Below are 115,343 nucleotides of genomic sequence, written 5' to 3'. Positions count from 1 at the left end.
ATTTTGCGAATCCGGCAGAGAACCATGTTTATGCCGATGTACAGGGTAACATTGGCAGACGCAGCGCTGGTCGGGTGCCTTTACGGCTAAACTGGGATGGCTTGCTACCGGTGCCGGGGGAAGGGCGTTATGAATGGCTTGGACATATTCCTCATTTCCTGTTGCCCTGGCAGCATAACCCTAAAAAGGGCTGGGTCGCGTCTGCCAATGAGATGAACTTGCCCGCACATTATCCCTTACATCTGGGTTATGAGTGGCCAGGCCCACACCGTTATGATCGATTGGCAGAAAAGCTCTCGGCACCCGGAAAGTTCAGCTTGCAGGACATGGCATCATTGCAAAATGATCAACTGTCATTGCCAGCCAGGCGCATATTGGCATTGTACGATAGTGATGACTTCATCAATGCCGTGGCCAGACAGCGCTGGCAACAGATGCGAGACTGGGATAAGCATTTGAACCCGGACAGTCCTATTGCTGCATTTTTCGAACTGTGGTGGAACCGGCATATGCGCCCCGCCATGATAGGGCAACTGGTTGGGCAGGAATCCTTTGAGCTGCTGGCCGATTTGTCCTCGGTAGGCGATCAGGAACAGTTGCTTGATATGCTTGAACTGGCCGCCAGTGGGCAAGGGCAGATTCCCCCGGCACTGGTCCTGGCGTGGTTGTCTCAGAGTCTGCAATCGGCTCATCAATACATGCTCAATAGCGGACTGGAAAATGTGACTTGGGGGCAGCTGCATGGTGCCGATTTTACCCATCCCATCAGTCCTCTGTTGCCCCCTGAATTGCAGGATTGGGTGAATGTCGGTCCTGTCAGGGCGCTGGGAGGTTCGGGTGATACGGTCAGAGCGAATATGCACGCGGTCAATTATACCGGCAATTTTAATACCGTACTGGGGCCGTCCTGGAGCATGGTGGTGGACGTGGGTCAGTGGGACAATAGCCTGATGATTAACAGTCCGGGCCAATCAGGCAATATCGACAGTCCATTCTACCGGGATCTGTTTGAACCTTGGGCGAGCGGGCAAAAGGTGCCACTGCTCTATTCTGATGCCGCCGTGGCACAGCATACGCAGCAGGTGCTCAGGCTGTTACCGTCTGAGTAGTTTCTAGCTAACAGCCGCCAAAAAATGGCGGCTTTCCCTCATTTTGCCCCCCTTGTGACAAGGCCATGAAGTATTGTCAGCAATAGTCAGTTCATCACTTAACGCTAACGAATGTCAGTCGCATAGCGGCCAGCGAAGGAATTATCGACGTACAATTCCTGACTTTTGTTCAACAAAAATCGGTTTTGTAAGGGATTGTGCGAATTTCAACCTGTGGGATTTTTTTGTTGCTAGGATGGCGTCGCTAGTTTCAAGGGCGGGAATTAAGGTTTGGGCGGAGTGATACAAACCGTCCCGTCGTACCAGATAAAACAGCGAGGGACGCAATGGACACTCAGCGGCAAAGTACACAACCTATCGCCATCGTTGGGATGGCAAGTCATTTCCCCGATGCCACGGATCTTTTTGAATTCTGGCGCAATATTTACTCAAGTAAAGATTCTGTCACTGAAAATCTCGATTTTGAAGGCTATTGGAAAAAAGAAGATTTCTATCGGCCTAATTCCACTGACAAAGACATGACCTACGCCTACAAGGCAGGTTGGATCCCCCCCATTGATTTTGACCCAGTGGAATTCAAGCTTCCACCCAATATGCTGGAGTCTATTTGTACCGCTCAGTTGTTTGCCTTACACGTGGCAAAGCAGGCGCTACTGGATGCCCGTATTATTGGCGATCAACCCATTGAGGTGGACCGCAGCAAGGTCGGGGTGATTCTTGGTGGAGCGGGCAATGGTAATACGTCATTTATGTTGGCGGCCCGCCAGCAAACGCCATTTATCCGCGAAATTCTGGGCAATATGGGCCTGCCCGAAGAACTGGTTGAAGAAGTCGTTCAGCGATTGCTGGATCAATACCTGGAATGGAACGAAGACAGCTTCCCGGGTTTCCTCGGCAATGTGGCCTGCGGAAGAATCAGCAGTTTTTACGACTTTGGTGGCACATCCAATATGGTGGATGCGGCTTGCGCCAGCAGTTTGGCGGCCATGAAAGCCGCCATTGGTGAACTACAATCTGGCAGCTGTGACGTGATGTTGACCGGTGGCGTGAATCTGGAAAACTCGATTTTCTCTTTCCTGTGTTTCAGTCGCACGCCAGCACTGTCACCGACCAACTGTTGCAAACCCTTTGATGCTAAATCTGACGGCATGATGTTGGGGGATGGTGTGGGTTTGTTGGTGCTGAAACGCCTGGAAGACGCACAGCGTGACGGTGACAGGATCTACGCCGTGATTAAGTCTGTGGCGGGTTCCAGTGATGGCCGCGCTAAAAGCATATTTGCCCCGCGCATGGAAGGGCAGGTCCTGGCGGTTAAACGCGCTTATGAGGCGGCGGGCGTTAAACCTGGTGACATTGAGCTGGTGGAAGCACATGGTACCGGTACCTTGTCAGGTGACCAGACAGAACTCAGCAGTTTGCTTTCGGTCTTTGCTGAGCATGATGTGTTACCTCAATCCGTGGCGGTAGGCAGCATAAAATCGCAAATTGGTCATACTCGCTGTGCAGCAGGCGCAGCATCGGCGATTAAAACCGCACTGGGTCTGCATCACAAAATATTGCCGGCCACCATTAATGTTGAACAACCCAATAAGCTGCTGGCCGGGCCTGATTGTCCCATCTATGTTAACACCCTCAATCGCCCTTGGATCCGCCATCAAAAAGCAGGCCCAAGACGGGCAGCCATCAGTGCTTTTGGCTTTGGTGGCACCAATTACCATATGGTGCTTGAAGAATACCAGCATGAGCAATCAGGGCCATATCGGCTGAATAACGCGCCTGACGTGGTGGTATTGCAAGGACGGGATGGTCAGGACGTGCAGGAGCAAGTGCAGAGCTGGCTAACTCGTCTAAACGGCGAAGACGTTGAGGTGGCTTATGATGAGTTGGTCAGACAGTCTCCACAGCTTAATGAGCAGCTTTGTGCCAGGCTGACTTTCGCCACGGAGAACTCTGCGCAGGCCATCAGCGCGTTGACCGCTGCCCAGCAGCAATTGAATGACATCTCAGATAATACCTGGGAGCACCCGCTGGGTGTTTATTTTCATCCCAGTGTTAACAATAAGACAGCTCAGGGCAAAGTGGTGGCGCTGTTTCCCGGACAAGGGTCGCAGTATGTCAATATGGCCCTGCATACTGCCAATGAATTTCCCCTGATGCGGGAAGTGCTGGCAGAGGCGGATGACCATCGCCAGGCGCAGGCACTTGAATCATTATCCCGACTTATCTATCCCGCTCCGGCCTTTACGGCTGAAGAGCGTTCAAATCAGGAACAGAGGCTGAAAAGCACAGACAATGCGCAACCCGCTATTGGTGCTGTCAGTCTGGGCTATTACCGTATTTTGCAGGCACTGGGCTTTAAAGCTGACTTTGCCGCAGGGCACAGCTTTGGCGAACTGACCGCCTTACATGTGGCCGGAGTACTGAGTGATGAGGACTTTCACCGCCTGGCGATGGCCCGCGGCCGTTTGATGAAACATGTGCCTGATGGTGATGAAACGGCTGACCGTGGTGCCATGTTGGCCGCTTCCCTGTCGCCTCAACAGGCAGAGCAATGCCAGCAGAAGTTTGATGGTCTGGTGATTGCCAATCTCAACTCTAATACCCAGGTGGTATTTGGCGGAAGCAGCCAGGTGATTAGTGATGCCCAGCACTTTTTGCAGCAACAGGACGTGCGTTGCTCAGTACTGCCGGTTTCCGCCGCTTTTCATACCGATTTTGTTGCCCATGCCAGTGAACCTTTTGGCGACGTACTGGCTGGCATGCAACTGAAAAAGCCGACGATGCCGGTTTTCTCTAATGTGTCTGCCACGGCCCACGACAAAAATACTGACAAGATCAAGGCTGCACTTACCGAGCAGTTGACCAGCACCGTGCGTTTTAAACAGATGGTTGAAAATCTGTATGCCGCCGGTGGCCGCTACTTTGTTGAGATGGGGCCTAAGGGCGTATTGGGCAAATTGGTGACCGATATTCTGGGTGACCGTGAACACCAGGTCATTTGCCTGGACCCCAGTGAGAAAGCACACGACGGCCAGCAGTTGCGTAAAGCCATCGCCAGAATGGCTGCTCTGGGGTTGATACAGACGCACCAGGATCCGTATCAACTCAGGCCCGCAGCACCAGAAAACAAAGAGAAGCGCCTGACCTATCGTATGAACGGTGGCTATTTCTTCTTTGATGCGACAAAACAACGACGTGAAAAGGCTAAGCGGCCAGATTCCAGTCTGATCGACGCTTTTGTTGCCCAGCATCTGGCGCAGCAACTTCACAGCACAGACTACGAACCTATTGAAGAATCTGAGGCCTTTGCGGCCTACCAGGTACATTCCCCGGCGTCCCGCTATGCAGTGGAAGGGACAGGTCAAACCTATATATATGAAGGACGAGAGGTAATCATGGCGACTCCCACACAAGACAACGCTGACAACCTTGGCCCAATCAGCCAGCAAATCCGTGCTCAGCAGCTAACCAATGAAGTGCATCAGCAATTCCAACAGAATCAGCGCGACTACATTCAGTTTCTTGATTCGCTGGTACATCAGCAATTCAGCTTATTTGACAAGCATCAGGGCAGTAATCATTTCCGCGAGATGATAGACAGCCTCAATCAAAGCTTCAGCCTGCTCGAGCAAAATCAGCGCAGCTATCACGACAATCATCAGCGTTACTTCACCAATCAGGGACAATTGCTGGCAAATGGTGAGCAGCCCCAGTTTGTTCACAATGCCGAAGTCAGTGCTGTTGCATCTGCGCCGCTATCTAACGGTGAGTCGCGCTCTGTCAGCAATAGTCATAGCAATGGACATAGCAATGGCCACGCGCAAGCCAACGGCCATACGAATGGCCAGGCCAATGGCGCTGGCAATGGATATGCACAACCGAAAGTTGCCGCCAATGGCAGTAATGGTCATAGCGTTGCAGTGAATGGAAGCAATGGGCATGCTCACGGCGCGGCGGTGCATGAGCCTAAGGTGCAGCAGCAGACTGCCGCTGTTCAGGTGGAAGCCTCGCAGGCGGAAAATGGTCTTAATGAAACTGACCGTCTGGCTCTGGAGCAATTACGCAAAGTCAGCGCTGAGAGTCTGGCCGCTGAACTGGTTAAGATCATCAGCGATAAAACCGGCTATCCAGAGGACATGATCGGGGGCGATATGGATCTGGAGGCTGACCTTGGCATCGACTCCATTAAACGTATCGAGATTATCGGTGCCATGTTCAAGTCTTTCGAAACCGACTTTAAGTTAATGGAAGACGCTGAAGATTACGCCGATATGGAAACTTTCGATGTTGAGCAATTCAGCTCCATCAATAAGTTGGTGGCCTTCCTGCAAGAGCAGATTGGGGAAATGATCGCGCATCTTGAACAGGGCGGTAGCATTACCGAAGCGCTGGACAGCAAAGCCGACACCACTAAACCTGCCGAGGTGAAAAGCTATAGTCAGGCCGCGCTGAAGGGCGAAGAAACTGAGCGCTGCGAAGTGGCCGAAAATGCCCAACAGGTCAATCAGGAAGTGGCAGACGTCATGACGTCCATCGGCTTTGTTGCCTCATCCGCCGATCTGGATGGAGAAGTGCTGCACCCAAAGTCTGAACCCGCAAGCGCAGCGCCAGTCGCCAGTGCTGAGCCTGCGGGTGCCAGTGTTATTCGTCTCGCAGAGGAACAGGTGCATGAAACTGCACCTGTTCAGGGGCTGGGCCGTTATGAGGTCAAGTTGCAGCCATTGCCATTACCGGACCAGCAACACATACATTTGCCGGAAGGTTTTACCTGGTTGGTTGCTGATAGTGGGCGCACCGCCGCTGAATCATTGATGGATAAGCTGATTGCATCAGGCCATAAAGCCGTGCTGCTGCAACTTGCCGACAAACCGGCGAAAACCAGCCATCCGGCCTATACATTGGCAGCGCGTGACGAAGATAGTCTGCTACAGACCCTGGCTAGCATTCGCGCTGAGCATGGTCAGATCGGCGGACTTATTTGCCTGCAGACTGCCGGTGTAGATGCCAAAGCCATTCGCAATTGCTTTGTGGCCAAAGAATATGCCGTGCAGCAGCAGCTTTTCATGCTGGTCAAAGCGTTGCAAAGCGATTTACTCGACAGTGCCGCTCAGGGCCATGCCAGTTTGCTGGTGGCAGGCCAACTGGATGGCATGCTTGGCTTAGGCGGTGTGCGGGGTTATCCGCTGGTATCTGCCGGTGTCAGTGGTCTGGTCAAGTCTCTGCACCACGAATGGCCGCAGGTACGCTGTCGTTATGTCGATCTTCAGCCCAAGATGGCCGACGAGCAGGCGCTGCATGCGCTATGGCAGGAATTACATGATGTTGACTGCCAGCCATTGGAAGTTGGGCGGGATGGTCAGGGCAGACGTACCACTTTGGTATTGTGTGATGCGCCTTTGGCAGAATCCAAGCCGGCATTAGACGACAAAGATGTGGTGCTGGTGACCGGTGGCGCGCGCGGCATCACGGCCACCTGTGTGCTTGAACTGGCTAAACAAACCGGCGCGGCGTTTATGTTGTTGGGACGCACGGATATCAATGCCCAGCGGCCCGAATGGGCCAAAGACTGCCAGGATGTCGCGCAGTTACGGGCTGCCGCCATTCAGGCTGTTAAACAGCAGGGCGAACTGCCAACCCCGGTCAAAATAGACAAAATGCTGGGTTCAATTCTGCAGGCTGAGGAAGTGCAGCAAACTCTCAATCAGTTGCAGGAACTTGGCTGTCGTGCCAGCTATGTGGCGGTGGATATTCTCGATAAAGAGCGGCTCAAGCAGGCATTGACTGAGGCGCAACAGCAGTTAGGTAAGGTTACAGCTCTAGTGCATGGGGCGGGTAATCTGGCTGACAAAAAGCTGGACAAGAAAACCGCAGAAGACTTCGAGTCGGTATTTGGCACCAAAGTGCGGGGACTGGAAAACCTGGTTCGCGTCCTGACACCTGGTTCACTCAAGTTACTTTGCCTGTTCTCCTCAGTATCCGGCTTCTTTGGTAACGCCGGCCAGACCGATTATGCCATGGCTAATGAGGTGCTGAGTAAGTTTGCCCATGACTGGCAATTTTATTATCCGCAATCCAGGGTTTGTGCCATCAATTGGGGGCCGTGGGATAGCGGCATGGTCAGCGACACCCTCAAACGGGCCTATCAGGAACGCGGTATTTGTATCATTCCCAGTGACGACGGAACACGCCGCTTTGTTGCAGAGCTGGCCGCCAATACCACTCAGGTGTTGATTGGTAATGACAAGTACCAACAGCCCAAAATCAGTGCACCAACCGCCACCAGTCATCAGTCCACCCGATTGGTGTGTCAGCAGCAGCATGGCTTTCTCAGTGACCATGTCATAGAGGGCAAACCCGTACTGCCGGCCACTTTTGCCATGAGCTGGCTGGCGCAAGCTGCACACAGGCTGTTGCCGGGGGCGACGCTGCTGGCGGTGGAAGACTTCCAGGTACTTAAGGGCGTGGTATTTGAGCAACCTGAAGAGTCGTTTGAGGTGCGTGTCACCCCGCAGCAAGCTGCACAGCCGGAAGGTGAATTTTTGCTCCTGGCGGAAATTGGCAGCCTGGCATCCGGGCAGTGGCAACCGCGATATAAAGGCCTGGTACGTTTTGCCGGACAAGCGCTGAATGCCCCCATGCGAGCAGTTGCTGAATTATCCGCACAGCAGCTGGATTTGGGGGAACGTCCGCTATATGGCCGTGAAGGTCATACCGGCTGGTTGTTCCATGGTCCCAGCCTGCAGGGCTTGCAGAAGATTCTCAGTTGTGACGGCCAGGGGATCCGGGCACTGGTTTGCCTGCCTGCGCCAGAGGGCGTGGAGCAAGAGATCTTTGCTCAGGGTCCCATCAATCCTTACCTGGCAGATGTGTTCCTGCAAGGGCCATACTTGTGGCTACTTAAGCAAACGGACAGCGGTGGGTTACCTATGGCGGTGGGGCATTACAGCCAGTTTTCTGCCCCGGCGTTTGGCCAGACGCTGCTGGTGGAGGGGCGCTGCAAGGACAGCAGTGCCAGCCAGGTAAGCTGGGATGTGGATATCTGCGATGAACAGGGCCAATTGCTGGCCAGTTTCACTGAGCTGGTGTTCACCCGTTCAAAATCCCTGCGCAGTAAGCTGCTGCCCGACAACTAGTCGGGCAGTCTTCTGGAACTACGGATATAAGGATGATTTATGCGCCCTATAGCAATTGTTGGAATGGGTTGTCTGTTTCCTGGTGCAGCCAGTCCACAGGAATACTGGCAGAATCTGCTGGCAGAACAGGATGCCACCAGTTTTCTCAGTGACGACCTTCTTGGCGTGCCTTTACAGCACTATGTAGCAGATGAGCCGGGGACGCCGGACAAGATTAATTACCATAAGAATGGGCATATCCGTGGCTTTCGCTTTGATGCGCAGGGCTATCGTTTACCCGCAGATAAGCTGGAAGGGCTGGATAACCTGTTTAAATGGACCTTGTACGCAGCAAACCAGGCGTGGCGGGATGCGCAGCAGCCCGACAGCGCTTCAGGGCGTTGTGGCTTAGTACTGGGTAATATCGGCATGCCGACCCATGCAGGTAAACGTTACCTGAACGGCTTTTATAACAAGGTGCTTGAACCTTATATCCGTGATTTGCTCGGTGATGAAAGGTTCCGTTTTGCTCAGTACTGGCCGGATGGGCAAAAGGATGCAGATAACCTCTCTACCACCAGTTACAACGCCACTATTGCGGCGATGGCAATGGGTTTGCAAGGACCGGTCTACACTCTCGATGCGGCCTGTTCTTCGGCGTTATATGCCATTCAGATGGCTTGTTTCTATCTGAGCAGCCATAAAGCTGATGTGATGCTTTCCGGGGCGGTTTGCCATGCTGACCATATCTATATCGATCATGGTTTTAATATGCTGCATGCGTTTCCTTCGCCTGGGCAGCAATCCATCCCCTTTGACCGTCATTCCGAGGGGCTCAAAGCCGGTGAAGGTGCCGGGGTGGTAGCCCTTAAGCGACTGGAAGACGCTGAGCGTGACGGAGACCGTATCTACGGGGTGATTGAGTCCATCGGTTTGTCTAATGACGCCGGCGCCAAGCATATACTGGTACCTGATACTCAGGGACAAAAACTGGCGCTGTCCCGCGCTTACGCAAACGGCAACAGTCTGGTGGACTATCTGGAGTGCCATGCTACCGGCACGCCGGTAGGGGACCAGGTGGAGTTGAATTCCATTGAGCAGTTTTTTGGTCAGGACCATCCGTTGCCACTGATAGGGGCCAATAAAGGCAATGTCGGGCATATGCTGACAGCGTCGGGTATGGCGAGTTTGATTAAGGTCTTGTTGTCCATGCGCCACGGCCAGATTCCGGCCACCATTGATCTTAAGGAAATGGTCAGCACCAAAGGCGGCAATCTGAATATTGATCGGGTGGTGCGCAAAGCTCAGGCCTGGCCAACCCCTGCCGGGCAGCGCCGCGCTGGTATCAATGCGTTTGGCTTTGGCGGTGTGAATGGACATATGGTGTTGCGGGATGCAGTGAAATGCGAGTCTGCACAGGACAAACAAAGGCTGCAACTTGAAAAAATGGTGATTACCGGTATGTCGGTGGCCATGGCAGAAACGCATAGCGTCAATCAATTCAATACCAGTATCCGCGATGCCAAACAGCATTTTTCCCCCTTGCCGGGTAACCGTTGGTCTGGATTGGAGCAGCGTCAGGATTTGCTTGACGAGTATGGTCTGACAACGCCGCCACTCGGGGCCTACATTGAAAAATTTGAGTTTGACTGCAAGCGCTTCAAGATGCCGCCCAATATGGCTGGTATCCATTTATTGTCGCATTTGTCGCTGATGCAACTGGCGGCCGGGGCCTTTGTGGATGCCGGTTATCAGGTCGATAGCAAAGTACGCAATATTGCGGTGATTGTGGCCGCTGACAGCGATTATCTGTGCTATCGCTATCAGGCCAGGAATGAAGCGGCCTGGCAGGTCAGAGACAGTCTGGCCAAATCTGGCGTGGAATTGTCGGCCGAGCAGGTAGCCACCCTGGAAGGGATCGTTAAAGACAGCCTGTTCCCCGAACCCTATGCTGAAGGAATAACCGGCGGCATAGGCAATGTCGTCGCCAGCCGTATATCGGCCAGCCTGCGTTTGAGTGGCCCGGCATTTACGGTTTGTGCCCAGGAAAATTCAGTATTCCGGGCCCTGGAACTGGCACGTTTTCTACTCAGCCTGGATGGCCTGGAAGCCGTCATTGTCGGTAGTGGCAGCTTTTGTGGCGGCCCGGAAAATGTATTGCTGAGCAATCCGCAGCAACCGGCCAATCAAGGGCGCATGACGCTCAGTTTCGACCATCAGGCGAGCGGCTGGAACGTAGGTGAAGGCGGTGCGGTGGTGGTGCTTAAGTCTGAAACGGGCGCCGCTCAGAGCCAGGATAAGCAGTACGCCAGTATCGAATCTCTGGCCTTTGCAACCGCTGAAGTACAGCAGCAGACTCTGACTTACCCCAGTGCCGAGGGGATCGATCGCTGTGCCCGTCAGGCCCTGTCTGAAGCGGGGATAGAAGCCGCAGATGTCGGCTATCTGGAAGCCCATGCCAGTGGCATCGCAGCAGAAGATCAGGCCGAACTGGCCGCCATTTGTCGGGTCTATACGACGCCACAGAGTAGCAAAACCACGGTGCTGGGGTCAGCCAAAGCTAACTTCGGTCATCTTGGCTGTGCGGCTGGCATGGTGAGTTTGGTTAAATCCGCTTTGTGCCTGAGCCAGGGCTATCTGCCTGCCACACCAAACTGGCAAGGTGCTGAATCCGCAGAGCAGTTGGACAACAGTGGTCTGAAAGTCATTGGCCAGAGTCAGGACTGGGCGGATGCTCTGCAAGGTCAGGGCTATGCTGCGATCAGCAGTATGGGACGCGACCTGACTTATGCCCATGTGGTGTTAAAAGCCCCTCAACCTGAGGCCAGACGCAGTCAATTGAACGAACTGGATTCAGAGAGTCTGCGCAGCGGCTCCTTGTTAAAAGAAATCCACGTTGGCAGGGAAAAAGCGATCGGTGAAATGATCCTGTGTGACGCCAGTCGGCAACGGCTTGGATTGGAACACAAGCGCGAAGCTGGCAGCGTTGCGGTAAGGGAAGTGGCGGATACAGCCTTGGCTGAGGCCGGGAGTGTGGCTTCTTTGCTGCAGTATATGCGCGGGCGAGAAGCCGCGCGAAATCTGTCCACGCATCTGGCTTACCTTCGCACCGAACAGCGTTTTTACCATCAGCTTACCTCACTGGCGCAGGGTAAGATGTTGGCAAGCGGGGGCAGTCGCTTGGCTCGACCTGTGCCTTCTGTCACTCGTCCTGCTGCTGACTTGAGTCTGGTGAATCGCAAGGTGCTGTTTAATCGCGCCGATTTGGAAGAAATGACCGATGGTCGTGTCGCTAAGGTGCTGGGCGAACAATACGCCGAAGCAGATCAGTATCCAATCCGCACCAGAATGCCCTCTCCTCCTTATCTGTTTGTGTCGAGGATCCTGACCCTGACTGCCGAATTCGGCAAGTTGGAGCCTTGTGTTATCGAGTGGGAATACGATCTGGAGCCAACGGATTGGTTTGTCTATCACAATCTGGTCCCGGCCTTTGTTTCACTTGAATCCTCCCATGCCATGATTGTGGCGTTCACCTGCATTGGATGTGATCAACTCTTCAAAGGGGAGTTGAAATACCGGGCGATAGACAGTCAAACCACTATATACAGCGATTTGCCAAAAGCGGGTGAAGTACTGCGCGGTAAAGTGCAGATCCACGGTTTCACCAAGGTAGGTAAAAATGTACTGATCCGCTACGAATACGATGGTTATATAGGGGACCGGCACAGCTTTAAACTGACTGCCACATCGGGTTTCTTCCCGGTCAAAGAAATTGACCAGGCTAAGGCCTTTGATACCTCAAAACTCTTTGCCAAAGCCACGCCACAGCCAAGTTTTGCGCCGTTACTACCTTGTGCAAAGACGCAATTTAGCGACCAGGATTTACAGGCCGTACAGGCTGGCGATCTGGCTGGGTGTTTTGGTGCACATTTCGGTAGCACGCCGGCACCAGGTCTTTATGCCGCTAAAGCGCAAATGTTGGATCGTGTATTGTCCCTTGACCCCAATGGCGGGCCCTGGGGACTGGGGCAGGCGCTGGGTGAGCGGGATATTGATCCCAGTCACTGGGCATTTGCTGCCCACTTTAAAAACGATCCGGTGTTGCCCGGCACCCTGATAGTAGAAGGTGCAGAGCAACTGGTGCGTTTTTATCTTTATTACCTGGGCCTGCATAGCCTCGACTACCTCAAGCCACAGCTTATCTGCGAGCACACTTACAGCGCCAAATTCCGCGGCGAAGTGAAATGTGCAACAGACAAGTTGCAATACCGGTTGTCGGTAAAACACCTGGAATGCAAGTCAACGGCAGATGGCCGAATTGCTTCCCTGGAGATCCTATTCATTGCTGAAACCTTGTATCGCAACAAGGTGATCGGCGTGTGTGACAACCTGGGTGCCAGGTTTGTTGCTGATGCATCCTGACCTATAAGGAGACATTGTCATGGACAAGACCCTGACATCGACTGGTAATTCGGCCGCCTTTGGCTGGCTGGGGCGCCCCCATTCATTGCCGCAATCTGCCAGCCGTAAGGCTGAGTTGCTGGGCAAATTGTCACAACCGCTATATGTGCTGGATATTGAAGGTCATCAGATTCTGGAAGAACAGGGCATGGCCGTTGCTGACGATCCTCAGGCGATTCACTGTCTGGGGATGATCAATCCCTGTCTGCCCGGCATGTTGGGTAGTCGTACTTTTTGTCGTGACTATGGGGTCAAGGCAGCTTATTACGCAGGTGCCATGGCCAACGGTATAAACTCGGTGGAGATGGTGGTCGCCATGGGACGTGCGGGGCTGTTAAGCGCCTTTGGTTCAGGTGGCTTATCTGCACAACGGGTGGCGGCGGCGATTGATGAGATTCAGACGGCGTTACCGGATGGCCCTTATGCCATCAATCTTTTGCACAATCCGGGTAACCCGGATTGGGAAATGCAATGTATTCGCCACTGTCTGGAGAAAGGCGTCAGGGTGGTGGAAGCCTCGGCCTATATCAACTTAAGTGCTGCGATAGTGTATTACCGGGTGGCGGGATTAGAACGTGGAGAAAACGGTCAGATCCAGGTTAATAATCATGTGATTGCCAAAGTGTCACGCCCCGAAGTGGCTCGTCAGTTTCTGCAACCGGCGCCCAGGAAATTGCTGGACAAACTGCTGACAGCCAAGCTTATTTCCGCACAACAATATGAATGGGCGCAAAGCGTGCCGATGGCCGACGATATCACAGTGGAATCAGACTCCGGCGGCCATACCGATCATGGTGTGCTGAGTTGTATTTTCACCGAAATCCGCGCTGAGCGCGATGCGTTACAACGCCGCACCGACTATGCCAGAAAAACCCGAATCGGCGCTGCTGGTGGGTTGGGGACGCCATATGCCGTTTACGCAGCCTTTGCACTGGGTGCTGATTATGTGGTGACAGGTTCTGTCAACCAGGCTTGTGCCGAAGCGGGTACCTCAGATGCGGTGAAAAACTTACTGAAGAAGGCGGGGGTCAGCGATGTGGTGTCTGCTCCTTGTGCCGATATGTTTGAGCTTGGTGCCAAAGTACAAGTGCTGAAGAGTAATTCCATGTACGGGGTGCGGGCACAGAAGCTTTACCAATTATACAAGGCGCATGACGACATTAACGCCCTGTCAGACAAAGATCGCCAGATCCTGGAAAAACAGTATTTTCAACGCCCCATTGAACAGGTGTGGCAGGAAACCTGCGAGTTTTTCCAAAGTCGTGGCATGGAAGAGCAGATCGCCAGTGCACAGAAGCAACCGAAACGCAAAATGGCGCTGATTTTTCAGTGGTATCTCGGCCAGTCATCCAAATGGGCCATAGATGGTCAGGCCGACCGGCAAGTGGATTATCAAATCTGGTGCGGGCCAGCCATGGGTGCCTGCAACAACTGGCTGGCGGGTAGTGAACTGGCCGAGCGCCGTTCCTGTGTAGAGTTAGCCGCCAATTTGATGGTTGGCGCGGCCTACCTGGCCAGATTAAACCAGTTGCGTCAGTTTGGGGGCGAACTCGGCAGCGAATTACAGCAAGTGATACCCCGTCCTCTGTCCGAACTTCAGGCTTTCTGGCTTAGTGCCGGCCAGCCTATTCAATCCGCCGACAACGTGACGACCAATGTGGTAGCCAGGGAGCGGCAAAACATCAACCAAAGAGATCAAGTAACCATGAATAATCCCAATGCAGTGATGAACAAATCAGCAAAGATCAGTCTGGATTTGACCCGTTCGAAGGAATACTACAAAAAAACCTGGGATTTGTTGCCGGGCGGTGCACATTACAATTTTGCCGATCCTGAACGCGCGCTGGTCATTCCTTTTAACAAAGGCAGAGGCGCACGGGTATGGGACCTGGATGGTAATGAACATCTGGATATGTTCTGTAAGTTCGGTGCGTTGTTTGTCGGCCACCACAATCCCACTTATAACCAGGCCCTGATGAAGTACATGGAAAAGGTTACATCGGTGGACACCTGTGACCTGGAACTGGAAGTGTGCGAAACCCTGACTCACCACATTCCTTGCGCTGAGATGGTGCGCTTCAGCCTGAGTGGTACCGAGGCGGTACAAAATGCCTTGCGTCTGGCCAGGGCATATACGGGTAAAAATCGTTTTGTGCGTTTCCATGGTCACTACCATGGCAATGCCGATAATGTGATGGGCGGACGTAAGAAGAAAGACCTGCAATGGCCGACCCCGGAACTGTTTCGCGGCGACATGCTGGACACCCAGGGACGCGCACGGGATATTCTTGAACAGCAGTCTTTTATGCTGCCCTGGAACGACATTGATGCACTGGAAACCGTATTAAGCCAGCACCATGAAGACATTGCCGCAGTGCTGATGGAGCCTATCTGCATGAATGGCGGAGGCATTCTGCCATGCAAAGGCTATCTGGAAAAAAGTAAGGCACTGTGTGAGAAATATAATGTGGTGCTGATCTTTGACGAAATCATCACCGGTGTTCGCTTGGGTCTTGGCGGCGCACAGAAAATCCTTGGCGTGACGCCACATCTGTCAACCTTTGCTAAAGCCCTGGCGGGAGGATCTATGCCTGTGTCGGCTATTGCCGGGCACAAAGACATCATGAATCTGTATACCCGCGGCAAGGTGATTCATGCCGGTACCTTTAACGGCTATCCGCTGGGCTTGGCGGCGATTAAAGCCACTTATGAAATTGTTGAGCAGGATCCCGGTTGCTATGAGCGTATGGGCGGGATCATGGCCAAGATCAGTCAGAGTTTCATTCGCGCAGCCCGGGATGTGGGTATGCCAATGGTTGTCCAAGGTATGCCAACCGCGTTGGTGTATCATTCGCAGGCGCATCTGGTGGACCGCTCAGAAGGCTATACCGACCGGGTCAAATTCTGCGACATCATTATCCGTGAAGTGGCCAAACGCCACGGTTTGCAATTCTCGCCACTGTCACGCCTGTATCCCAATCTGATGATCAATGACGATGATGTGACCTTCTTCGAGTCACGTATTCATGATGCCATGGCCAGTGCCAAGCAGCTCATTGATATCACCTTTGAGGAGGAGGCAAGCGCGTGAGCTCGCCAATAGCCTTGGTTACAGGCGCTGCCGGTGGATTCGGCAGCGCCATCTGTCACAGCTTGCTGGATTGCGGTTTTGTGGTGGTGGCCACCGATGTGAATGGGCAAGCCCTGGAGCATCTGGCAGCGCACCTGCACAGCCCAAACTTAAGCTGTTATCTAATGGACGTCTGTGATGTGCCAAGGATTGAAGCTGTGGCACAGCAAGTCATGCAGCAGTTCGGCCGCCCGGTGGAAATTCTGGTCAACAATGCCGGCATTATTGGTAAGAACTTCTGTCTGCAGGAACAAGGGCCGGCCGAAGCTAAACGCATTATTGATATCAACCTGACCGGTTGTTTCAACTGTACTTCCGTGTTTTCCCGCAATATGGCCAGACAACGTGCCGGGCGTATTATCAATATCGCCTCAGTGGCTGGTATTTGGGGGGCTTCTGGAGGTTCGGCTTATGCCGCATCTAAAGCTGGACTGATTAAAGCATCGGAATCATGGGCCAGGGAGCTTGGGCCGTTGAATATCATTGTCACAGCCATTGCGCCGGGGATCTGCAAAACCAAGATGTTCGGTCAGTTTGTGGAAGAAGAACAGATTCAAAGCAAGGAAGAAATCAAAATCGTCAAATCCATTGTGCCGGTGGGGCGACTGGGAGAGCCTGAAGATGTCGCCGAAGTGGTGCAATTCCTGGCGACCTGCAAAACCAACTATCTTAACGGCACCGTGATTGAAATGGACGGCGGCATGCGTGTCGGCCAGTTATAACCGGGAGGACATATGGATTATCGCAACCAAAGCCAGATGCAAAATATCTTTGTAACCGGCGCCACCGGCGTGTTAGGCGCACGTGTGTTGATGGAAATACTGTTGACGACCCACGCCTGTGTTTATTGTCTCAGTCGCGCTGCTGAGCCCAGCCAGGCGCAGGCGGATATTGAACGCATGTTGGCCGTGTATGACCCGCAGGGCAGCCTGGCAGAACACCTTTGGCGTGTTATCCCGGTAATAGGGGATGTCAGCCAGGCAAACCTGGGGTTAAGCAGTGATGTTTATCAGGAACTGGCGCACAGCATGGATTTAGTGATTCATAGTGCGGCTAATGTCAGCTTGATGGCCAGCTTTGAAAAGTTATCACCGGTTAATCTGGACGGAACGCAGCGGATAGTGGATTTCTGCCTGCAAGGCGGCGCATCACTGCTGTTTGTGTCCAGTTTCAGTGTTATTGGTGATCACTTGTATCACCCGGTGACATTGCTGGAATCACAGTTGGATATTGGCCAGGGATTTGAGGATCTTGGCTATGAACGCAGTAAGTTCAGTGCTGAGCAACTGGTCAGAAAAGCCAGCGAGCAGGGACTGCGATGGAGTATTGTGCGGCCCGGCAATATCTGGGGAGACAGTGAAACAGGTTGCTACCCATTGTTTGAAACCAAGGTTCGCGGCATTTACTACGAAATGATCCGGGCACTGGTGGAAACCGGCTATAGCTATCCCAGTGAGGAAGATTTTGACATTTCGCCGGTGGATTATGTGGCCAGAGCCAGTCTGTATGTTGCCATGAATCCGTCCAGATGCTGCTACCAGACTTACCATCTGACCAACCCCAAGCCGGTGAACTTCAACCAACTGGTGGGATTGATCCGCGGACATGGTTACCGGGTTCGTGAGCTTAGCCAGGAAGACTATTTCGGTGCACTGTATGAGGAGCGAATGGTGCGTGACGGACGCCCTTATCATTCCGCCTTTACTGATCTGTTGACCCTGTTTCTAGCCGATACTGACTTAGAAGAACAGGCGAAATGGGACACTTCGGCGATTGATGCGCTGCTGGCCGATACGGATATTCGCTGCGCGCGATCTGACCAGCGGCTGATGAGCCGTTATCTGGATTATGCGGCCCGGCGCAATTGGATTGCCAGCGTGGATAAACAGGGGCCACTGGCAAGCCTGACCGACGAAGTACACACCAAGGTGTTTATGGACGAGTTGTTTGAGCAGACCCTGGCGGGTTAATCGGAGAATCTCAATGCGCGATCTAGTCTTGATGGGGCCCCCTCCCGGTCCGGCTGGCGCCTGGAGCAAATGCCGTTATCAGTTGTTCAGCAATGATCAGATGATCGGTAGCTTGCTTAGCAGCCGGCGCTTGTGCGGCACTGAAAATGGATTTGAACTGGGCATTTCGGATGAAATGAAGGTGGACATTCATCGCTTATTCGGTGGTTATCACCTGCACAGTGAAGAAGAATTGCAGCTTGATCAACATGGCTTGGCTGGTTACCGACTGACCGCCGAAGAGGATGGCAGGCAGTCGAAGGTGAGTCTGCTGCGTAACCAGCAGGACATCAGTTGGCAAGTACAGAGCAAAGCTGGAGGTGTCGTTGAGCAAATCAGTACGGCGCTGGACAGTTTTGATTGCACGTCAGAAACCGCCGCCTGGCTGTTTCTGTGCGAAGGGCAACCAGTACAGACACTGCGGGTATTGGACCTGGACGATCTGGAGATACGCCAGGTTCGCTACGTTTACGAAGGTAAACAACATGTGCAGTTGGCTGAAGGCTGGTTTGATTGTCATAAGGTGACGTTTGCCAGTGACAACAAAACCGGTTGTATGTATCTGGTGGAAGATAACACTGGCATTTGGCTGGGCAGCGAGTCTGGCCGGGACAATGATGGTGACTACAGGGTTGAATTGGTGGAATACCAAAACCGCAAGGGGTAAAGAAAATGACAAAGGATTTGACACTGGCGCTGTGCCAGGCGGACCCGTTATGGCATGACAGCCGCGGCAATCTGCAGGCCTTTACAAAGCGCTTGGCCGGGTTGCAAGAGGTTGATTTGATTATTCTGCCAGAAATGTTTGCGTCTGGTTTTACCATGGATCCAGGTGCAGTTGCCCAGGCCATGGACGGTGAAGCGGTCACCTGGATGTTACAGACCGCCAGAGATAAGAATGCCATGTTGGTGGGCAGTCTGGTGATTGAGGACGCAGGTGGGTACTACAATCGCATGCTATGGGCGCACCCTGATGGCAGCCTGCAATTTTATGACAAGAAGCACTTGTTCAGTTTTGCCGGTGAACACCAGCATTATCAGCCTGGCGATAAAAAACTGGTGGTGGAGTTTCGCGGTTGGCGATTAGCGGCGTTTGTTTGCTTTGATCTGCGTTTCCCGGTCTGGTGTCGAAATGACAAGGATAATCCCTATGATGTCGCGGTGTTTGTCGCCAGCTGGCCGCAGGTTCGAGCTGCGCATTGGAACGCCTTGCTCAAGGCTCGGGCCATCGAGAACCAGTGCTACGTTGCTGCTGTTAACCGGGTAGGAACGGATGGCAACCAGGTGGCCTACCAGGGCGATTCGCAGGTCATCGACCCGCTCGGGCTGGTGGAATGCAAGGCAGCTTTGCAGGACAGAGTGCTGGTCTGGCAACTGCGCCGTGAAACTGTATTACGTACCCGGGAAACCTTCGCCTTTCTCAGGGAGGCCGACAATGTGGTGTTGTTGTAGACAGACCGCGCTGACCGCAAAGGACATGTTGCCATGCTGACGTCTTTGTATTTTAAGTACAAATGGTATCTGATTTTTACCGTGCCGATGAGCCTATTGCTGGGGATGGCCAGCATGAGCGTGATCGCGATAATCAGTGACGCGCTGGGCAATGGCCTGGACAATATGCAATACGGTCCCGTGGTGTTTTTTTGTGCCATTGGACTGCTGTTCTTACTGGGACTGGGTAACGAACTGCTGCGTGCGCGGTTGTCTGCCCGGGTCAGTTACGACATACAGCAACGTATGATTGCCAGGGTGAGCGCGACGTCTCTTGAGCAGGTGGAGCGGGTTGGTTTACCCAAAGTGATTGCCACTATGACACAGGACCTGACGGTAGCCGTGCGTTACTTTCATGTGTTGCCGGAGCTGTGTGTCAACATTGCCATTGTGCTCTGTGGTGTGGCCTTTATGGCTTACTTGTCTCTGCCGGTGCTTGGGTTAGTGGCGGCTTGTCTGTTATTGACCGGTGTGGTGATTACCTTGCTGGTACTAGGAACGCACAAAGACAGGGTCAGCATTCGTGAGCAGTTGGACACCGTGATGGGGCACTATCAGAGCCTGGTTAAAGGTGCAAAGGAACTGACCTTAAATCGTCATCGACAACGTTATTTCACCGGGCGGTTGACCGGCATTCTGGCAGATATTCGTGGCCGGACTCAGCGGGTTTTGTCCTTACTGGCGTGGATGGAAAGCTGGGGGCAACTGGCGATATTTGCCATTCTGGGAACAATTATTTTTCTGGCCAGCCATCTGGTGCCGGTCAGTGGCGAAATCATTGTTGGCTTTGTGATTACCTTATTGTTTCTGCTTGAACCCATAGAGGTGATCATCTCGCATCTCGATGAACTGGTGCAGGCTAAGGTCGCGTTCGACAAGATCGACAAGCTGAAATTGGCCGAAGCCATACCTCAGGGTCAGACAGATTTACCTTTATTAACCCACAGCCAGGGTAAAACCTTGTCGTTGCACGATGTTGTGTATCGGTATGAGCGGGAAGACGATGGTCAGGTTAAAGCCTTTCAACTGGGCCCTTTGTCATTGCAACTGCAACCTGGTGAGGTCACGTTGATTATCGGCGGTAATGGCACCGGTAAGTCTACCCTGTTGAAGGTTATTTGTGGTTTGTATCCGCCGCAATCCGGGCAATTGCAGATTGCAGGACAACCGGTCTGCGCGCAAAATATGGCGGCTTTCCGTGATCATTTTTCGTTAATTATGCCGGATTTTTGCCTGTTCGAAGATGTATTGGATGCCAACGGACAGCCCTGTGAGGACGCTGAGGTTGCCGCCATGCTGACGCAGCTGAAACTGGACAAAGTGGTCAGTTGTAAAAATGCGGTGCTGGATAAACTGGAACTCAGCCAGGGACAACGCAAGCGCCTGGCGCTGTTGCTGATGTATTTTGAGTCAAGACCGATAGTGTTGCTGGATGAATGGGCAGCGGATCAGGACCCCACTTTCAAGCGGATATTCTACAAGGAAATTTTGCCCAGTCTTAAAGCTCAGGGTAAAACAGTGGTGGTGGTGTCTCACGATGAACGTTACTTTGATTCGGCAGACAAGGTCTACAAACTGGACGAAGGGCGTTTGCAACCGATGCTGACAAAATCCGTTATCAACGCTGACCAAAGCCTGAGTCAGCATACAGCCTGACAGACAAAGGCGTACCGACGCTGGCTTGTATTACCCACACCTGAAATCAACAATTTTGCCGTTGGCAACTTTTCAATATCAGGAGTGGGTGTATGCAAGGTGAACATTTTGACGACGTATTGCACAGGGTGCTGGCGAATGTGGAACAGGACTTTATCAGTGAGCCTGTGATGGCCTTTGTCAGTGCTTTCTTCCTTTTCAACATAGCTATTATGCTGGCAGAGATGCTGCTGGATGCCGGGCAGTCAAAGCCGCGTCGCTGGTGGGATACCGCCGGTAATCTGGCGATCCTGGCAGGCCAGACGTTGATTAACAGTACTATCCTGGGGGTGGCCGCGGTCATTTTTCTGGCCCCCTTTACTTTGCTGCAATGGTATGAAATTCCCAGAACGCTGTGGAGCTGGGTACTGGCCGTACTGATAGCAGATTTTCTGTACTACTGGATGCACAGGGTGGAACACAAGGTGAGGATCCTCTGGGCCTTTCATAGTGTTCATCATTCCTCACAGGACTATAACCTGTCGGTGCCTGGCAGATTAAGCTGGGTACAGGATTTTCAGGAGTGGATCTTCCTGATCCCCATGGTGTTAATGGGCTTTGATCTGTTTCAGACCCTGATCGCATTTGTGCTGGTCAGCCAATATCAGAACTGGATCCATACCAAGCGCATAGGTCGCCTGGGATGGTTGGAATACTTATTTAATACACCATCGGCGCACCGGGTACATCACGGCACTGCCAGGCATCATCTGGACAAGAATTTCGGTGGCATTCTGATTATCTGGGATCGCATGTTTGGTACCTTCCAGACCGAAGACCAGCCGGTAATTTACGGCCTGACAGACAATATTCACAGTAACAATCCTGTGTGGATAAATCTGGTGGAGTACTGGCGTATGGCACAGGATTGTTGCTCTGCCAGAGGCTGGAAAAACAAACTGGCCGTGCTGTTTGCCCCACCAGGGCGCCGACCTGAAGTGCTGACAATCGCTGACAGCAAACTTACAGATTCAAGCATCTAACTGTTTTAATCTGCTTTTTAACTGCTCAGCCCGTGGTCAAGTGTATTGAACACCACGCAATACTATTATGGAGTTAGCATTGTTTGTCAGCCAAGCAAAGGCCCCGTTAACAGCGGCCGCCAGATGCCTTGTCATGGCCATATTGCTGTGCGGGATAAACGCCTGCGTATCGCATCCTGCACATGATGAGCAAAACCACTTGCCCGCTGGTTGGTTAGCGGATAGCTGGCAACATGCGCGGGATGTTACGCCTGTTGCCAGACAAGTGGAAACAACCATCTTCAGCCAGATTCAATCAGCTCAACTGCAGGACTTAATTGATCAGGCACTGAATAACAATTTTGCCCTGGAAGGAAACCGACTGGATGTGCTGGCCTTTGCACTGGCCAGTAAACAGGTGGATGGACAACGCTTGCCGGATATTCAATTGCAGGGACAAGCTGACCGGGAAAAGGCCCTGTATGAAGAGGAACCTTTATATACCAAAGGATATGCCCTTGGTCTGGTGCTGGAATGGGAGCTTGACCTATGGGGACGCTTGCATCAGCAAAGTCTGGCACAGCGGGCTGAGCTGGACGCCATGCGGGCCGATTATCAGGCTGCCAGACAGTCGCTGATTGCTCTGGTAACCCGTACCTACCTGGATATGTGGCAATTGTCGGCATTGCTGGAACTACAGCGCCAGCGGTTGGCTATCTATACCGAGTTGCAGCAGATTGCCGAAGAGCAATATAAAAGTGGTCTCAGCAATTTGCAGGACTGGTCACTGGCAGCCCTGCAAGTACAAGAAACACAGGTTCGTGTTACCGCATTAGAAGAGCAATTCCAGGCCAGCGAAATGCAACTGGCGGTGCTGCTTGGAAAAACGCCCGGTCCGTTGAACTTCTCTGCCACCTTGCCGGATATTCGTTCCCCGGTGTTATCTGTACCGGCCATGGTGCTTGTCCGTCGTCCCGATGTGCAGGCTGCATTTCAGCGCCTGATGGGCAAGGAATACGAAAAAACGGCGCAGTACAGAGCGCTGCTACCGACCATCAGTCTCAGTGCCAATACGGCCAGAAAGGCGGACCGCCTGGGCGGGCTTGGTGGCGCGGAAACGGTATGGGCACTGGTGGGCGGTATCAGCCAGTCCCTGCTGCTGGCTGATTTGGCGGATGCTGGTCCGCTGTCGTTGGCGAGAGCCACAAGCATTCAGGAACAGGCTGAGAAACAGCGCTACCTGCAGGTGGTACTGGATGCCATGCTGGAAGTGGAAAATGCCCTGCTCAGGGAGCATTCTCTGGCCACCCAGGGCCAACAATTGCAACAGGCCGTCAAACTGGCAGATGAACTGTATCAGGATTATCGCGCGCGTTATCAAAGTGGTCTGGTTAACTTATTGGATCTGCTGACTATTCAGGAACAATCACTGGCAGCCAGAGAAGCCCTGCTGGAAAACCAGGCTCAGCATATGCACAACCGAGTGTTGCTGGGATTGGCAATGGGTCTGGGTGAACCAGACTCCGTGGCAAAAGCAAAGGAGAACACGGCCTTATGAAATTAACTGGCTGGTTGAAACAACGGGCCTGGCCCATAGGTATTGTGACGCTGGTGCTGTGTGTCATGTTGGTGGTGCTGGATGAGGTGGAAAAACACCAACTGCAGGTCAGGCAGCAGGCCAGGCCGACAGGAGCTGTGTTGCCGGTAGTCAGTGTCACTCAGGTTAAACCGCGGCAGTTGACGCTGGATGTCAAAGTGCTGGCCAGGCTAAAACCACGCTATCAAAGTCTTATCAGCAGTCAGGTTGATGGCCATATTGTCGGTTTTAGCGAACGTTTGCAGGAAGGCGTTGTTGTTGAAGCCGGTGAGGCACTGCTGCAGCTTGATGACAGCGAATACCAGGCACAGCTTGACCAGGCCAAAATGGAGCATGCTCAGGCCCAGGTCGCGTTCTTAACCGAGCAACGTATGGCCAGGCAGGCGTCCAGAGACTGGCAACGAAGCAATCAAGGCCAACCTGATTCGCCACTGGTTCTCAGACAGCCGCAACTTGAAGCGGCGAAAATGACTGAGCAGGCAGCCCGTACTAATTTAAAGCGCGCTGAAACGCTGTTGTCCTATACCCGTATCGAATCGCCTTACCGTGCGGTGGTGTTAAAGCGGCATGTTAACCCCGGCGAAATGGTTGGCAGTGGCCAGGCATTGGTTGAGATCATGTCCGTGGATGAATTTGAGTTGGTCGTGGCCTTGAATGACAAACAATGGCAGTTGTTGGCTGACGACTGGCAACATCGACAGGCACGGCTGCGCGATCCCATCAGCGGGCAGGTCTGGCAGGCAGGGATCCGTAATGCCGGTTACTTCTATGACAACGACACCCAGTTACGTAATTTATATCTGAGCATGGCCAATCAAGGTGCAGATGGCGGCTTGTTACCCGGGCGATTACTGGAAGTCAGTTTGCCTGGGCAACAAGTGCAGGATGTGCTGCAGATCCCCGAATCGGCCTACACCAGAGATGCGCATATCTGGTTGTTGGGACAGGATAACCGCTTGGAGAAAATGACACCGGAAATCCTGGCCGTGATGGACGATAGCCTGGTGGTAAGGCCGCCAAGTCAATCGCCTGGGACTTTCCGAATTGCGCTGTTTCCCCAGTCTCAATTTACCGTCGGTCTTAAGGTCAACCCAACCGAGCAGGATAGTTTGAACGGCAATGCGGCGCAGGTCGCAGCCCTGTCCGGGGCCATACAATGAAAGGACTGGTACGCTGGTTTGTGGCCAATCCGGTGGCCGCCAATATGCTGATGCTGGTAATACTGGCATTTGGATTACTCAGCGCCTGGACCATGCGCATAGAAGGTTTTCCGCGTATTCCGCCCGATACCGTGGAAGTGAGTGTGGTGCAAATCGGTGCCAGTACTCAACAGGTCCATCAATCCATCACTCAAAGTCTTGAACAGGCCCTGGAAGGTCTGCCAGGTGCCAAACAGATCTCCAGTTTGTCCGGTGACAGTCTGGCCACGGTTTATATACGTCAGCAGGACGGCTACGACCTGGGGCGGTTGTTAGAAGATGTGAAACTGCGCATCGACAATATTACGACCTTGCCGCTGGCGGCTGAACGCCCCCAGGTCAGGCGCGCTGAATTCAGCTATCCGGCCATGATTGTGCAGGTTTATGGTGACGTGGCACAGGAGGAACTGCAAAAAGCCGCCAGGATCATTAAGCAGCGCTTGTTACTGCGCCCGGAAATATCGCAGATAAATCAATGGGGGGAACGCCCCCATGAGATTTCTCTAGAGATCAGCCATCACAAGTTACAGGCCCATGGTTTGCGGTTCGAACAGGTGGCCCAGATGCTGAGCCAGGCTAGTCTTGAATACCGCACCGGGCAGTTGAAAACCGTCGGTGGGCGCATTCAAATTCGTGCTGACCATCTGGCTCGTGATGTGCGTGAGTTTATGCAGTTGCCGTTGTTTACCAGTGCCGAGGGCCATGTGGTGCGTTTGGCCGATGTGGCCGAGATTCGTGACCAACCCGAAGATGACGATCTGCTGGTCACCTTTAACGGCCATCCCGCCATTGGTTTTGAAATCATGATGGGGCAGCAGGACAATCTGTTGGACATTAATAAGGCTGTTCAGCAGGTGGTGGCAGAATCAGAAGACATTCTGTCTCAGCGCATCAAAGCGGATATCTGGGCCAATCAAAGTGAATTTGCTACGCAGCGCCTGAGTTTGCTGCAAAGCAATGCGCTGCAGGGACTGATTCTGGTGTTTTTGATCCTGAGTCTGTTTCTGAATATTAAAGTCGCCTTTTGGGTAGCGGTGGGCATTCCTGTCAGTCTGGCCGGTACCATTGCCATAATGGATCTGTATTTTGGTTACTCGCTGAATGACATTACTACCTTTGGTATGATTATCGTGCTGGGGATCCTGGTGGATGATGCGGTGGTGATTGGTGAGAGCGTGCATCACGGTCGACAGTCAGGTGGCGATCCGCACCAAGCCACGGTTGCCGGAGTGGAAAAAGTGGCGACCGCCACGGTATTTGGCGCATTTACTACCCTGGCAGCGTTTTTTCCCATGACGGTGCTAGAGGACCCTTTTGGCAAAGTCTTCGGCAGCTTTGCGGTGGTGGTAATGATTGCCCTGGTGTTTTCACTACTGGAAAGTAAGCTCATTTTGCCCAGTCACCTGGCTTCCGCCAATTTTGCCAGCAACGAACGGGAAAACATGTTTGCCCGGGGGCTGAAGTTTCTGCAGTTAAAGGCTGAGTGGGGGTTGTCCTATGTGACTGAACACTGGTATCAACCCTTATTGCAACATTGCCTTCGTTATCGTGCCACCACACTGATCCTGTTCACATTGGTGTTGCTGTTTGCGTTTAGTTTGCTGTCAATTGGGGCTATTCGTACCACGTTCTTTCCCGATATTCCCGGCAACATCATCAGCGTGAAACTGGAAACCGACAGTCGCCTCAATCAGCAAGTCACGTTACAAAATGCCCGGCAAATATTGCATCAGGCTGAAAAACTGAATCAGCAGTGGACCAATGAGTTTGGCCTGACAACGCCGCCTTTTGCCAAACTGATGCTGGCCGTTGTTGGACCCTCCAGTGCCGAAATCTATGCAGAGCTGTCTCCCACAAGTGAACGCCCAATGGATACCCTGAGCATGCTGGATAGTTGGCGGGATCTTGCCGGGCAACTGGAAGGAGCGCAGAAAGTGGTGTTTACGGTGGCCGAAGAAACCACTGGTGGTTTTGAGCTTGAGGTGTTTAGCCCGGATCCTGAAGGTGTCAAGGCGGCAGTGCAACAAGTAGTTGACGGGCTGCACCAGGTGCCACATGTTTCGGATGTGGCCAGCGATTTACAGTCCGGTAATGCAGAATTACGCTTGCGACCAACCCAGGCCGGCATGAATCTGGGGGTGGACGTCGCTTTATTGGCGGCACAACTGGGTGATGCCTATGGAGGCCTGGAACTGCAGCGTTTCCAGCGCGGAATGGACGAGGTGAAGGTCTATCTGCGTTATCCGCAAGAGGACAGAGACAGTCTGTCTGACCTGCTGCACCAGCAAATTCAGTTACCTGGCGGACAATGGGTGCCTTTGCTCAGTGTCGCTGAACTGGATGCCGGCTATGTGCCGCGTTGGATGTGGCGACGGGATTTTCAGGATGCAGCTACCGTAACCGCCAATATCGACAAGCGGCACAGCGCTTCTCCTGAAGTGTATGGACAGTTAATGCAAGGGCAACTGGCTGACTGGTTGTCAGCGCATCCGTCAATCAAAGTCATGCCAGCCGGAGAACTTAAGCGCGAAGAGGAAATGGCAGACAAACTCTGGCGCGCCTTGATTCTGGCCTGTTTGCTCATCTATGTGCTACTGGCCATTCCGCTTAAATCCTATTGGCAGCCGTTGATCATCTTGTCAGTGGTGCCCTTTGGTTTTGTGGGAGCGGCCATTGGGCATATGCTGATGGGCCTGCCTTTTAGTGTGTTGTCTTTTTTCGGCATGCTGGCTCTGACCGGTGTGGTGGTTAACGACAGTCTGCTACTGGTGACCAGCTATAACCGCTATTGTGCCGAGGGCAAAGCGAATCCACTGGTGAGTTCTGCAACCGGCAGGGTCAGGGCGGTATTTCTGACCACGGCCACCACCGTCATAGGTTTGGCCCCCATTCTGCTGGAAAGCTCAGAGCAGGCTCAGTATCTTATTCCTGCGGCCGTGTCCCTGGCCTTTGGTGAACTTTTTGCCACCCTGGTGACCCTGATTTTAGTGCCGGTACTGGCCAGCTTTTACCGGGCTTCTCCTGTGAGCACTAAGGTTAAGGAGCCCCTGCCATTGCCTGAGGCGTTTGAGAGAGGTTAAAGGTATGCGTAGCGCGCAGAAAAGATTGATTCTCATTTGGTCATATCTTACTGTGATGTCAGCTTGTCTTGGTTATTTTAAGGCAAGAGGCTGCATCGGATTGTCACCAATGGAAAACAGAGATGAAAGGGACCATTGTCTTAGTTGAAGACGACAAACGCTTGTCGTCGCTGATATGTCAGTTTTTGCAAAGCGAAGGATTTGAAATTTTCCCACTGCATACTGGATTGGGGGCCTGTGAGGAAATTCAGCGTCTCAGTCCGGATTTGGTTATTCTGGATTATATGTTGCCAGAAATGGACGGCATTGAGATCTGCAAGTGTCTGAGGCCAAGGTACAGCTCTCCGGTGTTGATGCTAACCGCCAAAGATGATGATTTTACCGAAGTGACCGCCTTTAACTGTGGTGTGGATGATTATATTGCCAAGCCGCTTCGTCCCCATGTGCTGATGGCCAGAATTTATGCTTTATTGCGCCGGCGCAAAGAGCAAGCCAGCAATGAAAATGTAATTTTTGCCCAGGACCTGCGCATCAATGTCGTTGACAGGGTTATTTACAAAGGGGATTTGGAAATTGACGCCACTGATGCCGAGTTTGATCTGCTGGTAGAACTGGTAAAGTCGGCGGGCAATATTGTAAAACGTGACCAGTTGTTCAATTCATTACGCGGTTTTGAATATAACGGCACCGACCGCTCTGTCGATCAGCGGGTTAGCACATTGCGTAAAAAGCTGGGTGATCAGGATCCGCCACACCAATATATTCGTACGGTTCGGGGACGGGGTTACTTGTTTCCGCGTAACAAATGGTAATTTTTTTCCTGCGTTTTTTCGTAGGGGTAAGCTCGACATTGTTGATTTGCCTGGTATTGATTGGTTTCTTTTTCGAGAATCAATATGAGGATGCCATTGGTCAGGAACATCTGCGCCTGACCAAGGCGCTGACGGGACTGTTATCCACTCGTATGTGTCATGTACCTGAACAGCAGTGGCCGGTTGAGATTGAGCAGTTGGCCGGCGAATATGCCTATACCATTGCGTTGACCGATATGGATAGCCTGCCTGCGGCCAAGCAACTGGCGCTGGTCAGCGATGGAGTGGTGGTATCGGTAGAAAGCGGTTTTATCAAGGATGCCGTGCGGGTTTATTACCCTAATCCCTGTGGCCGGGGCGTGATACGTTATATCCCCAATGTGGATTTCAACTCCTTTTACAATGTGCTGATTGGTGTCACCTTAGGTTTTGTTCTGATCAGTTTTGCCCTGGCGGTGTTAATGCTGGCCTGGCCTATTATCAAGCATATTAACAACATGGTCAGTGCCAGTCTGGCGATTGCCGATGGGCGGTTTGACGCCAAGGCCGACGAAGATGCTCCGGCCCCCCTGGATGAATTGGCCCGCGCCATTAACTTTGTGGCCAATCAGATAAGCCAGTTAATCCAGGAACAGGAAGTGATGATCAGTGCGGCATCCCATGAATTGAATACGCCTGTGATGCGGCTGAACTTTGCATTGGAGCTGGCAGATCGCATTGATGATCCTGAGGCATTGAAGGCACATGTGCGTAGCATGAAACTGGACATCGAGCAGCTTGAGCAACTGGTGGTGGAAATGCTGGCGTATTCAAAATTCAGTTTTTACTCAGCCAAAGTTTACCCAGAGCCTTTACATCTGTTGCCTGTTATTGAACAGGCGCAGGAGCAGGCCAGTCGTTACAGTGACAAATTTGTGATTGAAATGGCATGTGACGCTGGTTTGGTGGTGCTGGCAGAAGAAAAAAGCTTGCTTAAGATCCTGAGTAATTTGCTCACCAATGCCCATAAATATGCCAAAGGTTATGCCAGGATAACAGCCACAGCCTTGGCAGATTGTACCTGTATCACTGTGGATGACGACGGTCCTGGCATTCCTGAATCTGAACGACAGGCGGTTTTGCAACCTTTCTATCGGATTGAAAACAGCCGCAGCCGGGATACTGGCGGAGTGGGGCTGGGATTGGCCATAGTAAATAAGGTTATGGCCTTGCATGGCGGGCGTCTGGAAATCGGCAGTAATGAATTTGGTGGCGCCAGTATCCAGTTGTATTTTCCTCTTCAACCCGTTCAGGGGGCCGCCCGAATGGCAACCCTGGCGCAATAGCTGGCCGAACAGGCCACAGACAAGGAGACAGGTCTATGATTGATAACAGGCAATTCACCCTTAGCGGCACTCAATGCAAGATGCGCGGTGTGATGGTGCTGGTGTTAGCGTTGTTTTCCACGCAGGGAATGGCCCAGTGCCCGGCCATGCAGGCCAGTTATGAGGTTCAGGTTGACGGTGATCTAGTGGGGAGTATGTCTATTGAGCGGCAACAGCAGGATCAGGCATTGCTGCTGGTCAGTCGAACCTATTTACAGGTGCCCTCATGGGGGGGAGATTATGATGTTCGCTCGGTCACGGCCGAGGAACATCAGGCTTCACTTGTTAAAGCCGATACCCGCACCATTGAAGATGGTAAGACGATATGGAAACGCGTGAGCAGGGAAACAGACGAGTATTGGTTAAGTGCATCGCGAGTCGCAACGGCGTCTGAAGCGGAAGAACAGGCACTGATTGATGCCACCAGTGGTGTGCTGACCGGTATGGTGCCAGGATTGGGCGATGCGTTGACGATACTCAGTTTATTTTCCGAACCCGCCAGGCCCAGCAGCAGCGGAATGCGTATTAGTGAAGGGGATATCGACAGCAGCTTGCTGTACCTGCCTTGCTACTGGCTAACAGTGAAACAACAATTACCTGATGAGCTGAGGCTGCTGGATAGTGAAGAAATTTACTTGCGGCATATGCAGTTACAGCAAAGTAATGAGCAAAATATGGAGGTGCAAGGGCAGCAACTCTCTACCCGCTACTACCGTTATCAGAACAAGCAGGGGGAAGATCTGGAGATTTGGCTGGGTGAAACGCCCCAGGGACCGGCCATTGTCCAACTTAAAGGCGAAGAGGACGATACGCCATACCTGATTAAGCTGAAAGAGTGGGGGACGTCCGCCCCGGCGCTTTGATCTGTATGATGGCTTAGGGGGTTATGGGCGATGGAATAAATGGAATCCCTTTACTGTAGTCTGACTGATATGCTGCCAGATATGCAACTGTTGGTAATCAAGGAGTCCTGATGAGACATCGCCCCCTGCTTTTCACTCTGGCCTTATGTGGTGCCTTGCTGAATAAGCCTTTAGTGGCCGCCACGCTGGCCGAATCCATTGATAACGATCTTCCCTCGTTAATGACGCTGTATCGTCATCTGCATCAGTATCCGGAACTCAGTGGCCGTGAAGTTAAAACCGCTGCCATGCTTGCTGGCGAAGCGCGTAAACTGGGTTTTGAAGTGACCGAAGACGTTGGCGGGACCGGGGTGGTGGCAATGATGAACAACGGCCCCGGTCCGGTGGTAATGATTCGGGCCGATATGGATGCCTTACCTGTTATCGAACAAACCGGCCTGACATTTGCCTCCAAAGTAACAGCGACGACGGAGGAGGGGATGGAAACGGGTGTGATGCATGCCTGTGGTCATGACACACATATGGCAGGTTGGCTGGGGACTGCCCGCCAGTTAGTCAAACGCAGGAGTGAATGGTCAGGCACCCTGATGATGATTCTGCAACCGGCTGAAGAGCGTGGCCGGGGAGCCAGGGATATGCTGAATGACGGCTTATTTACACGCTTTGCCAAACCTGACTATGCCCTGGCATTTCACAATTCTTCTGCCGCACCGGCAGGTGAAATTGGTTATACACCAGGTTATACCCTGGCCAATGTGGACAGTGTGAATATTGTGGTTCATGGCGTTGGCGGCCATGGCGCCTACCCGCAAAGTACTAAAGATCCTATCGTGCTGGGCAGCCGAATCGTCGGTGCGTTGCAAACGCTGGTGAGTCGTGAACTGGATCCCCAGGACCCAGCGGTTGTGACGGTCGGCAGTTTTCAGGCTGGCAGTAAACATAACATCATTTCCGATAAAGCCACTTTGCTGTTGACGGTGCGCAGTTATTCAGATCAAACCCGTCAGCAGTTGCTGGACGGTATTGCTCGTATCGCCAAAGGTGAGGCCATCGCAGCAGGTTTGCCAGAAGCCTTGATGCCAGAGGTAACCTGGAAGCAGGAATATACGCCTTCCACCTGGAATGATCCTGAATTTACCCGGAGTACGGCGGCCTTATTGAGTCAGCATTTTGGCAGAGAGCGGGTAAAGGAAGGCAAACCTAGCATGGCAGGGGAGGACTTTGGACGTTACTATCGGGCAGACAACAGTATCAAGAGTATGATTTTCTGGGTGGGGGGCGTGCCAAAAGAACGCTGGGATAAGGCTCAACAGACGGGCGAGAAACTTCCTTCATTGCATAGCCCTTTCTGGGCTCCGCAAGCCGACAAGGTGGTGGCCACTGCGACCGAAGCGCTAACGGTGGCGACGTTGCATCTTTTGGCTAAATAAATGCCAGACCAGGTAAAGGCCAATTCATGTGGATTGGCCCGACAGACTGGTATAATTGTCCGCATACGGATAAAAACTCAGGCATAATGCCAATGTCCTGAGCATTTGGGTTACGGATTTGTCCCATCTTGTTATTCTTTTTGTCATCGTTTTCCTGTGGCTGATGCCTAAGGTCGCAGTCGGCGGCCAGACCCAGGTTTCAGCCCCTGCATGCGATAAGAGCTTGCGGGTGCATCTGGATTTGCACGCGCCGTCCGCTTATTTAAACAGCCAGGCTCAGGTGGAAGGAATGGATGCAGATATGGCGTATCAAATCCTGACCAGAGCCGGATGCAAGGTGAGCTGGCATTTACAACCTATGACCGGGGCAAGAATCATCCGCAGCCTGCAAGATGGCCACTTTGATGTGATGATTCGTGCATCCAACACCCCCGAACGTCAACAGTATGCTTATTTCAGCACCCCCTACCGCCAGGAGGTGGTAGGCGTATTCAGTCTGAAAGAATCTGGTCTTGAGCCATTTTTGACACTGGATTCGGCCTTGGCGCAGAAACTGCGTCTGATTGGGCCGGCCAGCGGCTGGTATGGCGAATATTTCGAACAACTACGCAAACGCTGGCGTGAATCTGGCTTGTATACATCTTATCCAGACGCCGCTAAGGCAACGGAATTGCTGTTTGCCACGCCTTCACGTGGTGAGCTGGTGTTGGTAGATGCGGATATTTTCTTCCACCATCTTGGTCGTGAAAGACATCATCTGGTGCAGTTGATGAAAGACAGATTAATGGTGACTCCGGCACATTTGATGCTAAGAAAAAACGCGGTTGAAGCTGAGGATTTGCTCGCGATTAATCAAGCCATTCAAGATTTGCGTGAGGAAGGTGTGCTAGCTGGGTTGGAAAACCGTTACCGACCTGTACCTTTGCAACAAATGCTGAAAACCCGCAAAGATGACTAAGCTTGTCTCACGCACTCATCATTAAACCTCGAAATTCCATGACAAGTTGACTTAAAAGGCTAACAGGCGCATTTTTGCAGGTGTGTCGGAAATCACTGAGAGTGATGCTGTGGAAAGAATTATCAAGGACATTATTCGTGGGGTCTCCAATACCTACGGGCAAGCATTTTTCGAACAGATCTGTCTGGCGTTAAGCGGGGCTATTCAAGCGGATTATACCTTTATCGCCAAGTTGGATAAGTATCGTAATGAAGCGCAGACCCTGGCGTTAGTGGCCGACAACCAAATAGTAGACAACATTACCTATTCCTTAAAAGGCACCCCTTGTGCTGGCGTGCTGGATACCACGACCTGCTGTTACCCAACCAAAGTTTGCAGTGCTTTTCCTGAGGATCAACTGTTGGTTGATATGCAGATTACGGGTTATCTGGGTACCGCAATTCATGCATCCGATGGTCAGGTGATGGGTATTGTCGTGGCACTGTATAAGCATCCTATTGCAGCGCCAGATACCACTCAAACCCTGTTTGAGCTGTTTTCCGGACGTATTTCCGGTGAAATGGAACGGCTTGAATTTCAGCAAAAGTTGCAAGGTTTGAATGCCACACTGGAGCGACGGGTGGATGAGCGAACCAATGCCTTACAAGAAGCGATCAATAATTTGCAGCAAACCCAGGAGCGCCTGATTGAATCGGAAAAAATGGCTGCACTGGGCAGTCTGGTGGCCGGGTTGGCACACGAGGTTAATACGCCACTTGGCGTGTCTATTACGTCCGCCAGCGTGGTTAACGATAGTCTCAAATCTTTTTGGCCTGCGTTACGAAGTGGAAAATTAAAGCGTTCCGATGTGGATCAGGTTGAACAGCGCTGCACTGAAGCGCTGGGACTGCTGGGGAATAATCTGACCCGTGCCAGAGATTTGGTGGCCAGCTTTAAGCAAACCGCTGCCAGCAAGCAAGAACTCAAAATGGAAGAGGTGGATCTGGTTCAGTATTACCGCAATATTCTGCACTTGCTTTGGCCCAGGATTCAGCAAAAAAACATTGATGTTGAATTCAACGGTCAGGTTGAGCGGCCTGTACTCACTTTTCCCGCCGCCCATGCACAAATATTGACGCACCTAATCAATAACAGCATGACCCATGCCTTTTCGCACAAGCATGGCAGCGCCAAAATCATCATTCAACTGCGCGAAGAACAGGGAATGTTACTGCTGGATTATTGTGATAACGGCAGGGGATTATCAAACCGAGAACGGCAACATCTGTTTGAGCCGTTCTTTACAACAGACAGAAAGGCGGGTAGCACCGGATTGGGGATGTCTATTCTGTTTAATCTGGTTACCCAGAAATTAGCGGGCCAAGTCCGGTTGAAAGACACAGACACAGGTTTCGCCATGGAAATTCGATTGCCGTTGGACTTGGCAACTATTGCAAACGCTTCTTAGAGATTGATAAAGAGGCTATAGCTGCAGCTCCGCCAGCCTGCTGTCAATTTCATCCTGCGTTGCCTGTGCCTGATATTGCAGGCTGCGCAGCTCGGCGGCTAAGCGCCGCAGTTCACGGCGCAGGCGGTCATTGTCGCGCAGCAATTCTTCACGTTCGGCCTTGCTGCTGGTGTCATCCACAATCCTGTCTTTGTTGTCAGCCAACTCTTTTTCTAATGACTGCTGCTTGTCCTCAACCTGTTGTTGGTCGCGTTTTAGGTTTGCCAGCCGCTCTTCTGCCTGGTTGAGCTGCTGACCTAAAAAATAGCCTTGATGGAAATCGGCGAAACCGGCATCTTCACACAACGGATTAAAACTATTGCCGCTACGTCCTAATGTCACGCCGTTCGGATACACACAATACTGCACCACTCCTTTTTTATGGCCTTCCTGATACTGGCCAAAATCACTGGAAAGCTGATGCTTGGCGCAATCGGCCTGATAGTCGCGAAATTCAGACAAGGCTTTGCCGCGACTGCCATCTGTCAGGCCCATGGCATACCAATCGGCCACCATACATTCTTCTTTGCTGATACTGGCGCAGCCAGATAGCAACGAGATGGCAAGCAAAGGCGCTAATAGTTTGGTGGGGGAAGATGTGTGCACTATGGTGTCCTTTATATTTCTTATCAAACAGAGCGATGTATAATGCCAGAGTAGCGACTGACACTGAATGGAATCTTAATCCTGGATGAGTCCCCGCCAACTATGCTGTTTTACGCTTGCTGAAGAAAACCGCTGAACTGATTAACCAGAAAATGAGTTGGCAGGAGATGCAGCCGATGATGCTGGAGATTTACCAGCAAAGTTTTAATCAGGTGGAAATCGACGGCATGATTACTTTTTACCAGTCCGATGTTGGTAAAGCCGTGATTGCTAAAATGCCTCAGGTCATGCAAGCCAGTATGCAGGCCATGCAGCGCCAGATGATGGATATCATGCCGCAAATTCAGCAATTGCAGCAGGCAACCATGAGCCAGGTTAAAGCCGGACAATAAAAAAACGCCTCATTTGAGGCGTTTTTTAATCTTGGCTTACTTACTCAGATCCAGTTGATATAAGGCAAAGCCATTTTCATCGGTTTGCACTGGGCTGGTGGGAGTCACGGCCGGTAGATCTCCTGCCAGGGCCTTTACGGCCTCGGTAGGGGAAGTGCGGAACACCACATTCAGGGTTTCACCGCCTTCAATGGCTTTAAACTTCCAGTTACCATCGGCCGATGGGTCGAAGCCGTTGGGGTTTTGCTGGGATTGGCCAATCAGGTAATTGCGCAGCACGCCACGGTTCTCATCCGGACCTTCAAATACTTCACTATCTGTGGGGTTAACTTTAGGGAAGTTGCCGCCACCTGATGCGCGGTAGTTATTGGACACCACCAGAAAATCACCCTGCATATCCACGGGTTCACCGTTATAACGCAGGTTGACGATACGATGAGCGTTGGCATCGGCCAGTTTACCATCCAGGTCATAGCGATTCGGTTGGGTGACATCGATCTCGTAGGTGACACCGTCAATAACATCATAGTTGTAGGTTGGGAAGGCTGTGTTCAACAGATTCTGCTGTGCGCCGCTGGTAGGATCAATTTGGTTAAACTGGCCTGCCGAGCGTTCCAGCCATTCTTTGACGTCTGCCCCTTTTAACTTAACCAAGCGAATGGTGTTAGGGAAAACATACAGGCTGACGGTATCGAGCAGAGCAATCTCGCCTGCCGCCACATTGGTGTAGTCCTCAATACCATTTCGTCCGGCCCGAAACGGTGCCGCCGCTGACAGTACCGGTAAGCCATCCAAAGAGGTGCCTTGAATAAAGCGTTTACCCCAGTCGATTTGCGCATCGGCCACGACCTGAATGGATGGATCGTCCTGCACCAGGGCAAAGAAGCTGTATATAGGGGCAGAAATTTTCGCAAAGGGTTGGCTAATCCAATCAATAGTGGCTTGGTGTTCCACCTCAATGGCACTTAACACTTCATCATCTGCCTCGGCCAGGTCAACAAAGTCTCCTTTGGCTGCACTGCCGGAGCTGATTGGACGTGCTTCTACCTTGGACTGTGCTACTTCCCAACCACCATCTGAGGTGGGTTTTAATACCAAATCAATAATACCCAGATGATTACCGAAGAAGCCTGGCATCACAGCTGGCACACCATTAATGGTGCCAGCCTCATTATCGACGCCTGGTAAGTTGCTATAGGCGGCATCGCCAGGGAAAAGTCGGTGATCATGGCCAAACAGTATGGCATCGATACCGGGCACGCTGGCCAGGTACAAAGAGGTGTTTTCTGCCATATCTTTGTGTGGTGCGCCGGAAAGACCCGAGTGAGGAATAGCAATAATGATATCCGCACCTTCTTCTTTCATCTTAGGCACAAACTTTTTGGCCGTTTCGACGATATCATGGGCGACAACTTTGCCGTCCAGGTTAGCTTTATCCCATTGCATGATTTGTGGCGGTGTCAGCCCCAGGTAACCGATTTTGATGGTCTGCGTATTACCATTGGCATCCACTACCTGCTTTTCCTGAATATGATAAGGGGTAAAGCGATTCTCATCATTGCTGGCATCGTTATCCCCGTCCGCCTTATAAACGTTGGCATTGATGTAAGGGAAGTCTGCGCCCTGAATCGTGGCATTAAGAAAATCCAGGCCGAAATTAAATTCATGGTTACCCAGGTTACCCACATCATAGTCAAGCAGGTTCAGGGCTTTGTAAACCACGTGAGTGCTGCCGGCCAGAATGTCGTCACGGCGCACCAGGGCTTCATAATCGCCCAAAGGGCTGTTTTGGATAAGATCGCCGTTGTCCACCAGCACGCTGTTGTCGACTTCAGCCCGGGCTTGTTTAATCAAGGTGGCAGTATTGGCAAAACCTATGGTTTCAGAGGCGCTCTGGGCAAAGTAATCGTAGTTGGCCAGATACATATGAATATCGGTGGTTTCCATGACCCTTAATGTCACCTGTGCCGGAGCCGGTTTTACCACTGGAGGCGGGGTGGGCTGCGGTGTATCGTAATCATTGTCTGAACAGCCCGCCAGTACGCTGGTGACCATCGCCGCGACCATGCCCACTCTCATTTTTCTTCCTATACCTTTCATGTCTTCCTCAAGTTGAGTTGCGATATCGTTGCACGATTGTAGGGGCGTAATAGCTAAGCAAAATTAACTTCGTATGAAGTTTTTATTAAGAGTTGAGGTGTCGTAAAACTGGCACAATTTTGTGATGAATTCTTAATCACTCCGCAATCTTAGGCACCTAATCTGGTCCGGTGGTATGCAACTTATCTGTCTGTCCAACCGGGTCAGCCGACCCTATGAAAAGGAGTGTTCAAGCTATGCTTTACGCTAGATTCCAATTGAGAGTGTCGCTGTTGCGACTGCTCATGTTACTCGGGGTGATGATCAGCTCCGCCGCTTTTGCTGGCGAGTATGAGTGGAACCAATCTGCACCTGTTAAAACGCCACTTCCTGGCAATGCCAACGGTAAAACGGTGTTATTTGATGTGTCTCATGGGGCCACGGAAGGAAATGCTGACTGGGTTATTGATGGTGCCTTTTCAGATTTCGCCGACGCGCTGGTTGCGCAAGGCTACTTGGTAAAAGAATACCGGGGCGTGGATTTAAACGGCGACGGCCGCATTCAGTTTGTGGATGATTACAATGACGCCAGTAAGGTCGGCTTGAATGAAGCCGTAATCACCTATGACGCTATCAGCGATGCCGATGTATTGGTATTGGCTGAAACCAACCGTCCATTCAGCGTCGAAGAGTACGCAGCACTAAAGCAATTCGTGGACGCGGGTAAGGGCATTTTCTTTATTGCCGATCATTACGATGCAGACCGTAATCTCAATACCTGGGATGCCACCGAGGTGTATAACGGTTACAACCGTTCTGACCTGAGCAAATACAATTTGCACAATCACTATGGCGATTTACGTAACCCTAAATCGGCCAGCGCAGGTTGGTTGGCAGAAAACTTTGGTTTGCGTTTCCGCTTTAATGCGGTGGATTACAAAAGCGGCGTCAGTGGTATTGTGGCTCCTTCGCAAGTGGAAGGGCTGACCCAGGGGGTTGCTCCGATCCTGATGGCAGCCGGTGCCACCCTGGCCATTACTGACCATACGCGTGCCAAGGGCCTGGTGTATTTCTCTGCCCAGGACAATCCGGTGAAATGGACCCATGCTAAAGATGCAGGCCTGTATTTCGGCGGGGAAGCGGAAGGACCCTATGTTGCCATCTCCAAACCCAGTATGGGTAAAGCGGCTTTTATCGGTGATTCATCGCCCATTGAAGATGCGACGCCCAAGTATCGCCGTCAGGACAGCGGTGCCACCAAGAAAACCTATCCCGGTTGGACTGATCCTGGTCATGCCTCAGTGCTGGCGGTGAATATTGTTAACTGGCTGGCCAATCAGGAAAACTACATTGGTTTTGGCAGTGCCGCGCACCCAGCTGGGGTATTGACCGCCATACCGTTGGCCGATACGGAGAAAACCGATCCCAATAACGGCCAGCCCTGGAGCCAACCCGGCAGTGGTTATAACCCCTGGGACGAAGCAACCTTTGATAACGGCGCTTACGCTGCACCTTGTCCGGTTGGCGGCTGTGATTCTAATGGTAACCCGGATCCTGGTACCATATTGTCTGTTTCCCAGGCCCTTGCCGCTACAGATGGCACAGCATTAACTGTGCGCGGTGTGGTCAGCCAGGAGATTAACGGTATCTATGGCCTGGAACTAGTGGACAGCAACAACAGCGCCACTGGTATTTATGTCAAGCTGGAAGCGGCGCAGCGCGATGATTTTAACCCGCAACTGAACCCGGCTATTCTAGGGCAGACGCTGCTGGTAACAGGTACGCGTGGTGCCTATATGAGTCAGCCTGGCATTCGTAATGTGACCGACATTCAAATTGCCTCCGCTGCACTGTCTGTCAGCCAGGCGCTGGCGCAGCCGCAAGGCACTGAAGTGACAGTGGAAGGTGTGGTGGTGTCTGAATTAAATGGTATCTATGCGCTGCTACTGGGTGACAGTGCCAGCCCCAGCCAGACCATTAACGTCAAATTGGAAGCCAGCCAACGTAATGATTTCAGCCCACAGTTAAATCCGGCCATTATTGGCAAGACCTTGCGTATCACCGGAAAGCGTGACACTTATATGTCGGGTCCCAGCATTGAGTATGTCACCGACATCCAAATCGTTGGCGACAGCGGCGGCAATAACGGTGGCGGAGATACCGGCGGCGGAGATACCGGCGGTGCCTTAACTGTCAGTCAGGCTCTGGCGCAGCCCAATGGTACCGATGTGGTGGTAGCCGGTGTGGTCAAAGCTGAATTGAACGGCATTTATGCTTTGCTGCTGGCCGACAGCAGCAACCAAAGCATCACTATAAATGTGAAGCTGGAGTCCAGCCAGCGCAGTCAGTTCAGCCCCAATCTGAATCCGGCAATCTTGGGTAAGACGCTGCGTATCACCGGCAGACGTGATACTTATATGTCGGGCCCCAGTATTGAGTATGTGACCCTGATTGAGCAGATTGGTAACTAATATCGGCACAAAAACGGCAGGCTTGGCCTGCCGTTTTTATCTTTATCCTGCTATAAACCGGTAGAAGAGCGCTTATGCTTTCAGCGGATTATTTCGCCGGACTGAGGCGCAACAGTTCACCATTGGGCTGGTCGGTGAGCAAATAAATTGCCCCATCCGGCCCTTGTTCCACATCCCGCACGCGCTGGCCTATGTCCAGTCTTTCTTCATGGCTGACTTTTTCGCCTTCCAGTTCCAAACGGACTAGCTGACTAAATTTTAATGAGCCTACTAACAGATTTCCTTGCCAGTGGCTGAATGAGTTACCGGTATAAAAGGTCATGCCGCTAGGTGCGATGGAGGGGACCCAATAATACAGCGGCTGCTCCAGCCCGTCTTTAACGGTGGAGCCAATTTTACCGCCGCCATATTCCTCACCATAGGTGATCACCGGCCAGCCGTAATTTTTCCCCGCCCTGGCAATGTTGATTTCATCACCGCCCTGCGGGCCATGTTCATGGGTCCAAAGCTCACCGGTAACTGGGTTAAGGGCCGCTCCCTGAAGGTTGCGGTGGCCAAAAGACCAAACCTCTGGCATCGCATAACCCTTATCTATATAAGGGTTATCCGCCGGTACGCTTCCGTCGGTCTGAATTCGCACCACCTTACCTAAATGCGTGTCGAGTGTTTGCGCATCATCGCGTCTGGAGCCGCGGTCCCCCAAAGTGACAAACAAATTGCCCTGGCGGTCGAATATCAAACGGCTACCAAAATGGTATGCACTGTCAATTTTGGGATTGGCGCTGAAAATAACCTTAACATTGGTCAGTTTATCCTCTCCCAGGGTCGCGCTGGCAACAGCCGTACTGCTGTCCTTACCATTCTCAGACGGCTCGCTGAAACTTAGGTAAATGGTTTGATTATGACGAAACTCAGGATCTATCTGTACATCCAGCAAACCACCCTGACCGTAAGCGCGTACCTTAGGCACCCCCTGAATGGGTTGGCTGACCTTGCCATCCAGTCCAACGTAGCGCAAATTACCACTGCGTTCGGTAACCAGCAGCCTGCCATCTGGCAGGAATGTCATGCCCCAGGGGTGGGCCAGACCATCAGTGACTTTTTCCACCTTGATAGCGTGCTTTTCACTATTGATTTGTGTCGCCGCCATACCGACCTGGCTAAGCAACAGGGCAGCCACACAGGCCGCCAAAAGGCTTTTTTTCATGAGATTCCTTAAAGGCGATTATCGCGTCATCAGATACTAGCCAGATTTTTAACCTGGTACACAGCCCGCAGGTTAAAAGTGAAAAAATGCAGGCTGAGTTACCAGGTCCCTAGCATTGGCTTTTGTATGCCCGTATATGCGTGATACAAAATTGGCATAGGCTGTTCAGCATTTCAAATGTGTCTGCAGCTATGCTATCAGTGAGCTCACTAAGCAGATTGGATAACTCCCGCCAATATGCCAGATTAGCCTTGATTATCTGTTGCTCTATTTGTCTGACCTCTGTTGCCAACATGGCTGGGTCGTTAAAACGGCCGTCTATGTCGACCACTTTTAACGACGCTGCAATACTGCGCTTGAGCGTATCTGTGCGGCTGGCGTCGGGGATCACCAGCTTGCTTAAATATAAGTGTTGGTCTGTGCGTTTGACCACTCCAGGCAGAAACTCAGCCAGATCGGCGAGCTGTGCGGGTAATTTCGCAGCATCCGCCACCTGCAACTCATTGGCCAGGCTGATGCTAAGACCACTTTGGCTGGTGAAGTGCAAGGGTATGCTGTAAAGCCAGTTTGCTGAGGTATCGACAAAGCCGTACAGCAAGACACTCAATACAGGATCATCCAGATTGTATTGGGCAAAGACTTCCCTGCCTGCCGGACCGGCTGGGTAGTGACTGGAGAAAAGACGTTTGTGGCTGTTGAACTGGAATCGTGGGGCACCGGTTTGATGATTGGTCAGTTCTGCAATAGGAATAAATACACGCTGCTCGGTATCACAAGGATTGCCGGTCCACTGTGATATTTGCTGTGCTGCGACGCCTAGCACTCTGGATGCAAAGAAGCTCTCCAGCAGAACTTTATTATCCAGCTCTGCTTGCGTGTCAGCATAATAATGTTGGAATTTGTCCTGGTCGCTTCGGGCACTGACCAGCTTTTGGAATACTGCCTTATGGCCTGCCAAAGCAAATAGCGGGTAGCTATCACGCCAGTCCTTAAGCTTATGACAGGTGTTGTATAGTGCCACCAATAGCTGCATTACCCTGACTGCGGAAGGGTTCAGCATCTTGGTCCTGGGCTGCATTTGTAGGTTTAGATGCTTGTCTACCGAAAATTGGTAATCCGAAGCAATAGGCATGGCGGTAAAGGGGATGGCCATACATTGCCCAGCCAATTCGCTGGCATTCTTGAGCCTGACAGACAAGTTGCCGCCGTCTACTATCAATTGCAAGTCAGGGTGTAACTCTGCCCCGCGGTGTTGTAATTCCGCGACCAGCTCTGTGAGTATGCTTTGTGCCGCCGGGTTGTTGCCAAGAACCTCAACCTGGTGAGCGGTATTGGGCACTGAGCTGGCCAGCTTATCTGCATTCACATTTAGCGGATTGAGTGTCGCCGTTGCAGGGTTTGCATCAGACGGGGTTAGTGCCTGTTGCAGGGCTTTAGCCTGACTTTCTGGTAACAACTGCTGGCAAACGTTTATCACCTGCTGTATTTCAACTGCGCTGGCTTTGAATCTGGTTCCGGCAACAATATCCCTGGTTAATTGCTGCAAATAGCCCAGCGCCTGCTGCCCATCACCACTCTGACTGGCTGCCTGGGCTAGCAGCAGGGTAGCTGTCAGATGGTATTGGCTAAGTCCGAGTAAAGGAGGGGCAAATTCCTGCACCGTTGCGGTGTCGTTCTGCGCCATGGCAAGCTGCAACAGCGCAAATCGCTGACCGGCAGATTCTGGCGAGCCATCCAGTTGTAGCGACCGCTTCAGGCAATCCAATGCATCCTCCGGCTTGCCCATTAGTTTGGCATTGGCTGCCATTTGCTCCAGGCAGTATTTTTGCTCAAGGGTAGCCTTTGTAAGCTGCAGGGCCTGCTGAAACTTTAAATAGCCGAGCTGGAAACTGGCTTGATGGGTCAGGCATTGAGCTTCCAATACCAGGCTTTGATAACAGGGATGTGGGTTTTTCTGCTGGTGCTTTTTCAGTAGTTGCAGGGCTTTTTTATATTTTCCCTGACCAACCAAGGATCTGGCACTGTCCAGTTTATCTTGCATATTGGTTACCCCAGAACAATGCTTTGTTGCCTGATAATAGTGCGTAAACCCAATATGTTGACCCAGACGCAGTGACGTTGGCAAGTTTGCTGTCGGGCTAAACAGGCCGTCAAATGCCAGGGCCGATAACAAAAACGCCTCATATGAGGCGTTTTTGTTAACCAAAGGCCAGAATCAAGCGATTCTGCTGCCCCATAAATCGTATTCGTCCGAGTGCTCGATCATCACCCGCACCAGATCGCCAGCCTTGAGTTCGGTATCGCCATTCAAATACACCACACCGTCAATTTCCGGGGCATCGGCGTAGGTTCGGCCGATGGCGCCTTCTTCGTCCACCTCATCAATCAGTACGTCCATTTCGGTGCCGATACGTTTAGTCAGCTTGGCAGTACTGATGGCCTGCTGTTTTTGCATAAAGCGCTCATAGCGTTCTTGTTTCAGTTCTTCTGAGACAGGATCAGGCAGATCGTTTGCGGCAGCACCCTCGACGTCGGAATACTTAAAGCAGCCAACCCGGTCAAGCTGTGCCTCATCCAGGAAGTCCAGCAGCATCTGAAAGTCTTCTTCGGTTTCACCCGGGAAACCAACAATAAAGGTGGAACGTATTACCAGCTCAGGACAGATTTCGCGCCAGGCCTTGATGCGCTCTTTGGTGCGCTCAGCCGCAGCCGGGCGTTTCATCAGCTTAAGAATACGCGGGCTGGCGTGTTGCAGCGGGATATCCAGATAAGGCAGAATTTTCCCAGCGGCCATCAGTGGGATCACTTTGTCCACCGAGGGGTAAGGATACACATAATGCAAACGTACCCAGATACCCATCTCGGCCAGTTTTTCGCACAGCTCGGTCATACCGGTTTTAACCGGCATACCGTTCCAGAAGCCGGTACGGTTTTTCACATCCACACCATAAGCACTGGTATCCTGGGAAATCACCAACAACTCTTTCACGCCAGCCGCCTGTAAACGCTTGGCTTCATCCAGCACTTCGCCCACAGGACGACTGACTAAATCGCCACGCATGGACGGGATAATGCAGAAGGTACAACGGTGATTACAGCCTTCGGAAATTTTCAGGTAAGCAAAGTGACGGGGGGTCAGCTTGACACCGTGATCCGGCACCAGATTAACAAAAGGATTGTGCTCGGGTTTGGGCAGGTAGTCATGTACCTGCTCCACCACGGTTTCATAAGCATGCGGGCCGGTAATGGCCAGCACATTGGGATGCACTTCGCGGATTTCATCTTCTTTGACACCCAGACAGCCGGTCACAATGACCTTGCCGTTTTCGGCCAGCGCTTCACCTATGGTATCCAGAGATTCCTGTACGGCAGAGTCGATAAAGCCACAGGTGTTGACGATAACCAAGTCGGCATCGTTGTAGGTATTCACCACATCATAGCCTTCGGTGCGCAGTTGGGTCAGGATTCGCTCGGAGTCCACCAGGTTCTTAGGGCAACCCAGGGAAATAAAACCGATCCGGTTACCGCCGCTGATCTCGACTTCCTGTCCCTGTTTGGCTTGTTCGGCCAAGACTTTTTTTGGGGTATCCAGTGTCGTGGTCTGGTTCGGGGTATAGGTCTCTACGGTCATATTGTCTCGCTGGCTAGAAGGCTAGGGTAACGGCCCGCTGAGTGGGCCGCAAAAAGTCGGCGGATTATACACAAAGCCTTGGGCAATGGCAGTAGGGTAGCTTAAAAAATGCACAGTTTCTGTGTTGTTTTACCTGAAATCTTATGGTGCCCCGGCGGGCGCCAGCGTCTGAAGTGGCACATCAATATAGCTTTGACTATGCCATTGCAATTGCAGCGGCTGTTTGCCATCTTCCGCGGTTTCCAGGCTGACATCCTGGCCCGTGCCCATATTGACCTGAGCAGAGGCATTCTTGTTCACATTCAATACCACCAATAAACGGCTGCCTTTCGCCAGCTTTCGGCCGGTCATACGGGTCTGTGAGAAAGGAATATGGGCTGGCTTGCCTGGGGTTAGCAATTGCCTGTGTTGTCTGTCCTTGGCATAGCTGGCCCGGCCGATACTGTAGCTTAAGTGAAATAAACGACCATCCGGCATTTGCTGATAGAAGGTCAGGCCATAGTCAACATCATGCTTGTTGATGGTCACTACCAGTTCCCCGGAAAAACTACCGGCTATTTGCATGTCCTGAGTAAAAGGTGGGCTGACAAACAGCAAGCCGGTTTGGTCATCCAACTGGTCGCGAATAATCGGCCAGGGGTAAGCATCGGTGTTATTGCTGCTGGTGCGGTCGGCCAGATCCACTTGTTGTTGTAAGGTCTGCTGCGTTGCTTGTTGTTCACTGAGCAGGAAACCTTTATCTGTTTGCTGGTTAGACAGGTAATAGCGCGTTGAGGATTCATGCAAGGCCGCCAATGAAGACGCATAACGCCAGCTGTTATCCCCCATTAATTGGTAGGTAATCTTATCCTTCAGCAGGGCTGGGCGTGGAGCGGCCTTCATCACATAATCAAACCAGCCAAAGGTTAGTTTGTTCCTGTCAATATGGGCAACCTTGTCCAGGGAGTAGCCTCGCAGCGGGTCGCTGAGCGAGAAGGTATGGTCATATGGGCCAATCAGCCAATAATGTTCGGCATCCGGACGATATTTAAGATGTTCATGGTAGTAATACAGCGCCGAAAAATTGCCATCATCGTAATAGCCATTTAAGGACAGGACCGGAATGTTGATATTGGCAAAATCCTCGCCGTGAGGCTGCATGGCCTGCCAATATTCGTCATAGCCCGGGTGAGCAAGCCATTTATGTAACCAGGGGTTAGCCTGACCGGCCAGTTTGTCCAGCTCGGCAAACGCCTTACCGCTTGAGTACCACTGGTTCATCAAGCTCCGCCATTTGCCCGGATCTGCATATTGGCTGTTATCCAGCCTTTTGTTGTTGGTGACATAAAAGGGCCATTGGTAGTTGGCGGTGATATACACGTTATTTTCATAGGGCAGTCCCTGGGCCGGGTTATTCGGTACAAAGGGCACGATGGTCTTTAACCCGCTGGGCATGTATTTGGCGGCGGCCCACTGGGTAAAACCCAGATAACTGCCACCGTACATGCCCACTTGCTGGTCACTCCATGGCTGCCGGGTAACCCAGCTAATTACGGCCGCTGCGTCCTGTCCGTCAAACTGGTAAGGCACAATGCTGTTCGGGCTTAAGCCTTTACCACGGCTATCCACAATCAGGCCCACATAGCCATAAGTCACGGCGGTGGCGGCCTCGCGCAGATTGGCCATTTCGTCACTGTAGATGCTCATTTGCATGGCCGTGGGCATCGCTTTCTTCCACTGTCTGCTACGCACCAGTATCGCTGAAACCTTGGCATCCCCTGTGTCTATCAGTAAATTGTCCTGCACCCAAAAACGGCGCTTGTATTCGTCTTTCAGCCAGGTTTTAGCTTGGGGCAGCAGAGCTTGATAAACATAGAAGTCCTGTAGCTCGGTGGCCAGGGCCCTGGCTGTGCGAGAATGCGGCGATACCGTTTCAGTCTGCATGTTTTGCAGTAAATACAGCAGTCGGCTCAGCCCCATATCCAGGTCATAACCGCTTAGTCTGCTGATATGGATAAACTCGTTATCTGATAATGCTGCGACATGCTGTTTGAATACGTTGTGCCAATGGTCGTGCTCTTTTGGATGTTGCCTGGCAGCCAGATAGACTTGGTAGGCGAAGGCAGACCAGGCAGGCTGACCGGTAGCCAGTGCATCAATATCCGCGCTTAAACGCTGGCCACTTAACAACCTGAGCTTTTGTTGTTCTTCAGTGCTCAGCGAACCTTTCTGCCCGCTAAGTAACTCTGTGGCAAGTTGCTGCTGCCACTGAATAAAGGCTGGGCTGTTAAGCACCTGTGCCAACTGTTGTTTGTTCTGTACCTCCAAGTGTTGTTGGGGAGCGGCGTTTAATATCGGGCAGATGTGCAGTAGCACCAGTAACAGCCAGTATGGCAAATAAATGTGATGACGTTGCATGTGGTTCCTTATTGATGGGATGACTACAGCATGCCGAGCAGCCGTTCAGACTGCATGATAAAAAGGTGATTTAAGGTGACTAAAAGTGACTTGGCGCCAGTGCGGTGATACCTTTCCTCGCCAATAACAAGGATACACTCGCCCTGTGACAGACAATGCGTTGGAAGATTGGACAATTTGAATTTTGTGACAGCAAGCAACAACTGATTGACGACGGCCAGGTTGTGCAGTTAGAGCCAATGCTGGCAGAAGTACTGGGGTATTTTTGCCGCCATCCCGGCGAAATTATTTCCCGTGATAGTTTGATTGAACAGGTATGGCGCGGGCGCATTGTGACCGATAATGCTGTCAATCGGGTCATTGCAAAATTACGCAAGGTGTTGGGGGACTCATCAACCCAGCCTAAGTTTATCCTGACCTTACCCAAAAAAGGTTATCGGCTGATTATTGAGCCAGTGGCAATGGACAATAGTCCCATGCCGGTTGTTGAGCGGTCCGTTGCAGAACCGCCTTCATCCCGTCAGCGCTCGTATCTATGGCTGTTTTTACCGCTGTTTCTGCTTGTCCTGTTGGGGGGGATTTATATCGACCTGACGCCTGATGCTCAGGTCGTGCAGGTGGAAGCGATCACCCATGAAGGTGGGCAGGAATACTTTCCGGCAGTGTCAGCCGATGGGCGGTATCTGGCTTTTTCTGAACGTCGACCAACTGCCATGACCTTGCAGCTTAGTGATCTTCAGCAGCAAAAAACCGTCAGACTCAGCAGTGAGAACGGCTGGAGCGGGCCGGCCGATTGGTCACATGATGGTTCACAACTGGTGTATCTGCATACCGACAATACTGATTGTCAATATATCCTGGTCACACTAGATGGCTTGGAAATCAAGGACCAGAATGTCATCTACCGCTGCCCCGCTGGCAGCTTTGGCAAAATGTTGTTTAGCCATCAGCCAGGCCAAATGTTGCTGGCTGAGCGGGCAAACAGTGATGCTCCCTATCTTTTATACAGCCTGAACAGCCTAACAGGTGACAAGCAGTTATTGCCCCAGCCAACCCCTGTTCTGGCTGGAAACAGCCAGTTTGATTTGCATCCCAAACAGGATTGGTTGCTTATTTCCAGCCCGGATGGCGAGTTGCAGGAAAGTTTTTACAAACTGGATCTGAATACCGGTGGACTCAGTTTGCTATTTAGTCTGGATGCCTATGTATGCTGCGCTGTCTGGGATCATAATGGACAAAGCATTGTGATGATGAGTGCTCCGCCGTCCAATCAACTTCTACGATTTAGTCTGGATGGTGCTAAACAGCAGGTTGTTTATAGCGCCACCCATAGTATTGCCACGCCGATGCGACATCCCAATGGCGCGGATTACTTGTATTCGGGCGGGCAAATCAACCGGGATATTGTGATTCGTGGATTGGCTGACGACAGTCCCCTGACAACCTTAGCTGACAGCAGTCTGGATGATAGTCTGCCACGTTTGTCACAAGACGGTCGGTATCTGGCCTATGTCACCTTAACGGGCGGTAAGCAACAAGTATGGCTTGTAGAGCTTGCCTCCGGTCAGCGTCGCAGATTAAGCCATTTCGACAGGCCTGAGTTTTTAACGCAAATGGCCTGGTCCGCAGATGGCAGGCGGTTGGCGCTGGCAACACTGAACAGCCTGTTTGTTATCGAGGTGGCAAGCGCTAAAACGCACAAGCTTGCACTTCCTGCGGCGCGCATTAGTGCCATATCCTTTGTTGATAACAGTATCCTGGCCTTTAGTCAGCAACAACAGGGGCGCTGGCAACGTTTCCACTACTTGTTTACCAACCAGGTCGTTGAGCCACAAGACAGCCAGACCTGGGCTAAAGCCTATCACGCCACGGATCCCGCAGATAACTTGTGGCAGGACCAACAGCAGCGCTGGTTCCATGGTGACGAAGCGTCAATTCAACCTTTACCTGTCAGTAATATTGGCCTGTACCGCGCAAAGAAAGTAGGGTACAGCCTGTTCTATCTGACGCGAACGGCTGATGAATACCAGGTGATTCAGTACCAACTCAAAAGTGACCAGCAACAAGTGCTGATCAGCAGTCCTGACTCGGCCGGGATACCCGACTTTGATGTGGTTGGTCAGCATTTGGTGCTGTCTTTGCCACAAGGGCACAATGTTGATATTTATCAGGTAAAGACCCGTCCTTGATGTGGTTGAATATTTACGCGGTAGTGATTGTTGGGCGTCAATGCCAGTAAAATTGATTACACTGGCCAAAATGCAGATAGATGGATATGACAGGATGCTGCGCATTGCCCTGATTTTAATGTTGGTTGCGACGATATCGCCCATCGTTGCAGAACCTTTGTCACCTTGTGATAAGGTCGAAGGGCGGCCCTGTATCGCACTGGTGCTGGGTGGTGGTGGCGCACGCGGTGGTGCACACCTTGGTGTGATTCGCGAGCTGGAAGCCCGGCAGATCCCTATTGATCTAGTAGTGGGCACCAGTATTGGTGCTTTTGTCGGTGGCTTGTATGCGTCGGGTAAAAGTCCGGATGAGATTGAAGCCATATTGCGCGATCTGAACTGGGGCGAAGGTTTTCGTGACCGGGTGTACCGGGACGAAATGCCGATGCGCCGCAAGCAGCAACGTGATGACTTTCCTATCCATCTTGAATTAGGGGTTGGGCCGGATGGCGTCAAACTGCCCAGAGGCGTATTAGCCGGACAGGCCATGGCAGACCTGGTAGAGCAGGCCTTTGGCGTCCAGTCTGATTTGATTCATTTTGATCGCATGCCCATACCGTTTCGGGCTGTAGCCACTGATTTAACCAATCGCGATGAAGTCGTGTTGGAAAAAGGCAGTTTGCTGGCGGCTGTACAGGCATCCATGTCGCTGCCCGGCGTATTAAGGCCGATGAAACTGGATGGCAAACTGCTGGTGGACGGTGGTGTGGCCAATAACTTACCTGTTAGTGTCGCCAAAGCACTGGGAGCCGATCGGGTTATTGCGGTGGATATTGACGGGCCGCTAAAAAATGCTGAACAACTGGATTCAGCCTTTGCCATTACTGAGCAACTGACCAGTTTTCTGGTACGTCAGGGCGTGCTCAGGCAACTCAGTCTGCTAAGCGAACAGGATGTGCATTTGCGCCCGGACGTCGAGGATATCAGTACCTTGGATTTCGCCAGCCTCGGCCAGGCTATCACAGCCGGTATACGTGTTACCCAACTGCATGGGCAAGAGTTACAAGATTTCAGTCAGGAATTGCACAGCTATCAGCGATGGCAGACCGGGCACAGGCTGACCCAGGTACCGGATCTGCATATCAACCGCCTGATCCTCGATAATCAGAGCCTACTAAATGATGAAGTACTGCTTGAGCGCTTGGGCTACAGGGACGTACAAGGCCTGGATTCAAAGCAGCTTAGGGAAGGCATCCGCAGTATGTATGGCCTGGATACCCTGGAAAGGGTGTCCTATCAGCTTTATCACACCGATGAGAATGAAACCACCATGGTGCTTAAGGCGGAAGAGAAAAGCTGGGGACCCGGTTATCTGAACTTTCGCTTCTGGCTGGAAGATGATTTTCGCAGTAACCGTCACGTGCAGCTTGGGGCTTCTTACACCCTGACAAACTTGTCCAAGCTAGGTGCCGAGTGGCATTCAGAGCTGGCCCTTGGTACCGACAAATTACTCAGCTCCGAGCTGTACTGGCCGCTGTTTTCCAGCCAAACCTTTGTTAGCACAAAACTGCTAAGAGAGACCAGTTTGCTGGTGGTGGAAGACAGTCGTGGTTTGTCGTTGGGGGATTTTTATAACGAAGAAACCTTGCTAAGCCTGGTAGCGGGCTGGAATTTATCTGACCATGCGACCTTGAGTGGTGGCTGGATAGATAAAAAGGGCAGTTATCGTCTGCCGTCCGGTCTGGCCGATGAATTTGGTTTTAACCGCCTGCACTACAACCGCCAGGGCCCACAACTGCGTTTTATCTGGGATCGCCTCGACAATAGCGCCTTTCCTACCCGTGGTTTTAAGATTGTGGCGCAGCAACAGTGGTTAAACGACAGCTTTGCCAATCAGCACTCAGACAGTATTAATCAGTCCTGGGAACTGGTGGCGGCACGACAATGGCAGGCGCACTTATTCAAGACCCGCTGGCGTTTTGAAGAGTATCGTTCTAACGGCGGTGATATTGCCCTGGAGCAATATTCCCTGGGCGGCTTATTTAACCTGTCCGGATACCCTAAGAACTACTTGTTCGGCCCTAAAATTCAGTTTGGCAGTTTGATATACATGCATAAGTTGCATGAAGATAAGTTTGGCTTCTTTAATTCACCGCTGTACTTAGGCGTGTCGCTGGAGCGCGGCAGGGTCGAAGATAACTGGCTGCAACCCGATATCAACAATCTTGCGCCCTGGATTTGGGCCGGCAGCATTTTTGCCGGTTGGGACAGCCCCATCGGCCCGGTATTTCTGGGCTATGGTCAGGCCGAAGCGGCTTATCAGGATAAGGCCTATCAAGTGTATTTATCCCTGGGGCAAAGTTACTAACCCAATGGCGTAAATTGGCGTGGCATTGTGAATAATTCCACTGGCATTCAAGTATTTTCAGCCATACTATGAGGGTTGATCCTGTATTTTTTGGTTGTAGTGTGCGGTCGAGCCGATGGAAAAAGAAGAGTTAAACCATTACGAAGCACTCAATGTGCTGATTATCGACGACCAGCCCATGGTTCACGATACCCTTAAATCCACGCTTTATGACCTTGGTATTCGTAATATCAAGTTTGCTGAAAATGCTTATTATGGTTTGCGGCTTTGCGAACAGACCCGCTTCCATGTGGTCATTTGTGCCTTTAACGTCAAAAGTGACAAAGACGGTTTCCATCTGCTGGAAGAACTTAAATTCAAAGGTCACGTCAGCAAGCGCACCGTGCTTATCTTTCTTAGTGCAGAAACCGATGAGAGCCTGGTTAACAGCATAGTGGAATTACAACCCGACGATTTTTGGGTCAAGCCCTTGTCGCCAGCGCAGGTGAATAAACGCCTGCCGCATGTGCTGGAAGTGAAAAAGAAACTGTATAACGTCAATGAAGCCATTGATAACCGGGATTTCTCCAAGGCTATTTACTTTGTTGAACGTCATCTGCTGAATCCTGAACTGGCAAAATATCATATGCAACTTCGGCGCATAAAAGGGGAATGCTTACTGGCCATTACCGAGTTCGCCGAGGCAGAGCGCTACTTTGGTGAATTGCTGGAACAAACTAAGATGTCCTGGGTGTATCTTGGCTACGTCAAGGCGTTGCTGAAACAAGACAAAATGGATGAAATCCAGGAATTGTTGACGCAGATGACCGACAAAGCCGATACCCGCTTTGCCACCTATGATTTGCTGGCACAGTATTTTATCGACCATCAGGATTATGAACGCGCCTATGAAGAAATTAAAAAGGCGGCGGCGCTGTCACCACGCAATATTGAACGTAATAAGAAGCTTTGGGATCTGGCCCGTCTGACCCATGACCATGAAGGACAGTACAAAGCCACTCAGGCCATGGCCAAATATGCCAAAAACTCGGTGCATGATTCGCCCATGTTGATGCTCAACGTAATCCGCTCAGGGATTGATCTGGCCTGTACCTTAAGTGGTGAAGCATCGATGCGGGTGTTGCGACAGGCCGAGCGATATGTCACGGAAATGGAAAAAGGCTACCCTGATATCGGCCAGTTCAAAGAACAGCTAGTGGTGGTCAGGGCGCGACTGCATACAGCTAAAGACGAACGTCAACGGGCAGAACGCCTGATTGATGCCCATGTGTCTATTCGCCCCACGCCGTCGGTTGAGGACAATCTGGATAAGGTCAAAGTCTTTCACGAGCTGGGCCGACGTGAAGAAGCGGTATCGCTGCTGGATGCGGTGCGTAAACAGATTTCTGGCGACAGCCTGGCCAGCCAGGTCGTAGGTAAATATATCGAACAGGAAACCAGCGAGCGCAGCGAAATCCATTTCACCCCCAAGCAGCTTAACGCCATGGCTGTGGAGCTGTTTAAACGCAATAAGATGGTACCGGCCTTACAATCGCTGGAGCAGGCACTACAACTGACGCCGAAAAATGTACGGGTGTCGCTGAGTATTCTCAAAGTGCTGCTGGCCATTCATCAGCAGGAAGGGCTGGATGAAGATCAGAAGGAACTGGCACAGCGCACCTTTGAAATTCTGGCGAAAAGTACCCTGGATGAAAAACAACAGGGCATTTTCAGCGACTTTAAACAGGAATTAGGCACTGTGGTAGGCATCGCCCACTAATGGTCTTACAGTAAGCTGTTTATTGACGTCGACACTTTGGAAAAGCTGATTTTACCACAGAGGCACAGAGAACACAGAGCTCTGGACTCATGACAGCTCTCTGTGCCTCTGTGGTTGTTGAAATTTATTGCGTTGAATTGTTTTGTCCATTTTGCGGCAGGGATAGCAGCCAGTTACAGACTTTCTTATGTACCCGCTGTTCGGTCAGCATGCCAATATGGCTCATGGCATACAGCTTTATCTGCCGGGCTTTGGGTTGCATGGCGTTAGCCAGTGGGTAAACCACCAAATCATTGTAAGAGCCCAACGTCATCAAAGGTATATCTGGTGCCAGACTGGCCAGATTGGGTAGTGCTTTAAGGCCCGGACTGTTGGGGTGAAACAGTTGTTTCAGCCAGGGCAGGGCAAAATCGCCGACAATGGCAGTACCTTTATGCGGTGTGCCCAGGGTAGAAATGGAAGCCAGATATTTTTCGTCCTCCGGGTGTGCTTTCAGCAGCATACGGATCACCAGTCCCCCCATGGAATGAGCAACCAAATGCACTTTCTCGTCAGGTCCTGTTATACGTTGCAGGATCCTATGCAGGCGTTGCACATAACGTTCCACCGGAGTGTAGGGCTTGCCAAGGTTAATGCTGTAAGTACGAAATCCGGCATTTTCCAGATACTCCCTGAATCCCCAGAAGCAGTTGCCATTCATATGCAAACCATGGATGAGTAAGACTTTCTGCCCCGGCTCGGCATATAAAGGTTTCAGGCCATGTCTGTTTTTGCTGACTAAATACCAGCTCAGCATAACCAGGGTACGGATGATTTGCACAAACATCAGTACACTACCAACGAACCCCAATGCAGCATAAGATTTGCCGGTGAGTTTGTAGTAACGGCTGACCTGCCATTGCAACAATATGTAAGACGAACCGTAAAAGGCCAGTATCAGGGCCAGTAAAATCAACAAGTAAAGCAACCAGGCATCCATGTTCCAACCGTCACTGCGCACCAGGCTTTGGTAGATAAACGCATTGAATCAAATCGGCGCTAAACTGGCAATTCTAATCACTCTGTGAACATAATGTAGAAGCCTGGGGTGAATTGTGAAGAACATGGCCGACACCGTTGTTTTCCATATTGCTGTTTTAACTATTGCCACCCTGGCATTTTATCTGTTTATTTTTCTTCTCCCCAAACAGCCCAGAAAACACCAACATAAAGCGCTGATTTGTTTTCAGTATGCCTTTGTACTGAGTTTTGTTGCCTTTGTAGGCTATACGTTGAGATATCTGCAGTGGCAGGCGTTGTCGGTTGGCATGGTGAATTTTTTCCTGCTCGCAGCCTTCTATCTGTTTTATCAGGGAGTCAGGTTACGATTTAATGCGTCGTTGAATCGTCGCGGTGGCTTGTTGGTGGTTTTGCACTTGCTGCTGTTTCCGGCATTGGCATTGTGGCTGTGGTATGCCGGAGATCCTGGGCACTTACGCGATATCTCTGCCTTTATCAATCACAGTGTGCCGCTGTTACTGGCGCAGCGTTTCTTGTTTGTACGCCGTCAGGCACACAACGGAGGAGACCGCTTAATTCAGCTCACCCTACTGATGATTTGGATGTTGGTGCTGGTTGCCATGCCCTTTTATGACCTAATGGTTAATCCGGTAGGGGGTATATTACCTGTGGTCACGTTGTTGGCGTTAACGCTGGAGTGCCTGCTGTTTGCTGGTGTCGCCATGAGTTATATTCATGACCTGTTTGATAAGCTTAAAGAGCAGGCCTATACCGATAATCTGACCGGTCTTAAGAATCGCCGCTTCTTTAAACGTATTGTGGCCAGTGTCTTTTCATCTGCCAGCCGTTACCAGTTCAATGTTTGTGTGATTCTGGCCGATATCGACGATTTCAAAAAGCTGAATGACGAGTTTGGTCATAGTGAAGGAGATCAGGCTATTAAAGCTGTAGCCCAGGTGCTTAAGGAGACTGTCAGAGCCGAGGACGTGCTGGTTCGTTTTGGTGGGGAAGAGTTTCTGATTCTGGCACCCAATACCAGTATGGAGATGGCATCGTTGATGGCGCAGCGGATGCGTGTTCAGGTGGCAGAGCGCTGTGTATCCAAGTCTGTCAGAACCATAACCTTAAGTATTGGTGTCAGCCAGGTATATAGTCTGGAAGACCTGGAAGCAGCAATAGTTCGCGCCGATTCCGCTATGTATCAGGCCAAAAAACTTGGTAAAAACCGGGTGGAAATCGCCCAGATATCTGAACAACAAATAGTGAATAAGCCATTACTGCAACCATCCAGATAACACCAGCGTGCTTTGGCGTTATCTGGTTGTTTTTCAAGTTTCAATGCGCTTTAGTTTTCCATGCCAAATGGCAAACTATGGTAACTGCAGGTCAGGTTGCTTTGCTGTTGAGCGTGATTGAAATGCGTATCTTCACTGGGCATCAGTACGATGGCAATATCTCCTTGTTGCCAGCGAAGCGGCTCTGTGGCGCCGCAAGCCTGACGCACTGTGTTGCGCCATACACCATCCTCGTTGGCTTCAAATGGCTGTGGCTGAGCCAGGGTAAAGTCCAAGCTTTGGGTTTTATCGTTATAGCCGACTTTATCGCCATGAGTCAGATAGTGGCTCATACCCACCACCTGGCGTTTTGAGCCTTGCAATTTATAAATACTGTGGGCCAGGTCCACAATAAACACACCACCTTGGCCTATGACCTGCATAGCAAGATCGTTGTTCTGCCAACCGACCAGCAAGGCCGTGGTTTCATCGACACCAAAACCGAAGCGGCTGCTTGTTTGTGCCGCCAATAAGGTTAGCCTGGCTTCTCTGTCACGCTCTGAAAAATGTGTGTCCAGAATACCTAGCTGGAAAAGCCCGGTTCCGCCCAGCGCTCGGTAGGTCAGATCGCCGCCCATCAGGCCGTTTATGCAAGGACTGTGACTGGCGCAGGACTCGGGTGGTGGTGCCGCGGCAAATGCACCTCGTTTAAATGCCGTTTCTGATGTACCGCTGCTGATCATCGGCACGGGTCTGCCTGAGAATACGCTGCCTGATTGCACCGCCGTGCCGGCGCTGGTGCCACCGACCACCATCAGGTTAGCGGCAAGTCGTTGTTTTATCACTGTCAGTTCCGGGCTATCTGCACCATTTGGCAGGGTCAGAGCCGCCAGGGTACGGCTTTGATCGCCACCATTGAAAAACACCCCCTGTACCTGACTTAACTGTTCCAGCATCAGCTCGGGATGCTGGCAAAAGTGCTGTTGCTGCTGGGTACGCTCAGGGTAAATGGCTTCGCGGTTGTAACTGCCATTGTGTGCGCGCACGGTGCTTAGCTGTTTACAGCCGGGTAACCCCAGAGCTTCCAGTGCCCGGGCCTGTTGGTAGCTTTGGTCCAGTGGTAACCACAAGACATCGGCACCGGCCTGGGTAAATACCGAAGTATAAAAATCTGCGGATTCAAAGGGATCGCGACTGGACGCTGTTATAACAGCTATTTTGGCCTTGCCGTGCGTGGCTGATGGGCTTCTGCTTTGGGCCATGGCGACAAAATGCTGGTAAATGCTCAGGGCGGATTGATTACTGTTGTTGGCCAGATCCACCCGTTCTTTTTTGCGTTGGCCGTGGCTGTCTGTTTGCGCCACTTCCAGATAATCCAGCATGGCATCAAACAAGATGGCGGGAATCTCATCATAGAAAATGGCGCCGTTGATATGCTGGAACTGGGTGCGGTCAAAGGCATCGCGAAGTTGTGTTCGGGTCAGCAGTTTATCCTGCTGGCGTGAATAAATATGCTGTATTACCCGGCTGAAATCCTGCCGATAATTTTCGCTTTGCTGCAAAAAGGGCGGGGCAGCATACAGGGCGGTTAGCCGATTTGGTGAAAATTGATACAGGTTCTGCTGCTTGTCCTGTTCATCAAACCGGGCAGTCAGACAATTTTTCTGGCTCAGGCTGGAGCAGGTTTTCAGGCCGCCACCCACCAGCATAAGCTGATGTTGTTTTGCATTTAACTTGATGCTTTCCTGTGTTTTAGTCTCTTTTTCGCTGCCATTGGCGGCATGTACCTCGATGTTGCTTAATGCAAACAAAAGTATTAAAGAGGCGAATCTTTTAGCAGATATGCTCATTTTATTTAGTTAAATTTTTGTTGACATGATTTTACGCTACGGGTATCTCTAATTGGGTGTCAAATATTAATTGTTCCTTCAGACGACCGTCTGATACTGAATAAATATTGACGACTTATTAGCCAAAACCAGAAGATTTCATGTTAAAAAAAGCGGTCAACCTGACCACCTACTATTACAAGAGCTTCTACCTGTCAGAGTGGTTTGACGAGTAGAAACTGCCTTTCGCGTTATCGCTGAGTGTTGCTTCAGGCAGCACTGCATCTGCATTTAAAAAACATAACGATTAATTTCCGGTCGCATTGGACTGCCCTTGAGGCGTTCATGCGCCCGGTATGCGACAGGTATTCGAACATGAAATTCAGCAAATTAACCATGGCGCTGGCCTTCAGCTTTTCGGGTTATGCACTGGCTCAGCAGGCCAGTCATCTGCCTACCCTGCAGGATGGAAGTGATCTGGAGAAAATTCAGGTCACAGGTACTCACATCAAAGGGGTGGATATGGAAGGGGCGCAGCCACTGACCATTATCAGCGCCGAGGATATTCGCAAATCCGGCGCCACCACGGTGTTTGAGTTGATGAGTACCTTGACTCAGACCCGTGGCGGCGAAGGATCTTTTTCCACCTCACAAAGTGGTGCGACGTCAACCTCGACCCCCGCTGGACAAGCTGCCGCTTCACTGCGTGGCTTAGGGCCTTCTGCCACACTGACACTGATTAATGGTCGGCGTATTGCGGCCAGTTCTTTTGCTTCTGGTACGCAGAACTTCGTCGATATCAACAGCATTCCCCTGGCGGCTATCGAACGCATCGAGGTATTGGCAACCGGCGCTTCTGCAACCTATGGTGCTGATGCGGTGGCCGGGGTGATTAACTACATCCTTAAAAAAGATTTTCAGGGGGCAGAGTTCAATGCCGTTTACGGTAATAGCACTGCCAGTTCTGATGAAGGTAGCTTGAACCTGAATATCATTTGGGGCGACAAGCTGGCCGGCGGCGATTTGATGCTGTTTATGGACTATTATGACCGCAAGGATTTTAGAGCCACCGACCGACAGTCAACTCGAATGCCAGTGCTGCAAAGCAGCTATTCCTATTTGTCTAAAACCCCGAATATCTACTACAACTCATCCAATGTGACGGATGCCGACGGCAATTATCTGGAAATTGCCAATCCGAATTGCGCCACCCCTTTGGTGAAGACGGAATTCGGTGAAGACATTTGTGCCTATTATGGTAACGAAGATGACTGGCTGGAAACGCCGCTGGAAAGCCTGTCTGCAGGTTTCACCTATCAAAAGAGTCTGGGCGGACTGGATTGGAAAACCGACTTCTTTTATACCCGCACCAAGTCCACGTCTTATTCCAGCCCATCGCCTATTAACAGAATTGATGATTCTGAAGGGCCTTTTACTGAAGAAACAGCCATTGATATTTTTCCTGATGCCATTCGCAACCAGCTTATGGATGACATTTATTTTCAGCGTTTTGATACCCAAGCTGGCCGTGAAATCTGGGGCTTTATGTTCGATGGGCGCTTTGCCACCCCCCGGACCGTAGAGATTGAAAGCGATGCGTTTCGCCTGGTAACAAGTTTGTCTGGCACCCTTGGACGTTGGGACTGGGAATCGGCCCTGACGCTGTCAGAATCTGAGTCTGATCAGGTGGCGGTAGCGGGTGTGTATAACCGGTACAAATATCATGCAGCCCTGGCCGGTGAGCTTTGCTCAGACGGCAGCCTGGCCAGTTACGATGGGGAAAATCTAAACTGTAACAGCGGCGATTTGCTTGGCCTTTATAACCCGTTTCTAAGTGGTGATGCCAGCAATGACAGCATATTGGCCACAGCTCAGGAACAGCCTACCCGCAAAGGTGAAAGTCGGGTTTATGGCTGGGATCTGCGTTTCTCCGGCGACCTGGTTGAATTTAACGACGATATGATTCGTTCGGCTTTTGGCGTGGAAGTGCGGCAGGAAGAAATTACCGATGTACCGTCGCAGAATGCCAGGGCCCGATTCGATAAGGGTTATCTGGTGGATGTGTTTGGTTTTGGTTCCAGTTTATCCGAGGCGAAAAGAACCCAATGGGGCGCTTTTGCTGAGTTACATATCCCGTTAACGGAGCAACTGGAAATGCAACTGGCGGGTCGTTACGACCATTATGATGATTTTGGTGGCGATCTGAATCCAAAAGTAGCGCTAACCTACCGGCCGGGCGAAGACTGGGTGCTGCGGGCATCCTGGGCAACGTCTTTCCGGGCTCCTTCACTCACTCAGGCGGGGGTGAAACTGCGCACCACCCGTGCATCCTTTGATTGCTCGGCGAACCAGGCGGTGGCCGACCTTTATTGTGAAGGCTTTGGGGATTTGCGTGGTCATAATGTACTGGAATTGGGGAATCCTAAATTGCAGGCCGAAGAGTCAGAATCGCTCAGCCTGGGATTCGGCTATAGTCCTACCCGCAATACCAGCCTGACCCTGGACTATTGGCGTTTTGATCACGAGAAGCTGGTGGACACGGATATGACAGGGGTACTGAATCGTGCCATCGCTGATGCATCGCTGCGTCATTGCGGTCTGGTGCCGGAAGGACAAATGGGGATTTCCTACGATCCACAAATGTGTGATGTAACCGACAGTCAGGGCCTGACCATTGAACAGCAGGGGGCGAACCTCAGGGAAATACTGGATGCCTGGGTGGATTATGCCGACCCACGCTATGCCGAGTTGGAACTGTATCGCGACCATGTACTGCTGCTGGAAAATACCGGTACGCAAACCGTGTCCGGACTGGATTTGACCTTTGACCATCGCCTCGAATTTGCATCCGGTGCATTGAGCTTCAGCCTGGATGCCACCCATTACATCAGTTATGAACGCAATAAGCCGGGCTCAGATGACATTGAAGAGCTGGCTGGTACCTGGCGTTATCCAAAGAATATCGTTACCGCACGTGTATTCTGGGATCAGGATAACTGGTACGCAGGTCTGACGGCTTACTACACAGGCGCTTATGAGGATGATATCGAACGTTTGCGGGGCCGGGAACTGGATGAATTGGACGCCTTGGGCGAGTTAGACGCCGATGGCAAGCGCGATGTCAGTGCCTGGACCACAGTCAGGGCAACCTTAGGTTATGAGTTTGATAACGCCAGTATCAGCCTGTCGGTAGACAATTTGTTTGACCGTGAACCGCCCAAAGCTTACGGCTCGGCCAGAGGCTTTGATTCGATTAATCATAATGCCTACGGCACCCTTTACAAGGTATCGTTAGCCTACCGTTTCTAAGTTTAGTGTGGGGAGGGTTGCCTCCCCAAAATTCTTCACTTATCAGGCCAACGTTTACGGCCAGGATATGCTATGCAACAAGATAACGATCAAGCCAAGGGGCTTTCCAGTCGCATGCCGGATGCCTTTGTCATCCTGTTTTTTGTGGTGGCCCTGGCCACATTACTGACTCATCTGCTGCCTGCTGGTTACTTTGAATTAGAAGAAGTGACGCAAAACATCAATGGCCAAACCCAGGTTCGCCAGCTTATCAGGCCGGACAGTTTTCGCTTTGCTCAAGATTCGCAGGGGCAGGCCGGGCTGTTTGATGCAAAGGGCAGCCAGGGCTTTTTGAATTATGCCTTTGAAGGCATGGTGTCGGGGGATAAATGGGGGGCTGCTGTCGGGGTGGTGGCCTTTATTCTGATTGTGGGTGGCGCCTTTGGCATCATTATGCAAACCGGCGCGGTGAATAACGGCATCCTCGCCCTGATCAACCGTACCAGACGCGCCGACAGGCTGATCCTGCCACTGATGTTTTTACTGTTTTCCCTGGGCGGCGCCGTATTTGGTATGGGCGAAGAGGCTATCGCCTTTTGTATTGTGCTGACCCCGCTGGTGATTGCCATGGGCTATAACGCCATTACCGCCGTGCTTATTACCTATATTGCCACGCAAATTGGCTTTGCCACCTCCTGGATGAACCCCTTTAGTGTAGCGATTGCGCAGGGTATTGCCGATGTACCGCTGATGTCCGGCAGTGGTTACCGGATGGTCCTGTGGGCGGTGTTTACCTTATGCGGTATGTTGTTTACGTTGCGCTATGCAGCGAGGGTGAAGGCTAACCCTGCAGCCAGTCTCAGTCAAAGCGCAGACAACTATTTTCGTGCCCAGCAGCAAGCGCAGCTAAGCAATCATTTCAGCAAGGCCGATGCAGCTATACTGCTGAGCCTGCTGGCCGGGATTCTATGGGTATTGTGGGGCGTTACTTTCCATCAATATTATATTCCGCAGATTGCCAGTCAGTTTTTTGCCATGGGTATTGCCGCAGCTTTTATTGCGGTGCTGGCCGGGCGCATGACATTGAATCAGGCCTCTCAGGCGTTTCAGCAAGGCGCCAAAGATCTGCTGCCTGCCGCCCTGATTGTTGGCATGGCCAAGGGCATTGTGCTGATTCTTGGTGGCGATAATGCCACCACCCCCTCGGTGCTGAACACGCTGTTGCACTATGTTGGCAGCGGCATGTCCAGCGTATCTGAAAGCGTTTCCGCGCTGTTTATGCTGGGCTTTCAGTCGTTGTTTAACTTCTTTATTGCCTCTGGTTCGGGCCAGGCGGCCCTGACCATGCCACTAATGGCGCCGCTGTCTGATTTGGTCGGCGTATCAAGGCAAACGGCAGTACTGGCATTTCAGTTAGGAGACGGGCTGACCAACATCATTATTCCCACCTCGGCCTCCCTGATTGGTTGCCTTGGTGTGGCCAGAATTGACTGGGCGGTATGGGCACGCTTTGCCTGGAAACCCATGCTGGCGCTGATGGCCATGGCCGCGTCAGCTATGTTGATTGCAGTAACGATAGGATATCAATGAACAATTTAACCCTAATTAAGAATGCCCATGTGTTTGCCCCACAAGATATGGGCAGACAAGACGTACTTTTTGCTGGCCAGCAGATTCTGGCGGTGGGTCATCATCTTGATTTGCAAGGTGATACACTTCATGTCGTCGATGGCAGCGGCAAACTACTGTTGCCAGGACTGGTGGACAGCCTGGTGCATATTACCGGTGGTGGTGGGGAAGGTGGATTTCATACCCGGACGCCGCAGATGAACCTGACCGATGCCACCCTGGGCGGTGTGACAACCCTGATTGGTGCGCTTGGTACCGATGCCACCACCCGCACCCTGACCGATTTGCTTGCCAAAGCCGGCGCGCTTTGCACTGAAGGTTTGAGCGTGTACTGTTACACCGGCTCTTATCAGATACCGGCACGAACTATCACGGGCAATATCACCGACGATATTGTGCTGATTGACAAGTTTATTGGTATTGGCGAGGTAGCTATTGCCGATCACCGTTCATCACAGCCTTGTGCCAAGGAACTGATGCGTCTTGCCTCTGAGGCCAGAATTGGCGGTATGCTCAGTGGTAAGGCCGGTATTGTCAGTATTCATGTGGGAGAGGGAGCCAGCCGGTTGGCGCTATTGGAACAGGTTGTCAGAGAGTCAGATATTCCGGCCTCACAGTTTTATCCCACCCATATTAACCGCAATCTGGATTTATTAGAGGCGGGTATGGCCTGGGCTGCGCAGGGCGGCTTTGTGGATATGACCACCAGTACCAATGCACAGTTTATTGCCGAAGGGGAAATTCCGGCCGCCAAAGCGTTGGCAATGTGTTTGCAGCGGGGCGTGCCGGTCAGCCAGTTAACCATGAGTTCGGACGGTAATGCCAGTTTACCCCTGTTTGATGCGCATGGCCGTTTGATTGGGTTGGAAGTCGGGCAGGTTGCCAGTTTATACCAGGCGATGGTCGAAGCCGTTCAGCAATATAATGTCCCACTTACGCAAGCCCTTACTTCGGTCACGCTAACCCCGGCACGGATCCTGGGATTGACTGGCAAAGGCCGGATTGCCTCCGGTGCAGATGCCGATCTGCTGCTAGTCGATGACGATACCCTGGCTATCGACAGTGTATATGCCAAAGGGCGACAGATGGTGGCGGAAGGTGTCCCCCTGGTTAAAGGTACCTTTGAATAACTAACATGACATGCCGGTACATCGGCATGTCACATTTCCTGCCTGTCGTTGCAAAGCTGTCATTAAACTGTCACCGGTGACAAATCCTGATAAATTTCTACAATCTTTGCAGAATTGTTAATCACCCTGACCCCTTCAGCCTTACTTATCCCTTTAAGTAATTTTACTTAATAAGTATAACTTTTTGATTTTTAACATATATGTACAAGAAGTTATGAATTTTTATGACGTCTTCCTGTTTTTATACCAAAGCACAAAATTGAATACGTTTCCGACAGCCGAATCCACTGCGGGTTCATTTGGATGCTTCAATGCAACACACTTTGAAAGGAAAGACGATGAAAACAAAACTGACTCTGTTGTCAGTCGCCATTCTGGCGTCGATTCAGGCAACTGCCGCCCCAGCTGATTCCCTGGTACTCACCGGCGTGATAGATGGCCCTCTGTCCGGTGGCATTCCCAAGGCCGTAGAGCTTTATGTGGCCAAAGATATTGCCGACCTTAGCCAGTGTGGTGTGGGGTTTGCCAATAACGGTGGCGGCACCGACGGCGAAGAGTTTACCTTCCCCGCTCAGTCGGTAAGCGCCGGAACCTTCCTGTATGTCGCGTCTGAAACTTCAGGCTTTACCAGTTTCTTCGGTTTTGCACCGGATTTCACCTCAGGTGCGGCGTCTATCAATGGTGATGATGCCATTGAAGTGTTCTGTGACAACGTCGTGGTGGATACCTTTGGCGACCCAAGCGTAGATGGTAGCGGACAAGCATGGGATTATCTGGACGGTTGGGCTTACCGTAGCGCCAATACCGGTCCGGATGGCACAAATTTCAATGTTTCCAGTTGGACTTTCAGTGGCACCAATGCGCTGGATGGTACCAGCAGTAATGCCACAGCCGGTGCGCCTTTCCCGGCTAAATCTTACGGCCCGCAGACTGATCCGGGTGACGGCGGCAACAACGGCGGTAACGATGATGGCATCGATGGCAGCGTATGTTTTAACTGCCCTGACCTGGATAAAATTGCTGATGCCAGTCAGTTCAGTGACGGCCAATACTATGCACAAGTGTTCACGGCGCTAAACAATAATGCCGGTGCCGGACAAGTCAAAGCGGTACTAAGCGACACCATCAGTGCTAATCATCGTGTCCTGAGCTACGGCGAAGTCTGGACAGCCCTGACCGCAACCGATCAGGACCCGCAGAACAGCAACAATGTGACCTTAATCTATAAAGGCACGTCCATTGCCAAATCCAGCAATGGCAGCGGCAGCCAGAGCAGTAACCCTGACAACTGGAACCGTGAACACGTCTGGCCTAACAGCCACGGTTTTGGCAGCCAGTCGTTTGAAGCCTATACCGATATCCATCATTTACGCCCCAGCGACATTTCCGTCAATTCATCCCGTGGCAATCTGGACTTCGATGACAGCGATGCCCCCTTAAGTGAAGCTCCACAAAACCGAATTGACAGTGATTCATTTGAGCCCCGCGATGCGGTGAAAGGCGATGTGGCCCGAATGATGTTCTATATGGATACCCGTTATGAAGGTGCCGACACAACACCTGATTTACAACTGGTGGACCGCCTGACCGGGCCTGGTGAAGCGGCACTTGGCAAACTCTGCCGTCTGATTGAATGGCACAATGCTGATCCGGTAGACAGCACAGAGCAAATGCGCAATGACGCCATCTATGAGTTCCAGGGCAACAGGAATCCCTTTATCGATCACCCCGAGTGGGTGGACGTGCTGTATGAAGCCAACGATTGCGACGGCAACGACAATGGCGGTGGTGACAATGGTGGTGAGCCGCAGGAGCCGGGTGACGCCAGTCTGATTTTCTCCGAATACATTGAAGGGGCGGGTGGTAATAACAAGGCCATTGAGCTATTCAATGCCACAGGTGCCAGCCTGAATCTGTCTGGTTACCAGGTACTGCTGTATGCCAATGGCTCTACCTCGGCCGGCAACCGCCTGGATCTGCAAGGCACACTGCCATCTGGTGGTGTTTATGTGATTGCCAACTCCGGCTCCAATGCGGATATTCTGGCAGTGGCCGATACCACCGCATCAGTGACCTTCTTTAACGGTAATGACGTACTGGAACTGCGCAAGAATGGTGAACTGGTTGACAGCTTTGGCCAAGTGGGTAACAGCAATAACTTCGCAGTTGATGTGACACTGGTGCGCAAGCCTGAGATTATCAGTGGCGATACCGATTCCTCGGATGCCTTTGATTACAACCAGGAGTGGATCAGCCTGGGCACCAATGTATTCACCAATCTGGGTAGCCATAATGGTGATACAGGTGGCGATCCTGGTGGTGATCCGGATGCTGAACTGGGCCAATGTGGTGATGAAGCCACCTTGATCAGTGCCATTCAGGGTAATGGTGCTGCCTCACCTGTGCAGGACCAAAGCAAAGTTATCGAAGGCGTGGTGACCAATTCTGTGGCCAATCTGCGTGGTTACTTTGTGCAGGAAGAGCGTAGTCAGTGGGACAACGATGCCAACAGCTCTGAAGGGATTTTTGTTTATCAGGGCAGCGACAGCAATTTGCCTGCAGTGGGTGACGTGGTCAGGGTTAAAGGTAAGGTCACTGAATATTTTACTAAGACGCAACTTACGGCAGAAGGCCAGCCATTAACTTGTGGCTCGGCAGCGGTTGAACCTGTCACCATCAGCTTGCCGTTTGAGCATGCCGGTGTACCAGAATCCCTGGAAGGTATGTTGGTGAATTTCAGCCATGTTCTGAGTGTTACCGACAACTATAACCTGGGTCGCTACGGCGATGTGGGGCTGGGCAATGGCCGTAACTACATTCCCACCAATTTGCATGTCCCAGGCTCGCCTGAAGCAATTGCACTGGCCGAGCGTAACCGTTTAAACAGCATTATTCTGGACGACACTATCAGTGCTCAGAACCCGGATCCTGTGGTTTATCCAACGGGTAATCTGTCTGCCAATAATACTTTGCGTACCGGCGACACTGTCACTGCATTGTTAGGAAACCTGGATTACAGCTTCAGTGCTTATCGCATTATTCCTGCCGAGGCACCTACCTTTGTGCAGAGTAATGCCAGAACACCGGCACCTGAGCTGAGCCGTGGTAACGTCACGGTAGCCAGCCTGAACGTGCTGAACTTCTTCAACGGTAATGGCCAGGGCGGCGGATTCCCCACCGCACGGGGCGCTGATGATCTGAACGAGTATCAACGTCAACTGGACAAACTGGTCTTGGCGCTGGCAGCCATGGATGCCGATATTGTCGGTCTGATGGAGATTGAAAACGACGGTTACGGTGAGCTCAGCGCTATCGCCCAGTTAACCGAGGCCCTTAACCAACATCTGGGTGAAGAGCGCTATGCCTACGTAAACCCCGGTGTCAGCAAAATCGGCACGGACGAGATTGCGGTAGGTTTGTTGTATAAACCTCAGGCGGTCAGTCTGCAAGGTGCCAGCCGTATCAACAACCAAAGTGTATTCAGCCGTCCGCCTCTGGCACAACGTTTTGCGGCCACAGACAATGGCGCAGAGCTGACAGTGGTAGTGAATCACTTCAAGTCCAAGGGCTGTGGCGGTGCCAGTGGTGCCGATAGTGACCAGGGCGATGGTCAAAGCTGTTACAACGCTACCCGTGTCGCTCAGGCTCAGGCGCTGATCAATTGGTTAGCCACTGATGCCGAGTTAAGCAGTAACGACAATCAATTGGTGATTGGTGACTTGAACGCCTACGCCAAGGAAGACCCGATTCGTGCCTTTACAGGCAATGGCTTTACCAACCTGGTTGAAACCCATGTGGGTGCAGAAGCCTATTCCTACGCCTTTGGCGGTGAGATGGGGTATCTGGACCATGCTATCGCCAGCGATGCATTGGCGGCACAAGTGCAGGGGGTCACCGAATGGCATATCAATGCCGATGAGCCACGTGCGCTTGACTACGATACCCAATACAACCATCCGCAGTTCTATGCAGCCAACCCCTATCGTGTGTCTGACCACGATCCGGTGCTGGTTAGCTTTAATCTGCAAGGTGTGGCTGTGACCGGCGACTTTGATGGTGACGGCGATGTGGATCGCAACGACATCAGCGCCCTGATGCGTGCCATCGCTAGCAGACAGGAAATTGATATGGCCTTCGACCTGAATGAAGACGGTGTAGTGAATACCCGTGACGTACAAATGATGAGCCGTCTGTGCACTCGCACTGGCTGTGCCACTGAATAATTTAAGGAGAAAATCATGAAAAAAATTATCGCGTTATTTGGCCTGTTGCTGGCCGCCAATAGCCAGGCTGCCGTACTGAGCCTTAGCACTGACCAGACAAGTTATCAGGTAGGGGATACAGTCACACTGAATATTATCGGTAGCGACTTTGCCGAAGTTAGTGCCTTTGACTTTGACCTGCTGTTTGATACTACGGCCCTGACCGGAGGCTCTTTGACCGGCACAGACCTGAACACGGGAATGAATTGGTTTTTAAATGAGAACTTCAGCGCCTCTGGGCTGACCCTGGCATTTACCGCTTTTGATGATTTTTTTGCGCCGGAAGCGGTAGGTACGGGCAATGCGCTGCTGGCCAGCGTCAGTTTTGTGGCCCAGACTGCCGGTCAGTTCAGCCTGATGTTTGACAGCCTGACGGCATCATTCTCGGACGCGAACTTCACGCCCCTGAACGTGGATTTTAACGGCCTGACCGTTAATGTGACTGATGCCAACGCCGTGCCTGAGCCTGGCTCTTTGGCACTGGCCGCTTTGGCTTTGTTTGGCTTAATGGGCGCCCGTCGCCGCGCCTGAACCTGTTCCTAACTGCCATGCCCTTGGCAGTCTGTCCAAGCCCCGCTTTGCGGGGCTTTTTTCTATAGAGTCGCAGATTTTCTGCACGTCCTTTATCTATAGCGCGAGAATCCCGCTGTTCGCGTCTGGCCATGTCGGCGAAGGCTTGCGTGACGCAGAAAGGCAGGCATAGACTAGTGCGCTAATACCAAGCAGCATTAAGGAAACGTTATGCACAAGTATTTGTTGCGCAAAGCCGATATCGATGCTTTTGAGGGGTTGCAAAAGGTACATTTTCTGAATGCCAATGCGGTTCGCACCAATAAATCCCTGGGCGATTTAACGGGTCTCACTGGTTTTGGTTTTCATCTGATCGAAATTGCACCTGGTCGTGATTCTACGGAATACCATAAACACTATTACGAGGATGAATGTGTCTATGTCCTTCAGGGGCAAGGTATTGCCAGAATTGGTGAGCAATATCATGACATTGGCCCCGGTGATTTTATTGGCTACCGCAAAGGCGGCCTGGCGCACAGTCTGCACAACAATGGCAATGACATGCTCCGTTGCATTGTGGTGGGGGAGCGCCGTGAACACGATATGGCGGATTATCCGGATAAACAAAAGCGCATTTATCGCAATCAGGGTCAATCCTGGGATCTGGTGGATATTGAGGCTATTGTTCATCCGCAGGCCGGGCGCAAAATTTAGCCTTAGGCTGCTACCTGGCAAATGTTGCGGTGACATCATTGGCAGATCTATCGGTTAGCCCGCGAGTTTCGCATGCTCGCGTATTTAAGCTATGCCAAGCTATTGATATCAAAGCTCTAACTGAGTACTGTCTGGAGCTGGCTGCGGATGAAGTGTAGCAGGGACTAAACAGGGCGTCGGAGACACTCCGACCCATTACCAAGAGACTGGGTTATGGCATACGATTTTGGCGCCAACACACTGGGGATTAAAAACCCCTTTAAATTCGAAGGCTTCGTTAAACTGATGGGCGGTGTGCTTATCTGTGCACTGGCGGTGGTACCGCTGCTCGGCATTAGTGAGGCCCTCAAGCAGGACATGGTCAAGGCCTGGGTTAATGCGGGTCTTGGCTTGATACTGCTGATTTGGGGGCTGCAACAGTCTGGTATCGGCTTATTCCAGATGTTTAAGTATTTTGTCGGGCGCTCGGTGCCCACTTCCCTGGCGCAAAATTTTAATCCCAGTGAACGGGAAAATGCGCAACAGGAAAAAGCAGTGACCGAATACCAGGCAGAAGAGTTGGAATCCATGCTGATGGGACGAAAAAACTCCACCTTTAAGGAGCCGATAGGTTGGACGGCCAGACTCATTCACACCCTGTTACCCAGATTGATTTTCACCCCTTACCCGATTCGTAATTTTGTTCAGGAACTGGGCAGTCTGGTGGTGACATCAGTGATGGCACTGGTGGTTTTTGCCGTTGCCTACTTTGTTTCAGTGTCTGGTCTGGTGGGGGATGCCGGGGCGATGATTACCCCCATACTATCGGTGATGTTGCTGTTGTATCTGATTATGGCCTGGCGGGCCATGGCCTCGTCATTGGTGTCGGTTCGCAACCGTCAGTTGCACAGTAAAAATGCCGCCGGTATCGCCAAATTACTGGTGATTGCCATAGTGATACCAGTAGCGCTGGGCTATTTGTATGCCCAGTTTAGTCCAACAACCCGCGAAGAACTGGCGCTGTGGTTTGACAATGTGCTGGTGTTTAGTGCCTGGGGTAATCTGGCTTTGCTGTTTGTTATCAGTCTGGCGGTGATTGCCGCATCAGCCATGATGATCCGCGAGCGTTTCACTCTGGCTCAGCCCAAGACCGAAGTGGCGGAATTTCGAGAGAATCTGCAGGAGTCGGTGCATCCCAATGAGATTTTTATCAATATCGAAAATATTGTACTGGCCAATCGCCGCTACAAGGAAATTCCCAATCGCATTTATCAGGGCTTTGAACCTGTGCTGCAGGAACAAAGCCAGGGCAAGGGCAACTTTCGCGGCCAGTTGTTAATTGAAACACAGCCCGAAGTGCATGAAATGGAATACAGCAATGTATTTAAGCAGTTTCGCATGCTGTCCACTCTGGTCGGGCAGGCCCTGGTTGTCGTGGCTGCCCTGCTGTTCTACTTTATGATTGGCGGTGCTTACGAGGTTTACGCCTTTGCCAGCGAACGTTTGACCAATCTGGACAGGCTGGCCGACAGCCAAATGATGGCGGTGCTGGCGGAGTTTGGCCCGCTGGCGTCATCGCTGCTGGTACTGTTCTTCAGTTGGCAAACGGTGCTGGCCGGAGGGCGTATTCTCGAGCGAGGCACGCATTTATTCTGGTCGGAAATGCAGTTTTCCAGCCTGCTGATGTGGATGAAAACCGAAGGCACTTATACAGAGAGCAAAATTTCTACCGGTATGGCCATACATGATTCCACCCGCTCAGAGAATGTGGTGGTGCGCAGCTCCATTACCCCCTGGATCATTACCTCCAGAATCACCACCTCTACTTTTGCTACCAGCGGCACCCGTAATCTGGAAATGCCCCGTTATGTACTCAGCCTGTCAAAAAATACCGACGAGCTGGACACCATCGTCAAAGAAATCAAAGGCTTTCTACGCGGTCGCGAGGCTATCGCATCGATTACCAATGAAAAAGATCTGCATAACGCCGAAACGATTTTCCAGGTTAATCAGGCGTCTCGCGCCCCGATGTTGGATACCGATAAGCAACAAAAGCTGGAAGAAGCCGGGGCGTTCAGACGTATCGAAGAAGACCCGTCCGCGGCCGATGACAGTCAGGACCAACAAAAATCTTAACAGGGCGCTATGTCGCCCTTTGTTTATATATAACCGACAAGGAGTTGATGCATGAAGCTGGAATCCCTGGCCTTGCACCATGGCTATGAATCTGAAGCCACCACCAAGGCGGCTGCCGTACCTATTTATCAGACCACCTCTTATACCTTTGACAGTACTCAGCATGGTGCGGATCTGTTTGATTTAAAAGTACAGGGCAATATTTATACCCGTATTATGAATCCAACCACGGCCGTGCTGGAACAGCGTGTGGCAGCCATGGAAGGGGGCATTGGTGGTTTAGCCCTGGCCTCAGGCATGGCGGCGATTACTTATGCGATTCAGTGTTTGTGTGAGGTGGGCAGCAATATTGTCAGCACCAGCCAACTCTACGGTGGTACCTACAATCTGTTTGCCCATACCTTCCCGCGTCAGGGTATCGAAGTGCGTATGTGCTCTCACGACGACTACCAGGCCTTTGAAGACGCCATTGATGAAAACACCAAAGCGCTGTTTTGTGAGTCTATCGGTAACCCGGCCGGTAACGTGGTGGACATACAGAAACTGGCTGAAATCGGCCTTCGTCATGGCGTACCGCTGATTGTGGACAACACCGTGGCCACGCCTTATTTGTGCCGTCCTATTGAGCAGGGAGCCGCTATTGTGGTGCATTCTCTGACCAAGTACATTGGCGGGCACGGTGTGGCCGTGGGCGGTATTATTGTCGATTCTGGTCAGTTTGACTGGGCGGCCAATAAAGCGCGTTTCCCGCTATTGAACCAACCCGACCCTTCTTACCACGGTGTGGTGTATACCGAAGCGCTGGGACCAGCGGCTTATATTGGTCGCTGTCGCGTGGTGCCGCTGCGTAATACCGGAGCGGCCATTTCGCCTTTCAATGCCTTCCAAATCCTGCAGGGGCTGGAAACCCTGGGCCTGCGTATGGATCGTCATTGTGACAACGCCCTGCAACTGGCGCGCTATCTGTCTGATCACCCGCAGGTGTCCTGGGTTAACTATGCCGGTTTAGCTGACAGCCCCTATCAGGCAAGCTGTCAGAAAATCACTGGTGGTAAGGCCTCCGGCATTCTGAGCTTTGGCATCAAAGGCGGGAAAGAAGCGGGCGGGCGTTTTATCGACGCGCTGCAAATGATTTTGCGCCTGGTCAATATTGGCGATGCCAAATCTCTGGCCTGTCACCCAGCCTCTACCACCCATCGCCAGTTAAATGACGAGGAACTGAAAAAAGCCGGCGTCAGTGCGGATCTTATCCGTATCTCGGTAGGTATCGAGCATATCGACGATATTATTGCTGATGTGGCTCAGGCGCTGGATGCGGTAGGTAAATAGCAGTGAGTTGTGCGCAGAATCCGTCTGGCCGTTATTTGGAAGTTGATAGCAGCCGGATTTATTTTGAGCTGGCAGGCAACCCGCAGGGGAAAGCCTTGCTGATATTGCACGGCGGTTTGGGATCGAGCCGGGAAATGGCCTGCCTGCAGGCCCATATTCCCGCTGACTACCAACTGATCAGCATGGACTTTCGCGGCCATGGTCGTTCCACCCTGGGGCAACAACCGCTGAGCTATGCCCGTTATCAACAGGATGCCGAAGCCTTACTCAACCACCTGGGTGTTGAGCAATATTCCGTGCTGGGCTTTAGTGACGGCGGTATTGTGGCCTATCGTCTGGCTGCAAGCCATCCCGGCAGGGTCACGCGATTAATTGCTATCGGCGCGCAGTGGCGGCTTTTGCCAGAGCAGGTAGTAGTGTTTTAGCTCAAATTGTCGGTTGATGATATAGCCTGGGACCTTAAGTCCCAGACTTTTACCTTGGTATAAGAGCCACGATGTTAAATGGTGGCTTTTGTTGTTACCCTGCCAATTCTGCAGGGTAAAGGCAGTGATGGATATCATCGCATGGCTGAAAACTCTGAATAACGCGCCAGATTTGCTTCGGTTATCAGAGTATTGGGGTAGGTTTTAGTCATATCATAGTGAGGGTTGATTCAGCGATTTTTTGTTATCCGGATTATTTACTACAAATTTAAATACCTTACCGTCTGCACTAAACTGGGCCTCATTTCCGTAGCTGAGCGTAAATGAAGGAGAGATTTCTCTTTCATACTTCTCGGTTTGATATTTAATGTTGGTGTACAAATTGAGTGATTGCTCTTCCGCTTCTGTCAGTGTCAAATCCAGACTGTAACTTCCTTCAACGACAATGCTGGCCTGCTTGTTGGCTTTAACAATTAATGCCGGTGAACCAATCAGCTTGTCGTTGTCATATATTTTTGCCTGAATATGATACTCAGCTGCCTGCAGTAGATTAGGAGATGAAAAAAGTATTAAGAAGCCGGTTAATTTATGCATATTCTGCCTTAAAAGTGATAATTAATACCCAGTGAAGCCGACTTCCAGCTCCTGGAAAAAGCAGCCATAGGCTCGAAGTCAGGAAGAACCTGATAGTCAATAAAAAGATCAACACTGTCATTTACCTGGCAGCTAATGCCTACACCATAACTCAGGCCATTTTCCGATATGTTATGCTTGGAAGGAAATTCCCCAGTAATATTTCCCTCACTATCAATGATTTGGCCTGTACCCTTAATCTCTAATTCAGATCTGCTATAGCCAATCAAGCCATATAGCTTAATGTCATCTATTATGGGGTAGGAAAGCTTAACCAATGCGGATGTCTGAACGTTAATGTCTTCTTTATATCTTCCATAAGGGGACTCAGGCGTACCGTAAAAGCTGGAGTAACCGGATGTACCCTTTGCAAGACGCGCTTCTAAAGACAAATATTGATTATAGGTATAACCGACCAGTAATCCTGCCGTATTAAAATCACGGCCGGTTATTGAAATATCCTGTTTGCTATATAATGCACCGGTATACCAATTATTCTCGGCACTGACAAAAACGCTAGATAATAATGTAAAGCTTAGGAGTGTAGTGCGGAATGTTTTTTTCATTTCTAAGTCCTTTTATTCAGGCAAACTGCTGTCAGTTTGGTTTGCAGAAGCCAGCTATACTCTCTTTAGTTGAGGGATAGCAGTTCTGAAGGTAAACCAATGAAAACAGTCCTTGTTTTAATTTCAACTTTCTCGGCATGCAACGAGCCAAAAAACACAGCGAGTATCTCACGCGGGCATGGTGGTGGCAAGGACCCAGCTAATTCACCTCAGTAACAAATTATTTCATCTTTTGCGGCGATTTAATGTGTTGGTCAGGCCTTGTTACATGCTAAACCAGCTTGATTATTTGGCGAAATAAAACACACCTTATCTTCAGGCTGGATAATGTACTTCACCGGCTTAAACGCTGTGCCAACACGATTTTAAATGGTCTGATAACCGTCATAAATTAATCAGTGCCAGTTTATCTTCCAGATTGGTCAACATCGCACTGACACTAAGTTCACCATGCAGGCCGTCGAGCAGGGTCATAAAGTAGCAGTCCATCAGCAGGTTGGCGGCAATAGCATGATACTGAGTGCGGGAGAACAACTTATGTTTAAAGTCCTCCAGCTCTGCTTCCAGCTCATCCCACTGCCAGATTAATTCCCTGAACAATTCGCGGCTGAATTCCCGTTGCCCAAGGTAAAAATCATATAGATAGCTTGCGTAATGTCGCAGCCTGTCTTTAGGGTTAGCTTTTACATCCGTTTCCCCGGCTTTTGCCAGCGTGGCATCCAGCTTGTCCTGCAGGCCTTCTTTTAATAAATCCAACTTAGTGGGGAAGTGAGAGAATACCGTTCCGGTCGCAACCTGCGCGGCATTGGCAATCTGCCGGGTACTGGTTGGTGCATAGCCTTGCTCAGCAAAAAGTTGCCAGGCGGCAGTCATTATTTGCTTACGGGTTTGCTGCTTCTTGTCCATCTTTCCTTCCAGTCTGGCACCGCAGGTTTTGCATATTCTAGTTGAAAAATGAGCGCGCTCAAAATACATTAATGAGCGCGCTCATTTTTAAAGGTTAAGTGATGAAGGATTTCTGTATTCGTATTCTTGGGTATGTGTTGTTTCTGCCCTTCCTGTTCTTCTACAGCTATATTCTCGGCCCGGTTTTAAAGGCCGTATTGGTGCCTGGAGGACTGATGTTGTTGTTTTTGATCCAGGGCTGGAAAGATGGCGTAAAGCCATACCTTGCTTGTATTCAAGAACAAAAATCCCGCGCAAATGCTTTGATACAAACTAAGCGTTGAGTCGCGATGAGGTAAACAGCAGAATGCGTAGTATGAAGAATAATAAATTGTTAATTGCGGCTGGTAGCGCCAGCCTGCTTGCGGCTATTACTCATTTGCTGGTCATTGTGGGTGGGCCTGACTGGTACCGCTTCTTTGGTGCAGGTGAACAAATGGCGCAGATGGCGGCGCAAGGTAGCAGTTACCCTGCCTTGTTAACCCTGGCTATCAGTGCGGTATTGGGTGTTTGGGGAGCCTATGCGTTTAGCGCCGCTGGACGGATTCGTCCACTCCCCCTGTTGCGTACGGCGATGTGTTTAATCAGCTTTGTGTATTTGTTTCGCGGACTTTATGGTCTGTTTATTGTGGTGGTGGATGATTATAAGTTCTTCGAGCAGGTGTTAGAACGACCGGTATTTATGCTGGTGAGTTCGTCGATTTGTCTGGCGATCGGCTGCTTGTACAGTGTTGGCCTGATAAAACAGTGGCCTTACTTGCGCTCAACATAGAGGTTTTTTGAGAATGGATATTCATAAGGACTGGGCGATGATTCGCCGGATCTTCGCCCAGAGTTTCAGTTCATCTTCTCACTATGCTATTGCCAGTGTAGGGGAGGACGGCTTACCCCACGTTACGCCAATAGGCTCATTGATGCTCACCGAGCCAGGTAAGGGCCTGTTCTTTGAAAAGTTTACCCGCCAGCTACCTGTTAATATCCGTTACAACGCCAATATCTGCGTGCTGGCGGTAAACAGTGGCCGCTGGTTTTGGCTGAAATCGTTGCTCAAAGGCCGTTTTGACAACTGGCCGGCGTTAAGGCTGAAAGGGGTAGCCGGAGAGCGCAGAGACGCCACGGAAGACGAATGTCAGCGTTGGTTTAAACGGGTAAACGCCATGTCTTTTACTAAGGGCTATGACCTGATGTGGAAAGACCTGTGTCAGGTTAGGGAACTGTATTTTCATACCGTGGAGCCAGTGAAAATTGGCGCCATGACTAAAGGATTGCTGTAACCCCCTATGCCGGATTTGCTTAACCTTCCAAGCGATGCAGTGATTCGCGATGAGATGCAAACGCCTTGGTTTGCAGACTGCCACAGTGTCATGATTGCTTATCAGGGCCAGTCGGCGCTGAGCTTGTTTTTACAAATGGCCGCACAGACTCCCGCCTGGATAGATGGCTTGATGTGGGTGCGTAATAAACTGGTATCCATGTTTGGTTTGAAAGACTTAGGTCTGTTGGGCGCTCTGGATAGCCAGCGCATCGACACGGACTATCAGATTGGTGAGCGGGTGGGGATCTTCACCCTGGCAGCCAATCGTTTTCATGAGGTACTGCTGTGCGACAACGACAAGCATCTGCAAGTGACTTTGTCTATTTATGTGCAAGCAATGGGTGCGCAAGCAATGGGCCATCAGGCCAGGTTGTACGCCACGACAGTAGTGCATACCCATAATTTGCTGGGCCGACTCTATATGTTGCCGGTAACGCCTGTGCATCGGCTGATTGTGCCCCGCTCATTGAAAACCCTGGCTCAATCGCTTGATAGCATGTAACCACCAATATTCCGTTAATTGGTTTGAGCTTGATACTGCTGCAGGCCAGCCGCCAGCCCAGTCAGAGAAATCCCTGATCTGCTACCCTATCACATAGCTGCATCAGAGTTGGCCAGCGCAAAATGAGGTTGTTACATCCACTCAGTGGGCATGGAACACAATGCAACGATGAGTTGAATCTGTATTCCATGCTTTGATAAGTCTATGCCTGCCTTTAAGGATTGCGGATATTGTCCCGCACCCAAATTCCGGCTTCCTTGAGGCTATTCACTGTCCAATTGCCACTGGAACAGGTGCCGGTTTTCCATACAGCACCACTTCTGAAATCATCCGAATAATTCCAGTTGGTCCAACTGATTTTCTTTTGCTTCATTAAATCCAGGTACAACTGGGCACTGACAAAGTCATTCTGGCCGTCGCCTGTATAGGTTTGTGAACCCCATTCTGTGACAAATACCGGCAGATGGTCTGCTGCATAAGCCAGCGCATCGCGATAAACCTGCTGATGCGAAGCCGCATAGAAATGGAAGCCATACATAATATTGGGCTGCATGATGGGGTTGTTGATAATATCCTGTGGCGAGCCACCGTCAGACACCCCCATTGACGCCCAGCCGTGAGTACCTACCAATACCACCGCATCTGCATCTATCTGGCGGATCAGCGGGATCATCTGCTCAGCGTAGGATTTAATCGCGGCCCAGGACACATTATTGGGTTCGTTGGCAATATCGTAGATCACATTAATCTTATTCTGATGTGTAGTGACCACATCAGTGAAAAATTGCTGCGCCAGTTGTAAATTGGCGTTGGGATCGCCCGGCGTCAATTGATGCCAGTCCACCAGCGCATACATTCCTCTGGCCGTTACTTCGTCAATAATGGTATTCACCTGTGCGGTGAAGGCGGCCGGGTTGCTGGCATAACCGCCTTCCTGCACATAGAGCGAGATTCTGACGATATCCGCCTGCCAGTCCTGAGCCAGGGCATCCAGCGAAGCAGGGGTTACGCAGTTATTCCAGCCATACCACTGCAAGCCATGTGTGCTCATGCCTCGCAGCTGTACCACTTGATTGTTTTCACCACATAGCTGGTTGCCACAGACATGTAACTGGCCATGGCGCTGTACTGGAGTGTCGACAGGGTCCGGGGGATTGCTGGTGTCACATTGCTGCACAAACCGCCATACACCCCATTGGGCGTCTGGATCGGGTTGCTGCCCCTGCGTCCACCAGGCTGCCTGGTATTCGACATCGTTGAATACTGCCTTGTCGCCACCCAGGTAAATGGCCTGGGCTTGCCATAGATCACTGGTACATGGGCTGGCATAGCTAACGCCGGAATAAAGCAGTGCGGTCAAAACGAAAGTAAGACAGTAACGATACATAGTGAGTCCTTCCTCTGAAATTGGACAACGTATTCAGCCGCGGCATCTGTGTCATTCAGATCAGTTCAGGGTAAAGCTGAATAGCATCCTAAGTGTTATTGATATGTAAATTTCCCAATTTATAACTTGCAAAGTAACATTAAAGAACAACGACTTATTGTTGTTACTATATGTTTAATAACATTATTTTCATCTTCTCATTCTTCTTTTTAATTTGTAAATTACATTTACAAACAGTATTTCTTGTTCAAATATAACACGTGGTGGTTAATTATCCACCAATCACGGTGTGGTTCATCAAACCATGTTTGAACCATGCGTTTGACACTGTCTTCACTCTCATTGTTTAGGAATTAATAATGAACAGGATATTGAAAGGACTGATGTTTGCCGGGGCAGCTATCTGCGCGAACCTGCAAGCTGCCGATCAACTAGCCCCCTCTGTTGCGCCTCCTGGCGGCTTAATTGCCCAGGAAGTCCCGATGTTTGTCTCATTTGGCTTTGATGATAACGGCTTTAGTGGTGATCCTGCCGCCGGCAATGGCGTAGGCGGTATGAAATGGGCGATTGAGCTATTTAAAAACCGTACCAACCCGCCCGGCGTTGGTAACCCGGGCACCTTTGACGGTATGCCCGCTCGCGTAACGTTTTTCCTGACATGTGGCTATGCCACCAACATTACGGTGGAAAGTCCCTACTATGTGAAAAAGATCTGGCGCGAAGCCTATACAGACGGGCATGAGATTGGCAATCACACAATGACCCATGCCACTGGCGGGCGCACCCGCAGTGAGGCCGGCTGGCAACAGCAGATAAACGACTGTCAGCAATTTCTCTCCGCGCCTTTCGATGCCAATGAACAGCCAGGGGCGATTAACCCCAATTCGGGAATAGGTGTACCGGTTAACCAGATAAAAGGTTTCCGTACGCCCTTTTTGGAGTTTAACGACAATACATTTAAAGCCATGCAGCAAGCGGGCTTCACTTATGACAGCAGTATCGAAGAAGGCTGGCAGTTTGGGCAAAATGGTGGCCAGCACAATTGGCCATATACATTGGACTTTGGTAGCCCTGGTAACGAAGTGAAAGTGGGCTGGGGGAATTCAGAGCCTATCAGTACTTACCCAGGGTTTTGGGAGATCCCCGTTTACCCTTTTATTGTTCCTGATGATGCCAGCGCAGCGGCGTATGGCATCAATTATTCACTACGTGACAAGGCCGCGGCGGCAGTGTCCTGGTTTGATGTGAACACTGGCAAGATTACCGGCTTTGATTATAACCTGATGTATTTCTATCCGTTTAACAAGCAAGAGTTGCTGGCGGTATTCAAGCATACCCTGGATGTGCGGCTGGCAGGTAACAGGGCACCGATGATGATTGGTGCACACACCGATTACTACAATGACAGCAACAGTCCTGACGCTGCCATGCGTAGGGAAGTGATTGCAGAATTTGTCGATTATGCCATGAGTAAACCCGAAGTCAGGTTTGTGCGCTATGACCAACTACTGGACTGGATGCGCACCCCGGTTGCGTTAGATCCAAATGGACCAGTGTATTACCAGGTGTCGGCCGAAGTAGTTGCTCACGAAGTACCTGGTAATCAATGCACTGAGCCGGCCTGGAGTGCGTCATCGGTGTATGTGGGCGGCAGCAGAGTCTCTCACAGTAATGCTATCTGGCAAGCCAAATGGTGGACTCAAGGTGATGAACCAGGCGCTGCCAGTTGGGGCCCATGGAACCATATTGAAGCATGCAATGGTACAGTGATTGAGTATTACGGCAGTGTTTCGCCTGCCTCAGCTGTGGCGGTGGAAGAAGGCCAGACGCAAATTTTCAGCTTTGTGCCCGACTCAGGCTATGAGGTGGACTATGTGGAGGTCAATGGGATAATCCAGCCGCATCCAGGTTCATCCAATAGCTTTACCCTGGGACCGGTGAATGCCGATGCCAATCTGAAAGTACGCTTTAAGCAAACAACTCCCTGAACCTTTTAGCGAACCGTCCCCGGCCTGGCCGGGGATGTGTTGCGGGTTATTGCGGGTAAATTATCAGAATTTTACCCGGGGCAATGTGGTCAGTATCCAGATTGTTCCAACGTTTTAACTGGTTGGTCTTAACCCCATGACGGCGGGCTATTTTCCATAAGCTGTCGCCGCTTTGCACCTGATATTGCAGTTCATTGGTGGCCAGCGTCTGGCTACTGCTACCTGCCGGAATTGGCAGCAGCAAGGTGCGGCCTGCGCGAATATGATTGGATTTTAACTGGTTCAGAAATTTTATGTCCTGGATATCCAGTTTGTAGCGCTGGGCAATCACACTCAGACTGTCACCCGGCTGAATTTGGTACCTCAGCCAGTTGACATTCTGCATGGGCGGCAGGTTGTCCAGTTGCTGTGCAAACAAGCGCTCTTTATCGGCCGGGATCAGCAGATGGTTGGCACCTTTGGCCATTGCCGGAAATCGCTTGTGACCGGGATTCAGAGCCGTTAATTGCTGATTGGAGATACCTGTCAGGGTTGCCACCAGGCTCAGATCCAGCGGGTACTCTAAGGCCACTTTACTCAGTGCTTTTTGATTGGCAATAGCGGGGAAATGCATACCGTAGTCTTCGGAATGTTTTAGCAGGGCCGCAGCGGCCAGTAATTTAGGCACGTAGCGGCGGGTTTCCTGGGGTAAGTCCAGGGCAAAAAAGTCGGTGGATTTGCCCCTGGCTTTATTACGTTCAATAGCCCGGGCCACTCTGCCTTCACCGGCATTATAGGCTGCCAGGGCGTGTAACCAGTTGCCATCAAAACGGCCATGCAGGTATTCAAAGAAGCTCAGTGCCGCATCCGTAGCTTGCACTACATCCAAACGGCCGTCATACCACCAGTCAATCTCAATACCATGATGTTTGGCCAGTAGCGGCGTCAGTTGCCACAGGCCGCAGGCATGGGCGGCAGAACAAGCCTTGATATTAAAGTCACTCTCAAATAAAGGGATCAGCGCCAATTCAAGGGGCAGGTCGCGCGCTTCTACCTGTTCCACTATATAGAGTAAAAAGGGCGCGGCACGGTCACTGATCACCTGCATATAGTTGGGGTGCTGCAGATACCAATCTATGCGCTCGCGCACTTTGGGGTGTTTAGACACCGGCATTTGCAGTTGCATACGGATTCGTTGCCACACATCGTCCACTTGCTCTGGCGTCAGTGCAACTGGAGCAGGCTCAGGTTTTTCAACAACAGCTGGCGCTGTATAAACTTCTGTGTCAGGTTGATTCACACTGACGGGCACCTCTGGTGCTTCTGTGCTCTGGCAACCCAGCAGCAACCAACTCGAACCCATAAAAATAGCTAAGCGTTTGATTAACAACAAAATCCATTACCGCTTTAAAATCGCAAAGGCGGGACTATAGCATGGTCGTCACGTTAAACTGAACAGGCAAAATAAAAGTGCAATACATGCTTACAACTGCTTGGTAACGCTGGCAATATGGCCGCGGGTAAGATCAAGTAAAATAACAATAAAGGGAAATCAGATGCTAAATCGCTTTTTAGGCCTTATGGGTCTTTTGCCACTGACACTATCAGCCCAGTCGTTGCTGATCGAAAACGCCACTGTACTGTCACCAGAAAAAAAACAGCCACTGACGTCTGCTTATGTGCGGGTGGAAAATGGCAGGGTTACACAGGTGTCATCCGCGCCGATTCAGGCAAAGCCGGGCGAAATCAGGCTGGATGCGAGCAATCAGTTTCTTATCCCCGGCCTGATGGACAGCCATGTGCATGTATCACAAATGCCGGGCCTGTTGCCAGATGGTGAGCCTAAGACCCTGCAGCAACAGTTTGAAATCCAGCAGCCGCGTAGCTATTTGTATTTCGGCGTAACCCAATTGCTGGACCCTTCGCAATCCGCTGCCCAACTCGCCACTTTTAAGCGTCAGCCACAACACCCTGATATCTATCACTGCGGCGCAACACCCATTTTGGGCGGTTACCCTACGGTGTTTACCGGCCCTGAGCAGGCCAGCAAAATATTCAGTTATATGATTATTCAGGCCGATGTGCAGCAACCTATTCCAGCAGGATTAAATCCAGCCGAGCATACTCCTGAAGCCGTGGTTGCAAAAATGGCTGAAGACGGTGCCAGCTGCGTAAAAGTGTTTATTGAAGACGGTTTTGGAACGCGTAGCGACTGGCCGAATATCAGCGCGGAGTTGCTGGCCAGAGTGAAGCAGGCCGCCAGACAATATAATCTGCCGGTGATGGCACATGCTAACGCCATTGATATGCAAAAAATCGCCGTAGATGCAGAGCTGGATATCATGGCCCATGGTATGTGGAACTGGAACCAGTATCGGGCAGCACAGGATATACCCGATGCTATTCGTCAGATATTGGATAAGGTTTTGCAAAGTGGCATGACGTACCAGGCGACCTTTAATGTGATGGACGGTCTGACCAACATTATGTTGCCCAACGCCTTGGCCGATAGTCACTACACTAAGGTGGTACCGGGCGATATCCTGACCTGGTATCACAGTGAACCTGCCCAATGGTTTAAACAGGAACTGTTAAGGGATTTTGAGGGATTACCGGCAGAGCGGATTGCGCTGATTCAACAGCAGACTATTTCGCAGGGCGAAAGGGTGATTCAGTACCTTTATAGCAAAGGCCATCCCATGGTGTTGGCGTCGGACACGCCGTCTTCGCCCACCTATGTGGCCCAGCCTGGGTTGTCCACCTTTAATGAACTCAAGCATATGCATCAGGTGGGGATCAGCCTCAAAGATATTCTTGCCGCCGCGACCATCAACAATGCCCGCGCTTTTGGCCTTAGCCAGGACTATGGCAGCATTGAAGCAGGCAAGGTGGCCAATCTGTTATTGTTAAATGCCAATCCACTTGAGAATATCCAGGCCTACGACAGTCTGGACAAGATTATTTTGCACGGCGAAGTCATCGACAGGCAAAGCCTGGCCGCTGCGCAATAATCGAATTTGATTAAAAACAGGAGTGAAGTGTGCGACCTATTGCATTAGTAACCGGCGCCAGCCGGGGCATTGGCGCAGCAACGGCAAGGTTACTGGCCAAGCAGGGCTATGATCTGTGTTTGAACTACCGTCAGCAAGCCGCTGCGGCTGAAGCGCTGGCGGCAGAACTGCAGGGTAGCGGTGCTCGCGTGCTCACTGTACAAGCTGATGTGGCCGATGAAGATCAGGTGGTGGCCATGTTCCAGCGTATCGACCAGGAAATGGGGCCGCTCTATGCCCTGGTCAATAATGTGGGGGTGTTAAAGCGCCAAAGCCGGCTGGTGGATATGGATGCCGCACGTATTAATCATATTCTGACCACTAATGTGACCAGCGCCTTTATTTGTAGCCGTGAAGCGGTGAAACGCATGTCCAGGGAGTTTGGTGGTTTGGGCGGCGTTATTGTCAATGTTTCATCGGCGGCGTCTAAATACGGCTCGCCCAATGAATATATTGATTACGCTGCCAGTAAAGGTGCGATGGATACCCTGACCCTAGGCCTGGCTGGCGAAGTGGCCGGGCAGGGCATTCGGGTTAATGCAGTACGCCCCGGTTTTATCGACACCGATATTCATGCTGATGGCGGTGAGCCGGGCCGCATTGAACGGGTCAAAAGTGCGATTCCACTCAGACGTGGAGGCCATCCCGATGAAGTGGCCAATGTAATTGCCTTTTTAATTAGCGACCAGGCTTCGTATATGACAGGTAGCTTGTTGGATGTGGCGGGTGGCCGCTAATGCCAGTTTGATATAGGCCACGAAAATCACGAAATGCTTAAGAGTTAACCGCTGAGCTCACAGAGTATTCGCAGAAAAATGTTGAGTCCTCTTAACGGTCACTGCGGCTGGCGGTAAAACATTTATCCAGACTACCTGGTCATCTTTGCTGACTATGTAGAAGTGGCATTCTTTAAGGAAAAATATGAGTTCTTCTATATGTATTAGTCTGGTGCAAATGGCGAGTCTGCGCGGACAGTTGGAAGCTAATCTGCAAACCCATTTGCGGGCTATTGCTTTATCGGCACAGCACCAGGCCGATGTCGTGATGTTTCCCGAATTATCTTTAACCGGCTATGAGTTGGATCTGGCCGCTGAGCTGGCCATTAACGAGCAGCATCAAATTGTTCAGACCCTGTCTGACGCCGCGATTCAACACAATGTATTAGTTATTGCGGGTTGTCCGATGCCAGCACAGCAGGGCAAAGCCCATATTGGTGCATTATTGTGTTTTGCCGACGGGCGGGTACTGAGCTACCAAAAACAATATCTACACCAGGGCGAAGCACAGTTTTGTGCACCGGGCTCACAACCCTGCCATTTTGAGGTTAAAGGCCACAATCTGGCACTGGCGATTTGTGCCGATTTTGCCGACCCGCGCCATGCTCAGCAGGCCAGACAAACCAACATCGACATTTATCTGGCCAGTGCGTTGATTACGGCAGGTGGCTACGCCGCTGACAGCGAGATCCTCGCCGGTATCGGACAACAAGGGCAATGTCAGGTGCTGCTGGCCAACTATATTGGGCAAACCGGCGGCTGGCAGGCTTGTGGGCAAAGCGCCATCTGGAACAGCCAGGGGAAACAGGTTTTTGCCGCCGATGATAGTGCGTGTCTGGTGTTATGTGATCTCGACGCAAGACAAAGCTCAATAAGGCAAATGCCGTTGTATTGAATTACTGAGAGCATAAGACCTGTTTTCCGGCTCAGCTGGTCTTGGAACCTGGGGGTGTGAGGTCGATTTTAGGGGCACGAAAGCCCATGGCGACCCAGGCCCAAAGTAGTTTCCAAAGGAACTTACCTGAATGGCGAGCATAACTGGGAATATTATCGTTAAACTTGAGCTCGTCCGGGCGATCCGCCAGCATAACCCGCATCTGCAGTGCTGGCCGTTGGTCTGGTAACAAGCGGTTTTTGTATAAGCTTAACCAGTGTCCTTTGTTGAACTCCAGAAACATTGGGGTATGGCAGCAAGTCGCCAGTACCCGTCTGGTTGGTGCCAGCGGGCTTAATTTGTACTCAGATAACTGTTCCCGGCCCCGACTAAATACCACCCTGTCTTTTCGATACAGTACATAGTCGCTGCTGCCGTCAGCGTCCAGAACCGGAGGTGCCTCGGGATGGCGCTCAAAATGTTCTCCAGCCAGTTTGCAGCTGTTGCAATAGCAGGCCGCCGCGAGAATGGGACTGCCTATCAACTCTAGTTTGACCTGACCACATTGGCAGGAGGACAGCAGATTGTTGCGATACATAGTTTGGTTCCTTTAATGGGTGAAACAAGGGAGACGCTCCGTCTGTCAGAGAGCCTTTGTCTGGCTAATCGTTTGAGCACGGCATAAATCGACGGATTTATTTGCGCAGGCAAGCGGGGTACAGTGACAAGCTGTTGAAGAATAAAAAGAGAAGCTATGAAAACCTGTACATCACTGCTGTTCGCGGCTGGTCTGCTATTGTCAGCCCATGGCGCTGAGGCGCAAAAAATTGCTCTGGTGGGGTTCAACCTGCTGGATATGGAGAACCTCAAGGTGGTCAGGGACCAGACTTTGGTGATGGAAGGCTCCCAAATACTGGCATTAGGGGCGCGCCAATCGCTTAAACTGGACAGTAACACCACCAGGGTCGACTTAAGCGGCAAGTACCTTTTACCAGGACTTATCGATGCGCATACGCACCATGGCACCGAGCCTGAAGGGGGAGACAATCCACAGCTCACCAAATCCCGCCTGCAGGCGCTGTTAAGAGGTGGCGTAACCACAGTGCGGGATATGGGCGGCGATATTCGTGTGCTGCGCCACTGGCAGCGCCTGGCGCAATTGGACGAGATCCAATCGCCGGATATTTATTACTCAGTGATTATTGGTGGCGTCGGCTTTTTTAGCGATCCACGCACTCAGGCATCCGCTAAAGGTGCCATACCAGGGCAAGTGGATTGGATGCGCGCGGTGGATGACAACACCGATTTTGACGCGCTGATGCAACGCACGCTGGGCACAGGTGCCACCGGCATTAAAATTTATGCTCAGGTACCGGCCCATCTGATCAGAAAGTTAAGCGGCGCGGCCAAACGCCATGGCGTTAAAGTCTGGTCTCATGCCTATATCGGCCCGGATAAGCCCAGTGACGTAATAGAGGCTGGGGTGGAAACCATTTCTCATACCCCGGATTTATCGGCACAAATCATTCCACACTATGAAAACTGGCGACGTAAAGATCTACCGATAGATAATAATACCCTGGCTGCATCCTTGGCACCGGCCAGTTATACCGACCTGCTGAATACCCTGCGCGACAAAGGCACCATCCTGGATGCCACTATCAGCGTATTTGAGCAGCTAAAAGACCGTAATAACAACAGCGCCAGCGTCTACCAACATACCGCCATGCTGACCAGGCTGGCCCACCAGGCCGGTGTGACCATTGCCGCGGGTACGGATTTTCAGGCGGATAAAGCCGGATTGCCTTATCCGATGCTGCACCACGAGTTACAACTGCTGGTGGATGATGCCGGTATGACACCGCTGCAAGCTTTGCAGGCGGCCACATTGAATGGTGCCAAAGTGCTGGGAATGCAGGACAATATTGGCAGCATAGGCAAAGGGAAAATGGCGAATATATTGGTGCTGAATCAGGACCCCAGCCAGAACATCCAGCACAGCCGGGATATTTATGCAGTGATCAAACATGGCCACTTTGTCTATCGCGGTGATGATGCGCGCTTACCTTTTGTCAGCGCCCGCAAGGCTGCTGGCATGCTGTATATGTCAGGGCAGATTGGCAACTTCCCTGGCACCCTGACGCTGGCGGGTGAGGGCATCGACATGCAGATGCATCAGACCATGCAAAATATTGGCGCGGTGCTTAAAGAACATAATCTGGGATTTAACGACGTGGTGAAATGCACCCTGATGCTGGCAGATATTGGCGATTGGGCCAAGGCGTCTGAGGTGTATAAAAGCTACTTTCAATCTGCTTTACCGGCGCGTAGTGCCTTTGCTGCAGCCGGGCTGGCATTAAATGCCAAAGTGGAAGTGGAATGCCTGGCCGCGCTCTGATGGGCAGAAACACAGCTATCCAGGCAAGCATAAAAAAGCCCCGCAACAATGCGGGGCAAACTGACGATTGGGAAGTGTCAGAACAAGATAGCTGCGTATTTTGGCTATTCAGATTGCATAAAGCCCAGCAACTGCAACAGGCTGGTAAAAAGGTTGAAAATAGCAACATACAAAGAGACGGTGGCCATAATGTAGTTGGTCTCACCGCCATGCAGAATATTGCTGGTTTCGTACAGGATAAGGCCCGACATAAGCAGCACAAACATTGCTGACACGGCCAGTGACAAGGCCGGAATGTCAAACAGCATCGCCCCTAAACCTGCCAGGAAGGCCACCAATATGCCCACAAATAATGCACTGCCGAGGAACGAGAAGTTCTTGCGGGTGGTCAGCACATAAGCCGACAGCCCGGCAAAAATAGCCCCGGTAGCCAGCAGTGCCTGCCCCACAACGGCGGGGGCGCCAGCCCAGTAGCTGCCAAGCAACGGGCCCAGGGTGTACCCCATAAAACCGGTAAGGGCGAACACACTGACCAGTCCCCAACCGCTGTTACGGGTTTTTACGGTTAAAAACAACAGACCAAAATAACCCACCAGAGTCACCAGCAAGCCTGGATGAGCAAGATTGTTGACCATACTGAAGATTGCCACGCCGGCGCTGAACAGTACGGTGAGAGAGAGCAGTGCATAGGTATTGCGTAATACCTTGTGCGTAACGGATTGGCTACTCTGAGCCGATTGTAAAATGGCGGTATTCTGATTCATGTTTATCTCCTGATGTTAAGCATTAATGGCCGGGCTGCTGGTCAGGTCCGCCACTGCCAGGTGGGTGGCGCGGCGGTCAAACTGACGGGCACGTGACAGTTTTCGTTTCAAAACCATACTCGTTCTTACCACTGCCTGAGCGATTGCCTGGGGAATCGATGCGCGTCTTTCGATAACCAGAACGCTGGGCATGCCATCCATCTCCACTTTAAGCTGGCATTGCTTGTCGTTTCCGCCTTTGGGGCCATTCATATCGGTGATGGACACCTGGACCCGGCGTATTCTCCCCGACAGTTTGGACAACCCCTTGACGATCCTGTTGCTGAGGGAGCGGCGAAGCCGCTTGCTCAGATTTAGGTTTGACGCATTGATGATAAGCTGCATAGTCACCTCCAGAAGTGTTTACACCTTAATGCCCATTGTCTGGTGCCGGATTGGTGGGCTTTATCGGCGCGGTATTGGGCGCGCCGCAGCTCCACTTGATCACTATTGCACCAAACAAGGCAGACAGCACAGAGCCAGCCAGCACACCGAGCTTAACGCTGGCGTGGTAAGCTGGCGGGCTGGTTTCAAATGCCAGAGAACCGATAAATAAGCTCATGGTAAAACCAATACCGCACAGCATGCTGACCGCGTACATTTGTTTCCAGTTCACGCCTTTGGGCAGTCTGGCTAAGCCTAGCTTCACGGCCAGGTAGCAAGCCGCAAAAATGCCCAATTGCTTACCCAGGAACAGACCAGCCACAATGCCGATAATCACATTCATCTGCAGGGTGGCCGGATCGGTGCCGATCAGCGAAACACCAGCATTGGCAAAGGCAAAAACCGGCAGAATAAACAGCACGACCCAAGGCTGAAGTTTATGCTCCAGGTGATACAACATTTTGTGGCCGTCTTCATCCTTGCCATCTAGCGGAATAAACCAGGCAGCGGCAAAGGCTGCCAAGGTGGCATGCACCCCGGATTTAAGTACCGCAGCCCAGACCACGATGCCGACCAGCAGATACAGGCCGTAGCTGCGGATGCCAAGGCGGTTAAAGGCGAACAGAATCGCCAGGCCACACAGACCGATAATTAAAGAGATTTCGGCCAGCTCGCCCGAATAGAACAGGGCAATAATGATAATGGCGCCAATATCGTCAAATATGGCCACCGACAGCAGGAATAGTCTCAGGGTGACCGGCAGTGAACGCCCAAACAGGCTGAAAACACCCAGCGCAAAGGCAATATCCGTGGCGGCCGGAATAGCCCAGCCTCTTATTGCTTCTGCCTGCTGATAATTGAAAAAGGCATAAATCAGTGCAGGTACCAGGATCCCGGCAACGGCCCCCATGGCGGGTAGCATTACCTGATCTTTGGAAGATAAATGACCGGCGAAGATTTCACGTTTCACTTCCAGGCCGATCACAAAGAAGAATACCGCCATCAGACCGTCGTTAATCCAAAGCAGTAACGGCTTGTTGATGATAAAGCCACCAATGCTGACAACAATAGGTACGTCTAACCAGCGCTGATAGGCCCCGGCCAGCGGGCTGTTAGCAATAATCATGGCAAGCAGTGCCGCTACAATCAGCAGTACGCCACCCAATGTGCCTTGTTGCACCATGTGTCTTAACTGGGACATAGTTGTCTCCGTTTGTTCAACCTTGAGTTATAGAGCAGTTTCAATAACAAATAAATTCGAATATATTTGAATTTTAATCAGTTAAAACCTGATAACCAATGCAGCTTAACTACCATCATCTTCACTATTTTTATGTTATTGCCCGCGAAGGCAGCATTTCCCGTGCCGCACACTGCCTGAACGTCACGCCACAGACGGTCAGCGGCCAGCTCACCACCTTTGAGCATCAATTGGGTGGGCTGCTGTTTGAGCGCAAGGGCAAACGATTGGTACTCAATGCCAGGGGCAAAACCGCATATCAGTATGCGGAGGAGATCTTTAGCCTGGGCGAAGAGTTACAGGGCCAGTTGCGCTTAAAAAGCCCAGGCACCCTGAATCGCATTACATTGGCAGTCACCGATGTTATTCCTAAAATTCTGGCATTCGATCTGGTGAAACCCTTATTCGCGGCGCTGGACAGTACGCGGCTGATTTACCGGGAAGGGGAGCTGGACAGTCTGCTGGCCCAACTGGCGCTAAACCGGGTTGACCTGATATTGTCAGACCGGCCGCTGCCACCTGGTGCCAATGTTAAAGCCTTTAGCCATTTTCTGGGGGAGAGCCCGCTGTGTTTCTTTGCTAAGGCACAGAGCTCTTATGCCCGGCAACCATTCCCTGCCTGCCTGGAAGGCGCACCTTTACTGCTATCCGGTGACAAATCCACCATGCGTGTCAGCGTTATGGCATACCTTGAGAACCAGGGCATCAGACCAAAAGTACTGGCCGAAATCGACGACAGTGCGGTACTGAAATTGTTAGGCCAGCAAGGTTATGGGGTGTTTTGTGCCCCGGCTTGCATTGCCGGGCATGTTTGCGAGCAGCATCAGGTTAGCCAGATTGGGGTGGCAGGGAATATTACCGAGCGCTATTACCTGATTACCCCGGAGCGTAAAATTCAAAGTCCACAAGCTCAGCAGATCGCTTTATCGGCCGCTCGCTTTTTTGCTGTTTAACTTGGTTATCGCCGCACGCGATGCCGGACAGATGTCCGACATACATAATCGTGGCAAATTAGCTGTCGGCCTGGCGCAGTTCCGTCACACTTTGATAGCCGATACCCCAATTGTCGGTATTAACCTCTTCAATTAGCACAAAGGTGGTGCTGGGGTTTTTATTTAGCACTTTGACCAGCAATTCAGTGGTACCCGCAATAAGCTGACGCTTTTGCTCGGCGCTGACACCTTCATCGGTCACTTTGATATTTACATAGGGCATAGTGATTCCTTGTTTTAAATTGGTGTTTCAAAAGGATTGTCGGCATATTGTTTGGCCACAATCCGCCAGTTACCGCCTTCTTTTAGCAGGCCCAGATAATCGATAAAGCGGGCACCCAACAGCGGGCAACTAACCTTGGCCATGGCTTGTTCACCACAGCGCTCGATGGCCAGAACCTGATAGTCAAAGCTATGGCCCAGTTTCTCAGGAACAGGGCGATTCGCGACCAAATCCAGCCATTGCTGTTTGCTGCGCCGGATTCCGGGGGCATATAATCTGGCATCCGGGTCAAAAATACTGTCCAACAGCGCGATATCAGCGCGATGCAGGCCATCGAAGTACTGCATCAGCAGCGCTTCGATGGCCTGTAAGTCAGAGGCTTGCTGGCCTTTCATTATCAGGCAGCCTGTTGTTCAGCAGCCACCGATGCCTGATAACTGGGCAGGGCTCTGATTTTGTCAATCATGGCGCGGCTGCGTGGACCCACCTCAATACTTACCGGGAAGTATTGGCCCCAGCTTTCATATACAGCCAGCAAGATATCCGCCGGTGAGTATGTGTGGCCGCCCAGGTACGGCTGGTTGGCCAGCTTATCTTCCACTCTTTGCCACAGCTTGTTGATTTGCTCGGCGGCCGCATTGAATGCCAGTGTTTTGGCATCGCCATCCGGCAATGTACCGCCAATAAAAAACAGTTTGCCGTAAGCCGGGTGTACGGTGGCATTGGCAAACATCAGGTTTTCAATGCTTTGCTGGCGTGCGTTGGGCTCAGTGGGCAGCAGATCATTAGCATGTTTGTTGAGCAGATACAGAATAATGGCCGCACCTTCGGTCAGTATTTGCTTGTCCACTCCCAGCGCCGGTACCGCACCAAGCGGATTGACATCCAGATAGTCGGCCAGTTTGGTTTTGCTAACCAGCTCCACTGGCTGGCCGAGTTCGCGCAGCATCACTTGTGTACCTAAAGAACAAGCGCCCTGAGAAAAATACAATGTATACATAACAATCTCCTTGGTTGATGGTTCCAATATCCGGGAACAAGGCTACTTTAGCGCTGGGTATTGATTTGATATATGGCTACAATGTGATAACTCTTTTTCCTATATGGAAACAATGTGGATAAGCTAAAAGCCATGCAGTTGTTTGTGCGGGTGGTGGAACTGGGCAGTTTTTCCCGTGCAGCAGAGCAAAGTGATGCCAGTAAATCAATGATTAGCAAGCAGATTAGCGCGCTGGAAGGCAGCTTGGGCGCCCGGCTGTTGCAACGTTCCACCCGGCGTTTGCAACTGACCCAGCTTGGAGAAGAGTATCTGCAGCGTTGCCGTGAGATATTGCGGCAGGTGGAAGACACCGAGGCCCATATCCAGGCGCAGCAGCAATTACCCATGGGCCGCCTCAGGATCAATGCGGCGATGGCGCTGGGATTAACCGCATTGGCCCCGGCTTTTGCCGAATTTATACGGCGCTATCCGCAGATTGAGCTGGATATTGAATTAAGCGATCAGGCGCAGGATCTGCTCGAGCATAATTTTGACCTTGGCCTGCGGGTGGCTAGCTCATCCTTTGATTCCAATTATGTGGGCAAGGCTATTACCCAGTTCAGCTACAGTATTTGTGCCGCCCCGGCTTATTTACAAACCCAGGGGCCTATTCATCAACCGGATGATCTTCGACATCATCAGTGTTTTGAATACAGCTACTTTCGGCATAAAAATCTTTGGCCGGTAGGGCCACAAGGGGTGCCGATAGGTGGGCGGCTGAAAGCCAACAGCTCGGTGTTTTTGCTGGATATGGTTAAGCAGGGGATGGGCGTGGGTTTTATCCCCCGCTTTATCAGTTACCCGGCTCTGCAACGTGGTGAGGTGGTGGAAGTGCTGGCCAGTGAAGCCAAACCACTGATGACCCTGTATGCCTTATATCCGGTCAGGCATTTTGTACCGCCGCGACTAAGCTGCTTTATCGAATTTTTGCAGGATTGGTTTGCCGAGCATCCGTATCTTTAGTAACGAGCCCGCTTTGACAGCGGGCGAATACCGATCATACCAGTACGGTCTGGCTCTGCCCCTGGTGCATTTTGCTTAACGCTTTAGTGCTGGCGAATGTCAGCAACACAATCAGCAGTACCAGCATAAGCATGGCGCCATAGGGGATGGGCAAGAGCGAGGCCTGTGACGAGAACACCGGAATGTCACTGGCATCAGCCAGGGTGACCCTGGCATTGCAACCGCTGCAAGGCGCAAAATCCCCATTTTGCGCGGCCAGCGCAATACGGCTGGCAAAATAGGTTTGCAACTTTTGATGATGCTGCTGAACTTCCTGCATAAATGCCTGATGCCTAAGCTGACCATTACCTGCAAGGTCGATCAGCGCTGCATGCAACAAGGTGGCCGGTGACAGGTGCTTTAACCACCCGGCCTGTTGGTTTTGTTTGTGTAATACCTTCACAAAGGCATCATCAAAAGGTTGCATAGCCTGCTCCACAGCGAGAATTTTCGCTATTTTGCTGGTGGCATAGTCGTTTGTGGCTGTGCCGGTTTTAGCCAATTCCGGGTGGTCCTGAAAGAAATTCGCCAGGGTTTGGGCCGCCTGTTGATTAACTTTATCGGTGTGGCTGCGCATCTGGTCCACATATACCAGGCGTGAGGGTGACGGATTCAGGGTCATAATTAGGATATTTAGCACGGCGGGCACAACAATCACCAATCCCAGCCAGGCAGTAACAAGCCGCGCGGCATTGTTAGCGGCGTTTTTGCCCAAGCTGATAACCCAGGCCGTCAGCGCCAGCCAAAAACCTGTATAAAGCAATACCAGCAGACTGAAGATCAGCAGGCTGATAAAGGTTATACCCGGGCTGAATAGCCAAAGACAAAGGTTGCTGATCAATAAGAACGGCACCATCACAGCCCCAGCGCGCACCAGAATCTGTGCGGCCACCAGGGTAGCAGGAGATATGCCCTGCAACATCATAATACGCAACTGGCCCGACTGTTTCTCTTCAGATAGCGCATTAAAACAGGCGCCAATCAGCAGCAGTGGTAGCAAGTAGATAATCACAAAAGCCAGGTCTAACTGACCCAGTAGCAATGCCAGCGGATGGGTATAGTCATACTGGTGCAGCACATGCTGTTTCTCTGTTACCAGCATGCGAAAGAAGTATGGCTGAATATCCGCCTGGCCGATGGCTATGGCCGCTGTGGGCAGTGGGGCTTTAGTGGCATAATTTACCATCAGGTAGAAGGCCTGCCCGCGCAGGTCATGCTTATCATCCCACCAGTTTAGCGGCCCTTGTCTGGCCTGGCGTTCGGCCAGGCCCTGGCGGATGGTGTTATTGGCTGTCTGTTGTTCCTGCTGAGCGGCCGTCACGGCTAAAGCCTGATTCTGACTAAAGCGGTAGCCATTATAAAAAGCCAGTACAGCGAATAAGCTGCTGGCCGCGAAAAGCAGCAACAGCAGTTTTTCCCGTCTGAGATTAAGGAGTTCATATTTCACAACCAGGCGTTTCATTACAGCATCTCCTTTTGTAAACGACGGGCAGCAAAGCACAAGGCGATAAGCAGCAACAGCGCCCAGGTAGCAAGGCTTAATAGCGGTGTCAGATAATGCCCTAAAAGTGGCCCAATCCTGGGGTAGCTAAAAGAAAATGCCGGGATCTGCTCCCACAGTGATTGCCCGGCCTGAAACGCCCCCTGGGATTGCTTAGCATGGTCGCGCTGGTAATTATTCAGGGTGGCCTGCATGACTCGTCGGTGTTGCTCCGCAGCATCTTCAAACAGCTGATGATGGCGTAAATCAGTAGCCGATGCCGCCATGGACACTGACTGTAAGGCAATAAAAGGGCTAAGTACGGCGGCAGACTGGTAGGCGTCGGTCTGTTTATTCAGCAATACGGCGCGCTGGCCATACAAGCGGTCAAATACCTGATCAGAATACTGTTCACCAAACTGCAATTGCGCGCCGGACCAGTCGAATGGCAACTCATCAGTGCTGCTGACGCCATGGGCCTGCAAGGTGTTTTGTTTAAACTCTTGTATGGCCTGCAGGCGCTGTGGCGTGTAAATCTCTGATTCCAGTTTGGCGGCGAATTCACGGCCCGACTGAATTGGAAATTGGTCGGTGGCGCTGGTCATTGCCAGTCGCGGTAACAGCAAACTACTGACTGCCCAGATCGCCAGCAGCCAAACCAGTGCCTGACGGGGAGTGCGCATCCAACTGGATAGCAGTAATGTCAGTGCGCACCAGATAAACAAATAGAGGCTGTAACCCGAGATAAACAGCAGTGTTCTGCCGCCTTGCCCCTGGCTGGCTGTCACCTGGCTATACAAAGCAAAGAGCAGCACCGGGGCGGCGAACAGCATAGTGGTCAGGTACAAGGTTCCGCCTTTAGCCATCATCAGTTTGGCGGTTGATACCCCACTGGCCAGCAGTTGGCGCAGGGTGCCCTGTTGCCTTTCCGCCGCCAGCAGGGCATGCCCCATCAGAATTATCAGCAGGGGCATCAGCATCTGTACAACAAAGGCCGGGCTTAACTGCCCAAACCGCTGCATGGCAATGCTGTCCTGAGAAGGGCGAAACAAGCTGTCATTCTGTTTATGCGCTTCCAGGCGCAGTACCTTGCCCTGGTATTCACTTAAACCGGGATCCAGCACGCTCAGGTGGCTGCTGGGTTTGATTACATAAACGCCGTAATGGGCCGCAGAGTGGGGACCCTTTTCGCCCTGGTGCAACCAGCGATGGCGTTCTGCATTGGTGACATCCTGATACAGACTCTGTTGTTCGCGGCTGGTATACCAGCCGCTGGCCAGTGCCGCCAACAGCAGTATCAGCAGGGTAATACCTACCCAGCCAAGCTGACCCTGGCGCGCAGACTCAAGCCATTCCTTTTTAAGCATCTCTACTAACATAGGGCTTCTCTGCGAATATGTTGCAGGTAGAGGGATTCAAGCTGCACATCTTGCATATCCTGTCCCTGCAGGCGGTGTACCAGTTGTCCCTGATTTAAGATGGCCACCGAATGGGCGTCTTCCTGAGCGCGGAATAAATCATGGGTCGCCATTAAAATGGCTACGCCTTGCCCGGCCAGTTGCCCGAGCAGTTGGCTGAATTCATAGCTGGCCGACGGGTCCAGGCCCGAGGTAGGTTCATCCAGAATCAGTGCTGTCGCCTGTTTCGCCAGGGCAATGGCAATCCCCACTTTCTGCCGCATACCTTTTGAATAGGTTGATATCGCCTTATCGATGGCATGGGCGGGGAGCTGCACTTTTTCCAGCAGGGCACGATACTCATTTTGTGACAGACTGATACCGGCGATTTGGCTCATATAGCTAACATTTTCCAGGCCGGTTAAACGCGGATACAAGGCCACTTGTTCCGGAATATAGGCAAGCTGCTGCCTGGCCCTGACAACATCGTGCTGAACGTTAATGCCGCCAATGCTGACTGTGCCACTGTCGGGCTGTAAAAAGCCCAGCAGGCAATTAATGGTGGTGGTTTTTCCGGCACCGTTTGGCCCCAGTAAAGCCAGAATCTCGCCCGCATTGACGGTAAAGGAAATGCCTTTTAGTGCCTGGTAGTCAGCAAAGGCCTTTTTCAGTTCACAAACCTCAATCACGGCTTGCGTTGTTTCCTTGAGCATATTTTCCTCCTTAGAAGCTGTACGTCATAGACGCAATCCAGGTGCGGCCTTTACCCGGTGTGACGCCCCAATCCACGCCTTTGGCACCGGCTGATAACCAGTATTCTTTATCAAACAGATTCTCAATTTTTAATCTGAAGATGGTGTTCAGGGCGCTAAGTTCGTACTTCACCCCTAAGTCTGCCCGGGTGTAAGCGGGGAGCGACAAGCTGTTCAGCACATTTTGCTGGCGCTCTCCCACATGGAAAATACCCAGTTGCGCATACAGTCCCGCCAAGGCCTGAACCTGATAGTCGAGGAATAAATTAGCCTGGAATTTGGGCACATTGGCCGGGCGATTGCCATTGATCAGTGGCTGCCCAACCAGCTTGTCCAAGGAAGCGTCCATCAGGGTCACGGAGCTGACCACAGACAGGGCATCAGACACCTTGCCATTGATGTTCAGCTCAATACCGCGGTGCGACTGCGCGCCATCTTGCACAAAATAGTTGCTCACACGATTGTGGTATTCGAGCATTTTCTCTATCTCAAATACGGCCAGGGTGTAGGTAGCACTTTGGGTCTGAAACTTAACTCCGGCTTCCAGCTGTTCACTTTCCTGTGGTCCAAGGGATTCCCCTTCGTTAATGGCACCGCTGCCGATAACCGCAACACCACCTTCTCCCGCGCCTTCTGAATAGCTGGCATAGAAGGCCAGATTGTCGCTCGGGTTGTAATTCAGACCAATCAAAGGAGTGGTAAAACGTTGATTGTCTAGTGTTTCCTGCACGCTGTCTGGGGCATGTTGCAGCTTTTCATAACGAATATGACGCAGGCCCAAGGTGGCATAGAAGGTGTCGCTGATGTACAAGGTGTCGGTTATAAACAGTGAGTTTTCTTTGGTGTCGGTAATAGTGGCATCAGGATAATCAGGGTATTGAGGACGGCTGGTATGGACAGGATTAAATAGATTACCAACCGGGTTTGGCAGTTCAAACCAGCGGCCATCGGCAGACTGATAGTCGCGCAGGCTCACTCCGGCCACCAGATTATGGGCGATGTCGCCGGTCTGGAATTCACCACTTAAAAAACTCACCGCCGCGTAGGAGCGGTATTTCTCGTCCGGTGTCACATGGATAGCGGCAGACAAAACATTGCCAGCTATATCCACCTGGTAAATATCCGGGAAGATAGTAAAGCGGTTGTTGTCTGAATAGGCGAATTGATTAACCCATTGCCAACTGTCGGTTAGCCAGTAATCCACCCGGGTTGCCAGATTATAGGACTGAGTTTCATAGCGGCCCCATGGCTGGCCAAGCAGTATGTCACTGGTGTCTACATAGGGGGGCAGAATACTGAGATCACTGTTATTGGGGTCCTGTGCCAGACCAATCAGCGGCTGGGAGACGACCTTTTTGTCCTGAAAGTCGGCGTCGAAGCGCACAAACAGCTTGTCGCTGGCGGCCCAGTCAAGGGCGGCACTTAAAAAGTAGCGTTTTAAGTCATCGCCGCCGCTAAAATCGCCGGTATCTTCGGCGGCCGCGTTAAATCGGTAGCCCCAGGTCTTTTCGGCATCCAGTGGTCCGCCGCTGTCCAGATGCAGATATTTGCCATTGCGACTACGCACTTCGCCTGTGACTTCCAAAAATTGCTTCTGTGTGGGGCGCTTGGTTACGTAATTCACGGTACCCCCCGGATTGTTGACACCGGAAATCAACCCAGAGGGACCTTTGATCACGTCCAGACGCTGGATGTTTTCCAGCGCAACATCCTGAAACGGCGCCAGGGCCAGGCCGTCGCGGCGCAAACCGTTGGTCCAGTCGAGCTGAAAGCCGCGCAGGCTAACAAAGTCAAACACCGTACCTATGGCGGTGTTTTGCACCGACGCGTCATTGGCCAGCACATCGCCTAAGGTTTTTGCCCGCTGGTTGGCAATAAGCGCATCGGAAAAAGACTGAATAGAGATAGGCAGTAATTGCGTATCTTTGGTGCCAAGTGCGGCGGCGTTTACGTCGCGGGTGTCGTAAAGTGCCGAGCGGGTGCCGGTAACATTGAGCTTTTCAATCTCTTCCTGGCCGGAATTGGCGTAACTGGTGTGGCTGAATAGCGCGGATAAAACAACGAGACTTAGGGAGGAACGTTTTACATTCACTGACTGATACCTTTCCTGGTGCCGACAAGCTTACTTCTGGCGACGGTGCGAGTTTATTAGCCACAGTATGCTAGGCTTACTGTGGCTTTTTGGATATGTGATAACATAACTAATTTATCTAAAGTAAGCTCTCAAGTAAATGAAAAATCAGAATAAATTCCATTTGTGAACTAGGGGCTCGTATGACCCAATGATTAGGCTTTGAGCGCTTCCCAATGTTTAGTCGGTAGGCAAGGCGAACCTATATGGTTCGCCCTGTTCGTAGTGCGCGTCGGCCTTTTTAATACAGCCTTTGATTATATTTAAAAGGTCGACAGGGCCTAATCACCTTACCAAACATAGGTTGCACTTAAGGTCATGCGCCGTCCGGAGGTGTAGTAACATTTTTTATTGTTACAGGTGCTAAGCTCATGCTGGTCAAATAAGTTCCGCACGTTTAACGCCAGGCTCCACTGGGCTAGATCATATTTAAGGCTGCCATCGACCAGGGTATAGCCCGGTACGGTTTTAGGTGCGTTTTCGCCGGTACCGTTATTTTCACCGTTGTAGCGTGCACCTAAACCAAGCTGAAAACCACTGTCAAAATAGTAATCAGCCCAAACCGACAGACTATGCTCAGAAACCGCGTTACTTTGTTTACCGATTTCCGCTGGGTTTATACTGTCAACCACTTCCGCTTTAGGGATCCATGTATAGCTGGCCATCAGGTTGGTGTTTTCGGATGGTTGCCAAAACACTTCCAGCTCTGCACCTTGTACATTCACTTCCCCTTTTTGTTCGGGATGCGGCTGATCGTCCCAGACCCATTGGGTATAGTCTTTACGGGTAATATCGAACGCGGCTAAGCTGTAGCGCCCACTATTGTCTAACGGCGTGTAGCGGACACCCGCTTCTATTTGCTGGCCTCTTTCGGGGGGAAAGGGTTTTAACTGCGCCGGGTCAATAGTGCCCGTTGGCGCAAAGGACTCAGAGTAACTCACATAGGGCGCTAAACCATTGGCGGCTTTATACACCACACCAACACGTGAAGATTGCCCGTAGCTTTTCTGGCGTTCAATAAAACTGCCATTTAACTGATATGAATTGGTCTCGGTTTCATCATATCGGGTGGCGAGGTTTACCACCCAATGCTCACCAATGCTGATTTGATCCTGGATATAAACACCGGTTTGTTTGACATCCGATAACCCTGTGATGTTACTAGGCACATCTGTAAATGCCAGTTTGTTTTGAGGGTTTAAAATATCCAGCGGTGCAAATGTTGCACCCCAGGCGGCATCGACTTCAAAGTCTGTTTTCTGATAATCAACACCGACCATAATTTGGTGTTTTACAGTAGAAAAATCAAAGTCCTTGCTAATGTATGTGTCAATGTTTTTGGATGTGACGTCTTCTTTACTGGCCAGGCCTGTTAGCTTAACAAAACGGAAGTTATCTTTATCCGCAGGGTCATCTGCATTTTGGATGATCCAGCCTGATTTATAGACCGTTCTGAAGTCCATATCGAACTTAGCGTAGCGTGCTTTTTGTGAAACCATCCAGCCGCTATCAAACTGATGCTTGGCATCGTAACCGATTAACCACTGCTCCTGCTTAATGCCATTGAAATCTGTTGAGCCACCAAATAACGGTAGTTCAGTCTGACCGTTAGGGTTAGGCAGCAGGGAGCCGGCTAACAAGACTTCGTTGGTGTCTGTCCCTGAGTCTATATCAAACCACTGGCCATAAAGAGTGACATGGGTCTGTGTTGTCGGGCTCCAGGTAACAGAAGGAGCGAAGTAGTGCCTTTTATCATCCAGCGGTGTGTTTTCTAACTCACTATTTTTAGTCAGGGCAGTCACGCGATATAGCCATTCGCCGCGTTGATCGATGGGGCCGGAAAAATCCACCGCAAGCTGCTTATGGCTGTTGTTGCCAATTTCGGCCACAATTTCCTTCTGGCTAAAGGTAGTGGGGCGTTTACTTACCAGGTTGATGACCCCGCCCGGACCATTAACCCCATACATGACAGATGACGGACCTTTTAATACCTCTAAACGCTCCAGACTGTATGAGTCAACCTGCCACATCCCCCAGTTGCCGTTATTGCGCATTTGCAGGCCGTCTAAATAGACCCCGGGTTTATAAGCGTCAAAGCCGCGTATATAAATCCAATCCCATTGTGGCTGGTCTCCCCATGGAGCAGCATTCACACCTGGCGAATAGGCCAGGGCCTCGGTGATACGGCTGGCACCTTGAATCTCCATTTTATCCGCCGTGATCACATTGATTGTTTGTGGGATATCTTCAATGGCGACCCCCATTTTGGTGGCGGTGCTGGTGCGCTTGGCGATATAGCCTTCCACCGGCCCTTCGGCCAATTCCAATCCTGAGGCCAGTACATTGACAGAAGGCAGGGCCACAGAATCTGTAGGGACTAAAATATACCCGTTGGCAGTAAGGTCGGCCCGATATGGGCTATCAGCCAGTAGCTGTTCAAAGCCCTGCGCTACGCTGTAATGCCCCGACAGGCCAGGTGATGTGAGACCTTGTAATGTGGCGGTTTGAAAGGACAGCTTAACGCCGGAAACAGCCGCAAATTCAGTCAGCACATCACTTAATAAACCTGCACCAATGGCATAATGCTTCGACTGTTGCTGACTATTTGTGTAACCAGCCTGCGTATTATCGGCATAGGTGGGCTGGCTCATCATTGCCATTGCGATGCCCAGTGCAACAGGGGTTAAGGCTGATTTTGTTCGGGGTTTTAGATGCATTTCAATATGACTCATTTTGTTATAACTAACCTACTTACCGAGCTAATTGAAATTAAGTATCACTATTATTTGAAAAAATTACTCTGCTGCCGACGTCACATTCTCAGTCACAAACCCCAACCTGGTGACGCCCTGTTGCTGAGCCAATGCCATAACTTTCACCACCGATTTATAGGCAATATCGCCATCGGCATAAAGCTCAATGGTGGGTTGCGGCTCGGCTTGTGCTATCTGCGCAAATTTCTCAGCCAACTGCTGGTGGCTCAGCAGTTGTTTATCCCACCACAGTGAACCATCTAGCTTTAAATCCAAAGCAATCGACACCGGCGGCGCAGGGGCTGATTCAACCTGCGCTTCTGGTAGGTTTACCTCTATAGATTGGGTGATAACCGGCACGGCTATCATAAATATGATCAGCAGCACTAACATGACGTCCACTAAGGGGGTCATGTTAATTTCAGCCATAGACTCGTGCGGATCGCGACTGCTGTTAAATGCCATATTACCGCCCTTTAATGCTGCTGGTTTCGGGTACCGAACCCATCAGCAGGTAGCCGTTAAGTTGTTGGGCAAAGCCATTGAGCCTGCTGGCCAGTTTACGGTTACTTCTGGTCAGTGCGTTGTAGGCCAGCACAGCAGGAATAGCGACCAGCAGACCAAATGCCGTCATCACTAATGCTTCCCCGACCGGGCCGGCAAGCTGATCGATACCCGCTTTACCTGTTGCGCCAATTTTGATCAATGCATGGTAAATGCCCCAAACTGTGCCAAATAAGCCGACAAAGGGGGCGGTTGCGCCAATTGACGCCAGCGCGGTCAGGCCTTTTTGGGCCTGCTCACTGCTTTGTTCAAGTGATGTTTGCAAGCTGGTAGAAATCCAGTCAGCCAGGGGCAAGCTATGGGTCAGGCTTAGGCTATTGTCCTGGTGTTGCGACTTTGCCAGCACACCGGCATGCACCAAGCTAAAGAAAGGATCGTGCGGTAACTTATTGTCTAATCTGGCCAGACCTTGCTGAATATCTGATGCTGCCCAAAATTCTGGCAACTTCGCCGATAATTTAAGTAACCTGACTTGTGTTATCCACTTACTGATTAAGATTGACCAGGTCATTACCGACATAATCAGCAGCACTGCGGCGACAGACTTAATCACAAAGTCACTTTGCTGCCACAGTGAAGCAATACCATAAGGGTTTTCCATACAAGGTTCCTGTTTAGTTATCTAGGTTGTCAGTTAAAGAAAAATAGACGGGCTGAACATACCAAAAAGCGATGGCCTGCCCCTTTTTACGTGCTGGTTGATAACGCCACTTAGCCACCGCTGCGCGGGCTGCCTGGTCAAGGCGGGTAAAACCACTGCTTTGTTTAATGCGCATTTCGCCTACCTGCCCATTCGCCAGAATGTAAATGTCGAGTAGCACTGTGCCTTCTTCTTTTAACCTTCTGGAGATTCTTGGGTAAGGCGGGGCAGGGTTTTGTCCCAGGCTGGCATCAACGCGCGGTGGCACAACATCTTCCTCTGGCGCAACAGCGGATGTCATGCTTGGCGGGGGCGATGTTGTGTCTGGTTTGGCAGCCTGGTTAGTTGGTTGCGGCTGCGGTGGAGCAGGAAGTGACAGCTCTGGGGGCTTAGCCATTTTCGCTGGCTTCTTTGCATGAGTTGGCGCCGGTACATCCAATCTGGGACTTTCTTCAGCTTTGGCTATTTCATTGGGCTTTTCAGGCAAGCTGTCTTTTTTGGCGTGCACCTTAGTCGCCTCGGCTGTATCTGGTTTCGAACTTTTAGGCGCATCTGCTGCTTGTGGTACCGGCTTTACTGGCTCTTGCCGCATCGGTTCCATGGGCTTTTGTTCTTCAACCGCAGGTGGCGTCTGAACTACATTGGTGTTTTCAGCCTGCACAGGTACAGCGCGGGCGATCAACATCCCTTGCAATACTTTTTTGGGCGGTAATGGCTCAGGGCTGAATTCAACAAAAATGCACAAAACCAGAATTAAATGAACAACCAATACCATCACAGGAATGGTTATTCCTGAGCGATTTAATTTCAAAGGACTACCTCAAAAGCGACAGCACTGCGCTGTCTTGCCTGGCGTGATTATCTGATTACCGCACCAGATAGAAAAAAGTATCAGCAAAGATGTCTTGCCGATTTGCAATGACAATTTAGCTATTACGCCGATGACTTGGGCACTATCGTCAGCCACCACTTAGTGCGGTAGACAATGTCAATGGGCAAGGTGTCCAGCAAAAGGGCCAAGGTGCCGTTAAGGTCGTAGATGTCAAAAGTGCCTGACACTTGTATGTGCCTGATTAATTTATCAATGCTGACGATACGATGATGGTAGCGCCCCAGCTCTTCAATTAAGCGGTAAAGGGGCACAGAGGTAGCAACAAAAAGCCCTTTGCGCCACATCGCACTCAGAAGCGCCTTGTTTATCATGGGACGATGATCATGCTGGTTAAACAATAATGACTCACCTGCATTCAGCACTAACTCGAAATGACGGCTTGTGATTAAAACCGCGTCCTGACTTACCTCAACCTCTGTTCCCAGCTCGGTCGTTTTTACATTAAAGGCTGTGCCAAGTGCTTCAATAACCCCATGTTCAGTTGTCACGCGAAAAGGGGGCGAGCCGGTTGAGGCCTTTTTGCCTGTGGTAACAAATATCTCGCCAGTCAATAAGTTCACTGTTCGTTCTTGCCTGGTCAGAGTGGTAGTAATTTTGGTTCGGGTATTTAACTCAATAATAGTGCCGTCAGCTAAGCTAACGGTTTTTGACTCGCCGACCTCTGTTTGATGATCTGCCATGATGCTGTGATGCAAGCCTGAGCGAACACTCAAATAGCCTGTCACTGGCGCGACAAAAACCAGGCTTAACAGCTTTAACATGCGCCGACGGTTTTGCCGATTTAAGTGCAAAACAGCCTGACTATTTACCGATTCGGGTAAGTGCTCAATATGGGTTAAGAAATGCTTGGCTTGTTGCCACGCATCACGATGGGCCTGGTCTTGTGCCAGCCACAGGTTTAATCGCTTAACATCGTATTCTGAAACATCATCAGATTGCATTAGTACCAGCCAGTCTGCCACTTGCTCGATAATGCGGCTTTCCTTTCCTGATTTTAGCGTCATGCGCTAATCCAGAGTAAGGCAGGCGATAAAGGCCTTTTTCATATGACGTTTAACGGTGATTTCAGCGATATCAAATTGAGCGGCCAGCTCCTTGTATTTGTAGCCATCAAGCTGAGCGAGCAAAAAAATCTTGCGTGTTAGTTCGGGTAATAAACACAATGCCTTGTCCAGGCGCATTAAGGTTTCTACAACGATATGCTTATGTTCCGGTCCAGATACGGCGTGTTCTTCAACTTGTGATATCGCGGCTAAGTAGGCTTGCTCAACGTCTTTACGGCGCCAATGATCAATCACAATACCTTTGGCAATATGGGTCAGCAAGGCACGGGGCTTACCTTCGTACACACCAGCATTGTTTTTATTGGTCAAGAGGCGGATAAAGGTATCTTGCGTGATATCTGCGGCTAGTTCAGAGCAGCCTACTTTTTTGCACAGCCAGCCTGCCAGCCATGACCGGTTATCTAAATACAGACCATCAAAATTTTGCCGAACCACAGACATTGCTACAACCGTAATGCAAATCATTCTAATAACGTCGGCATTATTGATCAAAGGTGTAGTTGGCATCAAGGCCGACTTGATGCCAACTACATCCGTAAAGCAGGCTGCACGATGCCTGGCTTTGTGTTTATAGCGGCCAGGGCTCGGCCCAGGCGGGCAGTTGCATCAGCTTGTTCAGCCAGTTCACAATATTAGGGTAATCCTGCATCGGCATCTGTGATTCCTGCCAGTAGCGGGCCATGGAAGCGAGCTGAAAATCGGCAATGGTCAGTCGCCCGCAGGCCACATGGTCCTTACCTTGCAGATGCTGATTCAACACCGCCGCGTATTTATGAAAGAGCGGTAGCCCCGCCTCAATAGCCTGCTGGTCTGGTTGGCCAAAGTTAAAGGTACTTTTTACGATATATTCAAAGTAAAAATTGCCTATGGCTTCCATCCAATGGCAGTCATTCCAGGACAACCACTTAATCACATCCACCTGTTCAGCGGCATGGTTGGCTGGCCACATATCCGAACCGGCCTTTTGGCATAAATACACCATAATGGCCGAGGCTTCCCACAGCACAGTCTCGCCATCCACCAGGGTTGGCGCCTTCATATTGGGATTCAGCTTGGCATATTTGTCGGTTTTCAGGCTACCGTCGGTGGGATCGAGCTGAATAAACTCGGCTTGCACGCCCAAATGTTTGCATAGGGCCAGCACCCGCAGCGGTGCCTGAGCTTTAATCCAGTAAATTTGCATAGTTCACTCTCTTGTTGGGTTAATTTGCCAATAGTCGTTTGGCTGGGGAGGATTTCGACAGGAGTTGGACCGTCCTAACGAAATAGGTTGCAGCATTGCATTGGCCTGTGACCACCAAAATCAGGATAGAGAGGTTCACCGAGTAAAAGAGGTGTTGATAGAAGCTCAGAAGCTCAAGTTGCCGCAGTTACTGGCACGGAAGGTATCAGTTTAAACTTAGGGAACAATACCTATGAAGTTAACTATGAAAAATATCACGGCAACCCCAGAGAACCGGTGTTTATCTATCCAGAGCATACCAATTTTCTGGGGCTGACATTAACTGCAAAGATGGAAGGTTAGCAGGATGTGGTATATATCCTGGTGTTGGAAGACCGCACCGGTACTGACACCCGTTGTGTTGACGGTAACACCGATAACGCACTTATCGGTTTGTATAAGAAGTACAACAACTGATAGTGGAGAGCTTCGGCTCTCCTTCTTGCTGTATTTTGTATTGCCCTGGTTTCGCTGCCTTTCGCTATTTTGCACATCGCGTTAGTTTTGTGTGCTATGCCAAGCATTTCAGCCTGATTATCCTTGTTGCAAAGGCAATGACTTTGAGCTGCTTGTGGCTTGGCGTGCAAACAAACTCGTTAGTACCTGTGACGTTGCCGCCATTCCCGATTTCATAAATTTCCATCTTCCCGATTCCGGGAATTTCCCCTGTTAAATACCAGGCTGATTTTAATATTCCTTTAAATATCAATTTTTTGTGCTTTGGTATGGCGCTTGCGTCTTGCATTAGTTAAGCAGCTAAACAGGTAAGGACCGATGCAATGGATGTAAAAGTGAGCCCGGTGAAGGCCATGTACAGCAAGCGCTATATTTTGCCAGCTGTCACCTTGGTATTTTCTGTTTTCAGTGTCTGGCTTTATTCCCAGCCGTCGGCAAGCAGTCAGGTCGAGGTCGGGCAGTTATGGTTAGGTCAGGTCAATCAGGGGGCGTTGGCATTAGAAGTCACAGGTTTTGGTGTCTTAGAGTCCAAAGTACAGCGCTTTTTAACCGCCGCCAATGAGGCCGTGATTGAAGAGATCCTGCTAAAGCCCGGCGCGGTGGTCACACCCGACAGTGTGATCCTGACGATGTCCAATCCAGGTATCGGCCAGGCGCTGGTGCAGGCTGAGTTGGCGCTAAAGGCTGAAAAGGGCAAACTAAAACAACTGGTCCTGACTCAGGAGCGGGAAATGCTCGACGCTAACAATCAGCAGGCCGAGCTTAGACTGGATCTGGACGTGGTTAAGGCCCGCTTTGAAGCAGAAACCAAGCTGGCCAATTCCGGAATAGTGACCCAACTGACCCTGCTGGAAACGCAGGCCCAAGTCAATAAATTGTCCGGGCGGCTGGCCAACAGCCAACAGCGTCTGGCGCAATTAACGCGTCTGCATCAACAGAGCCTGCAGATCCAAAAAGAGCAAATCGATGAAAAGCAAAGCCTGCTGGCCTTAGCCAAGGATCGTATGGCCCGATTGCAGGTAAAAGCCGGTATTGACGGGGTGTTACAGGCTCTGCCGGTTGAGCTTGGACAAAGTGTCAGTGTCGGCAGTCAATTGGCGCTGGTGGGCGGAACCGATGAGTTAATTGCCGTGGTGCAGGTGCCACAGCGGGATGTACAGGGCATGATGCCGGGCATGCAGGCCAGTATTGATACCCGCGGTGGGGTGGCCGAAGGTGAGGTTCGGCTTATCGATCCTGTGGTTAAAGAGGGTAACGTCGAAGTGGAGATCGCCCTGACCGGTACCTTACCGGATAATGCCCGCCCGTCATTGAATGTGGAAGCCAGAATACGCCTGGGCACGCTGCCAGATGCGCTGTATATCAAGGCACCGGTAAACGTTGCCCAACATTCCCGGCATCAGGTGTTTAAAGTGGATGATGAACGTCACACCGCCGAACTTACCTGGCTGGAGTTTGGTGCCAAGAGCGGCCAGTTTATTGAGATCAAAGCGGGCGCGGCGCGTGACCAGCGCTTTATCTTAAGCGACATGCGTCAATACGCCGAGCAGTCGCACATTTCCCTGAATTAAGCATACAAAACCAATAAGGACATCAAGATGAGCCAAGCAAACCAAGCACAAATTTGCCTGCAACTGGCCAATATCACTAAGGTATTCCGTACCCAGGAACTGGAAACCCACGCCCTGCGCGGTGTCGATCTGACCATCTACCAGGGCGATTTTATTTCCATATCCGGCCCGTCTGGTTGCGGCAAGTCATCCTTGCTGGCGATTATGGGCTTGCTGGATACCGCCAGCAGTGGCAGCTACCTGATTGACAACCGGGACGTCAGCCAGCTTGGGGTCGATGCCAGGGCCGAGATCAGAAACCGCAAGGTCGGCTTTATTTTTCAGTCTTTTAACCTTATCGATGAAATCAGCGTGTATGAGAATGTCGCACTGCCGCTGCGCTACCGTGAGGCGGATGCGTCCGGCAAAATGTTGCGCGAAGCCGAAATAGACCAGGCGGTACGCCATGCGCTGCAACAAGTGGATATGGCCCATCGGGGCGGACATAAGCCTAACCAACTGTCGGGTGGGCAGCAGCAGCGCGTGGCCATTGCCCGGGCTTTGGTCGGTTCACCCGCCATCTTATTGGTGGACGAACCGACCGGCAATCTGGACTCAAAAAACGGCGATGCGGTGATGGCCCTGCTCAAAGATCTGAACCGGGCTGGCACCACCATTTGTATGGTGACCCACGATGCCCGCTATGCCGAATTTGCCCATACCCGTTATTACTTACTTGACGGTGAAATGGTATCTGAACACGCTTTGGCGGAGGCGAGTTAATGAAGTTACAACATGAAATTCGCCATGCTCTGGCTGGGTTACAAAATACGCCGATGTTTGTGTTTACCCTGGTGTTCACCCTGGCACTGACCTTAGGCGCGCTGATTGCTGCGTTTAACCTTAACCAGTTGATCCTGTTTAAGCCGCTGCCTTATATACAGGCGGCGCAGCTGTACATATTGGATCAAACCGAAGTGCGCCAGGGCAAGGTCGTCAAATCCGGTGTCCAGCATATCGATTCACAAGTGCAAATGTACCGCAGCAGCCAGGACTTTCTGCACTCAGCCCTGGTACTGCGCAGCCGTGGCATTCTGGCCAGTGTGCCCAGTGAACCAAGGTTACAAACCTTATATACCACAGCCGAATTCTTTGATTTGTTAACCGTGCCCTTGGCTCTTGGCACGGGGCTGTCTGCCAGCCCGGAAATGAAAGATGCCCGGCCAGAAGCCGTGCTCAGCTATGCCACCTGGCAAAGCTATTTTGCCGCAGACCCTGATATCATCGGCCAGAGCATTCAGTTTGATCACCAGCAATTTAAGGTGGTTGGTGTGCTCGATAAAGGTTTTAAAGAGCCGCAGCCCTTTGCCGAAACGGCCAGTGACATTTACCTACCGGCGGCTTACAGCCAGTTAAGCCAGCCTAACGGCACCTCATCCACCTCTAATTTGCTGAGCCTGGTAAAGCTTACGCCGGGACAGAATACGACCCAAGTCAACGCGCAGCTTTCGGCCATTTTTAAGGATTTTTTGCAGTCGCCGCAAGCGCAGTTGTACCGGGACGTGGAATTGCTGCCACGTCTGACCCGGCTAAGCGATGCGGTTAAAGGTGACAGTGCCCGGATTACGCTGATGATCCTGGTGGGCGCCGTGGTGTTGCTGCTGATTGCCTTTGTGAATGTGCTCAATCTGTACCTGTCGCATATCAATAAAAAGCAGCAAATTCTGGCTATTTGCGCCTGCCTTGGGGCCAAACCTAAAGCGCTGTTTAAACGCCTGTTTGTTGAAAGCCTGCTACTGACCCTGGTAGCCAGCCTGTTTGCCCTGATCATTGCCGCCTGGTTGTTGGTGCTGACCAAAGAGCTGGCGCAAGGCACGCTGCCGCGTTTAAATGAGCTGGGGCTGGATATCCCGACCGTGCTTTTCAGTTGCGCTATTGCCGTGCTGTTAGCCGGGGCGCTGGCCTTTTTTGGCCGTTTTACGGTCAACTATGACGGCCTTAAACAACAGTTAAATGCCAGTGGTAAAGGCACCAGCGCGCAGGTATCGCGCCGGGTCATGTGCAGCCTGATTGCATCACAGATTGCCTTGACCGGCTTGCTGATCATGATGACATCCCTGGTGCTGCAAATGAGTCTGCAAACCGCTAACCATCCATTGGGTATCGATATTGAGAATGTTATCAGTGTTGAGGTGGACCCCGGCAAAAACTACCCCAGTGCCACCCAGATCCGTACGCTTGCCACGCAAATTAAGCAGCATTTTGCTCAGTTGCCTCAGGTTGAACTCGTGGCCAATTCCCGCCATTCACCACTCAGATTCGGCCATAGTGGCACCCTTATTTACGATAGTCATCAGCAGCGCGTCGGCGGCTTTTTATATAACCGCGTAGATGAAGACTTTGTTGGATTAGTGAAGTTGCCAATGTTGCATGGCCGCAACTTTAACCGCGAAGAAGTGGCCGACCAGGCCAAGGTGGCGCTGCTGAGTCAATCCATGGCTCGGGCCATTTTTAACCGCACCGATGTAGTAGGCGAGCGTATTTACCGTGCCAAAGGGCAAGCCTTCAAGGTGGTGGGGGTGGTGGAGGATTATTTTAGTGTTTCCAATATCGACCCATATTTTTATATGCCCCTGGATGCCAGTGACATCAACCTGATGCTGAAGATCAAACCCGGCATGAGCCTGACCAAACTGGAGATCCTGCAACAGCTGCGCACGATTGACCCGAGTCTGAGAATACAGGAATACCTGCAACTGCAACGCACCGCCGCTGAACTGGTATATCAATATAGCTTGGCAGCCTGGCTGGCCGGGGGGTTAAGCCTGTTTGCCCTGCTGCTGGCCTGTACCGGCATTTATGGGGTAATCAGCTATGCCACCCAGATGCGACGCTATGAACTGGGCGTGCGTATGGCACTGGGGGCCAAGCGTAAGCGTATTGTCAATATGGTGCTCAAGGATGCGATTCAGCCGATTGTTATTGGCCTGGTGAGCAGTTTTTTGCTGGCCGTGCTGCTGTACGGCATGGCCAAAAGCCAGATTGCCCAGTTAGGGCAGCCGGATGTGCTGCAGATATCCGGCGCCTTAGGGCTGTTGCTGCTGTTTTCTTTACTGGCTTGTTTTATCCCTGCCAACAGTATTGTCAGGCAGGATCCTATAAAAGCGCTCCGAAATGAGTAACTTGTAAAGGGCTCTGGGCTGTTCCGTGTTAGTATTTTACTTTGCGCAGCAGCCTGTATTTTTATCGCGACCAAGCATGCAAAACCCCAAGACCATCCTTTTTATTGATGATTGTGCTGACATCAGGCTAAGTGCCCGATTCTTGCTAACCAATCATGGTTTCGACGTGGTTGAAGCCGACAGCCCAACCAGCGGGCTGGACATGCTTAACCATCAGCCCGTCGACCTGGTGCTGCTGGATATGAACTACTCCCGCGACACCACATCGGGAGAAGAGGGGCTGTATTGTCTGCGTAAAATTCGTGCCTTGCACAACCACTTGCCGGTAGTTGCCATAACTGCCTGGGCAGCGGTGGATCTGGTGGTGAAAGCCTTAAAAAGCGGGGCGCGGGATTTTATTGAAAAGCCCTGGGACAACCAGCGGCTGCTGCAAGTGATCAAGCAATCCCTGCAATTACAGCAGCTTGAACAGCATTGTTGCCCGCCAGCAAGGGAGCAGACTCAGGCGGTTAAGCTGGTGGCAAACTCCCAGGCCATGCAGTTACTGAAAAGCCGCCTGGATGAGGTGGCCCAAAAGCCGGTGACGTTGCTGCTCACCGGTGAAAACGGTACGGGTAAAAGCAGCCTGGCGCACTATATTCACCAGGCATATCAGCAGCAACATCGCGGCGGCGCTTTGGTGAGCGTCAATATGGGCGCTATTCCGGAAAACCTGTTTGAAAGTGAAATGTTCGGCCATACCAAAGGGGCGTTTACCGGTGCGGATCGGGCCAGGGTAGGGCGTTTCGAACTGGCAGAGCATGGCACCCTGTTTTTGGATGAAGTGGCCGAGATCCCGCTGCCGTCCCAGGCTAAATTGCTGCGGGTGCTGGAGTCGGGCCAGTATGAACGGGTGGGTTCCAGCGCCACCCAAACTGCCAGCGTGCGCCTGATCAGTGCCAGTAACGGCAATTTTAAACAGCTGATTAGCGAGGGGCGCTTTCGCCAGGATCTGTACTTCAGGTTAAATACCATTGAGCTGCATGTGCCGCCACTTCGCGAGCGTCGCGAAGATATTCCCGAGCTGGCCGCACAACTGCTTGAACAATTTTGTCAGCGCTATAAAAAGCCCGGCATCAGTTTGCTGCCCTGTGCGCTGGAGCTGCTGATGGCGTACCCATTTCCCGGTAATTTACGTGAATTAAGCCATATCCTTGAGCGCGTGGTGCTGTTGTGTGAGCAAACCGATATCAGTGCAGCGCTGCTGGCCGCTAACGGTATGGCGTCTGCCATTGCTGCTCCGGTGGCGTCTGCCGCGGGCGCTGAATTGCCACTGATGACCTTCGAGCAGGCCGAACGTGAGCTGCTGGATAAGGCTCTGAGGCAGTGCAAGGGCCAAACCCAGCAAGCCGCAGAGCTGTTGGGCATCAGCAAAAGTGCCATTTACCGTCGCTTAGAAAAATACCATATCGTCGCCAAAGATTACCTCTAGCATGCACAGGGCCAGAACATGTTGACAGTGAATAGCCTTGAGCGGCTGATTGGCATATTTTTGCTGATGGTGAACCTGCTTATTTTAGGCCTGAGTGTGGCCTGCTTATGGCTGTTACATAGCTCTGGGCTGATGTTGGCCACCTTGTTGGTGTTATTGCTGCCAGCTCAGTTGCTGGTGTCATTGTGGCTGAACAAAAAGCTGCTCTGCCCATACGCTCGCATACTGGATGCGCTGGAGTCGATGAAGGTGGATGATTATTCCCTGCAGGTGCGGCCGGTGTATTGCCGTGGCGTGGTCGGCAGGGTATTTGATGAAATCGGTGCGTTTTCTGCGGCGCTGAGGCAAAAAAAACGCCTGTTCGACGCGAAAAACTTACTGGTCCACAGTTTAATCAAGCAGTTGGACAGCCCGGTGCTGCTGCTGGATGAAGAGCGAAAACTGGTACACGGCAATCAGGCCCTGTCGCGCTGGCTGGGTAAAGACTGGCGACTGGTGCGACTGAGCAAGGCAAAATCGCTGGGGTTAGTGCAAAGCGCGTCGGGCTGGTTAATTGCCGATAAGCAGCAGGCCAGGCAATTTAATATTCGCTCCAGCTTTTATAAGGACGAAACCGGTGAGCACCAGTTATTAATTTTTACCGATATCAGCCATGAGCTGCGGGAAATGCAAATTCACTCCTGGCAGCAGATTGTCAGGGTGCTAAGCCATGAGATTAAAAACTCCTTAACCCCGATTAAATCACTGGCGCAAACCCTGGCCGAATTCAGCACCCATCAGGTGCAAAAAGACATGCTTGAAGTGATTAATCAGCGTAGTCAGAAGCTTACCGAATTTGTTGGTCGCTACAGCCAGTTAAGCCGCCAATATGCTATCCATCCGCAGCATATAGACCTGGCCGGCATGCTCGGCTCGGTAATCGCCATGTACAGCGACATTACCTTCAAGCTGCAACTGGACAGCACCCAGGTGGTTGCCGACCCTATACTGCTGGAACAAGTGCTGATTAACTTAATTACCAATGCACGCCAGGCCATTGCCGAGAGCACGGGGGAAGGTGTGATTAAAGTCCATTGCCACAGCGCATCTAACTCGGTGCTTATCAGCCTGAGTGATAACGGTGTGGGTATTCAGAACCTGGATAATGTATTTGTACCTTTTTACACCACCAAGCAGGGCGGGCAGGGCATTGGTTTATTGCTGTCCCGCCAGATTATTGAGCAGCATGGCGGCCAGCTGACGCTGGAAAATAACGCTGATGGCGTCGGCGCTGTTGCTTTGATTCGTTTGCCTGTGGGGTGTTGAATCTTTTTTACCACGAAAAACACGAACGGCACGAAAAGATTTCTCGCTGTGACGCTAAGTTCGCAATGATACTTTCAAATACTCTTTGTTCTTCGTGCCTCTGTGGTTATTTCCGATTTTTTTGGAAAGAATTTTCACCACAGAGTCACAGAGGGCACGGAGAAGAGCTTGGGCTATTTGGATGTCTCTGCGGTGAGAGGTTTTGTGTTTTTTCGTGTGGTTAAATGGTCACCTGTAAAAGACTTATATGCATGACCTCCTTGTCTTTTATGACGCGCCGTCCTTGGAGCCAGTCCTATTCTAGTGTCCTGCCTGTTGCCCCGCCGGCCAGCTTTACGCTGGTCCGAAGGAAAAGCCACAAGGAATTGGCTTTCAAAGCGTGCCCGCTGGATTGTTTGTTGTAGATTGGGCAACAAACAGGGGATTTTGCAGCTCTGACTCAGCAACTTCCCTGTTCTTTATGACACGCCGTCCGTGGCGCGCCAGTCCCATTTACAACAAGCTTCCTGCCTGTTGCCTTTCAGGCCAGCTAAAGCTGTTCAATCTGGTTCCATACCAGATTGTCTTTACTGCAAAGAAACGAGACGCAAAGACCAAATTTTCAGGAAAAATTTGGGACAGCTTTATGCTGGTCCGCAGGAAAAGCTACAGGGAGGTAGCTTTCAAACACGCCTGCTGGATTCCCAACAACGACCGGGAATTTTTAAGCGGGAAGCAAAGCGGCTTGGGCCGCTTAAGGGGAGCATAGGTCTATTTAACAATTAATTGGTTCATGGACAACCAACTTTTGGCTGTCGCAAGTGCGAGGATTTCGGCGCATATGTCACTTTGTGATAACGGCATGACGAATGGAATTTAATATAAGTGGGCATAATCAATCGGCAGCTCTCCGTACTATCCAACATAATGAAGGGTCTGTATATAAGTACAGTGTTGGGTGCTGAGCCTTATAACAGCAATAGTACGGAACACGTCCGCTTTTCCCCGGCACCATCTTGGTGCAGCCTAAAAAACTCATACTAGGCAAAGGCTTACAAGCATGCTAAAA

Annotated in this window: 81 protein-coding genes and 1 pseudogene (1 of these 82 only partly in view); 50 read left to right on the top strand and 32 right to left on the bottom strand. The window is 51.4% G+C overall.

Going from position 1 to position 115,343, the window contains the following annotated elements; genetic code table 11:
* The 19 genes from ABD028_RS07320 to ABD028_RS07230 all read left to right on the top strand — a co-directional run.
* Positions 1-1,109: the end of a penicillin acylase family protein gene (locus ABD028_RS07320; protein WP_343843570.1), read on the top strand. It extends 1,297 nt beyond the left edge of the window; the window shows 1,109 of its 2,406 coding nt (coding positions 1,298-2,406); its start codon lies beyond the left edge, outside the window; it ends in the stop codon at positions 1,107-1,109.
* A 326-nt stretch (positions 1,110-1,435) separates the two neighbouring features.
* Positions 1,436-8,242, top strand: a complete 6,807-nt coding sequence (locus ABD028_RS07315) for an SDR family NAD(P)-dependent oxidoreductase (protein ID WP_343843567.1) — start codon at positions 1,436-1,438, stop codon at positions 8,240-8,242.
* Positions 8,243-8,281: 39 nt separating this feature from the next.
* The gene (locus ABD028_RS07310; protein ID WP_343843564.1) at positions 8,282-12,643 is read left to right on the top strand and encodes a polyketide synthase family protein; all 4,362 of its coding nucleotides are present in this window, start codon (positions 8,282-8,284) and stop codon (positions 12,641-12,643) included.
* A gap of 19 nt (positions 12,644-12,662) precedes the next feature.
* A complete protein-coding gene (locus tag ABD028_RS07305; RefSeq protein WP_343843562.1) occupies positions 12,663-15,773 on the top strand; it encodes a PfaD family polyunsaturated fatty acid/polyketide biosynthesis protein in 3,111 nt (1,036 codons plus the stop codon).
* Complete coding sequence (locus ABD028_RS07300) at positions 15,770-16,534, top strand: SDR family NAD(P)-dependent oxidoreductase (protein WP_102796141.1); 765 nt, start codon at positions 15,770-15,772, stop codon at positions 16,532-16,534. Before ABD028_RS07305 ends, ABD028_RS07300 begins: the two co-directional genes overlap by 4 nt.
* Positions 16,535-16,546: 12 nt before the next feature.
* Positions 16,547-17,782 (top strand): SDR family oxidoreductase, encoded by a 1,236-nt coding sequence (locus ABD028_RS07295; RefSeq protein WP_343843556.1) that lies wholly within the window; start codon positions 16,547-16,549, stop codon positions 17,780-17,782.
* 13 nt (positions 17,783-17,795) lie between these two features.
* Entirely contained in the window at positions 17,796-18,488 is a 693-nt protein-coding gene (locus ABD028_RS07290; RefSeq protein ID WP_343843553.1) for a DUF3108 domain-containing protein, read from the top strand.
* A 5-nt stretch (positions 18,489-18,493) separates the two neighbouring features.
* Positions 18,494-19,273: an amidohydrolase gene (locus ABD028_RS07285; RefSeq protein WP_343843550.1), complete on the top strand. Its 780-nt coding sequence runs from the start codon at positions 18,494-18,496 to the stop codon at positions 19,271-19,273.
* A 33-nt stretch (positions 19,274-19,306) separates the two neighbouring features.
* Positions 19,307-20,968, top strand: coding sequence for a cyclic peptide export ABC transporter (locus ABD028_RS07280; RefSeq protein ID WP_343843547.1), 1,662 nt, complete (start codon positions 19,307-19,309; stop codon positions 20,966-20,968).
* Positions 20,969-21,060: 92 nt separating this feature from the next.
* Positions 21,061-21,990, top strand: a complete 930-nt coding sequence (locus ABD028_RS07275) for a sterol desaturase family protein (RefSeq protein ID WP_343843544.1) — start codon at positions 21,061-21,063, stop codon at positions 21,988-21,990.
* A gap of 67 nt (positions 21,991-22,057) precedes the next feature.
* Positions 22,058-23,527 carry a TolC family protein gene (locus tag ABD028_RS07270; RefSeq protein WP_343843542.1) on the top strand — a complete coding sequence of 490 codons (1,470 nt, stop codon included), beginning with the start codon at positions 22,058-22,060 and terminating at the stop codon, positions 23,525-23,527.
* A complete protein-coding gene (locus ABD028_RS07265; RefSeq protein WP_343843540.1) occupies positions 23,524-24,726 on the top strand; it encodes an efflux RND transporter periplasmic adaptor subunit in 1,203 nt (400 codons plus the stop codon). The genes ABD028_RS07270 and ABD028_RS07265 overlap by 4 nt, the downstream gene beginning before the upstream one ends.
* Positions 24,723-27,845: an efflux RND transporter permease subunit gene (locus ABD028_RS07260; RefSeq protein WP_343843536.1), complete on the top strand. Its 3,123-nt coding sequence runs from the start codon at positions 24,723-24,725 to the stop codon at positions 27,843-27,845. The genes ABD028_RS07265 and ABD028_RS07260 overlap by 4 nt, the downstream gene beginning before the upstream one ends.
* A 122-nt stretch (positions 27,846-27,967) precedes the next feature.
* Complete coding sequence (locus ABD028_RS07255) at positions 27,968-28,657, top strand: response regulator transcription factor (protein ID WP_102796150.1); 690 nt, start codon at positions 27,968-27,970, stop codon at positions 28,655-28,657.
* Complete coding sequence (locus tag ABD028_RS07250; RefSeq protein ID WP_343843531.1) at positions 28,651-29,982, top strand: ATP-binding protein; 1,332 nt, start codon at positions 28,651-28,653, stop codon at positions 29,980-29,982. Before ABD028_RS07255 ends, ABD028_RS07250 begins: the two co-directional genes overlap by 7 nt.
* A 35-nt stretch (positions 29,983-30,017) precedes the next feature.
* Entirely contained in the window at positions 30,018-30,884 is an 867-nt protein-coding gene (locus tag ABD028_RS07245; protein WP_343843528.1) for a hypothetical protein, read from the top strand.
* A 110-nt stretch (positions 30,885-30,994) separates the two neighbouring features.
* Positions 30,995-32,314 carry an amidohydrolase gene (locus ABD028_RS07240; protein ID WP_343843525.1) on the top strand — a complete coding sequence of 440 codons (1,320 nt, stop codon included), beginning with the start codon at positions 30,995-30,997 and terminating at the stop codon, positions 32,312-32,314.
* Between the two features lie 163 nt (positions 32,315-32,477).
* Entirely contained in the window at positions 32,478-33,272 is a 795-nt protein-coding gene (locus tag ABD028_RS07235) for a substrate-binding periplasmic protein (protein WP_343843523.1), read from the top strand.
* Positions 33,273-33,381: 109 nt separating this feature from the next.
* On the top strand, positions 33,382-34,719 hold the full coding sequence (locus tag ABD028_RS07230; protein WP_343843520.1) for a sensor histidine kinase: 1,338 nt from the start codon (positions 33,382-33,384) through the stop codon (positions 34,717-34,719).
* Positions 34,720-34,734: 15 nt separating this feature from the next.
* On the opposite strand, the gene ABD028_RS07225 is transcribed toward ABD028_RS07230, so the two are convergent.
* A complete protein-coding gene (locus tag ABD028_RS07225; RefSeq protein WP_343843517.1) occupies positions 34,735-35,364 on the bottom strand; it encodes a DUF2799 domain-containing protein in 630 nt (209 codons plus the stop codon).
* Positions 35,365-35,480: 116 nt separating this feature from the next.
* On the opposite strand from ABD028_RS07225, the gene ABD028_RS07220 reads away from it, so the two are divergent.
* Positions 35,481-35,756: a DUF2059 domain-containing protein gene (locus ABD028_RS07220; protein WP_343843514.1), complete on the top strand. Its 276-nt coding sequence runs from the start codon at positions 35,481-35,483 to the stop codon at positions 35,754-35,756.
* A 36-nt stretch (positions 35,757-35,792) separates the two neighbouring features.
* Here the strand turns inward: ABD028_RS07220 and ABD028_RS07215 are convergent, their stop codons facing one another.
* Positions 35,793-37,835: a bifunctional 2',3'-cyclic-nucleotide 2'-phosphodiesterase/3'-nucleotidase gene (locus ABD028_RS07215; protein WP_343843511.1), complete on the bottom strand. Its 2,043-nt coding sequence runs from the start codon at positions 37,833-37,835 to the stop codon at positions 35,793-35,795.
* A gap of 257 nt (positions 37,836-38,092) precedes the next feature.
* Between ABD028_RS07215 and ABD028_RS07210 the strand changes: the two genes are divergently transcribed.
* Entirely contained in the window at positions 38,093-40,306 is a 2,214-nt protein-coding gene (locus ABD028_RS07210; protein ID WP_343843508.1) for a DUF6359 domain-containing protein, read from the top strand.
* A gap of 88 nt (positions 40,307-40,394) precedes the next feature.
* Here the strand turns inward: ABD028_RS07210 and ABD028_RS07205 are convergent, their stop codons facing one another.
* From ABD028_RS07205 to ABD028_RS07190, 4 genes are all read right to left on the bottom strand, one after another.
* A complete protein-coding gene (locus ABD028_RS07205; RefSeq protein ID WP_343843505.1) occupies positions 40,395-41,513 on the bottom strand; it encodes a PQQ-dependent sugar dehydrogenase in 1,119 nt (372 codons plus the stop codon).
* A 109-nt stretch (positions 41,514-41,622) separates the two neighbouring features.
* Complete coding sequence (locus ABD028_RS07200; protein ID WP_343843502.1) at positions 41,623-43,554, bottom strand: tetratricopeptide repeat protein; 1,932 nt, start codon at positions 43,552-43,554, stop codon at positions 41,623-41,625.
* 174 nt (positions 43,555-43,728) lie between these two features.
* Positions 43,729-45,144 carry a 30S ribosomal protein S12 methylthiotransferase RimO gene (gene rimO, locus ABD028_RS07195; RefSeq protein ID WP_343843497.1) on the bottom strand — a complete coding sequence of 472 codons (1,416 nt, stop codon included), beginning with the start codon at positions 45,142-45,144 and terminating at the stop codon, positions 43,729-43,731.
* 141 nt (positions 45,145-45,285) lie between these two features.
* The gene (locus tag ABD028_RS07190) at positions 45,286-47,541 is read right to left on the bottom strand and encodes a CocE/NonD family hydrolase (RefSeq protein ID WP_343843494.1); all 2,256 of its coding nucleotides are present in this window, start codon (positions 47,539-47,541) and stop codon (positions 45,286-45,288) included.
* Between the two features lie 155 nt (positions 47,542-47,696).
* Between ABD028_RS07190 and ABD028_RS07185 the strand changes: the two genes are divergently transcribed.
* From ABD028_RS07185 to ABD028_RS07175, 3 genes are all read left to right on the top strand, one after another.
* Positions 47,697-49,730 carry a winged helix-turn-helix domain-containing protein gene (locus tag ABD028_RS07185; RefSeq protein WP_343843492.1) on the top strand — a complete coding sequence of 678 codons (2,034 nt, stop codon included), beginning with the start codon at positions 47,697-47,699 and terminating at the stop codon, positions 49,728-49,730.
* Between the two features lie 40 nt (positions 49,731-49,770).
* Positions 49,771-52,077, top strand: coding sequence for a patatin-like phospholipase family protein (locus ABD028_RS07180; protein ID WP_343843489.1), 2,307 nt, complete (start codon positions 49,771-49,773; stop codon positions 52,075-52,077).
* Between the two features lie 115 nt (positions 52,078-52,192).
* Positions 52,193-53,836: a response regulator gene (locus ABD028_RS07175; RefSeq protein ID WP_102796166.1), complete on the top strand. Its 1,644-nt coding sequence runs from the start codon at positions 52,193-52,195 to the stop codon at positions 53,834-53,836.
* Positions 53,837-53,960: 124 nt separating this feature from the next.
* On the opposite strand, the gene ABD028_RS07170 is transcribed toward ABD028_RS07175, so the two are convergent.
* Complete coding sequence (locus ABD028_RS07170) at positions 53,961-54,815, bottom strand: esterase/lipase family protein (RefSeq protein ID WP_343843487.1); 855 nt, start codon at positions 54,813-54,815, stop codon at positions 53,961-53,963.
* 124 nt (positions 54,816-54,939) lie between these two features.
* On the opposite strand from ABD028_RS07170, the gene ABD028_RS07165 reads away from it, so the two are divergent.
* Positions 54,940-56,130: a GGDEF domain-containing protein gene (locus tag ABD028_RS07165; RefSeq protein ID WP_343843484.1), complete on the top strand. Its 1,191-nt coding sequence runs from the start codon at positions 54,940-54,942 to the stop codon at positions 56,128-56,130.
* A gap of 50 nt (positions 56,131-56,180) precedes the next feature.
* On the opposite strand, the gene ABD028_RS07160 is transcribed toward ABD028_RS07165, so the two are convergent.
* Positions 56,181-57,920 carry a cyanophycinase gene (locus tag ABD028_RS07160; protein ID WP_343843481.1) on the bottom strand — a complete coding sequence of 580 codons (1,740 nt, stop codon included), beginning with the start codon at positions 57,918-57,920 and terminating at the stop codon, positions 56,181-56,183.
* A gap of 393 nt (positions 57,921-58,313) precedes the next feature.
* Here ABD028_RS07160 and ABD028_RS07155 point away from each other — a divergent pair, with 393 nt between their 5' ends.
* The 9 genes from ABD028_RS07155 to ABD028_RS07115 all read left to right on the top strand — a co-directional run bounded on the left by ABD028_RS07155 (position 58,314) and on the right by ABD028_RS07115 (position 73,340).
* On the top strand, positions 58,314-61,247 hold the full coding sequence (locus ABD028_RS07155; RefSeq protein WP_343843478.1) for a TonB-dependent receptor domain-containing protein: 2,934 nt from the start codon (positions 58,314-58,316) through the stop codon (positions 61,245-61,247).
* Positions 61,248-61,319: 72 nt separating this feature from the next.
* Positions 61,320-62,816, top strand: coding sequence for a putative basic amino acid antiporter YfcC (gene yfcC / locus ABD028_RS07150; RefSeq protein WP_343843476.1), 1,497 nt, complete (start codon positions 61,320-61,322; stop codon positions 62,814-62,816).
* Positions 62,813-63,985 carry a beta-aspartyl-peptidase gene (iadA, locus tag ABD028_RS07145; RefSeq protein WP_343843473.1) on the top strand — a complete coding sequence of 391 codons (1,173 nt, stop codon included), beginning with the start codon at positions 62,813-62,815 and terminating at the stop codon, positions 63,983-63,985. The genes yfcC and iadA overlap by 4 nt, the downstream gene beginning before the upstream one ends.
* A gap of 338 nt (positions 63,986-64,323) precedes the next feature.
* Complete coding sequence (locus tag ABD028_RS07140) at positions 64,324-68,208, top strand: ExeM/NucH family extracellular endonuclease (RefSeq protein WP_343843471.1); 3,885 nt, start codon at positions 64,324-64,326, stop codon at positions 68,206-68,208.
* A gap of 15 nt (positions 68,209-68,223) precedes the next feature.
* Positions 68,224-68,778: a cohesin domain-containing protein gene (locus tag ABD028_RS07135; RefSeq protein ID WP_343843468.1), complete on the top strand. Its 555-nt coding sequence runs from the start codon at positions 68,224-68,226 to the stop codon at positions 68,776-68,778.
* Between the two features lie 210 nt (positions 68,779-68,988).
* A complete protein-coding gene (locus ABD028_RS07130) occupies positions 68,989-69,471 on the top strand; it encodes a cupin domain-containing protein (protein ID WP_343843465.1) in 483 nt (160 codons plus the stop codon).
* A gap of 213 nt (positions 69,472-69,684) precedes the next feature.
* Positions 69,685-71,586: a hypothetical protein gene (locus ABD028_RS07125; protein ID WP_343843462.1), complete on the top strand. Its 1,902-nt coding sequence runs from the start codon at positions 69,685-69,687 to the stop codon at positions 71,584-71,586.
* Between the two features lie 51 nt (positions 71,587-71,637).
* The gene (locus ABD028_RS07120) at positions 71,638-72,915 is read left to right on the top strand and encodes an O-acetylhomoserine aminocarboxypropyltransferase/cysteine synthase family protein (RefSeq protein WP_343843459.1); all 1,278 of its coding nucleotides are present in this window, start codon (positions 71,638-71,640) and stop codon (positions 72,913-72,915) included.
* A 2-nt stretch (positions 72,916-72,917) separates the two neighbouring features.
* Entirely contained in the window at positions 72,918-73,340 is a 423-nt protein-coding gene (locus tag ABD028_RS07115) for an alpha/beta fold hydrolase (RefSeq protein WP_343843457.1), read from the top strand.
* Between the two features lie 213 nt (positions 73,341-73,553).
* On the opposite strand, the gene ABD028_RS07110 is transcribed toward ABD028_RS07115, so the two are convergent.
* From ABD028_RS07110 to ABD028_RS07100, 3 genes are all read right to left on the bottom strand, one after another.
* Positions 73,554-73,934 carry a hypothetical protein gene (locus ABD028_RS07110; protein ID WP_343843454.1) on the bottom strand — a complete coding sequence of 127 codons (381 nt, stop codon included), beginning with the start codon at positions 73,932-73,934 and terminating at the stop codon, positions 73,554-73,556.
* An 8-nt stretch (positions 73,935-73,942) separates the two neighbouring features.
* A complete protein-coding gene (locus tag ABD028_RS07105; RefSeq protein WP_343843451.1) occupies positions 73,943-74,539 on the bottom strand; it encodes an outer membrane beta-barrel protein in 597 nt (198 codons plus the stop codon).
* A gap of 384 nt (positions 74,540-74,923) precedes the next feature.
* Complete coding sequence (locus ABD028_RS07100; RefSeq protein WP_343843448.1) at positions 74,924-75,445, bottom strand: TetR/AcrR family transcriptional regulator; 522 nt, start codon at positions 75,443-75,445, stop codon at positions 74,924-74,926.
* Between the two features lie 101 nt (positions 75,446-75,546).
* Here ABD028_RS07100 and ABD028_RS07095 point away from each other — a divergent pair, with 101 nt between their 5' ends.
* The 4 genes from ABD028_RS07095 to ABD028_RS07080 are packed head-to-tail and all read left to right on the top strand — an operon-like array spanning position 75,547 to position 77,301.
* The gene (locus ABD028_RS07095; RefSeq protein ID WP_343843445.1) at positions 75,547-75,768 is read left to right on the top strand and encodes a hypothetical protein; all 222 of its coding nucleotides are present in this window, start codon (positions 75,547-75,549) and stop codon (positions 75,766-75,768) included.
* A 32-nt stretch (positions 75,769-75,800) separates the two neighbouring features.
* A complete protein-coding gene (locus ABD028_RS07090) occupies positions 75,801-76,256 on the top strand; it encodes a hypothetical protein (protein ID WP_343843442.1) in 456 nt (151 codons plus the stop codon).
* A gap of 13 nt (positions 76,257-76,269) precedes the next feature.
* Positions 76,270-76,758 (top strand): hypothetical protein, encoded by a 489-nt coding sequence (locus ABD028_RS07085; RefSeq protein WP_343843439.1) that lies wholly within the window; start codon positions 76,270-76,272, stop codon positions 76,756-76,758.
* Positions 76,759-76,764: 6 nt separating this feature from the next.
* Positions 76,765-77,301, top strand: a complete 537-nt coding sequence (locus tag ABD028_RS07080; RefSeq protein WP_343843437.1) for a DUF2867 domain-containing protein — start codon at positions 76,765-76,767, stop codon at positions 77,299-77,301.
* 214 nt (positions 77,302-77,515) lie between these two features.
* Here the strand turns inward: ABD028_RS07080 and ABD028_RS07075 are convergent, their stop codons facing one another.
* On the bottom strand, positions 77,516-78,688 hold the full coding sequence (locus ABD028_RS07075) for a cellulase family glycosylhydrolase (RefSeq protein WP_343843435.1): 1,173 nt from the start codon (positions 78,686-78,688) through the stop codon (positions 77,516-77,518).
* Positions 78,689-79,047: 359 nt separating this feature from the next.
* Between ABD028_RS07075 and ABD028_RS07070 the strand changes: the two genes are divergently transcribed.
* A complete protein-coding gene (locus ABD028_RS07070; protein WP_343843432.1) occupies positions 79,048-80,676 on the top strand; it encodes a polysaccharide deacetylase family protein in 1,629 nt (542 codons plus the stop codon).
* A 46-nt stretch (positions 80,677-80,722) separates the two neighbouring features.
* On the opposite strand, the gene ABD028_RS07065 is transcribed toward ABD028_RS07070, so the two are convergent.
* Entirely contained in the window at positions 80,723-82,048 is a 1,326-nt protein-coding gene (locus ABD028_RS07065; RefSeq protein WP_343843429.1) for a LysM peptidoglycan-binding domain-containing protein, read from the bottom strand.
* 163 nt (positions 82,049-82,211) lie between these two features.
* On the opposite strand from ABD028_RS07065, the gene ABD028_RS07060 reads away from it, so the two are divergent.
* From ABD028_RS07060 to ABD028_RS07050, 3 genes are all read left to right on the top strand, one after another.
* Positions 82,212-83,666: an amidohydrolase family protein gene (locus ABD028_RS07060; protein WP_343843426.1), complete on the top strand. Its 1,455-nt coding sequence runs from the start codon at positions 82,212-82,214 to the stop codon at positions 83,664-83,666.
* A 29-nt stretch (positions 83,667-83,695) separates the two neighbouring features.
* The gene (locus tag ABD028_RS07055; RefSeq protein ID WP_343843424.1) at positions 83,696-84,442 is read left to right on the top strand and encodes an SDR family oxidoreductase; all 747 of its coding nucleotides are present in this window, start codon (positions 83,696-83,698) and stop codon (positions 84,440-84,442) included.
* A 184-nt stretch (positions 84,443-84,626) separates the two neighbouring features.
* Complete coding sequence (locus ABD028_RS07050) at positions 84,627-85,376, top strand: carbon-nitrogen hydrolase family protein (RefSeq protein WP_343843417.1); 750 nt, start codon at positions 84,627-84,629, stop codon at positions 85,374-85,376.
* 31 nt (positions 85,377-85,407) lie between these two features.
* Here the strand turns inward: ABD028_RS07050 and ABD028_RS07045 are convergent, their stop codons facing one another.
* Positions 85,408-85,953 carry a GFA family protein gene (locus ABD028_RS07045; RefSeq protein WP_343843415.1) on the bottom strand — a complete coding sequence of 182 codons (546 nt, stop codon included), beginning with the start codon at positions 85,951-85,953 and terminating at the stop codon, positions 85,408-85,410.
* A 156-nt stretch (positions 85,954-86,109) separates the two neighbouring features.
* Between ABD028_RS07045 and ABD028_RS07040 the strand changes: the two genes are divergently transcribed.
* Positions 86,110-87,753 (top strand): amidohydrolase family protein, encoded by a 1,644-nt coding sequence (locus tag ABD028_RS07040; protein ID WP_343843412.1) that lies wholly within the window; start codon positions 86,110-86,112, stop codon positions 87,751-87,753.
* 104 nt (positions 87,754-87,857) lie between these two features.
* Here ABD028_RS07040 and ABD028_RS07035 read toward each other — a convergent pair whose 3' ends face one another.
* The 3 genes and pseudogenes from ABD028_RS07035 to nhaA all read right to left on the bottom strand — a co-directional run.
* On the bottom strand, positions 87,858-88,517 hold the full coding sequence (locus tag ABD028_RS07035; protein WP_343843409.1) for a Bax inhibitor-1/YccA family protein: 660 nt from the start codon (positions 88,515-88,517) through the stop codon (positions 87,858-87,860).
* A 15-nt stretch (positions 88,518-88,532) separates the two neighbouring features.
* Positions 88,533-88,901 (bottom strand): hypothetical protein, encoded by a 369-nt coding sequence (locus ABD028_RS07030; RefSeq protein ID WP_343843406.1) that lies wholly within the window; start codon positions 88,899-88,901, stop codon positions 88,533-88,535.
* 25 nt (positions 88,902-88,926) lie between these two features.
* Positions 88,927-90,150 (bottom strand): annotated as a pseudogene (gene nhaA / locus ABD028_RS07025) (Na+/H+ antiporter NhaA); the annotation flags it as partial.
* Positions 90,151-90,239: 89 nt separating this feature from the next.
* On the opposite strand from nhaA, the gene ABD028_RS07020 reads away from it, so the two are divergent.
* Positions 90,240-91,133, top strand: coding sequence for a LysR family transcriptional regulator (locus ABD028_RS07020; protein ID WP_102796195.1), 894 nt, complete (start codon positions 90,240-90,242; stop codon positions 91,131-91,133).
* 58 nt (positions 91,134-91,191) lie between these two features.
* Here the strand turns inward: ABD028_RS07020 and ABD028_RS07015 are convergent, their stop codons facing one another.
* The 3 genes from ABD028_RS07015 to ABD028_RS07005 are packed head-to-tail and all read right to left on the bottom strand — an operon-like array spanning position 91,192 to position 92,395.
* Complete coding sequence (locus ABD028_RS07015; RefSeq protein WP_343843401.1) at positions 91,192-91,395, bottom strand: 2-hydroxymuconate tautomerase family protein; 204 nt, start codon at positions 91,393-91,395, stop codon at positions 91,192-91,194.
* A 14-nt stretch (positions 91,396-91,409) separates the two neighbouring features.
* On the bottom strand, positions 91,410-91,790 hold the full coding sequence (locus tag ABD028_RS07010) for a nuclear transport factor 2 family protein (protein WP_343843398.1): 381 nt from the start codon (positions 91,788-91,790) through the stop codon (positions 91,410-91,412).
* Positions 91,791-91,792: 2 nt separating this feature from the next.
* On the bottom strand, positions 91,793-92,395 hold the full coding sequence (locus ABD028_RS07005) for a glutathione S-transferase family protein (RefSeq protein ID WP_343843395.1): 603 nt from the start codon (positions 92,393-92,395) through the stop codon (positions 91,793-91,795).
* A gap of 114 nt (positions 92,396-92,509) precedes the next feature.
* On the opposite strand from ABD028_RS07005, the gene ABD028_RS07000 reads away from it, so the two are divergent.
* Complete coding sequence (locus tag ABD028_RS07000) at positions 92,510-93,397, top strand: LysR family transcriptional regulator (protein WP_343843392.1); 888 nt, start codon at positions 92,510-92,512, stop codon at positions 93,395-93,397.
* A 34-nt stretch (positions 93,398-93,431) separates the two neighbouring features.
* Here ABD028_RS07000 and ABD028_RS06995 read toward each other — a convergent pair whose 3' ends face one another.
* From ABD028_RS06995 to ABD028_RS06940, 12 genes are all read right to left on the bottom strand, one after another.
* Complete coding sequence (locus ABD028_RS06995; RefSeq protein ID WP_343843390.1) at positions 93,432-94,898, bottom strand: DUF3526 domain-containing protein; 1,467 nt, start codon at positions 94,896-94,898, stop codon at positions 93,432-93,434.
* Positions 94,898-96,295: a DUF3526 domain-containing protein gene (locus ABD028_RS06990; protein ID WP_343843387.1), complete on the bottom strand. Its 1,398-nt coding sequence runs from the start codon at positions 96,293-96,295 to the stop codon at positions 94,898-94,900. Before ABD028_RS06990 ends, ABD028_RS06995 begins: the two co-directional genes overlap by 1 nt.
* Positions 96,289-97,026, bottom strand: coding sequence for an ABC transporter ATP-binding protein (locus tag ABD028_RS06985; RefSeq protein WP_343843384.1), 738 nt, complete (start codon positions 97,024-97,026; stop codon positions 96,289-96,291). The genes ABD028_RS06990 and ABD028_RS06985 overlap by 7 nt, the downstream gene beginning before the upstream one ends.
* 10 nt (positions 97,027-97,036) lie before the next feature.
* Entirely contained in the window at positions 97,037-99,157 is a 2,121-nt protein-coding gene (locus tag ABD028_RS06980; protein WP_343843381.1) for a TonB-dependent siderophore receptor, read from the bottom strand.
* A gap of 329 nt (positions 99,158-99,486) precedes the next feature.
* A complete protein-coding gene (locus ABD028_RS06975) occupies positions 99,487-101,856 on the bottom strand; it encodes a TonB-dependent siderophore receptor (protein ID WP_343843378.1) in 2,370 nt (789 codons plus the stop codon).
* Between the two features lie 135 nt (positions 101,857-101,991).
* A complete protein-coding gene (locus ABD028_RS06970) occupies positions 101,992-102,414 on the bottom strand; it encodes an ExbD/TolR family protein (RefSeq protein ID WP_343843375.1) in 423 nt (140 codons plus the stop codon).
* 1 nt (position 102,415) lies between these two features.
* Positions 102,416-103,114, bottom strand: coding sequence for a MotA/TolQ/ExbB proton channel family protein (locus ABD028_RS06965; protein ID WP_343843373.1), 699 nt, complete (start codon positions 103,112-103,114; stop codon positions 102,416-102,418).
* A 13-nt stretch (positions 103,115-103,127) separates the two neighbouring features.
* Positions 103,128-103,964 carry an energy transducer TonB gene (locus ABD028_RS06960; RefSeq protein ID WP_343843371.1) on the bottom strand — a complete coding sequence of 279 codons (837 nt, stop codon included), beginning with the start codon at positions 103,962-103,964 and terminating at the stop codon, positions 103,128-103,130.
* Between the two features lie 122 nt (positions 103,965-104,086).
* Complete coding sequence (locus tag ABD028_RS06955) at positions 104,087-105,049, bottom strand: FecR domain-containing protein (protein ID WP_343843368.1); 963 nt, start codon at positions 105,047-105,049, stop codon at positions 104,087-104,089.
* A gap of 3 nt (positions 105,050-105,052) precedes the next feature.
* Positions 105,053-105,616 carry a sigma-70 family RNA polymerase sigma factor gene (locus tag ABD028_RS06950; RefSeq protein WP_343843365.1) on the bottom strand — a complete coding sequence of 188 codons (564 nt, stop codon included), beginning with the start codon at positions 105,614-105,616 and terminating at the stop codon, positions 105,053-105,055.
* 61 nt (positions 105,617-105,677) lie between these two features.
* Positions 105,678-106,292, bottom strand: a complete 615-nt coding sequence (locus ABD028_RS06945) for a glutathione S-transferase family protein (protein WP_343843363.1) — start codon at positions 106,290-106,292, stop codon at positions 105,678-105,680.
* A gap of 550 nt (positions 106,293-106,842) precedes the next feature.
* Positions 106,843-107,076, bottom strand: coding sequence for a hypothetical protein (locus tag ABD028_RS06940; protein WP_343843360.1), 234 nt, complete (start codon positions 107,074-107,076; stop codon positions 106,843-106,845).
* Between the two features lie 34 nt (positions 107,077-107,110).
* Between ABD028_RS06940 and ABD028_RS06935 the strand changes: the two genes are divergently transcribed.
* From ABD028_RS06935 to ABD028_RS06915, 5 genes are all read left to right on the top strand, one after another.
* Complete coding sequence (locus ABD028_RS06935; protein ID WP_343843358.1) at positions 107,111-108,358, top strand: HlyD family secretion protein; 1,248 nt, start codon at positions 107,111-107,113, stop codon at positions 108,356-108,358.
* Between the two features lie 27 nt (positions 108,359-108,385).
* Positions 108,386-109,120, top strand: coding sequence for an ABC transporter ATP-binding protein (locus ABD028_RS06930; protein WP_343843356.1), 735 nt, complete (start codon positions 108,386-108,388; stop codon positions 109,118-109,120).
* Positions 109,120-111,519: an ABC transporter permease gene (locus ABD028_RS06925; RefSeq protein WP_343843354.1), complete on the top strand. Its 2,400-nt coding sequence runs from the start codon at positions 109,120-109,122 to the stop codon at positions 111,517-111,519. Before ABD028_RS06930 ends, ABD028_RS06925 begins: the two co-directional genes overlap by 1 nt.
* Positions 111,520-111,595: 76 nt before the next feature.
* A complete protein-coding gene (locus tag ABD028_RS06920) occupies positions 111,596-112,990 on the top strand; it encodes a sigma-54-dependent transcriptional regulator (protein ID WP_343843352.1) in 1,395 nt (464 codons plus the stop codon).
* An 18-nt stretch (positions 112,991-113,008) separates the two neighbouring features.
* Positions 113,009-114,295 carry a sensor histidine kinase gene (locus ABD028_RS06915; RefSeq protein ID WP_343843350.1) on the top strand — a complete coding sequence of 429 codons (1,287 nt, stop codon included), beginning with the start codon at positions 113,009-113,011 and terminating at the stop codon, positions 114,293-114,295.
* The last annotated feature ends 1,048 nt before the right edge of the window (positions 114,296-115,343 follow it).

The organism is Bowmanella denitrificans (genome assembly GCF_039522935.1).
GTDB lineage: Bacteria > Pseudomonadota > Gammaproteobacteria > Enterobacterales > Alteromonadaceae > Bowmanella > Bowmanella denitrificans.
The sequence above is the reverse complement of the archived record's forward strand: the minus strand, read 5'-3'. Positions and strand labels throughout refer to the sequence as shown.

Excerpts from the sequence above, each read along its gene's own strand:
- ABD028_RS07315 (WP_343843567.1), top strand. The coding sequence starts at position 1,436 with ATGGACACTCAGCGGCAAAGTACACAACCTATCGCCATCGTTGGGATG.
- ABD028_RS07310 (WP_343843564.1), top strand. The coding sequence starts at position 8,282 with ATGCGCCCTATAGCAATTGTTGGAATGGGTTGTCTGTTTCCTGGTGCA.
- ABD028_RS07305 (WP_343843562.1), top strand. The coding sequence starts at position 12,663 with ATGGACAAGACCCTGACATCGACTGGTAATTCGGCCGCCTTTGGCTGG.
- ABD028_RS07295 (WP_343843556.1), top strand. The coding sequence starts at position 16,547 with ATGGATTATCGCAACCAAAGCCAGATGCAAAATATCTTTGTAACCGGC.
- ABD028_RS07290 (WP_343843553.1), top strand. The coding sequence starts at position 17,796 with ATGCGCGATCTAGTCTTGATGGGGCCCCCTCCCGGTCCGGCTGGCGCC.
- ABD028_RS07285 (WP_343843550.1), top strand. The coding sequence starts at position 18,494 with ATGACAAAGGATTTGACACTGGCGCTGTGCCAGGCGGACCCGTTATGG.
- ABD028_RS07280 (WP_343843547.1), top strand. The coding sequence starts at position 19,307 with ATGCTGACGTCTTTGTATTTTAAGTACAAATGGTATCTGATTTTTACC.
- ABD028_RS07275 (WP_343843544.1), top strand. The coding sequence starts at position 21,061 with ATGCAAGGTGAACATTTTGACGACGTATTGCACAGGGTGCTGGCGAAT.
- ABD028_RS07270 (WP_343843542.1), top strand. The coding sequence starts at position 22,058 with ATGGAGTTAGCATTGTTTGTCAGCCAAGCAAAGGCCCCGTTAACAGCG.
- ABD028_RS07265 (WP_343843540.1), top strand. The coding sequence starts at position 23,524 with ATGAAATTAACTGGCTGGTTGAAACAACGGGCCTGGCCCATAGGTATT.
- ABD028_RS07260 (WP_343843536.1), top strand. The coding sequence starts at position 24,723 with ATGAAAGGACTGGTACGCTGGTTTGTGGCCAATCCGGTGGCCGCCAAT.
- ABD028_RS07255 (WP_102796150.1), top strand. The coding sequence starts at position 27,968 with ATGAAAGGGACCATTGTCTTAGTTGAAGACGACAAACGCTTGTCGTCG.
- ABD028_RS07250 (WP_343843531.1), top strand. The coding sequence starts at position 28,651 with ATGGTAATTTTTTTCCTGCGTTTTTTCGTAGGGGTAAGCTCGACATTG.
- ABD028_RS07245 (WP_343843528.1), top strand. The coding sequence starts at position 30,018 with ATGATTGATAACAGGCAATTCACCCTTAGCGGCACTCAATGCAAGATG.
- ABD028_RS07240 (WP_343843525.1), top strand. The coding sequence starts at position 30,995 with ATGAGACATCGCCCCCTGCTTTTCACTCTGGCCTTATGTGGTGCCTTG.
- ABD028_RS07235 (WP_343843523.1), top strand. The coding sequence starts at position 32,478 with ATGCCTAAGGTCGCAGTCGGCGGCCAGACCCAGGTTTCAGCCCCTGCA.
- ABD028_RS07215 (WP_343843511.1), bottom strand. The coding sequence starts at position 37,835 with ATGAGAGTGGGCATGGTCGCGGCGATGGTCACCAGCGTACTGGCGGGC.
- ABD028_RS07210 (WP_343843508.1), top strand. The coding sequence starts at position 38,093 with ATGCTTTACGCTAGATTCCAATTGAGAGTGTCGCTGTTGCGACTGCTC.
- ABD028_RS07205 (WP_343843505.1), bottom strand. The coding sequence starts at position 41,513 with ATGAAAAAAAGCCTTTTGGCGGCCTGTGTGGCTGCCCTGTTGCTTAGC.
- ABD028_RS07200 (WP_343843502.1), bottom strand. The coding sequence starts at position 43,554 with ATGCAAGATAAACTGGACAGTGCCAGATCCTTGGTTGGTCAGGGAAAA.
- rimO (WP_343843497.1), bottom strand. The coding sequence starts at position 45,144 with ATGACCGTAGAGACCTATACCCCGAACCAGACCACGACACTGGATACC.
- ABD028_RS07190 (WP_343843494.1), bottom strand. The coding sequence starts at position 47,541 with ATGCAACGTCATCACATTTATTTGCCATACTGGCTGTTACTGGTGCTA.
- ABD028_RS07185 (WP_343843492.1), top strand. The coding sequence starts at position 47,697 with ATGCGTTGGAAGATTGGACAATTTGAATTTTGTGACAGCAAGCAACAA.
- ABD028_RS07180 (WP_343843489.1), top strand. The coding sequence starts at position 49,771 with ATGCCAGTAAAATTGATTACACTGGCCAAAATGCAGATAGATGGATAT.
- ABD028_RS07175 (WP_102796166.1), top strand. The coding sequence starts at position 52,193 with ATGGAAAAAGAAGAGTTAAACCATTACGAAGCACTCAATGTGCTGATT.
- ABD028_RS07170 (WP_343843487.1), bottom strand. The coding sequence starts at position 54,815 with ATGGATGCCTGGTTGCTTTACTTGTTGATTTTACTGGCCCTGATACTG.
- ABD028_RS07165 (WP_343843484.1), top strand. The coding sequence starts at position 54,940 with ATGGCCGACACCGTTGTTTTCCATATTGCTGTTTTAACTATTGCCACC.
- ABD028_RS07155 (WP_343843478.1), top strand. The coding sequence starts at position 58,314 with ATGAAATTCAGCAAATTAACCATGGCGCTGGCCTTCAGCTTTTCGGGT.
- yfcC (WP_343843476.1), top strand. The coding sequence starts at position 61,320 with ATGCAACAAGATAACGATCAAGCCAAGGGGCTTTCCAGTCGCATGCCG.
- iadA (WP_343843473.1), top strand. The coding sequence starts at position 62,813 with ATGAACAATTTAACCCTAATTAAGAATGCCCATGTGTTTGCCCCACAA.
- ABD028_RS07140 (WP_343843471.1), top strand. The coding sequence starts at position 64,324 with ATGAAAACAAAACTGACTCTGTTGTCAGTCGCCATTCTGGCGTCGATT.
- ABD028_RS07135 (WP_343843468.1), top strand. The coding sequence starts at position 68,224 with ATGAAAAAAATTATCGCGTTATTTGGCCTGTTGCTGGCCGCCAATAGC.
- ABD028_RS07130 (WP_343843465.1), top strand. The coding sequence starts at position 68,989 with ATGCACAAGTATTTGTTGCGCAAAGCCGATATCGATGCTTTTGAGGGG.
- ABD028_RS07125 (WP_343843462.1), top strand. The coding sequence starts at position 69,685 with ATGGCATACGATTTTGGCGCCAACACACTGGGGATTAAAAACCCCTTT.
- ABD028_RS07120 (WP_343843459.1), top strand. The coding sequence starts at position 71,638 with ATGAAGCTGGAATCCCTGGCCTTGCACCATGGCTATGAATCTGAAGCC.
- ABD028_RS07110 (WP_343843454.1), bottom strand. The coding sequence starts at position 73,934 with ATGCATAAATTAACCGGCTTCTTAATACTTTTTTCATCTCCTAATCTA.
- ABD028_RS07105 (WP_343843451.1), bottom strand. The coding sequence starts at position 74,539 with ATGAAAAAAACATTCCGCACTACACTCCTAAGCTTTACATTATTATCT.
- ABD028_RS07100 (WP_343843448.1), bottom strand. The coding sequence starts at position 75,445 with ATGGACAAGAAGCAGCAAACCCGTAAGCAAATAATGACTGCCGCCTGG.
- ABD028_RS07095 (WP_343843445.1), top strand. The coding sequence starts at position 75,547 with ATGAAGGATTTCTGTATTCGTATTCTTGGGTATGTGTTGTTTCTGCCC.
- ABD028_RS07090 (WP_343843442.1), top strand. The coding sequence starts at position 75,801 with ATGAAGAATAATAAATTGTTAATTGCGGCTGGTAGCGCCAGCCTGCTT.
- ABD028_RS07085 (WP_343843439.1), top strand. The coding sequence starts at position 76,270 with ATGGATATTCATAAGGACTGGGCGATGATTCGCCGGATCTTCGCCCAG.
- ABD028_RS07080 (WP_343843437.1), top strand. The coding sequence starts at position 76,765 with ATGCCGGATTTGCTTAACCTTCCAAGCGATGCAGTGATTCGCGATGAG.
- ABD028_RS07075 (WP_343843435.1), bottom strand. The coding sequence starts at position 78,688 with ATGTATCGTTACTGTCTTACTTTCGTTTTGACCGCACTGCTTTATTCC.
- ABD028_RS07070 (WP_343843432.1), top strand. The coding sequence starts at position 79,048 with ATGAACAGGATATTGAAAGGACTGATGTTTGCCGGGGCAGCTATCTGC.
- ABD028_RS07060 (WP_343843426.1), top strand. The coding sequence starts at position 82,212 with ATGCTAAATCGCTTTTTAGGCCTTATGGGTCTTTTGCCACTGACACTA.
- ABD028_RS07050 (WP_343843417.1), top strand. The coding sequence starts at position 84,627 with ATGAGTTCTTCTATATGTATTAGTCTGGTGCAAATGGCGAGTCTGCGC.
- ABD028_RS07045 (WP_343843415.1), bottom strand. The coding sequence starts at position 85,953 with ATGTATCGCAACAATCTGCTGTCCTCCTGCCAATGTGGTCAGGTCAAA.
- ABD028_RS07040 (WP_343843412.1), top strand. The coding sequence starts at position 86,110 with ATGAAAACCTGTACATCACTGCTGTTCGCGGCTGGTCTGCTATTGTCA.
- ABD028_RS07035 (WP_343843409.1), bottom strand. The coding sequence starts at position 88,517 with ATGAATCAGAATACCGCCATTTTACAATCGGCTCAGAGTAGCCAATCC.
- ABD028_RS07030 (WP_343843406.1), bottom strand. The coding sequence starts at position 88,901 with ATGCAGCTTATCATCAATGCGTCAAACCTAAATCTGAGCAAGCGGCTT.
- ABD028_RS07020 (WP_102796195.1), top strand. The coding sequence starts at position 90,240 with ATGCAGCTTAACTACCATCATCTTCACTATTTTTATGTTATTGCCCGC.
- ABD028_RS07015 (WP_343843401.1), bottom strand. The coding sequence starts at position 91,395 with ATGCCCTATGTAAATATCAAAGTGACCGATGAAGGTGTCAGCGCCGAG.
- ABD028_RS07010 (WP_343843398.1), bottom strand. The coding sequence starts at position 91,790 with ATGAAAGGCCAGCAAGCCTCTGACTTACAGGCCATCGAAGCGCTGCTG.
- ABD028_RS07005 (WP_343843395.1), bottom strand. The coding sequence starts at position 92,395 with ATGTATACATTGTATTTTTCTCAGGGCGCTTGTTCTTTAGGTACACAA.
- ABD028_RS06995 (WP_343843390.1), bottom strand. The coding sequence starts at position 94,898 with ATGAAACGCCTGGTTGTGAAATATGAACTCCTTAATCTCAGACGGGAA.
- ABD028_RS06990 (WP_343843387.1), bottom strand. The coding sequence starts at position 96,295 with ATGTTAGTAGAGATGCTTAAAAAGGAATGGCTTGAGTCTGCGCGCCAG.
- ABD028_RS06985 (WP_343843384.1), bottom strand. The coding sequence starts at position 97,026 with ATGCTCAAGGAAACAACGCAAGCCGTGATTGAGGTTTGTGAACTGAAA.
- ABD028_RS06975 (WP_343843378.1), bottom strand. The coding sequence starts at position 101,856 with ATGGCAATGATGAGCCAGCCCACCTATGCCGATAATACGCAGGCTGGT.
- ABD028_RS06970 (WP_343843375.1), bottom strand. The coding sequence starts at position 102,414 with ATGGCATTTAACAGCAGTCGCGATCCGCACGAGTCTATGGCTGAAATT.
- ABD028_RS06965 (WP_343843373.1), bottom strand. The coding sequence starts at position 103,114 with ATGGAAAACCCTTATGGTATTGCTTCACTGTGGCAGCAAAGTGACTTT.
- ABD028_RS06955 (WP_343843368.1), bottom strand. The coding sequence starts at position 105,049 with ATGACGCTAAAATCAGGAAAGGAAAGCCGCATTATCGAGCAAGTGGCA.
- ABD028_RS06950 (WP_343843365.1), bottom strand. The coding sequence starts at position 105,616 with ATGCCAACTACACCTTTGATCAATAATGCCGACGTTATTAGAATGATT.
- ABD028_RS06945 (WP_343843363.1), bottom strand. The coding sequence starts at position 106,292 with ATGCAAATTTACTGGATTAAAGCTCAGGCACCGCTGCGGGTGCTGGCC.
- ABD028_RS06940 (WP_343843360.1), bottom strand. The coding sequence starts at position 107,076 with ATGCAAGACGCAAGCGCCATACCAAAGCACAAAAAATTGATATTTAAA.
- ABD028_RS06935 (WP_343843358.1), top strand. The coding sequence starts at position 107,111 with ATGGATGTAAAAGTGAGCCCGGTGAAGGCCATGTACAGCAAGCGCTAT.
- ABD028_RS06930 (WP_343843356.1), top strand. The coding sequence starts at position 108,386 with ATGAGCCAAGCAAACCAAGCACAAATTTGCCTGCAACTGGCCAATATC.
- ABD028_RS06925 (WP_343843354.1), top strand. The coding sequence starts at position 109,120 with ATGAAGTTACAACATGAAATTCGCCATGCTCTGGCTGGGTTACAAAAT.
- ABD028_RS06920 (WP_343843352.1), top strand. The coding sequence starts at position 111,596 with ATGCAAAACCCCAAGACCATCCTTTTTATTGATGATTGTGCTGACATC.
- ABD028_RS06915 (WP_343843350.1), top strand. The coding sequence starts at position 113,009 with ATGTTGACAGTGAATAGCCTTGAGCGGCTGATTGGCATATTTTTGCTG.